Origin of the sequence: Vibrio mangrovi (assembly GCF_024346955.1) — a bacterium.
Lineage (GTDB): Bacteria > Pseudomonadota > Gammaproteobacteria > Enterobacterales > Vibrionaceae > Vibrio > Vibrio mangrovi.
Map to the genome: position 1 here is coordinate 1,210,137 of NZ_AP024884.1, position 115,343 is coordinate 1,325,479.

Genomic DNA, 115,343 nt, shown 5'->3' on the forward strand with positions numbered 1-115,343 from the left:
AAAACCTTACCCAAAAAACAATGAATGTGATATTAATTCCAAAAAATAGCAGCTTAAGTTTTCACAAATCCATTCAACCTAATTCATAATTTTCCTGAATTAATCAGCTCAATAAAGTGATGAATTCTAGCTTGCTGACGACGAATAGACTGAGTCACTACTGTCGGAAAAATCTGGTTAATCCGCACAAACAGTTTTTCCGGCCAGCCAATCCAGCGGGAAGTCGTCTCTTTTCTTAAGGACTCTACAACGACTTTTGCCACAGTCTGAGGAGAATCGCTCCGGTTACCAAGTTCCTGATTCATCTGTTTCACCACTGGTGAGTTCAAATCCGTATCCGTCGCCCGGGGAGCGACGTAAAGCACACGAATGCCAGAACCATCTAACTCTCTGTCCAGTGCTTCACTGAAACGATATACACCAGCTTTCGCACTACAATAGACGGTATATCCGGGATAGCCAATTCCCCCAAATGCTGAACCGATATTCAGGATAATTCCCGGACGATTCAACCAATTCAACGCCAGTTGACTCATCAGTATGGGCGCCAGCAGATTAAGATCCAGTTCCTGCCGAACCGATACCGCGGAACGACGAGACAAAAAGTTAAACTCATTTGCCCCGGCATTATTGATCACGATGTCAATTCCCTGCCCGGACTGATTCAGTCGGTTTCCTTCCTTATTCAAACGTTCCAGATCGGCTTCACGAGTTAAATCCGCAGGGAAAACCACATGTCTGTCCGGTTCAGGAAGTGAGGATCTGATGGCTTCCAGTTTCTCGTGACTTCGCCCAACCAGAAATAAACTGGCTCCGGCCGCAGCCAGCTCAGCAGCAATAGCCTGACCAATTCCGCCAGAAGCACCAGTAAGCAAAACACGTTTACGATTCAAATCCATACGATATGTTCCTTATCTCATCACGGTAAAACGGTGATTGATAAAAATGATTCTCTCTAGGGGCTGTTGCAACCAACTGAGTTGCCTAACTTTCAGCGTTAAAAGTCAGTTCATCGTGTTTCAACATGGAGGAAACACTCTGATTTTTCATCAATGACACCAGAAAAGTATTCGACTGATTCTCCCGGGGAAGTAATTCAACTGTACCGTAATGCAGCTTGACAATGTCTTTTGTAATGGAAAGCCCTAATCCGGCTCCATCACCTTTCTCCCGATTCGAACGATAAAAACTCTCAAACAATTTTTCACGGGCTTCCGGCGTGAGATCTTCTCCGGTATCCGTGACATAAACCTGAACCTTATCCGGCAAATCTTTCAACGTCACTGTAATCTGCCGCTCTTCACCGGCATAGCGAATCGCATTATCAATCAGATTACTCAGTAGAATTCCCAGTAAAGACTCGTCCCCCGGAATAGTGCAGTCATCGCCAACGAGTGCCATTTCCTGATGATTCCGTAACGCCAGCGGAGCAAGTTCTCCCATGACATGCCGAACCAAACGCTTCAGGTCGATCTCAACCCGTTCCATTGCGTGGATATTTTCAACCCGGGCTAAAGTCAGCAACTGCTGAATCAGACGATCCGAACGTTCGATACCACGCAAAATATTGCGTAAATCAGAATGCAGTTCATCTTCCCGGTCACTATTCAATGCATTTTCTGCATTCAGCCTAAGTACCGCCAATGGTGTTTTTAATTCATGGGCGGCCATGCCAGTAAAGCGTTTTTCACGTTTCCATGCACTATCCAGTTCAGAAAGCAGCCGGTTTAAAGCGGTAACCAGCGGTGATAACTCCGTGGTATTGTGCCCGACCGTAACGGAATCAAGCATACGAACGCTACGTTGGGAGATCGCCTGTTGCAACTCCGCGATCGGTGTAAAATGGCGATCAATCAAAAAGTACAACACGAAAGCCAGACACGGGATCAGCACCAACTGTGGTATTAAAGTTGAAAACGCCAGTTCGGTAATCATTTCATTCCGGACCGATTGCTGCTCCGCAACAATAATATACTCAGAATGCTCCGGATTGTGCAGCTCCATAGGGAGCTGAAAATACCGCCACTGTTTTCCTTCGATTTCAACATAACCAAATCCGGAATAAGTGGGGTCATGGACAATCACATGATGACGAGGATGAGAACCCCAGACAACTCTCCCATCCCGGTATAACTGAATCAGAACCTTCTGTTCATATGGATGCCCATAGGCCGTCTCGTCATCATCACTATGGGCTGCCTGAATATTTTTCATCCAGCTATCCAACTGTCTGACATTCTCAGAACTTTCCCGCAAAGCGCCCGAATCAGGCAGACTCAGTAAAAATAGCTTTGCTGTCTGTCCCATCCGGGCGTCATAAACTTCCAGAATTTCATGGTGTGATGAGCTATAGCTGAAAAACAGGGAAATCAGAATAAAAATAGAAGAAAGCGCAATCATTGATGAAGTAATACGCTTTTTTATAGAATAAGGTTTCTTATTATTTTTCAATTATATACCCTACACCACGAATGTTTTTGATGACATTCCCCGGGACTTTTTTACGCAAATTATGAATATGGACTTCAATGGCATTATCACTACTGCCTTCATCCCATCCGTGCAACGACTGCTGTAGTTGTTCTTTGCTCATCACCCGTCCGGCCTGATTCATCAGTGATGCCAGTAATTTAAATTCGTTATTGGTTAATTTGAGAGCCTGTCCCTGGTACAAAACGACCTGCCGGTCTAAAGATAATATCAGATCACCGACTTCAACCTGACTATCTGTGGCCCCGGAAAGACGTCGAATCATCACTCGTAAACGAGCCAGTAATTCTTCCAGAGCAAACGGCTTAACCAGATAATCATCGGCACCACCGTCCAGTCCTTTCACCCGATCCTGAATCTCGTCCCGGGCAGTCAGAATCATGATCGGAATTGAATATCCGGCCCGTCGCACAGCTTTTAACACCTCAAAACCACCAATATCCGGAAGCATCAAGTCCAGAATAATCGCCGTAAACTGCTCTGTTTTCAGAGCAGTTACAACGCCGGAGCCTTGTTCAAGCCAGTCGACGGTATATCCCTGACGGCTTAATGCCGTAACCATCGACTGTCCCAGTAACACATCATCTTCGACCAGCAGTAATCTCATTGAGCACCTAATTCTTGTAAACGCTTGTGCACTTCTGCCATTCGCCCTTGATCAGCCAGCGGTCTGGTTTCCCGTGGTGGCGCAGCTGCTGCACGTTTCAAATATTTAATTGCTTCAGCTTTACGTCCATCTTCAGCCAGAAAATCACCGTAAAAGTAGTTTGGATCGATACCGTTGGGATTATATTCCAGTGCCTTTTTAAACATTTCCTCAGCCTTGTCATCATCCCCGAATCCAACCGGCCATCCCGGAACTTTATAGTATAACGAGCCCAAAGTTGTGTATGCCGAGCCATCCAGAGTCTCAGGTGCAGTTTTAACCACCTCTTCCAGTATAGCTCTGGCTTCTTTCGCCAGAGATAAACCGCCTAATCCACCGTCAGCACCAGCCAGAGAACTTTTACTAATTGCCAGCCAGACTTTCAAATCATTGCGATCCGGAGCGCTCTGAAGAGAGCTCTCGCTCAGTTTCACCAGATTTTCCAGACAATAGATTTGCTGATCCTCATCCTGTGACTGATACTGGCACTGCGCCCATTTCTTCTGAATCGTTGTCAGTGGATCAGCACCACTCGCCCAAACCGGTGATGACCCAATCAGAAGGCAGCATGCTGCAATGACCCGGTTTCTTGTACTCGTTCTCATATCCTTTTGCTCCTTTACGGAAATCTGTATTTTATTGTGTCAGTGTCTGTAGCATTTGTCCGTACAGCTGAAATACCATATTAGCAGAACGGATGATCACTTGCTGCTCATCCGGGTCGGTAATCTGAGCCATCAGGCGAGCAAAAAACTGAATATGATCCTGATCCAGTTCACTATGAGAAGTCAGATAAGTCAATGCATTATCCGGTAAATCCAGGGTTTGCTTCACCTGTTGCGCGACCTGACCACCGATCCCCACACTGGTTCCTTCCAACACCCATACCATACCGAATAAAGCCAGCGGATTTCCCCGATCGATCTGGTGATACAAATAGGCAACCATCAGCTCAATCGCCGTACAGACAGCACCATCATTCTGATTCTGACGAACATCATCTGCTGCTCCGTCACATGCCCGGATATCATTCAAAATCCATTCATGGTGACCGATTTCTTCTTCAATGTACTCAGCAATAGCAGTCCGCAGCCACTCTTTGTCTTCCCCAAGACGGGCACCACATGCCATCAGAAGCGGAACCGTATGCTTTACATGATGGTATGCCTGTGTCAGAAATGCCTGATACTGATTCAGGGTAATATCTCCCTGTCCGCATGCAGCAATAATCGGAGCGGATAGCATTGCCTGACGGGCAGGTTGTGTTGCTTCCTGTAATTTAGCAAAAAAATCACTCATCTCTTCGACTCCACATAAATTATTAAGACTGAATATCAATTAATTTTACAACATTCTGAAAATGTTCAATGTTTTCGCACCACAAACCTACCTGTGCTTCGATCAGGTTGCGTTTAGGGCGTCCATTTGCAGTCAACAGGGCACGATACTCTTGTGGCGACAACACAAACATCACCTGACAAATATGAGCATAGTCGGGAAGCTGGCAGTTCAACTCATGAATTGCAGTTATCACCGCTTCAGAATCCTGAGCCAGTACTAAACCGATAAGCCTGTCTTTTGCTTCACCCACCACGATCAGACTTCGAAGTGCATCCCATTGCTGGCTTTCCGATTCGATCCACTCAGGAGAAATATTGCGGCCAAAGCCGGTAATAATCTGATTTTTCTTTCTTCCCTGAATCGATAAGAAGCCATGTTCATCAATACTGCCCAGATCACCAGTTTTCACCCACTCGGAAGTCAATGGCTGGTTCAGATAACCCAATGCAACTGAACCTTTCACCCAGATTTCACCATCTTCAGCTAGCCGGACTTCGGCATGAGGCAGAATTCTTCCCGCAGTTCCGGGATTGTTTGCTTCAGGTGTATTCAGGCTGACAACCGAACCGCATTCGGACAACCCATAACCTTCATAAGCCGGAATCCCTAAATTATGAGCTTCAGTTAGTGTCTGAGGTGCCACCCTGGCACCACCGACAGCAACAAATCCAAGAGAGTCTGCCAGTGGAGGGAAGTGCCGGGTGACAGCTATCAGGGCATGAAGCAACGCCGGAGTCAGTACCAGTGAATTAGGGTGGTATGACATCAGCGCTACCGCAAAACGCTCCGGATCAAACTGACTGGAACCCTGTAGCCCGACAGCAGCCCCGTTTAAAACAACCGAGCTCAGACCAAGCATTAGAGGGACATACACCCCAGTAATATTTTCCAGTAGTGTCGATAACGGCAACATCACTAAATGCTTTTCCAAACCTGCCAGTTTTGCCATTTCACGGGCCAGACTCGATGTCACCTGATCGAGATTCTGCTGGCTCAGACATACACCTTTCGGTTGTCCGGTCGAACCGGATGTGAAGGTAATCTTTATTGTCTCCGGTAAGATGGCGCCCTCTGCAAGTTCGTTTTTTTCAGAACGACAACCAATAGAGCAGTCTTTCAGTTCGCCACATGGTTCAAAGCCTTGCAAAGGCTGGTCATAAATAAGAACGTCTGTCCCTGTTTGGGAAAGAACATGATCTATCTGGCTGGGACTGAAAAATTTCGGAAGCGGAACACAGGGAATTTGTGCGTACATAGCAGCCAGATCGGCGATCAGCCATGACAGACTATTTTCGGCATAAATTGCAATACAATGCGCCTGCAACTCTCGGAATACTTCAGCATAATGGCACACTTGTTCAGATAATTGCTGGAAAGTCAGTATCTCCTGTTCTTCCGGAGAACTCTGCCCGATAAATGCGATTGCATCCGGACGCTGTTTGGCATGGGAAAATAACGCAGATAAAATTGTTTCACTCATTCATTTTCTCTCACTTTATACGAATACCTTTAGTCAGCCAGTAGCGTCTCAGATGAGCCAGGCTTTGACGAAGGTCTCCGGCAACAATTCGGGGACTAAGCTGGTAGTAACTACCCCATTGGTGAGCATTATTCACACGCTGGGCATCAGCCTGTGAGATAAAGACCGGATTTAACCCCAGTCGTTTCATTAAAGCATACAGCGGATCTGTTACTGTACAGATACACCACCGATACTCCATTTCTACCAGTCGCCGGGCAATCAGATAAAAATGAAATGGGGATATCCCTTTAGAAAAAGAGGCAAGCTGACCAAACTCGATTAAAGCGGAGCGATCAACTGACTGGGAAAACGCATCCGATACAGCCAACTCAGCAGCACAATCCAGATACTGTTCCAGGAAAAGTTGCGTATCGGAGGCGGCACGATATCCACAGATAGACTGAATCTCATCTTCCTGTAACAAAGCCAGAAATTGTGGCATGAATTGATCTATCTTTGCGTCAAATGCAGATGAATACCTTTCGGCAATATATTGTTCAACCTGATGGCGCATTGGATGCGCCTCATCAATCATCTCTAGTTTCATTGAAGAATCGCGCAGGGCGGCTTGCATAATTCAACCCTCTTTGAATACGTTAAAGACAGCATAAGAGGTGAAACTTAAGGGAGACTTAAGAGAATGAAAGCATAAAAAAACAGCGCCTAATCGCGCTGTTTTCAGAGACTATGATAGAAAGGAATCAAACTATAGATGCAATCACTTAATTGCAATCCCCATCATTACCGACATCATTCCCTGGGAAGTTTTTACTTTAAATACCTGAGCAACATTTACATGGGCAAAACCAGCCTGAATCAGCTCATCCTGCATTTCTACCATTCCTAAACCGGATGAACGGTCTTCATCATCAATAATCCAGTCCCAGTGAATAAATGCACTCCCCTGATTGAGCAGCGAATGCACAATTTCCAAAGATTCCGACAAATGTGGTAAAAACTCACAAACGGAGACAGCAACAATCAGATCAAACTGTTTGCGAAATGCCGGATGCTGAGCGACAAGTCCCCGGGTCAGGGAATCAACGACTGGTTCAACATTTTCAAGTTCTTTTTTATCCAACTCTTCGATCATTGCCTCTGACGCATCCAATGCAACAATCGAACGGGCCTCTGATGACATCATCTGACTCAACAAGCCAGTTCCACACCCAAGATCAAGGATGTGTTTGCCTTCAAGGCTAATGTTCTTCGTCAATTCCGCAAATACTTTTTCTGTTAACTCTATATTTGCCTGATCAGATTCCCAAGCCGCAGCGAGTTCATCCCAATCCTTCGCCATCATGACCTCCATCCAACTTCGATTTCAGGGCTTAGGATAACCAAAACAACTCTCGCTTCATAGCGTTACCTACTCATAAGATACAGAATTGTCATCTATGTCCCAACTCACCACAACCAAAGTAGAGAATTGGTCATTAGACCAGCAATCCATAACCTATTAACTATGGTCCTGAGCGTAGTCCTCAAGAGCCTGACCATACAAAACATAACCGCTTTCCCCCAGATCCAGATTCATCGTTTCAGTCTTTAGTTCACCAACCACATAAACGATGTCCCATAATTTACGAATCGGTGCACCATGTTCAAATTTGACATAGATAATCTGATTTGGCGGCGGTGGTGGCACATGGATACAAGCCCCGAGAAACGGTACCAGAAGAAATTCAGTAACTGACTTATCATCACCCTCCAATGGAATCACAAATCCGGGAATTTTCACTATCTTCCCATTAAGATCATCCCGAACTCCCCCCATTTTCAATTGTGGAGGCGTATCATTCTCATGATCGACTGGTGTTGTGCGAACCGGAGGTTTCTGACGGCGTTCCCCAGCAGGAATGAGATCCTTCCATGTCAGAGTAAGCACTGATTCCTGTTGTGCCTGCGCATAAACCGCCCCGGGAAATAAGCCCAGCCATACAAAGAAAAGTAAAAACTGAACAACGTTTTTTTTCATCATTTATTCATCCACAACTTTCTTTTAAAGAAATAATCCTTTTGGATACTTTCACCATAGAATGACTATGGCCCAAATCTCTACCCAGCCTCTGAATCCAGTGATTCTCACTGAAACTGCTCCTGAGAGCATCAAGGTTTATTTCAATATACTGAATCGATCAGAAAAAAATATAGCCACAAAAAAGTTTCACGGTTTATTCACAAATAATTCATCTTCATCGGTATTAATAGATCACGTATTTCAATTTGATATCAGTGGATATTATAAAAAGCGCAAAACACGGAGAATTTTTGTGAAAAATAACCATTTATTATTAGCCAGTGGTCTTATGGCATCGCTTGTCGGTTGTACTACAAGTAGTGAAACTGCTCAAATCAATACACCGCAAAAGAGTGATGTCTGGTTCGTTCAGGCACAGCAACAGATTGCTAAAGCAAAAGCGAACAAACCTATAGATAAACCAGCTAAAAATGTCATTCTGTTTGTCGGAGACGGGATGAGTATTGGCACAATTACTGCAGCCCGCATTTATGAGGGACAGCGCCGTGGCATGCTAGGTGAAGAATATAAGCTGACTATGGAGCAGCTCCCTTATGTTGCTCTTTCCAAAACCTACAACACCAATGCACAGACTCCAGACTCAGCTGGTACAGCAAGTGCTATGGTTACCGGTGTAAAAACTAAACAAGGTATCATCAGCGTTGATGACAACGTCAGACGTGGTTTCTGTAACACCCAAATTGGTCATGAAGCAAAAACAGCCTGGGAAATGGCCGCAGAAAAAGGATTATCTGTCGGGGTCGTTTCAACCGCCAGAATCACTCACGCAACACCGGCAACGACTTATGCTCATGCAGCAGATCGTGACTGGGAAAATGATTCAAAACTACCCAATATTGCTAAAAATCAAGGATGTATTGATATTGCCCAGCAGTTGATCAACTTCAACGGTGGAAAGGGAATGGATGTTGTTTTTGGTGGTGGACGTCGTGAGTTTATTCCAGCAACAACAGTTGACCCTGATGGCAAAAAGGGCAAGCGTAAAGATGGCCGTAACCTAATTGCAGAATGGCAAGTGAAACACCCCGGAGCACAATATGTCTACGACAAAGCTGGCTTTGATACACTGAACAAAAATACCAAACAGGCATTTGGTCTGTTTGAAAGCAGCCACATGAAATATGAAGCAGACCGCAGAGATGGTGAACCCTCTGTAGCAGAAATGACAGCCAAAGCTATCGACATTTTATCCAAGAATAAAGATGGTTATCTGCTGATGGTTGAAGGCGGACGTATTGACCACGCACATCATGCCGGAAATGCGGCCCGAGCTCTGGCTGATACTGTCGCTTATGATGATGCAATTAAGGCTGCACTAGACAAAACAAATCCGGAAGACACACTAATCATTGTGACTGCTGACCATGCTCATACTTTAATCTCAAATGGTTATGCTGACCGTGGCAACCCAATTCTGGGGCTGTCAAAGAAAAATGGTCAATACAATGTAGACGATTACGGCAGACGTTACACTACACTGTCTTATGGCAACGGGCCTGGAGCAGTCAATGGTGCACGCTCTAATCCAACTCAGGAAGAAGTCTTAGACCTCGATTACAGACAACAATCTCTGATAAAACTTTCTTCTGAAACACATTCAGGTGAAGATGTTGCAATTTTTGCCCGTGGACCTGAAGCATACCTTTTCCAGGGAGCTGTTGAGCAAAACTATATCTTCCACGTAATGAATGAAGCGCTTGGTTTAACCAAGTAGTCAATTTAGATAGGCTTTTTTAATATCGGGAAACCAAACCATGCTGTAAAAATAATTGCAGCATGGTTTTTCTTACATGGACATACACTCCAACCTAAACCTAATGCGGACACATGTAAACCTAATGCGGACACACACTTTAAAAAATTCCATTAACTCTATATCTATAAGATAGGAGTTGACATCTGTAATGACACAATCATTGAATTGAACTATCTGGAGGTATTTTATAATGCCGAAATTATTGGAATATTTTTAGTACAATCAAATCAGAGATATATTTACTGCCGAATTTGAAATATGTGGGAAGATATTAAATTAAATAGACAAGCCATGAATTCGTTGTTTATTTAAGGATAATTTAACTGAATATAATTGATTCGGAGTCCCAATCCACAAACACCGCTTTCGCTCAAATTGGGTACATAGATTGAAACTCGCGGTTTGCCCCAAAGACAGCCGCACGAGAATTGCGGGCTGATTTCTATCAATGTATCCCGGTTTCCCTTCTCGGATCTGCCGCCCCACCCAATCGACCCACTCAATATAGTCAATCAAACGAAATGGAAGACCATCAGTCTTTTTCTGATAGGATTCACCAACAAATGGAAATAATCCCGATGATATAGGTGGATTATCCACCAGTGAGTCAAGCCGTCTCTTGAGGGAGGTATACTCTGACGTTTCCGGAGTTTCAGCAATACCTGCCCGAACCGGATTCAGGTCAGTATAGGCCATGGCCGCCAGCAGCGCTTTTTCATCCAGTAATGCCTGAGACTTGAAACGGCTTTCCCAGAAATGCCCACGACATTGGTCTTCCTGATTGGCTTGTCTGGCAATACTGAAATTGAGCTCTTTCATAAACCAGCTCAGGGAATAGAGTCGCTCCCGCCAGAGATGGATGATTCTTCGACAGGTCTGAGCTTCCGATGGAGAGACCTGATTTTTCAGATACCGTTGTATCAGAGAAGGGAGCTGATGTTCTTTCTTCCAGAGTTCAATCACTTCACTGTCTGGGAGTTGTGAGGCTTTTGCCTGATTGATATGAACCACCAGATGATAATGGTTACTCATCACGGCATAGGCACAGATGTCGATGCAATAAACCTGAGCCAGGGACAGAATACGTTGTTCAACCCAGTCACGCCGGTGCGCGTAAGATTTTCCGGTCAGAGGGTCTTCACCACACAGGAATGCCCGGCGGACACAGCGTGATACACAGTGATAGTAGGTGGTGAGATGAAGAGCAACCAACTGAGCTCTGGCGATAGTCATGAGGGAAACACTGTCTGTGAATGGTACTGGCAGTATGTCGAAGTGGAGAGTTGAGGGAAAGGGGTATATGAACACAATACGAGTCATATTGTTTTTTTCGATGTAACTTTGATGTTGATAAAGGATGACATACTGACTTTGTCTTAAGGTGTCTGTCCTCGTAAGGCATTAGCATTAGAGTGTATGTCCTCATTAGTTAGTTTTTAGTTTTTCAGTTCTCGTTACTTACATTCTTTTAGAATGAGTGTCCCTGTAATAATATCTTCATAAATTTCTCTCACACAAAAAGGCCCGATTCATGTGGAAACTTGTTTTTTCAGCGGTATTATCGTCTTCCCTACTACTTAATGGTTGTGCTCCTTCCCAAACATCATCAATCCCGGACTTAGGTGGAAACTGTGACAAAATTGCAAGTTACAATATAGATTTTAAACGCTTTGATGAAGTCGCACAGCAGCTTGTCCACGCCACAGGATGTATGATTGAAACCGATCTATCGAAATATGGTCATATCCAGCCCCATCGTATACGTGGCACAATGAGTATTCGTCAGGCACTCAGAATTGCAATACAAGGAACACCGTTAAAGATTATTCATGAAGAGAAGAATAAAATAACTATTGGACAACAGTAGGTTATGGCGATTTACAGCGAATATAAAGCCTGCAATCGCTGGCAGGCTTTATTAACGAATTATTTTTATATAAATGTCAGAATATAATGATCCGGGCAACCTTCCGTATCAAGATGGAGAATTTCAAACCCGGCATTTTTCACTTCATCGATTGCCATTTGTGGTGAAACCCGTGCATTTACACCTTTAAAATCGACAAATACAAATGTGGTTCCCGGATTTGTCTGCTCGCGCATTTTTTGCAAAAACGCGTCACGATGATGGATAAACCGATAAGTGTTGGCGACAAAAACCCAGTTTACATCGGTAGGGATACAAGGATTGTCTGGTTGTGACTGAATGACCTGAACATGAGCAAATTGTTCATCACTAAACCGTTCCCGCATATAAGCCACCATATTGGGTTCACAGTCGATAGAATAAACTTTCCCTTTACAAAGTATTTGCGAGAAAATATTTGAAAAATATCCGGTTCCAGCGCCAAGATCGGCAACAGTATCATCTTCTTTCAATCCAATGCTACGAATGATATGACTTGTTTTCTGCCATTCTTCACGGTTCTCTCCGTCAAAAATTTCTTTTAGTCTTTCTGGCTCAGCAAAGCTAATTCCCATAATTTACCTTTCAATTTTTGTGGCGGCTCTGCTGAGTGGTTTCAGCAGTTTTCCAACTCAATATTTAAATCGGTGAACTCATTTGCAGGTTATATGCCAAGCTATATTTCATTGTTATTCAATGTATTTTTACTCTTTCCGAGGTTGTAACATGTCGAATTGACCAGCCAGAAACGTATCAAAATGACATGAATGTGTTTTATTGATACAGTTAAGAGTAGTAACCGGAGATGACCTACGCTTTTGATTTGCAGAACAATACGCAAGGAGTAACATATCTTCGAAAATATCGGTACTCAGTAGAGCACCGCATAATTAGTTTTAAAAATATTCATTCCAAGAAAATACTTACGGAGTACTCCATGTCAAACGTTTATCTTATTGCAGAAATTCAGGCCGCAGCAGGTCAGGCTGAAAATGTATCGGCTCTGCTTCAGGATTTGGTCGCCGCATCTCAGGCAGAAACAGGTTGTATCACCTATGAACTGTATCAGGATACAACAACTGAAGGGCTGTTCGTGGTCCGGGAAATCTGGCAATCCACTGATGCACTTGCTGAACATGAACAATCCGTTCATTTTCAGAATTTTGTAACGACCACCCAAGATAACCAACTCACCACCTCTCTGCTGGTTCGCCCATTGACACCGGTTGTCTAACCTCTCTCTAAAGTGAAACCGGAGATGAGACAAATCGTCGCGTCTCCGGTTAAAATCTGAATAGGTTCTATATCCAGCCAAAGACACGAGGCAAAAGTATGAGTCAGCAAATCCGGCAACATCATATCAGTGAAGGAATGTCAGCTTTAGCGCAGCTTGATCCCCATGTTCAGCAGGCGTTGACCCAAGTCGGAGAACCACTCTCCAGACACCGTCCACCCGGTTTTCGCACTCTGGTAGCGACCATTGTCAGTCAGCAGATTTCAACAGAAGCAGCAAACGCGATTATGGGCAGAGTAGAAGTGCTGTTACCACAACTCTCACCGGAAGATATTATTCATATTTCAGAGGAGGCATTGAGAGAAGCCGGGCTTTCCCGACGTAAGGTGGAATACACCAAAGGGCTGGCAGAAGCAATCATCGACCGCAAGATCTGTCTGGAATCATTCTCCCGGCAAAGCGACGAAGAAGTTATTCACCATATGACACAACTGCGGGGTTTTGGTCGCTGGAGTGCTGAAATCTATCTGATGTTCTCGCTGGGTCGGTTAGATATTTTCCCTGCCGATGATCTGGCAATCCGAATCGCTTTAGGTAAATTAAAAGGTCTGGAGGAAAAACCGACCCCGGCACAGGCAAGGGCAATGGTCGCCCATTGGGCTCCGTACCGGAGCATCGGTTCTTTATTCCTCTGGCACTATTATCGGGGCGCCCCGGATGTTTAAGCAGCCGATGGTTCAGTCACATCACTGACATCAGGCTTGCGGCGACTGACACTGACAAGCTGCACACCAATTGCTGCAACAATAACCAATCCCATTCCGGACAGACTGAGCCAGTCAGCCTGCGCTGAGTGAATAATGCCGGTCCACCACCCCATTGTCATACACAGTTCCGTCAGCAGGAAAGCCATTACTGGCGTCACTGCAATCACAGAACTAACTTGTACGGTTTTCCAATAGGTCAGCGATTTGGCAAAAGCACCGTATGCCACAACAGTATTAAGACAACAGAACAAAGCGATAAGCCATTCTTCAAATGACATTTGTAACAAATCTGATGGTGAAGTCAGTGGGAACATCACAACCATTGCCATCAGATAAATCCCCAGCAAAATATTGGAAGCATCAAGTTGTTGAAACAGGGATTTCTGCACCAGAGCATAAAGACTCCATGCTAGTGCAGACACAAAAATAATAGTAAGTCCCGTCAGCAATACCGTCGTTTCCTGCCCGCTCCCGCTCTGCAATACCGGATGAAAAAAGACCAGCAGCCCAGTCAGCAAGAGTGCAAAACAAACCCACTGCTGCCATGAAATATATTCTTTAAAGAAAACAGCACCACCGACAGCCAGGAATAACGGTGCCATCTGCATACTCAATTGAGAGGAATCCGGAGTCAGATAAACCAGACTCCACGCATAACAGGTGTAGTTGATCATTAACAGAACGCCGGCCAGACTCAGACGTAACCAGTCACTACGTTCCAGTCTGCGAAACTGAACCAGACGATTATGCCGTTTTTGCCATAACCAAACGATCACACCGGCAACCGTGAAACGAAGCCATGTAAGTGTAACAGGATCAGCAAAGTCATTTGATAATTTCAAAGCAATCGCAATCATCCCCCACGCAATCATGGTTGTACAACTCAACAACAGCCCATACATAAATTTACGTGATATATTTGCCACACTTCCTCCTGCAAAAAATACTCATCTAGCCTTTATCATGCGGTTCTCTTTCACAACAATCCAATGCATAATATTCCTAACTATTATGCATGAACCGGGATAAACTGATGCTATCTCCAGAGCTACAACATGTGGATATGAAATCATTAACGGGACTACTCTACCTGCTGGAAGAACGAAACGTCAGCAAAGCCGCCAACCGTCTGTTTCTGAGTCAGTCAGCCATGAGTCGGCTATTACAGCGTTTGCGCGATGCATTTGACGATCCGCTGTTCATCCGGACATCGAAGGGAATGGTCCCGACAGCCAGAGCGGCGGCTCTTGAATATCCCATCCGCCAAATGGTCGAACAAATGGCCGGTCTCAACTCAGTCCGTTCCTTTTCTCCGGCACAAAGTGAGCGCTCATTTCGCCTGCAAACAACCCACTATCAGGCACAGGCTTATGTTCCTTACATTGCTTCCCGGTTTTACCAAAACGCTCCAAATGCTTCTCTGGAAACCAGCACGATCACAGAGACCAGCCTTATCCATTCAACAGAACACCATGTAGACGTGGTGTTAGGCAGTAATTATATTCAAGTACCCAATTCTTTTGAGCAATGTCTGCTGGGGCGGGAAAAATTTGGCTGTATTATGTCTAAAAATCATCCGCTGGCCCATAAAGCACAGATTACTCTGGATGACTACATGCAACATAACCACATTCTGGTCAGCATGGGGGGAACATCCCGGAATTTTATCAATGATGCACTCAAAGATCAGGTCAGAGAACGGCGATTCTCTTTCCGGACTCCCTACTTTCTTGCAGCACTGGCAACTGTCGGGCAAACAGATCTGCTTCTCAGCTCCAGCAGATTACTGGCTGAACGCTTTCAGGAGCAGTTTGGCCTGACTATTCGCGATCTCCCGTTCTCGTTTCCGGATCCGAAATATTATCTCTGCTGGCCCAAGGCTCTGACCGACGATCCAGGAGGTCAGTGGTTCCGGGCTCTTTGCCGTGATGTTATACGAGATATGATTCCCTATCCGGAAGAAAATCCGGATAAAAAACTGCCCCCAGAATAATCACGTAACGGTTATTTATCGCTCATCTTTCGGCGAATCCATCACAACCATTGTCGTGATGGAATTCACCTGAGAGCATTCCCCCAAGACCTCAGAATGAAAGCGTTTATAGGCCAGTAAGTCCTTCGTTTCAACCCGAAGTAAGTACTCATTGCCACCCGTAATATTGTGGCATTCCGTTACCTCCGGCGCGAACTGTACGTGACTTTCAAATGCCAGTTGAGCGCTTTTGCTGTGATCCGACAGTCCGATCGAAACATAAGCCACAAAACCAATATCCAGCTTGTGTTTATCAATGACAGCCCGATACCCTTTAATTGTTCCGTTACGTTCCAGCTCCTGGACTCTTCTTAATGTTGCCGAAGGGGATAATCCAACCCGTTCAGCAAGTTCAACATTAGATATCCGCCCGAACCTGACCAACTCTTGCAATATTCTTTCGTCAAACCGATCCATAATAATCACTTATTGTGATAAAACACTCATAAAAGCAATAACAACACATTATCGTTTCCCAGACCACCTCAAATCTTTTATTTATTTTCCAGCGGCTGAGGTGCCTGTCTTCATAAATAAAGATGGGCTAAGGTGTGTGTCCTTATAAATACAAATGAGTGTGTGTCCCTGTAAAGTCCTTTCCTGTAAAGTTGTGGTGTCCCCATATGTGAGCACACCACATTTTTCTATCACTATTTCTTGCCACTGGCTAAAAGAGGAATGATTTATTTCCACCAGAGGGCAAGTTCCGGGAAGAAAATGACCAGAGCCAGCACAGCGATTTGCAATCCAATGAATGGTAATAGTGACTGGAAGATCTCTCCGAGGCTGATATCTTTGGGAGCCACCGATTTCAGATAAAACGCAGCCGGACCAAAAGGCGGAGACAGGAAAGAAACCTGCATGTTCAGACAGAATACGACACCAAACCAAACCGGGTCGAGGCCAAGATTCGTAATGATCGGAACAAAAATCGGCATTGTCAGCAAAGCAACACCAACCCAGTCCAGAAACATCCCCAGAACCAGAAGGATCAGCATCATAATCAGAATAGTGCCCATCACGCTCCCACCGGAGAGTGCCAAGATGGTTTCTTCAACAAAGTCGATACCACCCATCAGGTTGTAGACACCGACCAGTGCAGTCGCACCGATCCCGATCCAGATGATCATACCGCATGTGCTCATAGTCGCTTTAGCACTTTCCTGAAGCATACCAAAATTCAGTTCACCCCGAATCCAGGCACTGATAGCGATGCCGACCACACCCAGAGCTGAAGCCTCCGTGACCGATGCCACACCGGAATAAATACTGCCCAAAACGACAATGACGGATAAAACCGGAAAAAACAGGGCCTTGAAATAATTGGTTTTGCGATCTTCCGCCAGCTCTTCTTCCGTCGGTAATGGTGCATATTCAGGATGGATATGACTCAGGATCAAAACATACGCAATGTAGGCTGACGCAAGAATTGATGCAGGAAGAAAAGCCGATTTAAACAAATCGCCAATAGAAACACTCGCCGTCAAACCATAAATAATCAGGACAATACTGGGAGGCAGCATCGTTCCTAATGCACCACCCGCACAAGTCGTACCGATGGCAAGTTTACGGTTATAGCCTAAACGTAGCATCTGCGGTAACGCGAGAATCCCCAGTAGTACAGTTTCACCGCCGATCACTCCAGACATAGAAGCCAGGACAACAGCAACAACCAGAGTCTGTACCGCAACCCCACCGCGAACCTTACGGCCTACAATTTTCATTGCATCAAACAGATCACGGGCAATGCCGGAACGGTCTAACAAGGCGGCCATCAGAACAAACATAGGAACCGCTAAAAAAACATAACTACCAACGAAGCTGTATAGACGACTGGTAACCAGTGGTAACGCATCGATACCAAACCAGCCAATGGCAAATATCAGAGCAACTAAACCGGTAACCATTGCCAGTTGCATGCCCGTCAGAAGCAATACAACCATAGAGACCAGCATTAAGAGGCTGCCATAGCCTATACCTAAAGCAGACAGATCAAACATGTTATAACTTCCTCAGATTCGATACTTCTTGAATCAGGTGTAAAACAAACTGCACACACATCACGCACATCGTCAGAAAAATCATTATTTTAATGTACGCAGGGAAAGGAGGATTCCAGGCTGAACCTGAGGTCTCAAAGTGAAGTTCTCCAAACGGAGAAAAAATTGCACTTTCAGTCATTTGATAAGCAGCGTATGCGAGCAAAGCCGCAAAGATAAATCCCATGATGTGATGGAAAATATTTAAGTAGCGCCGGGTACGTTCGGAAACGGCATCGTAGATTAACACGACACGCACATGCTTATTGGTCGCCAGGGCATAAATACCACCGAAAACAAACAGGCAGGCACCGATGAATGATGCAGACTCATGTACCCAAATAGTCGGTGAATCAAATACATAACGCATGACAACTTCATAAAATGAAATAGCCACAGTGAAAAGAAACAGTAAGCTCAGCATATTGCCAAGACGGACGATAATTCGGTCCAGCACATTATGAGGAGCTTCTGTATGGTGAATTTTATTATCTGTGCTCATGGGTAAAGGTCCAGTTTAAAACGAGAGTCTGCATACAACAGGCCGACAGAACAACTGCTCATGACAGACTCTCATTCTGATTGAAAAAGGCACTGATCTCTATCTTTTACAGGAGGCCATTTTCTTTCAGGTAAGATGTCAGAGAATCAAACACCTTCTTAGCATTAGGAGATTGCTTGGCGAACTCTTCCCATTGGGTCACAGCAATTGCACGGAATTTCTTACGTTCTTCCGCTGACCAATCGTGAATCGTGATATTCGGATTTTTCTGTGCTTCTTTCACCGCTTGTTGATCCGCAATCCGCAGTTGCGTAGTAATATCCTGAGCAAAATCACGGACAGATACGGTCAGAATTTCCTGAAGATCAGCTGGCAATTTGTTCCACTTTTTGAGACTCATAGAAACATCGATCAAAGGAAGTGAGTGGAAACCAGGCTGAACCGGATGTGTCGCAATATCATTCATCCCTGCTTTCTGGTTGGTTGAGAAAACGGTATAATCAGCGGCATCAATCACGCCTTTGCTCAGCCCGGTGAAAACCTCAGATCCGGGCAAGTTAACCGGCGCAGCACCTGCTGCCGCGAATACTTTCTGCACCAGCCCTTCCGGAGCACGCAATTTCAGACCTTTCAGATCGGCAACACCATTCAGCGGTACTTTTGATACGAAAGATTCAACACCGGTTGTAGAACCACCGATAAATTTCACGCCATAAGGTTCATACAACTCATTCATCAACTCATAACCGCCGCCATAGTTAATATACTGAAGAAGTTGCTGGGTATTGGACCAGGCACCAACCGTATTACCGATCAGACCAAAAGCAGGATCTTTACCGGAGAAATACCCGGTCGCGGTAATCTGACCATCCAGTATTCCCATTTTAATACCGTCCAGTGTTTCAGTGTGCTTAAACACACTACCGACCGGTAATAGATTAATTTTGATTCGTCCGCCAGACATACGCTCAACACGCTCGGTCCATTGCTTCTGGATCTGGAAATTCTTATCACCTGATGGATCAGATGACTGGAATTTAAACGTGTAATCTGCTGCGAAGGCCGAGGTCGAGAGAGCGCCACTTAGCGTAGCGATGAGTAACGTTTTGGAAAATTTGCTCATGGTGTTTTCCCGCTATTTATTGTTTTGTGAGTGTAGGGTCATTACCCGATGTTACCGGTAACCAAAATGATGTTACCGGTAACTTTTGCAATCAGTCAATAGCAGTGTAGAAAAAATCGGGCTTCAATAAGTGTTATTTTCTAAATAAGTGAATGCAGTCACGGCTGAGCAAATATTCAGAAAAAGACCATAAGGATTGCAATATTATTTCTTATAAGAGCAACAATTCCACCATTTGTTGTTAACAAACCCCTTCAAAGAGCAATATAAACGCATAATTGCGCCACTTTCCCGATATGATTTTCTTATTCATCTTCCAAGCCCCAGATGACCTCAGATTCAGTTTCAACAGGAAAATCATCCGTTACTGACAAGACTGGCCTGAGGTTACTCAGATATAGAAATAAGAGAGGTATCAATGTTATTTGAACAACTATATGCACTTGCTCTGTTTGCTTTCATTTCAACATTCACCCCCGGACCAAACAATATGATGCTGATGGCTTCCGGAGCGAATGTCGGCTTCGTGCGTACACTGCCTCATATGCTTGGTGTCACATTCGGATTTGGCGCGATGGTATTTTTAGTCGGGATTGGCGTTTCCGGAATATTCCATGCGTTCCCTCTTCTGCACCCAATACTAAAGTGGTTATGTCTGGCATACCTGATTTATCTGGCAGTCAAAATTGCTACCAGCCGGCCCAACATCTCCAGCGACAGCTATCAACCGATGACGTTTTTATCTGCGGCACTATTTCAGTGGGTCAATCCGAAGGGTTGGTCTATGGCACTGACTGCCGTCAGCCTTTACAACCCATCCGCAAGTATTCAGGGACTCATCTGGACTGCCATGGTTTTCATTATCATCAATATTCCCTCAGGCACAACCTGGGTTTTTGCCGGAAAACAGATCAGTACCTTGCTCAGAAAACCGGCTCACATTCTGTGGTTTAACTACACTATGGCTTTCCTGCTGGTTGCCTCTACACTGCCGATGATGCTATAACCATATGTATCGTATTGATTTATCAGAGGTACATAAGATGAAAACCATCGGTTTAATTGGCGGAATGAGCTGGGAATCAACGCAAACCTACTATCAGTTAGTCAATGAAGGTGTGAAACAACAACTGGGTGGTCTGCATTCTGCCAGGCTTTGTCTGTACAGTGTGGATTTTGCAGAGATAGAGCAACTACAGCATGAAAACCGATGGCCGGAAACAGCAGAGATTCTGGTCAGTGCAGCTCAATCTTTAGCCGCCGCCGGAGCTGACTTTATCGTCATCTGTACCAATACTATGCATAAAGTCGTTCCGGAAATGGAGGCTGCGATTTCTCTTCCAATTCTGCACATCGCAGATGCCACTGCTCAACAGTTGAGCCGTGATGGAATCAGAAAAGTAGGCTTACTTGGAACCCGGTTCACCATGGAACAGGACTTCTATAAGCAGAGAATAGTTGATCAATACGGGATTGAAGTCATTACTCCTGATGCCGACCAGAGGACGACAGTCCATCAGGTTATTTACGACGAACTCTGTCTGGGCACAATTAAAGAGAGTTCCAGAGAAAAATATCTGAAAATAATTGACTCACTCCATGAACAGGGAGCACAAGCTATTATCTTAGGTTGTACCGAAATCGGTCTGTTGGTCAAACAGTCTGACACACCGGTACCGCTTTATGATACAACGACCATCCATGCATCAGCGGCCGTTCATGAGGCACTGGCAGATAACGTCCCTACATAATTCACACTGTAAATCAGGACGATTTGATCAGGATAAAATACAGCTGGTACAGAAAACGAATAGATATGAATGTAATTGAATGCAGTTGATTTTGATTCGACTCACAGTCAGCACGATGAATGCGGTCTACACTGAAATCGCCTCTTTATCAGAAGGATAACTGCTATGACGACAAAATCAGCCGGACGACTCCTGATCTTACTCCTGTTTCTGCCCTCCCTGAGCTTTGCATCCATACATTCCAGCTCAAACTCTCCGGCCGATATGACCCATACCTGGTCCGGCTACGCTTGTGCAATCATATTTATACTTGCCTATATCACGGTGACTCTTGAAGAGACGATAAAACTAAAAAAATCAAAGCCGGTTTTACTGGCAGCCGGGATCATCTGGGCAATTATCGGTTTCTCTTATCAACAAGTCGGTCAGGTTGAAATTGCAAAAGAGGCTTTCGAGAAGAATCTGCAGGAATATGCTGAACTGTTGCTATTCCTGCTAGTTGCGATGACATATATCAACGCCATGGAGGAGCGGCGACTTTTCGACGCATTACGCTCATGGATGGTTAGTAAAGGGTTCAGCTATTCTTCGCTGTTCTGGCTGACAGGGTTACTTGCTTTCTTCATCTCTCCGGTCGCAGATAACCTGACGACTGCATTACTGATGTGTGCTGTGGTGATGAAGGTCAGTGAAAATAACCAATCATTTATCAATCTCTGCTGTATTAATATTGTCATTGCAGCCAATGCAGGGGGTGCTTTCAGCCCTTTCGGGGATATCACTACCCTGATGGTCTGGCAAGCAGGGCTGGCCAGTTTCCTCCAGTTCTTTGACCTGTTCATCCCGGCAGTGGTGAATTATCTGGTACCGGCAATTCTCATGTCATTCTTTCTGCCCAAAGGTTGCCCGGAACTGGTCAAAGAGCATGTAGATCCCAAACGGGGAGCAAAACGTATTGTTGCCTTATTCTTATTTACCATAGTCACAGCGGTCAGTTTCCACGCCCTATTCGAATTTCCGCCGGTTGTCGGGATGATGATGGGACTGGCTTATCTACAATTTTTCGGCTATTACCTGCAAAAGTCACTCCCCCGTATTCTGGAACAGCGAAAAGCACAAGCCTTGGCAAATAATGATGAAACAACCCTCAAACGGCTGGGCTCTATCGTACCATTTGACGTATTCAAACGAATTTCCCATGCTGAATGGGATACTTTACTGTTCTTTTACGGCATTGTAATGAGTGTTGGCGGTTTGAGCTTACTGGGTTATCTCAGCCTGATTTCAGGAACGATCTATCCTAACTGGGGCGCACAGTGGGCCAATATCTTTATGGGAGCACTTTCTGCCATTATCGATAACATCCCGATTATGTACGCTGTACTCACCATGGACCCGATCATGTCAACCGGGAACTGGTTACTTATTACACTCACCGCAGGTGTCGGCGGCAGCATGCTCTCTATCGGTTCAGCTGCCGGAGTTGCGCTGATGGGTGCTTCTCATGGTAAATACACATTTCTGGGTCATTTGAAATGGACACCAGTCATTGTACTGGGCTATGCGGCTAGTATCCTGACACACATATGGCTTAATCAGACACTGTTCTGAATTTTGTATACAGATAAAACAACAAATGTACAGAGGGAGAATCACCCCCGTGAACATTTTATGGGACAGAACTCGTTGAAAATTATATGAATCCTGTACATTGAGGTGACTTCGGTTTATTAATATCAATCTATGCAAGATCAGATAGATTATCCTCTCCGGCAACTTCTGAACAAAAAATTCAGAGGATTACGGAGAGAAGCACTTCATCATCAGGGACGGGATAATGAACACAATTCGTTTTGGTAACCGAAAAATCACACCTTCAAAAATTTTGTGTGTCGGTAGAAATTATATGGAGCACATCCACGAACTGAGCAATGCCGTTCCTGAGGAAATGGTTGTGTTCCATAAGCCAAACAGCAGCATTACCACCCAACTTCGTTCTTTCCATGAAGAACCGCTTCACTATGAAACCGAAATCTGCTTTCTGATCAAAAACAATCGCTATCATGGTGTCGGACTGGGATTGGATCTCACAAAGAGAAACCTACAATCCCATCTGAAAAAACAGGGGCTGCCCTGGGAGCGAGCCAAAGCATTTGACGGCTCTGCAGTATTCAGCAAGTTTATCGCGTTAAAAGATATTGATATCCATAGCCTGAGTCTGGAGCTGTTAATCAACTGCGTCCGGATTCAACACGGCACAGTCACCCAGATGATCTACCCACCCGACACAATTATGAAATCCTTGCAGCGCTACACTACCCTTGAAGATGGCGATATTGTAATGAGTGGCACCCCGAAAGGAGTGGGTATCGTCCAGTCTGGCGATGTTTTTCTTGCCCGCCTGAGAAGTGAAGAAAAAACCTTAATCGAAATCGAATGGATTGCTCAGTAATTCACATATCAATGAGAGAACACAACCAAGTGGAGCAACAGAAACACCATCATACTCAGAACCGTTGTCAATAAGACGTTTCTGGTCTTCCACGCGATCATTCCCGCCAGTAAAGCCGCCCATATATAAGGATTCTGCCAGTCAATCCATAAGGATTGATTTGGCATAAACACAATCGGCGCCCATATTACAGTTAACACTGCCGGGCCGGAGTAACTCAGAAGCCGGTGTAATCTGGGGCCTAAACGCAAAGGAACCCTTGGTTCTAAAAACAGATAACGGCTGAGAAAAACAACCAGCGCCATGACAACAATCTGTATTAAAATCATCCTCTTCCTCCCAGATAGGTTTCGGCCACATAACCGGCAGTCATCGCCGATAAACTGGCAATCACCAGACTTCCCTCAATCTGATACAACATCAAAAGTACCGACATGATCAATCCTGTAAGGACAGACACCAGAACCGGTAGTGTTTTCACATTCGGAATAACAATCGCAATGAAAGTCGCAGCAATAGCGAAATCCAGTCCCATAGAATTGAGCTGAGGAATCGCATGACCGGCAACAATCCCAACCAGCGTCGCTATATTCCACAGCAGATAAAAACTGATCCCGGCCCCGAGTGCATACCAGCGATTAAAGCGTGCCTCATCCTGATGACTGATTAAAGCAAACAGTTCATCGGTCAATAAAAATCCCAGCACCATCCGCCAGCGAAACGGAAGACCACTAATTTTTGAACGCATTGATACACTGTAAAGAAAATGTCTCGATGCAATAAAAAAGACGGTCAGCAACAAAGAGAACAGTCCGGCTCCGGCTTTAATCATCCCGGTTGCAACCAGTTGGGCAGAACCCGCAAACACAATGGCAGACAGCGCCTGACTCTCCGTGAAAGTCAGCCCGGAATCCACAGCAAAAGACCCAGCCAGAAGCCCCCATGGCAGCACCGCAACACTCAGAGGCATCATAGCGACTGTCCCCAGTAAAAACATCCGGGCTGGTGATTCCGGTTGTACCCGGTCATCTGTTTTTATATGCATTATTTTATGATTCCTCACTTAACAATCGATCCACGTACAACGGATCCGCCCTGAGGCAGATGATCGAACGAATAATCAGATACTTAGATCTCAAGGCTGTTCTTATACCCAAATGATCTCAAGATGCAGTTTTTATTAACCACATCGTTTTGTTCATAATATTGCTTTATTCATAACATAGCGTGTGGATTAACGGCGGAGACTTTGCAGATACTGACCCGGTGTAATTCCCATCCATTTTTTAAAATGACGGTAGAAATGGCTCTGATCGTGAAATCCGGCATCAGTCGCAGCCTGTGATATGGATAAGCCTTGCCTCATCCACTGCCTGGCAAGCCGCAACCGACTCTGAACCTGATATGCATGCGGGGGCAATCCATATGCTTTCTGAAACGTCCGGACTAAGTGATAGGGTGTCAGTGCCGTCATTGTAGCCAACTCCTGTAGGGATATGTTTTCCTGCGGGAAATCATCCAGAAACGATTTGGCAAGTAATAACTGACGCTGTGCTTTTACTTCAGAGAGTCGGGCTGGCTTCTTACGGGCGTGGCGCTGAATCAGCCGGACCAGAGATACGTATACCAGACTTTCACGTAGCAGCAGGTTATCTGAATGCTCCAGAGCATAAAAAACCTGTCGGAACTGATTCGCCAGTTCAGGATCATGAATGACCGGCGATGCAAAATAAGGGACATAGTTCAGTTGTTCCCCACTGGCCTGAAATGCCAGACCCAGCTGCTCAGGTAAAGGATACATCGCCCGATACGACCAGCCTCCTTCGAAGGCTGAGTGACCGGTATGGACTTCATCGGCATTGACCAGAATCATACTATCCTTCGGAGCAACATGATTGCCGCCAGTCCGGTAAAAACGCTGTGCTCCCCGTTCAATCACACCAATCGTATACCCTTCGTGACTATGCCGGGAGAATGTCTGCCGCTCATATTGCGCATCCAACAATTCAATTCCCCCAAGTTCCTTGGCAATATGGAAGCGGGCATGTTCCTTATTTTTCGTCCGGGTATGGTTCATGATCGTATCAATAATCTATTACTTCGTTTCAACATCATCATAACGAACTCTGATAAAGAATGATTGTACGTTATTGCTCACGAGTAAAAAATAAAGCGATGAAAGCGGGAAACAACTGGCATAGAGAGGAAAATGTCCACAAGGATAACGGGGACAGGCAGCCAAAAGAACTGGTCGTGTATACATCCGGAACTATTTTACATTCGGAATAGTTTTACATTCAGAATAGTGATCGGAGAGGAAATCGCACAATCATGAAAGTCAGCCCGGAATCCACCAAAAAAGATCCGACCGGTTTACGGATCGGATCTGTGTATTTCCGGAATGAATCCGGGATAAAAAGGCAGCTGTATCAACTACCAAATAATCATCAGGTGAGTTAGTTTGACTCAACGAAGAATGGTTCCATACTGATGGTTGCATTATCCGATGAACAATGGAAACCAGTATAAGGTTTACCCCGTTCAAGGGTATAGCAAGCATCAATAAAGTCATCATCATCCGTAAAAACAGAGTCTGGCATTGCCGTAATTACCCGGTTAGAAATTTCTGCAACAGCTGCTGATGGTGCCCAGCCCGCAAGAGAGCCTGCGGCTCCTACCGCAGTGACCAGCACTTTTACCAGTTCTTTATAATTTGTACCTGAATCATGCTCATACATCAGCATGTCAACGGCACGGTAGTTATATTCTGACCAGTTGATGACGATTTGATTCGGATAGTAATCAGTCTCGTTGTAATCCAGATAAGGCATTTCAACAGCAAGGATCTGAGGTTCGTTGCCGGACAGAACACCGGTGACCAGACTATAAACTTCAGCCGGACCTTTAATCCAGCTTTCATGGACATCTTTCACTCTGACTTTAGTTAACTTGGTTGAATCAAAACCAGCGGCTGCATTTACCTGAGTATTTAACAGTGACTCCGGAGATACTTTCTGTAAACCGCTCTGCTGTAAAAGTGTATTCAACTCCTTCACGCTATCCTTCATCGCGTAATAGCCATCATCATCCACAACAAGGACAGGGACATCCGGTTCCTGATCGACAGCCAGTGACACTTTTGCACCGTCGAGTGTATAGCCTTCGATTGTAGTCCATGAATCTTCATTGCCAGATGGCGGATAAGCAACAACCAGATCAGACATATCATCATTCAGAGCCCGGTCTGAAGGCAGATATAGCCACATTTCAGTGGTCGTTCCGACAGACTGGGTTGGAAGAATACTCTGAGGTGCTAAAAATGTGTTTACCAGAACCGGTGTATGTGATCTTTCGATCCGTTGAACTTGCTGGTTTAAGTTTGTGGATGCGTGTAACTGAGATGCCAACTGTGCTGCAATCGCATCTTTATCGACGGCGAATGCACTGACGGATGCAAAAGAAGCCGCAGTGCATAATGCGATTGATATAGTATTTTTTAGTTTCATAATTTCTCCAAATAGTTGAACAACATATGACCCATTGTTCATATGTTGTTCAAACCATATCATGATGATTTTTTTACTGTAAAGGATTTGATGACAGTCAGAAGAAATGCAATATATAATCGCAACGTTTCATATAAAACAAAATAATAAATAGCTTTTATATTCTGTTTTATTTTACTTTTCGATGTTTTATTCTGATTTATATTGGATTATCTGGTCAGAACATATGGAATTAAGATCCCATCAAAGGTCTAAAGGATCGTCGGAGCGGCATTTTTGCCAGAAGCGTGAAACATCTGAAGGTATGATGAACAGCCAGAGAAATACTAAACCACCGTCAGGAAAGTAAACCGCCCTATGTTTAAATGGACCGTTGATCAGGAAATTATTTTACTGCAGTTGCATGAGTCATTGGCTTCCCGGTATGCCGAACTTGTACAGGAAAATGAACCATATTTGTCTCAATGGCTAAACTGGCCCAGAGCCTGCAGACACCTTGATGATTTTAAAACCTTTATTCAGGGCTCTCTATATAAATATGCTGATGGTGACGGTCTGGATTGCGCGATTGAGTTTCAGGGACAAATCGTCGGAAATATCGGTTTTAATACCATCGATCACGAACTGAAAAAGGCAGAGATCGGCTACTGGATCGCTCAGCAATATCAGGGAAATGGAATTGTCACCCGGGCATGCAAATTTTTAATTCAGTATGCTTTCGAAAGCCTGAATATGGAAAAAGTACAGATCTCTGCTGCTGAAGATAATCTTCCCAGCAGAGCTGTGTGTGAGCGGCTAGGGATGAAGCTGGAAGGAATTATCAGCCATCAGGAAAAGGTCGGAGATCGCATTCTGAGCCATGCGATTTATGGGATTTATAACACCGGTTAAATCTCTTTCCAGCGGTGCTCACATGCTCAGGACAACTTCAGGATGTGGTTACGGAAATCACTGTTATGGAATAACTAGTGGATCAAATGAATATCCGCCGGAATCTCTGCAGGAAGATGTAACGTCAAAAAATCAAATAATTTGTCAATACTGGCTTTTCGATATGAATTGGCAGGCCATACCAGATAATACCCTTCTCCGGAGAAAACTGCTTCAGAGAAAGGGAAAGCCAGCAAACCCTGCCGGACTGTCGGCATAATTAATCGAAGATCACTGACCGTAAGACCATGTCCTCCGATTGCCGCCATATTCCCCTGCTCTAAAGTATCGAAGACTTTTCCCCGGGACAGATTCAGCAAACCACTTTGTTCAGTTTTTTTTAACCAACGCCGCCAGTCTCTACGATCCGGTGACGGATGAATCAATTCGCATTCAGCCAACTGGTTCTGAGCGGTTTGTACATATGCAGGGGCACAGACAGGCACAAGCCATTCTTCAAACAGCAACCGGCTTTCTGTATTCGTGCCAAACTGACCATCCCCCAACAGAATTCCGCAATCATACGGTTCAGTATTGAAATTAACCCGATCGATATCCATCCAGATACTGGATATAGAGACAGAAAAGGATGAGTTTTCCTCACGAAAGGAACTCAAAACATCCAGCAGCCATCTCATAGTCAGTGTTGAAGGAGCCTTCAAACGTAACTCACTATGATTATTCAAAAAAATTTCGCAGGCATTCTCAAGGTGCTGAAAACCTTCCCTGAGTTGTTTTGCCAGAAACATCCCCGCTTCCGTAACTGTAATTTTAGGACCGGAACGATTGAATAATTTGCAATCGAACCATGTTTCAAGCGTTTTGATATGTCTGCTTACAGCTCCCGGCGTCACATGGAGCGCTCCGGCAGCCTGTGTTACCGAGCCATACTGAACAGTCACTTCAAACGCTCGGAGCGCATACAAAGGAGGTAATTTGGTTTTCATCAAATTTTGTATATTGAGTTTTTCTCAATTTTAACCATAGTTTTTTCTGTTTTTCAAACATAAGTGAAATGCAGATAATCACCTTTGTGATATTCAATTAAGGGAAATGCAATAACGGACTAATTGGGAACTTGATAATCCCTTGAAATACTTTCTTGCAATGAAGAAGACTGACTGGATTATGACCGGTCGTTTTGTCGTGTAGAAAGGTATTTTTTGATAATTTTCTTAATGAAAATAAGAACTCAATTGCATAAAGATCACATCATAGTAATCATCCATATCAAAACAATATATTCCAGCAATAAACATTTAATTATTTATGGAGACATGAAGTGAAAGACTTTTCCGATTTGATGAAGTTATCTTTAGAAAACGTTGACCTATGCCCGAAAACCATCGCTGAAATTCTTATGTTTAAGTGTTTTGGTAACAGAGACGGATTTCTCTTGATTGAAGACCTGGATATCGGGCAAATTCCTCTGACCCCCACCGATCGTTCCAGACTTTCGAAAGAGGATAACCAAAGTGAAAAATTGCTGCTGCAATGTGCCGCTTTGCTGGGAGAAGCAATTGGGTATGTTCAGGAATCCAATGGAGAACTCATTAATAATTTTTTCCCACACCAGACCGCAGCAGATCATCTCACATCGGATAGTTTCGATTCCGAACTCGATCTCCATACAGAAAATGCTTTTCATGCGATTTCTCCGGACTATTTATTACTCCTGTGCCTGCGACAAGATCCGGATCAGGAAGCAGAAACTTATATTAGTTCGATTAATAACATTTTTCCGCATATCACCGAAGATGAGAAAACATTTTTCCTTCAGGAAAAATACAATTTTCTCTCCGACTACTGTCAAAGTCAGAAAAATTGCAAAATCGATATCAATAAAAGAGAAACGGTTTTATACGGAGATCATAAAAACCCATATTTTAGGTTTGACCCTCAATTCATGATTGCACTGAATGCGGAATCACACCTACAGATGAATAAATTGAGAGATATTGCCTGGCAGGTAGCGAAACCCGTAAAACTGAAAGCAGGCTCTTTATTAATTATTGATAACAAAAAGACTGCACATGCACGCAGCAAATTCAAAGCTTATTTTGACGGAAGCGATCGTTGGATCCAACGGGCGTTTACAATTTCGAATAAGAAATACATCAACGAAAAACTCAATATAAGCACAAACATATATGAACTGATAGCTGAGATTTAAATGTCTACCTATATTACATTCGCTTTATCAATTACGCTTCTCATCGTATCACCAGGCCCTGTTGTGAGCCTGGTTATTTCCGAGTCAAAATATTCATTTCCCAGAAATACTGTTGCCGGAGCCTTACTCGCATCACAAATATTGCTGATTATCAGCCTCATTGTCATACTGTCCGCGTTTCACATCGATCCGGTTTTTCTCAACCTCTGCCAGTTCGTTGGCGGCATTTATCTGATCTATATCGCCTGGAGTTCATTCCGCCATTCAGCCACGGAGAGCAATCATGTGATTCGTTCGTCCGGAAAACAGTTCTGGAAATCGCTTAAAATCGGTTTATCCAATCCGAAAGATATTCTGTTCTTTATCGCCTTCTTACCAACATTTATCACAATGGATGATGACTTTTTTGAGAAATCAATCCATCTGATGTTGATCTGGCTCATCATCGATTTCCTGATTATGACGATGTACAGTTTGTTAGCTCAAAGAATCTTTGCTTCCGTGTCCGGAAAAACAATTATTCATTATTTACCCATATTTTCTATTCTGGGATTTGGTCTGCTTGCCGTCTCCCGAAGTCTCTCTAATTTCCTGTAAGAGCAAGTAATACAGAGATTCAAACCATTCTATTATGGTTTGAATCTCTGCCTTGCCTATGACTCAGCGCGTTTCTATTGCAGAAATCGTCGCCACCAACTGATAATCCGACGCTTCTTCAACATCGACATGAATGATTTTGCCAACCACTGACATTTTCGGGCGTAAATAGGTGTCTGCCATCCTCTTAATTGACTGCCAGATGGTTATCTCATCCTGAATCGCCAGTGGTTTCCCCTTCCCGTCCAAAACTTCCAGATGAATTTTCACAGCGATCACAGACTGAGAGCCCTGATTGGTGATTGCTGTCGGAATCACCAGCCGGCCACCCTGATAAGTTGCAGCACCCAGAACCACTTCAACACCTGATTCAGAAAGTAATAAACTGGATTTGTGGCTGTTCAGCTGCAACCGGGTCCGACGTTCAGTATGATTCACCGGTGGTGTAGCAATTACAGGAGCCACAGCATTCTCCTCAACACTGTGCTGATTCTCCGATGCTTGTGACTCGTTCTGAATATAGTGCCAGGTAAAATCATCATTCAGAATCGCCTGACGCCCATCATCCAAAGTCACCTGCTGGCTTGCTGCAACAGCCGACATCCAGAAAACGGCAATCACGATCATAAAATGCTTCATTCTTATTCTTCTCTTCATCAGAAAGGGCTGAACATACCACTAAGATCTCCAGAATACTATCGCTACCTGAGCCACTGCCTGATGTCAGATCACTCAATAAATTTAACGAACACCAGACAAACTCTCTCTTAATACAACTACTATTTATAAGTTAAGACAAAAATATTTTATTGGTGAATGTATGAAACAGTTTGTAATCATTGCAGTGACATTAATCGCTTTATCCGGATGCCAGTTAACCCGTGTCGAAGGAGAAATTGATGATGTTAAAGTGAAAGTCAAAACAACTGAAACAAATGATAAAGGAACATTCTGTCCACCGGGTCAGGCCAAGAAAGGTAATTGCTAAGCTACGGTCAAACCCAGGTCACTTATTTATTCTATGAGTCACTTTGAATATATATGCTATCCACCTGATGCATAATCACTTATAATAACCTGCATTTTGTACGGTCTCTATAAGTATGGTCAAAGTGACTTTCAGTAAATATCTGCGATGCTTATCGATTGAATCCCTTCGAATCGTCTGTCTTCCAGAATAAACCTTAGTCACGCAACGAAAGAATACATCCATGATGACAGTGAATTTGTATTCGGCCTGACCTTTCATATCATCACTAGATACTTCAGAACACATTCGTGAAAATAAAGTGCCGGTGAACTGACTCTCAAGGCTTTACAAGATGTTTCCGGCTCAATCAGAGCAATGCAATTGTATTCGGTCACATCTGATCAATCAGAAGTTTCTCCAAGACCCGACGGTTATGAATGCCTGATATGACAGCAGCATAGGGCTGCAACACTCGTACTGGCGTCATTGCTCTGATGATTTCAATATCTCATAAGGAGTTCAATTCAATGAAGCGACCCAAGTTTTTATCAATTTTTTCTATGATTGCTGCGGCTGTGACTTTCTCAGTACAAGCCGATGTACCTGAAGCGCCTTCAACAGTTTCTGCGGTTTATCGTGCACCTTCAGTGACTGAAGCCCTCGCCCCGGGGGAGAAAATTGGCAATCTTTTTCATCTCAATATAGAAACGCCCTATGTATTGCAGCGACTCACGGATCGAACCTATTGGTACCAGTCAGGCTTCTACGGCACCATATTTTACGTTGGTCACAAAGGTGTGCTGCTTTTCGATCCTCTGGAATTGCGTTCGGATAAGATTCTGGAATCGATTAGAAAAGTTACTCAAAAGCCGATCACTGCCATTGTATATTCCCATGATCACGGTGATCACATCGGTGGAACTCAGGCGCTGCTAAATGCAATCAAAAATCAGGCTCGTCCACCCCGAATCATTGCATCACAAGCAACCGCAGATAAAATGGAACGGTTGAACAGCCAACTGCCACGCCCGACTGAAACAATCTCCTGGCCGAATGGTTCCTTTAACTTTGATGGTTTAAAAGTTGAACTTCATGGCTTTGAGCACGCAGCTCATACAGATGACCACTCAGCATGGTTACTTGTCGGAGAACGAGTCCTTCATGCACCCGATCTTCTGAATTCAGATCAACCTCCTTTCTGGAACTTTGCCGGTTCTGAGCGTTTCACCTATCTGGAATCCAATCTGAAAGAAGCAAATGCTTTAGACTGGGACTATTTTAGTGGCGGGCATGGTAATGTCGGTTCTCATGATGACTTCACCTTCCATCTTAAGTTTATTGCTGATCTGAAAGCTGCTGTTGCTAAAGCAATGGGCGAGGTTCCTTTCGGCTTTGGTGTCGACACAAGCACGATCAATGCCCATACCATCATGCTTCCGACCTGGTATGACGAGATTGCACGTCGCGCCACTGAAAGTCTGCGACCAGCTTACGGACAGTTTTATGGTTTTGAAACAGCGACTCCGGCAAATGCCGTGATGATTGCTGAATACCTCTATAGTTACCGCTAATCTCCGGCAATGCATAAACCTCTCAGATCAGGGAGGTTTATGTTCCTCTTCACTTCATATAATCAATTCAGCCCAGAGCAATCCGTTTAGTATAAAAATCAGAAAAATCCACTTTCTCCGGTTATTTTTGTGAGATGTACTAGACTTCAGGTATATATCCCTACCGTGCCATTTTCTAATACAACAGGCATGTGTGGCTTTATGTTGGTCAGGTCAGTTGGAAAACTTAACACTATCGTCGATTAAGAATATCGATGAAGGTATTTATCGGTTAAGAGGCCAAGTGATGAAAGAACAACATCGAATACCAGCACGTTTCCTGAAAATACTGGTTCTGATTGTATCTTTCCTGGCACCAACATTGCTGTTCGCCGCACAGGTTGAACGACTGGAGCTTAATCCCGGCCGGATTATCTCACTGGAAAAAAGGAATATGGCCACCAGCCATAATATTCCTCAGGTGCTGGAAATGACACAGGGAAACAGCGTCTCTGAAATCCGCCGGATTCAGAGCCCTGCCGGAGGATATAGTATCCGCTACCGGCAAACCTATCATGGTGTTCCCGTCTGGGGAAAACAGATTATCATCCACCGGAATCAACACGGTAAGATCAAAGCAATGAACGGTGAACTGGTCAGCGATATTGCGCGTCAGGTGGGTAGTGTACAGGCCCGTTTCTCAGCAACAGAAGCCCGGACCAGAGTGCAACAGGGTTATCTGTCCAGAGGCGATCACATCACCAATCAGAAAACCGAACTGGTGATCTATCTCGATGCCTACCAGGATGCCCATCTGGCTTATGACATTCAGTTTCTGGCTGAATCAGAGCAACGCATGGAGCCAACCCGGCCAACCTTTATTCTCGATGCGAAAACTGGCGATGTTCTGATGCAAATGGAAGGATTAGCCCACGTACAAGTCGACGCATACGGTCCGGGAGGTAACCAGAAAATCGGCAGATACTATTATGGTCAGGACTATGATCCGCTTTCCGTCGAACTCTCCGGAAACAACACCTGTGTGATGAACATCCCCGGAATAGTGAATACCATCAATCTCAACCATAAAACCACAGGAAAAACTCACACATTCACCTGCCCTGAGAACACTGTCGAAGAGATTAATGGTGCCTATAGTCCGCTCAATGACGCCCATTACTTCGGTAAAATCATCTACGACATGTATCAGGACTGGATTGGTATGTCACCACTGACTTTCCAGCTGGAAATGCGGGTTCATTACCGTCGCCGTTATGAAAATGCTTTCTGGGATGGCACCGGCATGACTTTCGGCGATGGTGCAACCTACTTTTACCCACTGGTCAGTCTGGATGTTTCCGGTCATGAAGTCAGTCATGGTTTCACTGAACAAAACTCAAATCTGACCTATTCCGGTCAGTCAGGCGGCATCAACGAATCATTCTCCGATATTGCCGGGGAAGCTGCTGAGTTTTATGCCAGAGGGGCAAATGACTGGATGGTCGGTTATGATATCCGCAAGTCTCCGAATGGTGCTCTGCGCTATATGGACAATCCTCCTCAGGATGGACAGTCCATTGACAATGCATCCAATTACGTCAGCGGTATGGATGTGCACTATTCAAGTGGTGTCTTTAACAAAGCCTTCTACCTGCTGGCAACAAGCTATGGCTGGGGAACCCGTTCTGCATTTGAAGTTTTTGCCTATGCCAATCAGGCATTCTGGACGCCAAATGAGACATTTGACAGCGCTGCTGCCGGTGTAAAAGCTGCCGCATCAGCCATGGGGTATTCAGCAACAGATGTGACCGCAGCGTTTGCTGAAGTAGGTGTATCCACAGAAGGAGGAACCATCCCAACATGTAAAACCAGCCCGAGCACTACACTTGAAAATAATGTTCCTGTCGTGATCGATTCTGCATCTGAACAGCAGTGGGACTGTTTCTCAATTGATGTTCCCGACAATGCTGTGAATCTGAACATCACAACATCGGGAAATAATGGTGATGCTGACCTTTATGTGAAATATGCCAGTGAACCAACCACCACCGACTATCATTGTGGCTCTTACAGTGCAGATAGTAATGAAAGTTGCAGTTTTACCACACCGACAGCCGGTAGCTGGTATATCGGTATCTATGCCTGGGCGAGTTACACCAATTTAACCGTCACCGCCACATTTGATACCGGAACTCCACCACCATCCGGTGAACTAACCGGCAGCGCTGTTAATAATGGTAAGTCCTGGACGGCAATTGTTGAAGGAAGTGGCTTATCCGGTGGAACCTGGTCCCTTGCCGGTTCTCTTCCCTGCGATCAGGAAACACAGTGCATTCTGAGTGGTATCCCGAAAAAAGTCAGCTCAGTCACATTTACCACGACCGGTGGCATTTCCATCACAATCGCAAAACCGTAAAGTAAAAACTTCACGTAAAAAAGGCGCAAATGATTTTGCGCCTTTGTTTTATACCTATGTCTGTTTTATACCTGCATCCGGGTTCTGCCGGTATCAGATAAAGTATCCGGCAATGATTAATCCACTCAAAACTGTTGAGCCAACCATCAGTACCAACAGTTTGCGAACTGGCATCGGCGTACCCCAGTTATTGAATATGAATCCAAGGATGAGGAAAATAATCAGGTTTAACAACCCATGCGTTACCCAGTGATGACCGGTACTCGCAACCATCCCGTCATGAATCATTTCACTACTCTCTTTCAATACCACCAACAACGCACTCAAAATGCTGGTAATTGCATAAGAAAGTCCGAAACCACTGACCGGAGCCGTTACCCGTTCATCCATCACCGAAGCTGATTTTTGATTCTCTGCCATGATTCAGTCTCCTTATGCCGCAGTAAACAAACCTACTTTAACACCCATGCTAATCACAGCACCGGCACCTTCCATCAGCAGGGCCAGCACGATGATCATAGCCGCCGTCCATTGAACAACTTTCCGTCCGGCCACCTGTTTAATCAAATCACTGCCCGTAATAATCGGAAGAAAAGTCGCAAGTAGCAGCAACATGAAAAAAACATGTTCTTTCGTTTCCATAAAGAAAGAATGAGCAAACGGCCACGGACCAGCTTTAATAACGGCTTTATCACCGCCGTAAAAAACAACATACCAATAGCCACCAATCAGGTAGGTTAGCCACATCAGAACGGCAACAACCAAACTCATATTGCGGATGCGGCCATAATGAATATCACCGGTATTTAACGATTCGACAAACACCCATACCGCAGCGAGTAAAGCAAGAATGCCAAATGCAGGGTGAAGTAATAATATGAACTCACCAGACATACTGATTCTCCTTCAATACGACCACAGACACTCACTTTCTGGGGAATAATGAATATCCATAGTAAAAGTAATATTAATGATAAAAGTCACATTAAGAGCGTAGCTCAGCGTAATCACAGCTGCGGGGGAATCCCGGGACTTTCAGACCAAAACAGTCTTCAGGGCAGTAATTGATGAGAAATGTAGATGTGCAGAACATAACAACGTGATGTGAAGCACAATCTCACTGTTATTCGTACAGTAACCAACTTCAAATAAGGAGGAAGCAATCACAACGGGATGACGAAAAAATTCACTTCGCAACGATACTTTCATCGGTTATCCCGGAAGGAAGAGGATATGCCTGACGCATAAACCCGATAAAGGCCTGCAAAGCACCGGAAGTATGCCGGTGACGCGGATAAGACAGATTCCATCCAGGAAATAACGGGCAGAATTCATCAAGGATAGACACAAGCTCTCCTTTTTCCAGCCAGGGTCGGAGTTTCTCTTCCGTCCAGAAAACAATGCCATGATGCTCACATGCAGCCGTCACAGCCAGCTCTCTGCTTGTGGTAATTAGTGGCCCGTCGACAGCCATTGAAAACCAGTGCCCCTGCTGGTAAAACTCCCACCGGTACACTTCCCGCCCACCGGAAAAACGCCAGTTCAGGCACTGATGATTACGCAGATCAGCCGGAGTTTCAGGCTGGCCATGTTTTTCCAGATATTGAGGAGAGGCTGCTGCACACATGCGTAATTGCGACCCTAACGGATAGGCAATCATATCCTGCTGAATAAACTCATCCAGCCGGATACCGACATCAAAACCATCAGCAACCAGATCAATCACTGAATCTTCAACCAGAACATCCAGAACGATATCAGGATATTCCCGGTAAAACTGGCCCAGAACCGGTTGTAAAATTGCATCAGCCGCACCGGTCGTGATATGTAACCGGACCGTACCACTCAAAGCCCCCAACTGATCATGTACTTCATTGAAAGCTGCCTCGATTTCATCCAAGGCCGGTCGCAAACGCTGATAAAATCGCCGGCCGATTTCTGTGAGTACGACACTGCGGGTTGTCCGGTTAAAGAGTCGGCTTCCCAGATTATCTTCCAGACGTTTAATAATCTGGCTCAATGCAGACGGCGTTATTCGTAAAGCTTTCGCGGCAGCAGAGAAACTCCCCAGCTCAGCGACCGCTTTGAAAGCTTTCATTTCTGCGTATTCACTATTCTTCATACAAATTCATCCCGGCCCAGAACAATTATCAATCTTATCCTTCATAGTTCATGAATATTCTGAAGTATTAATAAACAATGTCAATGTACGCATAATAGAGCTATTCATCAATGAGAAGGATACACAAATGATAAAACGTCACTTAGGAAGCCAGGGATTACAAGTCTCAGCGCTGGGGCTGGGCTGTATGGGGATGAGTCATGCTTATGGTGGTTATGATGAAAGCGCATCTTTTGCCACACTTAACCACGCCTTAGAACAAGGTATCAACTTTTTCGATACTGCTGAAATGTACGGACCTTATACCAATGAGAAGTTACTGGGTCAGTGGCTCAACACACTGAAAAATCAGCGGGAAGAGTTAGTCATTGCGACAAAATTTGGCTTTGATATCCGTGACGGTGCTTTTCCCGGCCTCAACAGTCGTCCGGAACACATCCGGGAAGTTGTCGATGCGTCGCTGAAACGACTCCAGACTGATTATATTGATATTCTCTACCAGCACCGGGTTGATCCGGACGTTCCGATTGAAGACGTTGCAGGGACAGTCGCCGAATTGATCGAAGCCGGGAAAGTCCGTTATTTCGGTTTATCTGAAGCAGCTCCGGAAACCATTCGTAAAGCACATCACACCTGCCCGGTTTCTGTCCTACAAAGCGAATATTCCCTGTGGGAACGTCGTCTGGAGCACGAAACTCTGCCACTTTTGCGCGAGCTGGGAATCGGTTTAGTGCCATTCAGCCCACTGGGCAGAGGATTTCTGAGCGGAGATACCAAACCAGCTTCCGCATATGACAGCCGTGATTTCCGCTCCTGGGGCGATCCACGTCTCAGCGAAGAGAATTACATCACAAACCTGCGCCTGGTTGATGCAATCCGTCATTTAGCAGAAGAAAAGGCCACCACACCGGCAAGAATCGCTCTGGCCTGGTTACTTCATCAGGGAGAAGACATTGTGCCGATTCCCGGCTGCCGGCGTATTCCTCACCTGGATGACAACATCGGCGCAGTTGCTCTCCATCTGGAAGCCGATGAAGTCAGTCAACTCAGCCAGATCACGACCCAACTCGGTGTCGCTGGAGAACGATATACTGCCGAGTTTGCCCGCTTCACAGACCAGTAATAGCGTCTGTCCCTGTAATCCCCCTGACAAATGGGCCACTTAGGGCTCATTTGTTGTTCAGCTGTTATGATCCCATTTCTAAACACTTCAGCCTTGCAGCTTCCAGTACCTGTGGGTACAACCTGACAAAAGCAGCATACAGACGCTCGTAGTGTATTTTCAGCGATGGGGTACAACTGCTTAATGCCTGCATCCGGGGAGAACGACGGGACATCCGTTGCAAAGCATATTCGATATTGTCAAATTCAGCATAAGATTCCAGCCAGCGCCCCTGCCACATCCGCTGGTGAACTTTCATAAAAGATTCCGGTACGGTAAAAGTTAATTCCTGTTCAATTTGTATACAGGCAGCCTGACAGAATTCATTCAGTGAATGCGGATGGTGATCACTCCAGTGACGCGCAAGACAGTGATCCCAGAACAGATCAAGAGCAATCGGAGCAAAACGACGGCTTGTACCGGGAAAACACGATTTTAATTCCTGTATTAACGGATGACTATCCGTATATGTATCAATAAAACGGTGCAAGCGAATCCCATCAACGATCAAGCCGGGATAACGTTCCTTCGGATCTCCCTTCACGAAATCGCCCAGCAGATTTCCCAGCAGACTGGACTGACAGGATTGGGCGAGATGCAGATGAGCTAAAAAATTCATAATATACTCAAGTAATCTTAAGGTGCAGGATTCAGCGTATCTTCAACAGACCCCATCAAAACACAAAACGGGATAATTCACTAGAATTGTCATCATTGTAAATCACCTCCATCCATACAGCGTTACAACCGGACACCACGAATCATCCGTTTTCAATATATTTCAATAATCAACATTTAAAATAAATACTCATCAAAACACTTATTTTCATAAAAGTTATAAAAAAGCTAAACAAAAACAACATCTAACAATAAGAAATCCGCAATCTAATGTTCATCTTCTCCTTCTAACTTACTCCAGTCATTACAAAAAAGAGCAGAGAAGCTCAGTCACAATGGAATAAGGTAAACAAGATGAAAAAAGCAGTTCTGACAACAGCAATTCTTACCGCACTGGTATCAGGCTCTTCTATTGCTGCAACGGTCTATGACAGTGAAGGCACAACACTCAAGGTTGGCGGACGCGCTGAAGCTCGTTTCAATATTTCCAATGAAAACGAGTCTTCTACAGACAGCCGTTTTAAAGATAAATCCCGGGCACGATTTAACTTAGTGGGTAAAACCGCACTGTCCGATGGCCTGTACGGTTTTGGTAAATATGAAGCAGAGCTCAACAACAGTACCAGCAAGGGAGACGGCGATGGTGACAACCTGACCAACCGCTATTTTTATGCCGGTATGGGGACAGACATCGGTGAATTCTCATATGGTAAACAGGATTCAGCTCAGGTACAGGTGACAAACTTTACTGATCTGATGAATACCTTTGATGAAGAAGCAGCAGACCTGATCAGCGGTAATAAGGATAAGCGTGACAACAACTTTGTTTATACCGGAAAATTCGATGCACTGAGCGTTCAGGCCAACTATGTAGCCTCAGATCAGAAAGACAGTGACAGTTTTGGTGTTTCAGCCGTTTATGGTTTCAACGAAAATCTGACCCTCGGTCTGGGTTACGTTGGTCAGGACAACGGAACCAACTCTGAAGACCAATTCAATATCGGTGCACAATTTAAACTGGATGCATTAACGCTAGGTGCACTCTACGGAACCGGAACAGCAGTTTCCGGAGGAAAAGAAGTCGATGCCGATGATTATGAGCTTGGTGCGAAATATAAACTCGGAAAAACATCACTGATCGCTGTATATAACTATCAGGAAGTTGATAACTCTGACACGGTTGATCATCTTGCTCTGGAAGTTGAACATAAATTCAATGGTCATCTGCGCGTTTATACCGGCTATAAGTTTGAACAGCTGAAGAATACCGACGATCAACTTCAGGCAGGAATTCGTTACGATTTCTGATTAAAACAAAAAATAGACGATCCACGGTTGGTCAGGCAAATGCCTGGCCTTTTTTATGAGTAGGCAATACCGACATCAGTTTATGACACAATTTCAGTACCGACAGTAACACGGACCACTGCACCATTTCATCACGGCTTGCCCCATTGTAACGCACTCACTGAATTCTATCTGTAAAGACAAAATTGTAACTAATTGATTTTAACTAAATAAAAAGTTGGCACAAACTCTGCAGTACTTAATATGACAAATGCAGGCAGCGTTTGTGCTTCTTTAACAGTGATATGGCAGAATCACTGGTCACTTCATGTTCTTTGCCTCCCTTTCAGGGAGGCTTTTTTTCTTAAAATCATGACGGTATTACCATCAACGCTTAACCGGTTTTATTTGCGCTTTGGTTGTGTGTAGGTTTTACCGGCCGCCTGATAAGTCTCTTTTTGCTTGATACTGAATAATGTATCGAAAAACCAGGCAACGAAACGGATCACATCATCCCCTTCATTCATAATATATTCAGCAAGCTCCTCAGATTCTCCTGATTCACTTTCCTGAACCGTCACATGGTAGATACGCTGCTCACCTTCAATATCTGCAATCATAAACTGACCACTCAACGACTCGGCCGCTGAAGCAATTTCTTCTTCTTCAACCTGTTTAAGATAAGCTAATGCAAGCGGTAAGCTCCCGGTCTGGCAGGCCTGTTTTACCATGTGTTCAAAGTCATGCTGTAGCATTTGTGTTTTCCGTCTCTGTATCTGCTGGTGTTTAAAATCATCTCAAGGTGCAAAAACTGCCCGTTGAAATCACCGAGTATACTCTCACAGATTCGCCTATTCTCAAAAACTACCATTTCCTGACCTCAGACAATGGGTGTCAATAGCTCTGGTGAACTGGAAAAACTGCGACTCTTAGGCCACAGTTAATACGATAAAACAATACAGAATCACAACGTCAACAGGCTTTCAGGTATGAATACAAGAGGACCACTCTCGTTAAACGAGGTGGATTTGCAATCTATCTCTGAACTTATCTCGGTCACGGACAGTTCTCTCTATCAAAAATCAACTGACATACTGCATCAGGCCATTGCTTCACATGCAGCTTTACTGTTTGAAATTGACAAGGTCAAACAGCAAAAGCGGTTACTGGCAGGCTCTGCTGTAGAACTGCTCCATGATGACATCGGAGATCATCTGGACACTTTAATTACACATCAGCTGTACCATCAGCCACATCAGTATTATCTGGTTCCGGCTCAGGTCCACCAGCGGTGCCCTCATGACAGCTATGTAGCCAGACATCATGTCGAAGGTTATCTGGGGACAGTCATGACACATACGGCATCCGGAGATCTACTTTATCTGTTTATCTCACTGACAGAGTTCCCGATTGAAGACCCCGCCGCGATTTTGCAATGGCATCATCTGGTTTCTCAGGTTGTAATGCAATACCGCCGTTTTCAGCATTTAACCGATCGAACGGACGTACTGCTCAGCCGCCTGAATCATGAAGTTTCCCACGATAACCTGACCAACCTGATGAACCGAAGCTTTCTCTCCGACACGCTGGAAAGACTGGTTTCCGCATCCCAGAGCCATTTTTCTTTCACGCTGGGGATGCTGGACATCAACGATTTCAAATACATCAACGACCTTTACGGAAACTATATCGGAGATCAGGTCCTGAGATTCGTCGCCCATGCAATTTCCGAATGTATTCAGGATGAACAACTGACATTCCGTATTGCCGGGGATGAATTTGCTTTTATCACGTTTGATCCACAGCCGATGGCGGTCTGTGAAGGAATTCTTGCCCGCATCCGGACCGGATATCAGGATGCGACTCATCACATCAGAATATCCGCTAGCATCGGTATCGCCAGTTATCAGGAGGAATCGATCGATGCTGACCAATTGATGCTGAATGCCAGTCTGGCACTCAAAGGCAGTAAAAAACACAATCAGCCACCGATTTGCTGTTATGACACCCACCTGAGTGAAGAATATCACCGGAAAACCCAGATTATTGACGCCCTCAGAGAAGAGCTGAGTAAAAGCCTTGAGGAACCACAGGAGCTCTATGTTGTATTACAACCTATCGTGAAACAACATCAATCGGTCTGGAATTACTTTGAGGTACTCAGTCGCTGGCAGAGTCAGATTCTCGGAGAAGTCTCTCCGTTCGAGTTTATTGACGCAGCCGAGCAATCCGGCCTTGTCATTGACTTAGGTCGGAGAGTTGTTGAACTGGCCTGTATTGCCAAGCAACAAATCGAGCTCTCTCTGGGCAGAAAAATCCGGCTGAGTATTAACTGTTCTGCTCATGAATTAAGTCAGCCAAGTAACTATATCCAGCAATTGAGTGAACAGATCGCTCACTATGGTTTTTGTCCCGGAGAGTTCACCATTGAGATCACAGAGACAGCGCTGTTATCGCAACGGCAAATCACCCGAAGTATTCTCAGCCATCTGCGTGATGCCGGTTTTAAAGTAGCGCTGGATGATTTCGGCACAGGCTATTCCAGCCTGAACTATATCCATAGTTACCCTATCGACTGTATCAAGATCGATGCATCGTTTATCAGAAATATGCTACGCAGTGACACATCAGAGAAAGTCGTCAGCTTAATCATTCAGTTGGCAAACCAGCTAGATGTTGATCTGGTCGCAGAAGGTGTGGAAGAGGAACAATCGCTGGTACGATTATATGAGATGGGCTGTACGCAGATTCAGGGATATCTATTCTCTGAACCACTGCCCCCCGAAATGATTATCAACCACCTGCTCGGGCAGCATATGCTGCAAAACAGCAAAACTCATGAGTAACAGACTCACTGATCAAATAAAGCGCAGTATGTTATCCATACCGCGCTTTATTCTGCTTAGGTTGACAAGATCAGGGTTGAAAAGATCAGAATGCCCTAACTCTGTCCCTGTTTTTCGTTCACATGTGCTGCAAGTTGCATTTCCTGCTGTTCCAGTAAGTGATCCATTTCATTCCGGTGAACAATAAACTGCTTCATTTCTTTTTTGGCGACCGAAGTTGCCATTGGGATCTTGGCTTTCATCGCATCAACCGGGCGTCCTTTCACAATTAACTCATAATGCAGGTGTGCACCCGTGACCCTTCCCGAACGACCGGATAAGCCGATTTTCTGACCACGGGAAACTTTCTGGCCACGGTGTACCAGAATCTTACTCAGATGCAGATAGCGTGTCATATAGGTGCTGTCATGACGAATGACGATGTAATTTCCGGCGTAGGGATGTTTCCGGACAATGATCACTGTGCCATCTCCGGTGGACAATACTGGCGTTCCGACAGGCGTTGCAAAGTCAGTACCATTATGAGGAATAATTCGTCCTGTTACCGGATGACGGCGGTGAGGATTAAACGAAGAACTCATACGCCAGTGGCGACTGGTTGGATAACGACGAAAAGCTTTTTGCAGGCTGTTTCCATCCTGATCATAGTATTGGCCGTCAGAATGCAGATACGCTGAAATACTTGTCCCACGGGTAAATATTTTAATCGCCTGAATTTCCCGGTTACCGGTCAGATCATCGCCGACAAACTGCTTAGACTGCACAATTTCAAGCCGATCTCCGGCGCGCAGGTCTTTTGAGAAGTTGACTTTATCTTTCAGTAAACTCACCATCTGCTCAATCTCATTGCTATTGAGCCCCAGACGATAGGCAGACTGTGAAAACGATCCCTGAATATCCCCGATGAGCGGAAACTGCTTCCAGGTTCCCGGTATTTTGATCTCCTGGTATTCATAGCTACCGTCATCCAGACGTGTATAAACCACCTGTTCGACCATACTGAATTCCAGAGACATCTTCGCAACGGAGTTGTCATCTTTACTTTTCCAGAACCTTAACGTATCACCGGGCTGAATTGTATCAAGTGCCAGATAGTTCAGATCCGTTTCCATGATTTTCAACAAATCACGGTAGCCAAATCCAAGTTGTTCAAAAATAGAACTCAGATTATCGCCGGGACGAATCACATATTCATAATCAGGCAAATTTTCAGAAGGGAGTTGCTGTTGGTCAGCAATCAGGGATTCAACAAGCTGGTTTTCAGAAATGGCAACTTCAAGGCTGTGACGCGTGGTATGATTATTCAATAAAGCATAAAACGAGATGCCTGCCAGAAGAGGCACTCCTAATATGAATATTCTCTGCCGCCTGGACAGCAGCAACATCCGCTCAACGATTGACTTTACCACGACCCCACCTTGCAAAATATATCAAAGACGTCCAAGAATAGGATTTTATGACGTAATCATCATCAGAGTAAAGTCAAAGCGCAACAATATACCCAAATGACCTCAAGATGCGGTTTCAGCGAGAACCATTGGGTATAAAAAGTATAAAGGGTATTTCAATACCCTTTATTGACTACCGATAATTGAGCAATGTTCACACAGCCCGGACATAACCAGGTCAGAATCAAGTCAAAACCAGGTTAACAATCAGATATATCAGTGACTACTGATGAGTAGAGACAAGACTATTGTCTCCTCCATATCCATTGGGAATATATTGATCAGCTCCGGGATCATTCATCCACTGGCCTTCGCCAAGCAGATAGCGGAACTGATATTCACTATCTTTCGGGAGACGAGCTTTATATTTATATGTAGAAGATTTGGCAACCTTCTTCATCGGTTCAGGTTTCCAATCCAGAAAGTCAGCTACAATTGCAACTTTGGAAGCATCCTCAGGAATATCCAACTCAAAAGTTACTTCTACTTCATCTTTCGTTTTAAAAAAGCGCTTACTAATCATCTGCAAACTCCGTTTTGTCGTTTTGCCCAGCTATCTTCGTTTCAGTCTGACCACTGTGACTTCCTTATTAAAATTAGCACCATAACTTTATGTGAGCAAAAAATAATCAGACACAGTTTATCATAGGAAAGACTACACACATCTACAATGATAAATGAAGTGCAAGTCAAATGCACAGCCATTCATATGATATTAAGCACTTATTCTATGTAACACAAATTTCATGGGTTTGATTGGTTTATTTCAATCATTCACCTACATAACGCCTATGCAACATACAAATACAATAATCTAACTTCATTTATATAATCAGCACAAAAATATGAATAAATAGACAATATAGTTGAATAGTATTGCCACAATAATCAAAAACAGATATTCTTCGCGCCTTATCATCAGGGGAAATTTCTCCAAAACCCGGTGATGAGTCCATGTTATTTTTTGAATATCTACCAGTGTCAGCTACCGGGAATAAATGCCTTTCGAAGGCGAAACTTCATCGCTGACACTTCTGAGAATGATTATGCAAGACAATATAAAGACGGCTGAAATTGAGCAGCCATCGGATTCCGGAAGCTATTTCTGGTTATTTCTGATCCCATCGCTGATGGGGGTATTTCTGTTCATGGCCCCACTCCGCTACCACGGTGATCTGACCATCCCCGTTGCTATTCTTGCAGCTTCCCTGCGTAATTTTCTTGATGATCACATCATTACAATGATTGCCATGATCATCGCCGGAATGGCAGGATTCTCTCTGCTCTACCGCTTCTATCAGCCGACAATCATTCGTCAGCAGGAATTTCTGCATCAACTGCTGTCACCATCACTGCTCTGGCTCTTGGTCAGAATCATCGGTGGTGTTGCGGCAATATCCAGTCTGTATCATTGGGGGCCAGAGATCATCTGGGAAGAGAATACTGGCGGTCTGGTATTGGAAGGTCTGCTCCCGACACTATTCTCTGTCTTCATTTTTGCAGGATTACTGCTTCCTTTATTGCTCAATTTCGGTCTGCTCGAACTGTTCGGAACGTTATTAAGCAAAATCATGCGCCCGATATTTAATCTGCCGGGACGTAGCGCTATCGACTGTATGGCATCCTGGCTGGGAGATGGCAGTGTTGGAATTCTGCTGACCAGCAAACAGTATGAAGAGAAATTTTACACCCAACGGGAAGCTGCGGTTGTCGGTACAACATTCTCAGCGGTTTCAATTACGTTCAGCCTGGTTGTGATTGCACAGGTAAAACTCGAACATCTGTTCCTGCCGTTTTATGGCACGATATGTCTTGCCGGTATCGTTGCGGCAGTTATTCTGCCCAGAATTCCACCGCTGAGTCTGAAGAAAGATCTGTATGTCGACGGGAGTCAGCCCGATCAGGCAGCGGACGAAATTCCCTCAGGTTATCATGCATTCTCCTGGGGAATGCAACTGGCGATACAGCGGGCAAAGCAGGTCAAATCATGGCGTACAATTCTGGCGGAAGGCGTGCGTAATGCGGCTGACATGGTTTTTGGTGTCTTACCCGTTGTCATGGGGCTGGGAACTATCGCACTCGTCGTGGCTGAGCACACTTCTGTATTTGCGATACTGGGGCAGCCTTTCATTCCATTCTTACAGTCACTCGGCGTTCCGGAAGCTGTTCAGGCATCAGAAACCATCGTCGTCGGTTTTGCCGATATGTTTATTCCGGCGATTCTGGCTTCAGGAATCGATAATGAAATGACTCGTTTTATTATTGCCGCAATGTCCGTTACCCAGCTGATCTATATGTCAGAAGTCGGTGCATTGTTGTTAGGAAGTCGGATTCCGGTCAATATTATCGAACTTTTCATTATTTTTATCCTGAGAACGTTGATCACTTTACCTGTAATTACCGGCATGGCTCATCTGATATTTTAAGCCTTCGTTCTGGCCGGTTGTTCTGAACGTATGATACCAATTCAGATAATGATCTGATGGTATGAAACATTACCGACCTGAATTAACCTCGCATAAAAAAGCCCCTTCACAGAAGGGGCAAAATTTACCATCGCTTATTATTATAGAATCTTGTTATCAGCACTGAAGCGTCAATGCTCTGAACCTACTGTGGACTTCCCACATCAGCATTAACCGAAGTCACCATTCACATAGCCACGGGTACGGTCATCTTTCGGCTCACTGAAAATAACCTGTGTATCATCATGCTCAACCAGTTCTCCCATCAGGAAGAATGCCGTCCGGTCAGAAATACGGCGGGCCTGCTGCATAGAATGCGTCACAATGACGATGGTGTAGTTTTTCTTCAGCTCTTCCATCAGTTCTTCGATTTTATGGGTCGCAATCGGATCCAGTGCCGAAGTTGGTTCATCCATCAGAATGACATCCGGTTCCATCGCAATCGTACGGGCAATACACAAACGTTGTTGCTGGCCACCGGACAAACCGAATGCGTGAGATTTCAGACGATCTTTAACTTCATCCCACAATGCAGCACCCCGCAATGAACGCTCAACCACTTCATCAATGTGTTTTTTATCTTTAATTCCCTGGGCACGTAGTCCGTAGGCTACGTTTTCATAAATACTCATAGGGAAAGGGTTTGGCTTCTGGAATACCATGCCAACTTTGATACGCAGATCAGAGACATCGACATCACCGTAGATATCTTCTCCATCCATCATCAGCGTACCGGTAATTTTTACCCCTTCAATCAAATCATTCATGCGATTCAGGCAACGTAGCAGAGTCGATTTACCACAACCGGACGGGCCGATCAGAGCCGTCACCTGACGTTGTGGAATTGGTAGATTAATCGCTTTTAATGCCTGATTTTCACCGTAATATAAGTTTAAGTTTTCAATCGCAAATTTGTTCATTGTCTTCAGTCTCAAATAATTCTTTACTACATCCTGCAACTAAGCCGGGCTATTTTAATAGGTTGCTGTGTTAAATCGCTTAGCAATCAGCTTAGTGACCATGTTAATCAGGAGCACAACCACGATCAGAACCGTCGCCGTTCCGTAAGCCTGATTCCACTCTTCTACGGTAAACAGCTCAGTGGTCAGCTTATACAGATGCACGGTCAGTGTACGTCCTGAATCAAGCAGGGAATCCGGTATCCGTGCAACCATTCCGGCAGTTAAAAATACCGGAGCCGATTCACCGATAACCCGGCCGATACTCAGAATGACAGATGTCAGAATACCAGGAATAGCACTCGGCAGAATTAGTCGCCAGATTGTATAGATTTTTGAAGCGCCTAAACCGTACGAACCTTCGCGGTAGGTCTGAGGAACGGCCATTAATGCCTCTTCCGTCGTACGGATGATCACCGGCAGGATCAGAATACTCAGTGTCAGCGCTCCGGACAGGATTGAAAATCCAAACCCGAGAATTGCAACAAAGAAAGTCATTCCGAACAGACCGAAAATAATTGACGGAATACCGGCAAGAGACTCGGTACAGAATCGAATGACTTTTACCAGCCGGCTACCGACTTTCGCATATTCCGTCAGATAGATAGCCGTCATAATTCCCATCGGTGCGGCAACAGCAATCGATGCGATCACCATATACAGCGTGGAAATAATCATTGGGAAGATCCCATGTTCATCACCGATACGGGTATAGTTGTCCGAGACGAAATGCCAGTCGACGTGCTGAAGGCCATTCGAAAGAATATACCAGATAATCCAGAACAAAAATCCGACAGTAAACGCGGCAGATAACCAGATAAATGCGCGCAGGATATTATCTTTAAACTCTCGGGACTGCTTTAATTTTACGCGGTTCATAAGTTACTTCGCCTTTTCTCTGTTCAGATATAACAATGCGGCATTCAGCATCATAATAAAGACCAGCAACACAACGCCGGTCGCATAAAGTGCATTCGCATGAACACCACTGGCATAAGACATTTCAATCGCAATATTTGCAGTCAGCGTACGTGCTGAGTCGAGGATTCCCTGAGGCATCGCCGGGGCGTTCCCCATCACCATGATAATTGCCATGGTTTCACCCAGAGCACGGCCAATCCCCAGAATCACACCCGTCATAATCCCTGAACGGGCAGCCGGAACGAGGAGTTTAAAAATAGTGAAGATATTTGAAGCACCCAATGCCAGAGAGCCTTCTTTGTATGCGGCAGGTACAGCTCGAATCGAAGTCTCAGAAACGGTAATGACTGTCGGCAGAATCATCACGCCCAATACAATCATTCCCGCCAGAATGGTGTTACCGGCAGGTACGTCAAACACTTGTTGAATCAGAGGAACAATAATGATTAGCCCGAAGAAGCCATAAACGACAGAAGGGATTCCAGCCAGCAGTTCAACAGCCGGACGAATAATATCAGCCAGACGTTTCGGTGCAATTTCGGCAATGAATATCGCGGTTAACACTCCGATCGGAACACCGATAACAACCGCTCCAAATGTCGACACAACCGATGCAACGATCATCGTTGCAACACCATACAGTGCCGGTGGCAGCCAGTCTTCTCCCAAAACAATCCCAGAGATACCGACTTCTTCGAATGCAGGAATACTTTCCTTAATAATAAAATAAGCAATGACAAAGAGTGAAACGATACCAATGACGGCACTGGTCAGAAACAGACCATGGAAGATTCTTTCTTTCCAGTCAATACGTTTCCCGGCACGTAGTTTCCGGGGAGAAACAGAACCCTGTGCTGTTCGATCGTTCATAAACTTGTCACTATTCGTTGTTGCGATGGTCATAATCTTCTTCTCACTTATCGGACAGAGTCCGCGTGAACAGAAAAGGCTCAGCCAAATTCTGGCTGAGCAATATCAAAATAAGATCCAAACTTAGTGGATAGAGATGTAGCCTTTGTTGTCTACAATTTTCTGCGCTTCTTTCGTCAGCATCCAATCCAGGAATTTCTTCGTTTCAGCAGAAGGCTTACCTTCGCGGTAAAGAACCAGGAACGGACGGGCAACTTTATAAGAACCGTTTTTCACATTGGTGACATTCGCTGCAATACCATCAATTGCCAGAGGGTGAACAGTCGAGTCAACAGAACCTAAAGAGATATAACCGATTGCATATGGGTTTGACGCAACCATTGTTTTCAGGCCACCGTTACCATTTGCAACCTGAGCACGTTGAGAGATAGCAGAAACTTTCTTACCACCAATCTTCTTCTTCAGCTCCATGATTTCTTCAAATGCGCCACGTGTACCAGATGCTGTATCACGAGTGATCGCAACGATTGGCTTGTCGTTTCCGCCAACGTCTTTCCAGTTGGTGATTTCACCACGGTAGATTGCAGAAACCTGTTCAGAAGTCAGACCTTTCAAATTGTTTTTCGGGTTCACTACAACTGCGATACCGTCACGGGCAATCACTTCTTCAACCAGTGTTGACTCTTTTTCAGAAGATTTCAGATTACGGGAAGACATACCGATATCTGCACTACCATTTTTTGAGGCTTTGATACCTGCAGAAGAACCAGGACCCTGAACCTCAATAAAAACGTTTGAGTGGTCTTTCATGTAAGTTTCTGCAAATACTTCCATCAGTGGAGTAACACTACTAGAACCCACTGCTGAGATCGTTTCCTTCGCTGAAGCAACGTTCACTGATAATGCACTGATAAGAGCAACTGCACCGATAACTGTTTTTTTCATCACTATATCCTTAAGTGGCTTGATTGCCGTTTGTGTTTTGTTTCAACGAGGGTCACTTTAGGCTGGAAATATGACAATTGTGTTTCAATCCGTTTAAGCCTGTATGACAAATGATGAAATTATTTTTTGTGACCATGATTCCAACAAAATCGCCCTAAACTCATCGGACCACTTTAATAAAAATCTATACATAACAGTGATATAAGTCATGATCACAATAGAACGCATCATATTCAACCCATTGATTAAAATAGGAAATCACACCTATGACCCGCTATATTTGGCATTGAATTATTCAGGTTACGGGCTAGAATCGATAACAATGTCAATTATTCGAGGTTAAAAGCATGCGCCAGCTCATAAGTCGATGGTCCATCAAAGTCCAGGTTATTATTCCGGTCCTGATGACCCTGGTTCTGTTAGCAACAGGTGTGATCTACACCACCAATCATCTTAGCCAGGCTTTTAATGGCGTCTCAACTTCAACAACGCGTATCATTCAGAATAAAGATGATCTGACAACAATCATCGATAATATCTATGCAATGCGGATTCGCGCTATCTATAGTATTTTCCGCCCTGAAGATGCAAAAACGTTAACGGCTGTTCTGCGGGAAAAGCAAAAAATTAATGCCCAAATGCTGAATCGATTAAGTCGCATGCCACTCATCAAAGATGAGGTGACTGCACTGCATCAGGCCATGAATGAGTATGTCCGTTATTCCATTGAAGTTATGCTACCGTTGATGCACGAAAAGCATAGTACCGAGCAGCGTCGCCCTGATTTTGACCAACGCTATCAACAGGCTTCAGAGACTTACCGCACCGACGGAAGAAATATGGTGAAAGCTGTCCGGGATCTATCAGAACAGATGAATAATGTCGCACTTCAGGAAGTCGCGACACATGGACAGAAGCATCATTCAATTCTCACCTATGCCATTATCGGGCTAGTGATCATCTTACTTGTCGCAGCAATTTTCGCCTGGATTCTGGCCGGTATTATTGTCGCTCCTATTCATCGGTTACAGGCTGCGATGCGGCAGGTTGCTCAAGGAGATTTGACTATAAAAATCAGAGACGAAGGAAATAATGAACTCTCTTCTCTGGCCCGGGATGTGAACGCAACAGTCATTCAGCTACGGCGGACAACCCAGACTCTGACCGCCATCAGCGCTGATGTTGCTTCGGCAGCAACAGAGCTGGCAACAGTGATGACACAGTCGAGTGCAAACTTTGACCATGAGAAGAACGATCTCGAGCAGGTGGCATCGGCTGTCTCTCAATTAGAAGTGACGGCTAATGATGTGACAGGCCATGCCCAGCAGGCAGACACAGCGGCCCGTCAGGCAAATCAGCTCGCCAGAAAAAGTCTGGATATATTTGAGCAGACCGGCCGTCTCAGTGCACAGATGGCCGGACAAATCGGTGATGCCGCTCAGGTCGTCGCTTCACTGAAAACCCAGTCGGAACAGATTGGTAAAGTAATTGAGGTCATTGAAGGAATTTCCGAACAAACCAACCTGCTGGCACTCAATGCTGCGATTGAAGCGGCACGAGCCGGAGAAAGTGGCCGTGGATTCTCTGTCGTCGCTGATGAAGTCCGCCTGCTGGCAGCCAGAACTCAGGAATCAACTCAGGAAATTCAGGAAATCATCGAAACACTACAACAGCAATCCGGTATCGCCAACGAGAGTATGACGACCAGCCTGAGTATGCTGGATAAGAATCAGTCAATGGTTCAGGAAGTCCGGACATCACTCGATCATATCGTTGCATCGATTGAAAATCTGGAAGCAGTCAATGCTCAGGTTGCATCCTCTTCAGAAGAACAGCGGGAGGTAACATCAGACATCAACCGGAACATCAATAATATCTATGAGCTGGTCACACAAAATGTCACAGGAATCATCCAGTCGGCAGAATCCAGTCAGGAGCTGTCAACGCTGGCCGAACAGCAAAAGCAGCAACTAAGTTACTTTAAACTGAGCTGAGCCTTCGCCTGCAAAAATGCCGTGACATTTACTGTGTCACGGCATCAATCACACCACTGAATCAAATCTCAGGAGTCATCATCCTGACTGACCGGTTTCTTACGCGGAATAAAGACTGCATCTCCTACTGGAGTATTCTGATAAAAGCCCTTGTCGCGTTGAGGAGCTTTCTTTTTCTCTGGTTTCTTTGTCTGCCGGAGCGGTGTTTTTTTATTTACCGGTTTACCTTTCAGTGCTTTCTTCGGTGCAATCCCTTTGAATTTGCCGGTTAAGCCCTCAAAGACTGAAAATGTAATTGTTCGCGCCAGAAACGCTTCAATTCTTTTGAAACTGTCCCAGTCTTTCGGACCAACCAGAGAAATCGCATCGCCTTTACTTCCGGCCCGGCCAGTCCGTCCAATCCGATGCACATATTCTTCGGTATGCTTTGGCATATCGAAATTAATCACGTGTGTCACTGTACTGATATCCAGCCCCCGGGAAGCAACATCAGTTGTAACCAGAATCTTAAACACACCTCGTTCAAACTGGCTCATAATCGTGTTGCGCTGGTTCTGATTCAGCTCACCGCTTAATGCAACAGCCTTTAATTTTTGCTGATTCATTTTCTCCGTCAGTCGCTCAGTATCAGCACGGGTTGCCGTGAAGATAATGATCTGACGATAAGACTCGGATTCAAGAATACGATTCAGAATCGCTTCTTTATGATCAAGGTGATCACACAAATAGAACCGCTGGGTGATATCCTGATGCTGCTCATTCGACACCCCAACGGCAATCCGTTTCGGCTGATTCAGCATTTCCATCGCAATATCGTTGACTTCTGCATGATCCAGTGTGGCAGAAAACATCAGTGTCTGACGGCGGCGGTGTTTGGCTGCCCGGTGAATACGACGTAGTTGTGGTTCAAACCCTAAATCCAGCATTCTGTCGGCTTCATCAAGAATCAACGTTTCCAGACCATCCAGAAACAATGAACGGTGCTCCAGGTGATCGGCTAAACGCCCTGGTGTAGCAACAATAAATTTGGGGTAACGACGCAGAGCTTTCACTTGATCGTTGAAGTTTTCTCCTCCGACAATCAACACAGCTTCGTAAGACATTCCCCCCAGCATGGTCCGTAGTTCCCCGTAAACCTGCTTGGCCAGTTCCCGGGTTGGTGCCAGAATAAGCCCTCGGGGATCTTTTGCAGAGAATGCTTTGCTTTTTAATGATTTATGCAGCATTGGTAATACAAAAGCCAGCGTCTTGCCCGAACCTGTTTTTGATGATGCCAACAAATCCTTTCCGGCAATACTCAGAGGAATCGCTTTCTGTTGTATTTCCGTTGCCTGCTTAAAACCGTAGTGCTTTACGTTCTTAAGTAAGCGATTATCTAAGCCTAAATCTTTAAACTGCAAAGGAGTCTCCAATTATTTGATGACCGAATCACCCCCGGAAATTCAGGGGGACTGAATTAAACGCGCTATCATAGCGTAATTCCCCATAGGTGAATAGAGAAAAGAGGTACAGCGATCACTGACCGAAATCGGCCAAAATCGAGTTATTTTCTCATAAGGTTTTCATATCTCTTATTTTCCTCTGACTTTCCATTGTCTGTTTCAGTGCTACAATCATAAAACATACTACCTGTTGCCGTCGTATCAGCCAGAAATGATGGGGAAACAGGTAACTTTGAGCCGAAAGAGCAATGAAGGAGTTCACAATGAACAAAGTATTTTTGGCAGTGGCAGCATCTGGGGTTGTCTTTCTTTCCGGATGTGCCTCCAGCACAGACAGCGCAACCATGGCGAAAATGGATGAATTAAGCAATCAAGTCAGCCAGTTAAGTGATGAGGTTGCGACACTTAAAAACGGTCAGATGATGCTCAGTGATAAGATCGATCAGAATTCTGAATCCATAAGTGCCGTACGGGAAGAGGCTCAGAGAGCCAATGAACGTATCGATCACATTGCCCAGTCTTACACCAAATAACGACTCTTTCCAATTGTGATTAATTCGGGGCAACATTTGTTGCCCTGAGTTTTATCCGTAGCTTTACTGGCCTTTCACCACTTCAACCGGAATACCGTTTTTACTGATCAATGCTGCTCTGGCTTTCTGATCTGAATGATGAAATTCTTCCATCCACCAGCTGAGCTCCTGAGGCAGAACCAGCGGTTTCTTACTTCCGTTACTCCGTGTCAGCGGTTCATGTGCTTCGACAAACACGGAACGATCCGGCTCTAGAGATACCTTAACAGGCTCATCAATCACCCGGACTTTTTCTCCGATACGAACATGATGAAACAACCAGTCAATATCTTTCGGATTCATCCGGATACAACCGGAACTGACCCGTAATCCGATACCGAAATCTTTATTCGTTCCATGAATCAGATAATCACCGGAACCATAAGCCAGCCGTAATGCAAACAGCCCCAGCGGGTTTTCCGGACCGGAAGGAACAACCGGGGGAAGCTCAATGCCTTTCTTCTGATATTCAGCCCGAATTGACTGAGGAGGTGTCCAGGTTGGATTTGCTCTCTTCTGGCTGATTTTGGTTTCCATCTCTGGTGTATCCCGCCCTATCCGGCCAATACCGACCGGAAAGATATGTACCAGATGCTTGTCCGGCTCAAAGTAGTAAAGTCTCAGCTCTGCCAGATTAATCACAATTCCCTGCCAGGGAACATCCGGCAGAATCGTCTGAGCCGGTATCGTCATCACATGTCCGGCCTGAGGCAAAAACGGGTCAACACCGGGATTTGCTTCCATCATCGTCAGAAAACCCACATCATAGGTATCAGCAATATGCGCCACCGTTTCACCTTTCTGCACTTCATGATAGGCAATTTTCCCCACAATACGGCTTCCCTGAACCGGGAAGTCATATGTTCTGGCCTGTACACCCTGACAAAAAATTATGAGAGCCAACAGCAGGCTACGAATCATGACAACCATTATCCTTTGCTTTACGGTAAAGAGATAAGGTTAGCGTTCTTTCCACCTGATGATCAACGATTGGTTGAGGATATGACAGAGAACTCACACATGGTGCGTTCCAGGGTTCATGAATCCATCGTTTGGATACGCCTTGTAATTCAGGGATCCAGTGACGGACAAAATCACCTTCCGGGTCAAACTTTTTCCCCTGAGTCACCGGGTTAAAAATCCGGAAGTAAGGCTGACCATCGCACCCGGTTGAAGATGACCATTGCCATCCTCCGTTATTGGCAGCAAAATCACCATCGATCAACCGACTCATGAAATAACGTTCACCTTCCCTCCAGTCAATATGTAAGTCTTTGGTCAGGAAGCTGGCAACAATCATCCTCAGACGATTGTGCATCCATCCGGTTTGATTCAGTTGTCTCATCGCAGCATCAACGATCGGATAACCAGTCACTCCCTGCTGCCAACATTGCAGGTATTCCGGAGCATGATGCCAGATCAGTTGTTCCCCCCAGGGGTGAAAGCTTTTACCCCGGCACACCGACGGCTGAAAATAAACCAGATGCTGATAAAATTCCCGCCAGATCAATTCATTCAACCAAGACTCAGCCCCTGCTGATAAAACACCATGCTGCGACTCCTGATACAATCTTGCCAGACACTGACGTACAGATAATGCCCCAATCGCCAGATAGGGAGATAAGCCGCTGGTTGCTGTCAGAGCCGGAAAGTCACGCTGTTGATGATACTCACCGACACGTTCACGGCAAAAAGTCCGCAGCAGATCCCGGATCTGATTTGTCTGTACCGGCCATGCAGCACTGGATATCCGTGGATAGCTGAAAGGTTCACAGCAATCATCCACATTCAGTAAATCCGTTGTCTGTGGCCTGACCGCCGGTGATGTAGTAGTCACCTTCGGCACTGAAGCCAGTACTCGCCAGGCTTTCTGGAAAGGGGTAAATACTTTAAAAAATTCTCCTTGCTTATTGAGTACCTGCCCGGGTGGGAGCAGACACCTATCATGGAACTCCCGGCAGGCGATCCCCAGAGCCAGAAGCTGCTGTTTCAGCTCTTGATCCCGGAGACATTCATTAAGTTCATACTCTATGTTCAGCAAAACTTCATTGACCATCAGTCGCTGCGCCAAAGAGATAACCGCCTCGACACTTTCGTCAAAAGAGCCGACTTCCTGATAGAATAAAGGGACATTCAACTGCCTGAGTTCAGCACGAATCACCGCCAGGCGCCGGTAAATCAGGTCAGCCTGTATCGGTGCCATGTCATGTTGCTGCCACTGTCCGGGAGTTGCAATAAAGACAGCGCACACCGGTTCACCACTCTGGATTGCCTGATGCAGTGCCGTATGATCAACTGTTCTTAAATCACGTCTGAACCAAACCAGTTTCATTCTGATTCAACCTCCTGTTCACCAAACTGTTGTAACAAACCGGCACAGGAGATCACTAATGGTGTCTGTCCTGCTAATGGTGTCTGTCCTGCTAACATTTGTCCCGCAGACGTTTCCGTTTCTGACGTCTGTCCCTGTAATTTCTCCAACTGAGTCATCACCTGCCGCTGCTTTTTCGTCGGAGCCCGGTTAGAAAAAAAGTCGATGCGCTGAAATGTACCCCCGGAAACATGATCGATTAATCCGGAAAGCTCCTCCACACCATCAAGAAACACGGCAAAATAGCCTTGCTCTGCAATCTGTAATGCCCGTAGCCATGCCCAAAGGCTGCCAACAGCATCCAGACTGACACACAGACATTTTCCCAGATGACTCGCCCGGTTTGCTGAAGTCATCATCCAGGCAAACTGACCGACCATAATCGCCTGAAACAGACCTCTCTGAATCGACTGTTGCGATCCTTTCATCCGGCTCAGGGCTTCATCTGCCGGAATAATGAACTGTTGTCTGACGATCTCCAGCGGATAAGTTTTCAATACTGAAATAACCACCGTCTCAGCTTTGCCCCGATTCAACTGCGCCAGTGCTGCAAGAAATGTTTCGCATTCTTCCAGTACGGGTGAATGGGGTGGCTGAACTTCTGAAGATCCGGCAGTCTGTAGCAGATGAGCAACATTGCCGATCGATATACCTTTCACCAGCCAGTTCTGGATCTGCTGAATTAACTCAATATCCCGTTCACTATATAAACGGTGTCCTTTTTCTGTCCGTTGCGGCTCGATCAGGTGATAGCGCCGTTGCCAGGCCCTGAGCGTCACCGGCTTCACCCCAGTGATGGCCGATACTTCACGAATTGCATAACGTTTTTCTTTAGAGTCCATAGCGTAACTTCAGTGTCTGAGGATAAGGATTTAAGTAATGTTGTTGTGCCAGATACGGATTCGGATACATGGTCAGATAATGTTGAATCAACGTGACCGGTACCAGTATTGGCAACAGTCCCTGACGGTACTCATGAATAATCCGGGTCAGTTCTGCTTTCTGAACAGGCCCGAGCAGGCGTTTAAAATATCCCTGAATATGCATCAGCACATTGGTACAGTTTTTACGGCTGGCCGATTTAGATAATGCCTGCATCAGCCCAAGCCGGTATTGTTCAAAGAAATCTTCCTGCTTCTCGTTTCCCATCATGGCGACCATCTGTCCGAGAGCCCGGTAGGCTTTTGGATCATGGGCCATCAGCGTAAACTTATACCGACTGTGAAACGCGACAACTTTTGCCGGTGTCGGCTGCGAACCGACTGACTGATATAAATCATGCAAACAGAAAACCCGTAGTATGAAATTTTCCCGTAGATTGGGATCATTCAGACGACCATCTTCCTCAATCGGCAACCAGGGCATTTTTTCCATCAACCGCTGCGTATATAAACCGACACCGCCTTTACGAACCCCATTTTTATGGTAAACCTTAACCTGCTGCATCCCACATGTCGGTGACTTTGCAGCAACTACATAACCACACAGCGGATTCTGCAAGCGACTCAATTCAGATAAGGCTGTATCCGTAAACACTGACAGTTGCCCAGTATAATCCATAGCATCATTTTTCGTTTCCACCAGCCGAATCGCTCCCTCCTGTTCAAACTGACGAATGGTGGGTCTGGGAACCGACATCCCGGCGCCTATTTCAGGACAAACCGGAACAAACTCCAGGAATGAAGCCAGAGACTCCGTTACAAAATGGTTTTTCTTATGTCCACCATCAAAGCGAACACGTTGCCCAATAACACAACTACTCACACCAACCGGGATTTTTGTTTCCATTGTCCTGCCCCTATTGCTATACCAAAATAGTTATACAAAAAATGAAGACGTATAGTAACTATAGCAGGTTGTACAAAAAAAGATCATGTATCATTTTTATTTTTATCGTTGGTTTAATTCTGTACTTGTCAAAATATCGACCAGAAATATTTTTCACCCTTCTGAAATCATCTTATGATGGTTACTGTGTAAAAACTAAAAGAAGCCATTTGATGATTTGTTTCGGGTAATCAGCAACTATTGGCACATTTTATGCCTAAAACAACCCGGACGCTGGTTTCAACGACCATATAAGTCTGTAGAATGAGTCCCTGATTTGAGATTATGACCAGGATTCCTGTCATAAATAATCCCGGCCAGGATAATAAGAGCAGTTTGTCGGAGTGACGTAACAAAGGAATAATTAAGTTTGGAAAAAAGCCTTTATCTCCTTGAAATTGAAATAGAGCAGCTCAAACGCCGTTTCGAGTTTGCGCCTGCAGACGTTCTGTCTGAAGCAGACCAATGTCTGATACGTTCCAGACAAATTCACTTCGCTGAAGGTATCATCCAGTGCCTTATGCTGATGTGCCGATGCTCACTGTTGCTGGGAAAACATACTCAGGGTATCCGATGTGCCAAGGAAGCTCTGGCCGCTCAAAATGAACTGGATAACGACGAATATTTGCCGGAAATACTTCACCTCCATGCACTGCACTTTTGGGAAGAGGGGAAATTTTATACCGCCCAGCAGTACTGGATCCATGCTCTGGAACAGGCCGCCCTTGAAGAAGAAATCGATATTCTTATTGAAAGCTTATTAGGACTGGGGAATATCTGGCGCAGTACTCACGAATATCATCTGGCCTGCGCAACCCATGAGCTGGCGGTCAAAGTAGCCAATAATACTCGTCAGGAGTCTCTTGAAGGGCGCGCCAGAATTTTGTGGGCATGGGATTTATATCTGCTGAACCGCTATGTTGACATGTTAACGGTACTCGATGGAGCGCTGGAAGTTCTGGAAGATAGTCATTTCCAACAGCAACTTGCTGAGGTCTGGGATTTTCGGGCACTGGCACTATTGGGGCTGGAACGTCTGGAAGATGCCGAAGAAGCGGCCAGAAATGCCCACGATCTGGCAGTCGCCAACAATCTTTCCTGGGTGAAAGCACACTCGTATGTCAACCGGGCTCGTCTGGAGATGTTACGTCAGAATATGGTCGAGGCAACCGCTCTGCTCAACCGGGCAGAACAGGCAGCACGGGATACTACCAATGATGAACTGCTGGCACTGGTCTATTATCAGCAATCACTGGTTGCTGAACAGCAACAGGATTATCAGGCTGCATTATCGGCTTTCAAGCGATACCGCAGTTACTCGACCTCACAACTGAAGATCCAGACAAACCGGGAAAGTAAAGATAAAATCCGTAACTCAAAGAAGCAGTTGGAACAGAGAGCCAGAAAGCTGATCAACCGGATTCGGGGACAATATGAGTATGATCCGGAAAAACATCTCTCCAATGTCGTTTCGGAGACTTACTGGTGGGAACAACTGGTTTTATTTAAAACGGCTCTGAAATCTTCAAACTATTCTGTTGTCATTATTTATCATGAGAATCCAAGATACATTGATGCCTGTACCGAGCTGACACACTCTTTATGTTCAAAACAGGATCTTGTTTCCCGTTTAAGCTCGGATCGTCTGGGATTATTGCTTGCAGACAAAGGCGACGATGCTCGACAGGTTTTTCATATTTTACAGCAGATGATTAAAATTTATCCTTGGGGAAGAAAAGGTCTGACAGGAAAACTTCCGGATATTTCACTTCATGATATCCTCTCCTTCCCGTTTACATTAGATCAACTTACTGAATTACCACTGAAAGGGTCGTAGAATGCAAGACTTACTCGATAAAGTAAAAGATGCTGGTCTTGATGTTACATCCGTTAGTGGAGAGGAAGCGATTGCCTTCTGGGAACGAGTCAAAAACGATATTGCTTCAACACCATGGCAAAAAGCACAGTGCTATATTATCAGTGCCGAATACAGAGCATCGCTGAATCAGTTTCAACAAAGTATTGAGGAATTGAAAACAGCGTTAAAACTCCTGCAATTACCTCAGGATGCAGAGAGAATCTTATCGATTGAAATTAGTTTAAGTGAGCGTTTTATTGAAATCGGTGATTACCAGACAGCCTTGCAAGAATACATTTCTATTTCAAATATTGCTGTTGAGCACGGTTTTATTGATGAATATGCTCAGGCAGTCCTTGGTATGGGCTCACTCTGCCATCGCTACGGCGAAGCCGCAAAAGCACTCCGCTTTTATCAGAAAATCGACAGTATTGATCATGCAATGTCCAGTCGTGCACTGCGTCTGAAGTACAAAGTCTGTATGCTTGCCTGTTACATTGATCTCAAAAATTATAAGCGGGCAGAAGCACTCATCAAAGAGTGTGAAGAACTCAGTATACTGGTCAGTGATAAAACGCTGGCGGGTCAGATTCTCCTGTACAAAGCAAAAATTTGCCTTGCCAGAAACAATGTCACCGACGCCTTGCAGATCATTGCTGCTGTGCCTTATACAACCCGGCATAACTATCTCGCATCACTTTCATGCCTGATTAAAATCGAGCTTTCTCTCTGCTTCATGCAGATAGGAAAAGCACACATTGCAGAGATGCTGCTTCTGAGCCAAAACAAAAAAATTGCCTCTTTTACACATCCGGAACTGAAAAAAGATTTGTATCAGGCCCTGAGTAATATTTATGAATATCAGCATAAATATCAGCAGGCTCTGGATTGTCAGAAACGGGCCTTTCAGGTTGAAACCGATCTGATGAGGCGGATTCCGATCGGAGACTTAGGCGCAACTCAGCTACGCCGGTTATCCCGTTTTGAACTGCAGTTAAAACTCATTCTGTCAGAAATTGAAAACCGGGAACTCAAAGAAACCACGGAAAACCAGAAAAATACAGTGGCCCAGTTACAACAGGATGTGTTTACCGATCCGCTGACCAAGCTACACAATCGCCGCTGGCTGGAAACTAAACTCAAAGATCTGTTACTTCATGAGACATCTTTTGCATTTTTAGTCGTTGATATCGACCATTTCAAATCAATTAACGATGAACTCAGCCACCTTGTCGGAGACAAAGCCATCGTCAACGTTTCAAGTAAGCTGAGTGGCTATTTCAATTTCAAACAAGCATCCTGCGTCCGTTTCGGAGGCGAAGAATTTCTGGTCATTCTCGAAGATGTCACACTGGAAGAAGCACAAATGCATGGTGAACACTTCCGTGAACATATTTACCAGTTTAACTGGCAGGATATTCTGGGGGAACGAGGCTTAACAGTCAGTATCGGTATTACATTACACAAAGAAGGGGAAAATACTCAGCGTACCTTCTACAGAGCTGACAAAGCCTTATACCGCGCGAAAGCAAATGGCCGTAACCAAGTCTGTACCGAGTAAGAAATAGTCCCTTTATTGTGTGGACAGCAGCCCTGTTGCTGACCGTCCACATATCCGCTCTATTATATCTACTGCCATTGCAGCACTTTAACTTCATTTCCCCGGCCGGGCACTCTGGGAATATTCAGAGCCAGAATTAAAGAAAGACATGCCAGTCCGGCTCCAATGTAAAACACCATTGCCGGAGAGACCATCCAGATCATGCCGAAAGAAGCAGGAATAACAACAGCTGCAATATGGTTAATCGTGAAAGAAACACCTGCCGTCGATGCCATATCTGCCGGGTCAGCAATTTTCTGAAAATACGTTTTGATAGCCAGAGCCAGAGCGAAGAACAGATGATCGATGACATATAGTCCTGCGGCATAATGACTGTTTTCAACGACAGCATAGCCGATAAACACAACTAGTAATCCCAGATATTCTACGACCAGAGCCCGTTGTTCACCGATCCGGCCAATAGCCCGGCCAATCCGTTTGGCAAATAAAAAGTTAAACAAATAGTTGATCAAAAACAGTAAAGTTATTTCTCCGGCGGAGTAACCAAATTTTTCTACCATCAGAAAACCGGCAAATACCGTAAAAATCTGCCGACGGGCACCACTCAGAAATGTCAACATGTAATATAGCCAATAACGTTTTCTCAGCAGCAATTTCTTATTCTGGACCGTATGAGCCTGATACTGTGGGAAAGCACTCCAGGCAAACAAAGCCAATAAAAATGCAATGCCACCAGTGACCATATAAACCCATAGATAAGGTAACGAAAAAACCTCTAACATGACCCACAGCGCACCGTAAGTCAGTAATGATGCGAAGGCACCAACTGAAATCATACGGCCAAGCATCTCCGGCGCTTCGTCTTTATTCATCCACTGTAGTGTCAGAGACTGCTTCATTGTCTCCATATAGTGGAATCCCGCAGACATCAGTAAAGTCGTCAACAACAGCCCGGAAAAGGACGGGAAAAAGCCGGTTATTGCTGTCCCAGCCGTTAGCATCAATAAGGCAATCACCAGAAACCGCTGTTCTCTGATAAAAGGCAGAATGAATACTGCAGTAAAAGCCAGTAAACCGGGAATCTCTCTGACACTTTGTAAGATCCCCATATCTGCACCATTAAACTGTGCTTTTTCAATCGCAAAGTTGTTCAGTAGAGCCATCCAGCTTGAAAAAGCTATCGGAACAATAACTGAAACAATTAACAAAAAATTCGTTGGGGTCTGCCAGCTGTAAGATTGCCGATTCAACATGATCACCATTTATATTTCAGAAGGTTTATATTTTGAAAAGCTTATGTTTGAAACAGCTTATGTTTTAAACAGGAATGATATCATACGCTGTTCGGATACAAATGAGAACTGATATCACCTGATACAATAGTACACATTTGATACAAAAATCAGGGAACGGCATGCTAAATCATGCTCAGACACGTTGGGAGAAACGGATAAACAACACAAAAAAAAAGCCAAGTGCAAATCGCACTTGGCACAATCAATGTGAACAATGTTATTCACTAACAACGTCAGTTGGCTAGGTGACCCTCGGCTTAATAAGGGTCACTCAGTATAATGCACAAGCCGTGCCAACTTTAAAAAGTTCATAAAATACAAAGAAATTGTCTATATGGCCAGCAATTAAGTGCACCCTGTTGAGTAGTTCGTTTGCATTTTGCAAACATCTTCGTTCATTTTGCAAAGAGCAAACATAACCTGAACACCGATTTTGCAAACTCTATGGGGATCTCAACAGGAATTCGATATACTGAACGCCTGACAACTCTTTATATACAAACTGACCCCAATGAATTATTTCATCACCTTCTTAAAAGGTCTGGCAATGGGTGCTGCTGATGTCGTCCCAGGCGTCTCCGGCGGTACTATTGCTTTTATTACCGGTATCTATGACAAACTTCTGGAAAGTATCCGACGGATTAATCCCAGATTGATCGCTTACCTGCGCCAACATGGCTTTGCTGCAATGCTACGCCATATCAACGCATTATTTCTGGTTAGCCTCTTTGGTGGTATTTTTGTCAGCATTCTCACACTTGCCAAACTCATCTCCTGGCTACTTATTGCTTATCCGATTCCACTCTGGTCCTTTTTCTTCGGCCTGATTCTGGTCTCCGTTTACCATATTTTCAGACAAATTGAGCGTAAACGCCTTGCCGATCTGGCCGGATGTGGGATTGGAATACTTTTCGCCTACACCATTACCGTCTTACAACCTCTCAACCTGGAACCATCACTTCCCAATGTTTTTATCGCAGGATGTGTCGCAATCTGTGCGATGATCTTACCCGGAATATCAGGCAGTTTTATCTTATTGCTTCTGGGGATGTACGCGCCGATTCTTGGTGCTGTTAAAGCAATTCAGGTCGATATTCTGGCAATCTTCCTGTTAGGGTGTATAGCCGGACTATTAAGCTTTTCGCACCTGTTATCCTGGTTACTCAGACACTACCGAGATATCACACTTTCAACGCTGACTGGGCTGATGGTCGGAACACTGCCGAAGATCTGGCCGTGGAAAGAAACCCTGACCTGGAGGACCAATTCCCATGGTGAACAAGTCCCGCTGCTGCAACATAATCTGTCTCCGTCTGAATATGAGCAGCTTACGTCTCATCCGGCTCAGTTATTTCTGGCAGTAGTGATGATGTGTAGCGCGATTGTGCTGGTACTCGCACTCGAAAAATTCGCACAATCTCCCCAAGATTAGTCACAGAATTATTTCTGGGGAGGAGTAATCTTCCCCTTCCTTCCCCCACAACTCAGTACAATAAAATTGTCGTTCTCTCTTTTACATATCATAAAAGCTTCAACCACAAAACATTAACAACTGCAACAAAATCGTTCGTTATTGAGTAAAGACAACAATTTTTTTACCTGAAATTTAATTAATCCTAGACACATTATTTTGTCACTATAATATGACTTTCTCCGGACTTTGGCGGTGTAATCGACATATTTTCGTTTCAGCACTTCCTCAGTTCAGGAAATATTATAATTCGAACCCGGATGTGATCAGATGCCGGATGAAAGCCGTATTTCCGGCAAAACTATCAGGCAGGTCAACATCCCTCATCACTAAATCGCAGGAATTAGTATGCAAAGCAACAACATCTTCGCTCGTTTTGCCCGGGGTAACTTAGTGCTGCAAATTATTACAGGCATTATCCTCGGCGCACTGCTGGCCACTTTCTCTCCTGATGCTGCAAATAAAGCCGGTCTGTTGGGCAGCTTTTTTGTCAGTGCACTGAAAGCCGTCGCACCTGTTCTCGTTTTCGTTTTAGTTGCGGCTTCTATTGCCAATCAAAAAAGAAACCAACATACGTTTATGCGCCCTATCATCGGTTTATACCTACTGGGAACATTCACCGCAGCATTGACGGCCGTCATTTTAAGCTTCCTGTTTCCGACAACACTAACACTGGTTGCCGGAGCTGACGGAGCCACACCGCCACAAGGCATTACAGAAGTTCTTCACACGCTTCTGTTTAAGATCGTCGACAATCCGATCAATGCCATTGTGCAGGCAAACTACATCGGAATTCTCGCCTGGGCTATTGGTTTAGGTCTGGCGCTACACCATGCCAGTGCAACTACAAAAGCAATGCTTGAAGACCTCAGTCATGGCGTTTCCATGATTGTCCGCTTCGTCATTCGCCTTGCTCCGTTTGGTATTTTTGGTCTGGTGGCTTCAACGTTTGCGACAACCGGCTTCTCAGCACTTGCAGGTTACACACATTTGCTTGTTGTATTGCTGGCAGCAATGCTGATTATCGCACTCATCGTCAACCCGCTGATCGTCTATGTAAAGACCCGCAGAAACCCTTATCCATTGGTTCTGCAATGCTTACGTGAAAGTGGTGTGACCGCATTCTTTACCCGTTCCAGTGCAGCCAATATTCCTGTGAACCTGACTTTGTGTGACAAACTGGGGCTGGATGAAGACACATATTCGGTCTCTATTCCTCTCGGCGCAACAATCAACATGGCCGGAGCTGCAATCACCATTACAGTTCTGACACTGGCTGCGGTCCATACAATGGGAATTGAAATCGATATGATGAGTGCATTACTACTGAGTATCGTTGCAGCAGTTTCGGCGTGTGGTGCTTCCGGTGTTGCTGGTGGATCACTGCTTCTTATTCCGCTGGCTTGTGGTCTTTTCGGTATCTCAAACGATGTCGCAATGCAGGTCGTCGCGGTAGGGTTTATTATCGGTGTAATTCAGGATTCGGCAGAAACTGCACTGAACAGCTCGACAGATGTTGTCTTTACAGCAGCAGTCTGTCAGTCAGAACATCAAAAAACAGTCTGATCTATCTAAAACTATCCTGCCACTGGCAGGATAGTTTCTCAGCAATAGTCCACTCACACTTCCAGACAAATTTATCTTTTCTTTCAGCCAAAAGACCTTTCATCTAATGCATATGCTTGTCAGTAAAGTCAGGTTTGATGTTTTTTTCCTCCGGTGCTTTTTCATCTGCCTGATTTTCTTCACCGGTTTGATCGCCATGATGTTCAGGCAAAGCCTTTTCCATTTCTGCGACTAATGCATCGCTATCATCGTCTTTTTCCTGAATGTCATCATCATCGGGAAACTCTTTGTGGTGCGGAATCGGAACATTTCGCTTATAAAGCTTATTGAAAGCCCGGATAATCAGATGCTTACCAATAGTCCCGGCCCGAATTTTCTTCAATAACGGTTTGGCAAAACTCTGTAGCAGAACAATGGAATCAACCCCAAGGCGACTACCGACGTCATCCCGTACCCCCTTCGCCAGCTCATAGCCACTATGTGCCGACAGAAATAGCCAGATATACGCTACAGAATTCCCGTAAGCACCATGGTCAATCCATGCTTTACCTGCATGGTACATTGCTTCCGCATTGCCCTTTTCTCCGGCACATTCCAGCCAGTAACATGCTTTGCGATGATCCTGAGCAACGCCATTCCCTTTCAGATAACACAGACCCAGCTTCATCATGCCGTCAGAACTATCCAGTTTAGCCGCCTTCGAATACCAGAAGCAGGCATCTTCAGGTTTTGGAACCGGATTTTCCCGGGAGAGATACCAGTCACCCAGCCTCAGTTGTGCCGGAATGAAGTTCGCCATGGCTGCTTTTTCGTAAATCCGGACGCCTTTCTCAATATCAACAGAAACCCCCAGACCGGAAAGATAAGCCTTTGCTGTCTCACACAGCAGTTGTAAATCCCCTTCCATCCCCCGGATATACATCTGCCAGAATTTAGTTTTCTCTTCCAGCACAGTATCCTTCCGGGAACGCTGACAAATTCGGACAACACCGTACATCCCGGTAATATTTTCCAGATGTGCTGCTTTTTCATACCAAAACAACGCTTCCCGTAAATCACGCTTTTCGGCTTCTTTCGCTAAATAAAGAATCGTCGGAACATGGCCATCCTCAGCCTTTCTCAACCGTTCCTTCTGATCTTCCATCGCAGCCTGTTCTCTCGCCCGACGCTCCGAGTTTTCCCGGGCCTGACGCTCAGCTTCAAGCCGTTTCTGCTTTACCGAGAGGACCATCATCCAGGACACCAGTAAAATCAGTGACAGACCGGCCAACCCCATTAAAAATCCAATAACGTTCATCAATGCCTATTTCTGGTTTGTTGCAGCGCAAAGCCTCAAGCTCTGATACCGGGTTATGTCTATAGACAAGAAGCTATAACAAAAAGCCCATTCCCAGAAGAGTAACAGCAACTGATATCATCAGGCGAGCCATTTTACCCACAAAGTGATATCTGCCTAAAATACTCCCTCTAAACCGTGTCGGAGAACCGTCACATCTCAGACTTCGGTGGATTTCCACAGCAAAAATACAAAACCTGTGGTATATAAAGTATATAGAGTGCGCCACATTAGTGTGCGTTAATCTTTTGACAATCACGTGATCAAAGTACATTTTGTGGCGGATACTTGACCAATACGCCACAAAGTTTTTTACTAGAAAACACCAATGTTATGGATGACCGGGTAGAAGACTAAATGCATAAAGCGAACGATGTCCAATCTCAACCTTATCCTTTAGGTGCAACGCTGGATACCAGCGGATGCAACTTCTCTATTTATGCTCCGGGTAACCCACTGATTCAGCTCGCCTTATTCGATGAGAAAGGGCACTACGAAAGTTATACTCTCGACGGAGAATATGCAGGTATCCGATTTACCTATATTCCCGGAGTCCGGGCAGGGCAGAAATATGGTTATCTCATCAGGCAACCGGACCAGAAACGATGGCAGTATATTTCTGACCCTTATGCAAAATCAATCGACGGACAGCTCATCTATACTCCGCCGCTTACAGCTAAAGCAAGTTTCCAGTTGCCCAAATGTGTGGTGACCGATGACCAGTTTGACTGGCAGGGCACATGCCGTCCCGGTATTCCGAGAGAAGAAACAGTGCTGTTCGAGACTCATGTGAAAGGACTCACCCAGTTACATCCTGAGATCCCCGGCAAACTACAAGGAAAGTATTTAGGACTGATTCATCCGAAGATGATGGAGTTCTATCAAGAACAGCATATTAAAACACTTCAGCTCCTTCCGATTGCAGCCTGCATGCACGAGCCTCACCTGCTGGATATGGAACGAGTCAATTACTGGGGATACAACCCTTATCTGTTTATGGCTCCGGATCCGCGCTATGCGATTGAAGATCCGGTTACCGAACTCAAAACCACGATCCGCGCTCTGCATCAGGCCGGAATAGAAGTGATTCTTGATGTGGTCTACAACCATACGGCAGAAGGGGGAAATGATGGCCCGGTATTCAATCTGAGAGGACTGGATCCTAAATATTACATCACGCACGAAGGCCATTATGCTAACTTCACCGGATGCGGTAATACCGTAGATCTCTCATATCAGCCGTCCCTCAACCTCGTGATGGACACTCTGAGGTACTGGGTAAATGAATATCAAATCGATGGCTTCCGTTTTGATCTTGCTGCAACCCTTGGTCGCAGCGGGGAACATTTCAGCCCGGACGCCGCCTTTTTCAAAGCCGTTGCTCAAGACCCGGTTCTCAAACAAATTAAGCTGATTGCCGAGCCCTGGGATATCGGGCCCAATGGTTATCAGGTTGGTAATTTCCCATTTGGCTGGAATGAAACCAACGATAAGCTGAGAGATATCAGCCGTAGCTTCTGGCGGGGCGATCAGGGCTATCTGAAAGAATTTGCAACCCGGGTCATGGGTTCCCGTGATCTATACAGTGCAGCCAACTGGCCGTTTAAACTAACCGTCAATTACATTACATATCACGACGGATTTACCTTACAGGACCTAGTGTCTTACAAGCATAAACACAATGAAGCAAACGGTGAACAGAACCGTGACGGACACGGGGACAACCGTTCCGAGAACTACGGTGCAGAAGGGCTAACCAAAGATACTCTGATCAACCGGATCCGGATGCAACAGAAGCGGAATTTCATGGTTACAGTCCTGTTCTCTTTTGGTATTCCACATCTGCTGACCGCCGATCTTCTGTCGCATAGCCAAAAAGGCAACAACAATGCTTACTGTCAGGATAACGAAATCAGTTGGCTCAACTGGCAGTTAGGGGCAACTGAAAAACGGTTTCAGGACTGGATGGGAAAACTCGTTACAGCCAGACAACGTTATATGGTGCCGTTCATTCAGGCATTCAGCGGCGACTCGCGTAATTCAAACCGGGTATTCTGGAGAAAAGTTGATGGTTCCCTGATGACTCAGGATGACTGGAATCAGCTTAATACCGTCTCCTTACATCTGGGAATCGGTGATACCGGAGATGAAATTCTTTATCTCATTAACCGGACGAAAGCTCCGGCACGATTTTCACTTCCCGAAGGACATGCACAAGAATGGCAGGTTCTATGTGATACAACTTCTTTTGACATCATGTCGACAACTGTGAGCGATGAACGTTTACAACCAGCAACGTCTTTTGCGATCCTATACTGTCCGTCTCAGGCAGCTGTCGGTATAGCACACGGTAAAAGCCCCCAAAGACGGTTATAATAGGGACTTATTGTTTTCTTAACCAATAGCAGACTCCGGGTCTGCTGCGGAAAGCAATATTTCCCGAAATTTAATCCGATACGAAAGGACGTTTATGTTTAAACGATTTGAGGGGTTTACGCAGGCTTTTCCGCCGGAAGAACCGCAACAACCTCCGGCAACTTTGTGGGCTTTTTGCCGCCATTATACGCAAGGTTTTGCTAAGCCTCTGTTCATCATTGCCATACTCAGTACTGCCATCGCAATCATTGAAGTTTCCCTGTTTGGGTTTATGGGCAGACTGGTTGACTGGTTATCCGCCAGCCAGCCGGAAACATTCTTTGCAGAAAACCAGTCAATGCTGATTGGTCTTGCTGTCCTGATCCTGATCGGTATGCCGCTGATTGTCGGAATCCATTCACTGCTGATCCATCAGTCAATGCTCGGCAACTATCCGATGTCCATCCGCTGGCTGGCACACCGCTATCTTCTCAAACAAAGTCTGTCATTTTATCAGGACGAATTCGCCGGGCGCATTGCAACCAAAGTGATGCAAACATCACTGGCGATCCGTGAAACTGTCATGAAAACCGTCGATGTGTTTGTATTTGTCAGCGTCTATCTGACCGCAATTCTGGTCATTCTGGCCGATTCAGACTGGCGTCTGATGCTCCCGATGTTACTCTGGCTGATCGGCTATATTGGTATTCAGTTTTTCTATGTTCCCAAACTGAAGCATGTTTCTTCCCTTCAGGCAGATGCCCGTTCGACAATGACCGGACGTTTTGTCGATAGCTATACCAATATCCAGACTGTAAAACTCTTTTCGCACAATCAGCGGGAAACCCAGTATGTACAGAAGAGTATGGAAGGATTTCTCGGTACGGTTTATCACCAGATGCGTCTGGTCACCGGTTTCAACCTTTCGGTAGAAATAGCGAATTACCTGCTGTTGTTTGCAATCTCTGCCATTTCGATTTACCTGTGGTCACAGCAAGCCATCACTGTTGGTGCCATTGCTGTTGCGATCTCACTCGCATTACGTATTAACGGTATGTCCAAATGGATCATGTGGGAAGTCGGCGGTCTGTTCGAAAACATGGGAACCGTTGTCGATGGTATGCACTCACTCTCCCGCTCGATTACCGTCCAGGATAAACCGGATGCGAAACCGTTACGGATCACTCAGGGCCGGATTGAATTTGACCACGTTTGTTTCCGTTACGGTACAGACATCAATGTGATCAATCAACTGAACCTCCATATTCAGCCCGGTGAAAAAGTCGGGATTGTCGGACGCTCCGGTGCCGGTAAATCAACGCTGGTCAACCTGCTGCTGCGCTTTCATGATGTCGAAGGCGGCCAGATCCGTATTGATGGCCAGGCAATCACTGATGTCACTCAGGACTCGCTACGCAGTGCTATCGGAATGGTGACTCAAGATACCTCATTACTACACCGTTCTATCCGGGAAAATATTCTCTACGGTCACCCGGAAGCAACCGAAGAACAGATGATGAACGCAACCCGACAAGCCCACGCACATGAGTTTATCGCAACACTGTCCGATCCGTACGGTAACCGGGGTTATGATGCTCAGGTCGGAGAACGGGGCGTCAAACTTTCCGGCGGTCAGCGTCAGCGCATCGCAATTTCACGGGTACTGCTGAAAAATGCGCCGATTCTGATCCTTGACGAAGCGACATCAGCGCTCGACTCCGAGGTCGAAGCCGCCATACAGGAGAGCCTGTATGAACTGATGGAAGGCAAAACCGTAATTGCAATTGCCCACCGTCTTTCCACCATTGCTGCGATGGATCGTCTGATCGTGCTGGATCAGGGACGGATTGTTGAAGAAGGCACGCATCAGGAATTGCTCTCCCGGCATGGCATCTATGCGCACTTGTGGGAACACCAGACCGGGGGATTTATCGGCTGTAAATAGAAACGGAAGGAATAGTTTAACAATTAGCCAGTTTATGTTAAATCCAGACCTGTTGGCTATCAAAATATTGCTCTGGATTTTATTTTTGACATGAAACTCAATTGAACTGTCCCGGTAATATTTACAATCAGCGAAGCCGTGGTATGTTACAGGGATTGATGACTGCCGCTGATATAACTGTGGTTTTCATAAGTCGCAAAAATGAAACGAATGACACCAAACGAAATGTCAGTTCACCGAGTTATTTTTTAAAACAATCATTGGAAACTATCAACACGTATGAATATCAAACAAACTCTTTTATTAGCATTTTTATTCCTGGTATCTCCGCTGACATTCTCTCAGGAAGCCACGGGAACCATCGAACAACTTCAGATTTGTGGAACTGGCTGGTCTAATCAGTCTTGGCTAAAAACATTGCAGTTTAAAATTCAGGATAAATGGTTCGGTGTTTACGCCGACTACTATAGTGAGACGGATCATGACTATGATGACAACATTTCTCCATCAATGATTTTTATGGCTTTCTCTCAAAATTTAGTGGTGCATGTTAAAGCTACTCAGGACTGGACAGAAATATTTAACAAATGTGGCCACACCGGAGCCGTATTTCATGGCGGCCATGCCGGTGATTATATCGAGCTGATTCGCTGACACGTATGGCATGTTTAACTATCTTATAACTTGAGCCACATTCCTGTGGCTCATTCTTTATCGCTTAACTCCAGCATTCACTTCCCGTCTCCACGGTTTTCTTCTAAAATCCGCCTGTCTCAAGATTTTCAGGAGTTGATACACAAATATGATGAACAAAAGCATTTATACCAATCTGATCGCTATTCTCTGTATTTTCGCAGGCTATCAGCTTGATGAAACGATTCTGCTGACCGCAGGTCTGTTTGCATTTTCCGGCGCGATCACCAACTGGCTCGCCATCCATATGCTGTTTGAAAAGGTTCCGGGATTATACGGTTCCGGTGTGATTCCCAAACGCTTCGATGCTTTTCGTTCTGCGATCAAATCCCTGATGATGGAGCAGTTTTTTACCGACACGAATATCGATAAATTTCTGGATCAGGAACTGGCACAAACCAGCAATTTCAGTCTGGAACCGGTGATCGAACAGGTCGATTTCAATCCGACATTTGATGCACTGGTAGAAACAATCGCCCAGTCCTCTTTCGGCGGCATGCTGGCGATGTTTGGCGGAACCGAAGCACTCCAGCCGTTAAAACAGCCCTTTGTGGAAAAAATGCAGCAGGCGATGGTTGAAATCAGCCACAGTGATTCGGTCCAGAATGCGCTGAAAGAACAGCTGGAATCCGGTTCAATGAAAGCGGATATCCGCCAGAATATCGAACAGATTATCGACCAGCGCCTCAGCGAACTGACACCACAGTTGGTCAAAGAAATGGTTCAGAAAATGATTAAAGAACACTTGGGCTGGCTGGTCATTTGGGGTGGTGTTTTTGGCGGCTTGATCGGCGTAATCACCGCTCTGTTATCGGCATAAAGAAATCTATCGATTCGTACCCCCAATAAACAGAAAAACCACATGAGAAAATCCCATGTGGTTTCTTTCTGACATTTCAAGACTCAACTTAGTTTAAACGTTGCAACTTTTGAGTTCAGCTCTATCGCCTGATCCTTCATTTCACGGGTCTGACGTAAACCTTCTTCGGCACCGTTGGCTAAACCATCCGTCACATCTTTAATCGCAGTAACATTCTGGGTGATCTCACCGGTAACATGCGTCTGTTCCTCCGCTGCGGTTGCAATCTGGGTCGCCATATCACTAATCATCCCGACAGAGGTCAGAATTTCTTCCAGCGCCTGACTGGCATTATCAGCATCCTGAACAGAACTTGAAGCCAGTTTGGCACTATTCTCCATAAACCCTACGGCTCTTTTCGTCATTTCCTGAAGCGTATCAATGGTCGATTTGATCTCTTCTGTCGATGTGTGTGTCCGCTGAGAAAGCACCCGGACTTCATCTGCTACCACAGCAAATCCTCGTCCCTGTTCTCCGGCACGGGCAGCTTCAATCGCCGCATTCAGTGCCAGCAAATTAGTCTGCTCCGCAATCCCCTGAATCGTTGCCAGTACCGCAGATATCTCCGCAGAATGCTGGTCAAGTTCTGAGATAACCGAGCTGGCTTCTGTTACCTCACTGGCCAGACGATTGATTGACTCTTTGGTGTTCATCACCAACTGGTGACCATGTTGGGTACTTTCAGACGAACTCTGAGCCGAGTGTGCCGTCTGTTCCGCATGAGAGGCTATCTCCTGAGTCGCTGAGGACATCTCTGTTACCGCCGTCGCAACCATGGTAATTTCCTGCTGCTGGGCCGACAGCTCCTCAACCGTCTGGTTGACCCGCTCGGTACTCGTCTGTGACATCTGCGTCAGAGAGTCAGACTGCTGGCGGATATGGAGCATGAGCTGCTGCAAACTTCCGACAAACGTATTAAACCCATGTGCCAGCTTTCCGACTTCATCATTGCTATTCACTTCGATACGTTGCGTCAGATCCCCGCTACCTCCGGCAATCTGCTCTAATGCATCCGACACTCGACGCAACGGGCGAAACAGCAAATTACAAATCCAGTTAAACAGAGCAATGCCCAGAATCACCAACACCCCGGTCACCATCAATTGCCCGTATAAGGTGTGATAAAGCGAATCAGTCAGAGAATACTCACTAATAACGGTGACGGTCGCCAGTCGGGTATTCTCTATCGGCTGTGCATACAGAACCGACTCTTCACCCTGAATTTCAACCACTTTATCTTTCCCGGAGCGCAGAATATCCTGAATATCTGCATATGAAATACCCAGTTTTGCAATGTTCTGATTTAACAAAGAAGCATCCTGATGGATAAATATATTACCCTGATCATTCACAATAAACATGTGTCCTTCGCCCGGCAGAATGACCTTGTTCAGATTATTGAGAATGTCGTTTAATTCTATATCGGCTCCTAAAACCAGAGCCTGCCCGAGCAGATTGACCGCTTGCCCTAAAGAAACCACATTCTTACCCGTCGCAGCTGCTACAGTCGGGTTATCCATAAAAACTTTGCCCGGATTTTCTTTGGCATGAATGTACCATCCCCACTTTCTGGGATCGTCATTCCCCGGCGGTAATACAACTTCATCAGCATTTTTCTGACTGCCATCAGGGTAGGCAAGAAAAACATTTTCGAAACCAGCAGCATGTTTCATCTGTTTTAAATGAGTGATGATCGAGCCTTCCTGAATCTCTTCCGATAGTGAGGTCAGCGCCAGCTCTTTGGCCCGCAGCCAGTCGGTCACATACTGATTGTAAGAAGCCGTAGTACTCGATAATCGCTGTTCGACAGAAACATCCAGCCGGTCCAGAGACGCTTTAAACGATATAATTTCAACCAGTAAACAACCAAAAATGATCGCTAAACTGGCCGATATTGCTAACTTATTCTTGAGTGATAAATTTTTAAACATAAACATACCTTGTTTTACACCTGTGATGAAACATGGTTTCCGGTCATAAAGTTCTCTGGACCTATCTGTCACCATCTTCTCTTCTGGTAATTAATGACGACAGGAGCAGCACCTTCGTTCAACGAATGACCACATCACGTTTTTGCTTCCAACAATATCAATCATATCAACGAAAAAAGGACCGATTGTGACAGACATCAATCCCGGTTCAGTTCAGGACTTAGATTGTAAAAACAGAACATTGCTTCACATGTATCGTGGAAGATGCATAAAAAATAGTTCACGGCATTCCATGTTGCACAATAAGTCAGGTCAGAGGTGATCCTGCATCACAAAATGATGCAGGATATCAGGATGAGATGATTCGACAGGTCTACCAAAAAAATATTGCAATCAGAGTTAACAAAACGATGCAGGCGAAATTTAAAAATATACCAACCCGCATCATTTCTGACTGTTGAATATGACCAGAGGCAAAAACAATTGCATTAGGTGGCGTTGCAACCGGCAGCATAAATGCACAGGATGCAGCGACGGCAATGAGCACCGACAGCAGTACAGGTGAGACACCAAATGCTTCGGCAACACTGGCGAATACCGGAACCAGTAACGCAGCACTGGCGGTATTACTGGCAAACTCCGTCAGAAACACCACAAATGCAGCAATAATCACAACAATCCAGAGCAGACCCAGCCCTGAGATCATATTACTCAGCTCATGAGCAATAAACACGCTGGTTCCGGTCTGCTTCAGCACATTACTCAGACATATCCCACCACCAAACAGCAGTAAAACGCCCCAGTCTGCGGTCTTTTCAATATCTTTCCAGTGAACCACCCGGGCAAAACTCACCAATACAATCGCTCCCAGCGCAATAATCGTATCAAAGGATTTAAAACCACCCAGAACAGCATTGATCGGTTTACTGAATATCCACAAAACGACAATCAGAGAGAAAATACCCAAGGTTACAACTTTCCCTTTATCCCAATCGACAGGATCATGGTTCAGTTCAAAATGACCGGATAAATCAGGTTTCAGGAGTACATAAAGGATCACAATCGCAACCGGGAGTAAAACCACTGTCGTAGGCAAACCGAACTTCATCCAGTCGGTAAATGTCAGACCAACCTCTGCCGCAGCAATCGCATTCGGAGGACTACCGACCACCGTCGCAATCCCGCCAATACTGGCGCTATAAGCGATACCTAACAGAACGAAAACATAAGTCTGATGGCCTTTATCCTCATCAACTTTACTCAATATTCCCAACACCAGCGGTAACATCATGGCTGTTGTTGCGGTATTACTAATCCACATAGAGATCAGAGCCGTCACGCTAAACAGCATAAAAACGGCAACACTCATTTTCCCCCGGGCCAGCAATAACACCTTGTCGGCAACAACTTTGTCCAGCCCCTGCCGGTGCATTGCTGCAGCCAGCGCGAAGCCCCCCAGAAAAAGAAAAATAATCGGGTTAGAAAAGTTACTCAGGGCTGTCGTCGTATCAAAAACACCGGACAAAACGGCCATCACCGGAACCAGAACCGCCGTAACCGTGACGTGTAATGCTTCCGTCAGCCACAGAACAGCGATGAACGATAGCAGGCTGATACCCAGTACGACGTCAGACTGAAAAGGTAAGAAAAAATAGAGGAGAAGGAACAGCAGGATATCAGTCAGGATGATGATACTATTACGGTTGAAAAACCATTCTCGGGTATTGATGGGAAGAGGGACATTATCGTTTTTATTCATTAGGCTTCCTTTTTTGGCTATATTGAACCTCGGTTTTGATCTCAACAAACCCATTAAAAAGCATGCATGTGAGGCTATCATCCATTGCCCGGGTCTGAAGATTTAATTTAATTCACTGAACAAAATAAGCAATTAACGACATAGACAATTAATGACATAAGCCATACATTGGATCTGTTACGCGAGTCAACAATAAGCAATTGTCCCGACTAAAATGATGGGTATTTCATTTGTCAGTCAGAAATTCAGTTCATCGTTATTATGCAGATACAGGTTAACGTTCTTGTATTTCAATCAGGATAGTCATGGATTTACTACTGCAACAACTGCAATTTTCCTTGTCGGTTACCGGCCCGATTTGCCTGATGCTCTTTTTAGGGATCTATTTTCGTCGTAGCCAGTTGATCGATGATCATTTCATCGATGTCGCATCCCGGCTGGTGTTTAAGGTGACGCTACCAGCCCTGCTATTTCTCAGTATTGTCAATTCTAATCATGACGTAACCGCCGGTGGTGCATTGGTCCTTTATGGCCTCGCCTCCAATTTCACTTTTTTCCTGTTGATTAGCCTTGTGGTCAGACGCTACTTCAAACAAGCAGCTGATCAAGGCGTCATTATTCAGGGGGCATTCCGGGGCAATACCGCGATTATCGGGCTGGCTTTGATCGCCAATGCTTACGGTAATGACGGGCTGGCTCAGGCAGCTCTTTATGTCGCAGCTTTGACATTGCTGTTTAATGTACAGGCGGTGTTGACGTTAACACCGAAAGGTAGTCAGTCAGGCATGAAAGCTTTAGTCATGATCCTTAGGACATTAACCAAGAACCCATTGATCATCGCCATTCTGCTGGGGCTGGGATTCTCCCGGCTCAATCTGACACTACCGGATATTGCAACAACTGCCGGCCAATACTTTGCCAATATGACGCTGCCACTGGCGCTGATTTGTGGCGGTGGCTCACTGGATATCCGGCAACTGAATCACGACAAGGCACCCGCCTGGTCCGCCACAGCATTCAAACTACTTCTATGCCCGGCCCTAATCACTTTTGGCGCGTGGCTGTCCGGCTTCCGGGGAGCAGAACTGGGCATCATCTATTTGTGTAGTTCAGCCCCAGCGGCCGCAGCCAGCTATGTGATGGCCCGGGCCATGGGCGGCAATGCAACACTGGCCGCTAACATCATTGTCCTGACTACCCTGCTGTCTCTGCTGACCACCACACTGGGTGTGTTTATGCTGTCATCACTTGCACTCATCTGATAAACGTCAGGCTAATATTGAACACAGGCACGCATAAACCCATCTATGGGTTCCACCGCGCCTTCCCTGGCGCAGAGGGTCTGCTTATCGATATCAGCCTGACGTTTGCAAGTAGAACGCAGAACAGCCATCAGCGCAGCAGATTTGCCGGCGAGTACTGATCGGTTAACGGACGAACCGAAGTATCCCAGTCTTCTTGAGTAGACATCAGGGATGGATACCGATTAATCAGCACGTTATAGCGTGCCAGTTTGTCCACCAATGGCTGTGCCCGCTGCTGCAAAACCGATTTTGAAGGTAGTTTCTGTTTACTGGCAATGATGATTCGATTGCCTCCTTCCGGCGTGACTTTAAAATTAAAAAACCGGCCAAAAACGTAACGATAGGTGGCCGACTCATAATCATAAAGCCGACTGGAACCCCAGGTATTGGCAACCAGCACACCATCATCTGTCATGAGTTTTTTCACTTCTTGCAGAAACTCACTGGTCATCAGATGTTCCGGAATATAATCTCCGGTAAAGGCATCCAGTATAATGAAATCATAGTGTTTCTTCTGCATACCGGCCCGTTTAACAAACACCCGCCCGTCAGCGACAGTCACTGAAATATTGTCTGTCTGCCGGAAACGGAAATAATCACGGGCAACATCAACCACGGCCTGATCCAGCTCTACGACATCCATCTTTGCCTGAGGGTAAACCTCACTCAACACATTCGGAATACTGGCACCGCCAAGACCAATCAACAGGATCTTCTGCGGTTGTGGATTCAATAATAATCCGCCCATCACCATCTGACTGTATGCATATACCAGCCGGGAATCACTTTCATCCTGATACTGACAGGTCTGCACACTGTCTCTTTTGACCAGAGCAAAAATCAGACAACGCAGACCATGTTCTTCCACAACCGCAATGTCCCGGTAGAGAGACTTCTTGGTATATATCACTTCACTCTGGGCAGAAAAACCACTCAAAAGCGCGCAAAGGGGGAACAATACCCCGAACCATAGTATCTTCTTCATCAATTAAATCTCTCCACTACGCTTCTGCCACAATCCGGGGGAATCGTACATGAAATGCAATCACACCACCGGCGCACAATATCCCGATCAAACTAAACAGAATGGTGTTGACTTCAAACCACAGCACCAGATAAAAAGATGTCGCCAGCGTTCCCAATGCACTTCCCAGTGTAGAAACAAAGTAAAGCATTCCTGCCACCTGCCCGCTCCGGAAGGAGTCACTGACCAGCAGACGAATCGAATAAGGAGAAATCATTCCCAGAATCAGGGTTGGCAGAAAAAACAGCAGCAACGCAGCAACCAGAGAACCATAACGGGGATCGATGATGTGACTGAACACCCGATTCATCACCACATCACCCCAAAACACCAAAGGTAATAAAGTCACTGCTCCACACAAGTAAAGCAGACTGAATTTACGCAACGAGGGAGAATGCATGGACCACTGTCCTCCCAATAGGTAGCCGGCAGATAATGCCACCATGAAAATGGTAATAATACTGCCCCACACATAAATACTACTGCCAAAGTAAGGCGCCAGAATCCGGCCACCCAATAATTCGACAGCCATAATGCAAAAACCGCTGAGAAACACCAGCAGGAAGATAAATCGGTTGGTTAACGTTCCGGAGTCAAAAGTCATAAGGCATTCCATTGCAGATACACAGAGATTGATAGCCGAATCACCTTTAGAACGAATATAGCTGTCAAGCCACATCAGAGGATGATTCGGATATATGCTTCTGTTTTAGTATTTGCAGGAATCATGATGATCGCAAGAACATGGAACAATAATATTCACCGAAACAGCTTTCCGTTGTGAAGAAACGAGCCCGAGAAGAAGCTAACTAAAATAGTGGCCGATCTCCAGATAACGGTCCCGGATATGTTCAATCAGCAAACGTATTTTATTCGGTGGCTGTCGGGTAAACGGATAAACCGCGTAAACACCCAGCTTTTTTCCAACCAGCTGAGGAAAAAGCGCGATCAAAGAGCCATCCTCCAGATCGTGATGGACCAGACAACGGGGCAGATAAGCAATACCATAACCACTGAGTGTCGCTTTTCTCAATGCCACGGCATTATCACTGGAAAAACTCCCCGAGACTTTCAGCAGATAATTCCCGGACGGGCCTTTAAACTCCCAGTCACTGGCTCCAGTGCTCTGGTACACATACTGCAGACAGTTATGATTCACCAAATCTTCAGGCCGCATCGGCGCTCCGGCCCGGGCAATGTAGCTAGCCGCAGTACAGACAACCCACTGAGAATCGATAATATGCCGGGCAATCAGGCTTGAGTCTTCCAGTAACCCGGTACGAATCACCAAATCATATCCTTCTCCAATCGGATCAACGAAGCGGTTATCCAGTGACATATCAACCGTCAGCCCCGGATGCATCTGACAGAATTCAGCCACAGCTTCAGCCAGTAATAACTCCCCGGAGATGGTCGGCACAGACATTTTGATATGTCCGTTCAGACTCTCACCATATCCGGCAACGGAGTCGAATGCTTCCTGAGTGGCTTGCTTCACATTTTTAGCACCCTGTAGTAAGGCTTTCCCGGCTTCAGTCAGGGTCAGTTTACGGGTGGTCCGGTACAGAAGCTGTACACCCAGTTCTTTTTCCAGACGCGCAATGCGCTTGCTAACCACTGAATTCGTAAGGTTATTTTTCTCTGCGACCAGGCTGAAATTCCCCAGTTCAACCACAGAAGAAAATAAAATCAGGTCATCGGCTTTCATTTGATTATGTCATTTTTGGAATCAATTATTTTCATTATTTCCCTATATCCATAAAAAATAAAGCGCTAAATTCACACCCGATTAACAAAACCATAAATAAAAACAAACCGTGGAGACCCTACCCATGCAGCTAATCTGTTTCCGTCTGCGAAACTCAGCAGCGCCACATGGCCCAAACTCTGCGAACAAGGAAGTACCCCATGAGTGAAACTTTATTAGCCTTACTTGCCTTTTCTCCGATTGTTGCTGCCGCGATCTTACTGGTCGGCCTCAACTGGCCGGCGAAAAAAGCCATGCCGGTCGCATTCGGTCTGACCGTCGTTATTGCCCTGTTCTGCTGGGATATGTCAGCAAACCGGGTACTTGCGTCGGTTTTTCAGGGACTCGGTATTACCGTCTCTGTCCTCTGGATCGTCTTCGGTGCGATCTTTCTGCTCAATACCCTTAAACATAGTGGAGCCATTACAGTCATCCGCAACGGATTCACCGATATCTCGCCGGACCGGCGGATTCAGGCCATTATTATTGCCTGGTGTTTCGGCTCCTTTATTGAAGGTGCTTCCGGCTTCGGTACACCGGCTGCGATTGCAGCACCACTATTAGTTGCCATTGGCTTCCCGGCACTGGCTGCCGTGCTGATGGGCATGATGATCCAGTCGACTCCCGTATCTTTCGGCGCGGTCGGCACACCGATTCTGGTTGGTGTCAGCAAAGGACTCGATACCCATAATATCAGTCAGTTACTGACTGCCCAAGGTTCTGGCTGGGAAAGCTACCTGCAACAGATCACCACCAGCGTTGCACTGATTCACGCCACCGTCGGTACACTGATGCCGGTACTGATGGCAATGATGCTGACCCGCTTTTTCGGTAAAAACAAAAGCTGGACTGAAGGGCTGGATATCTTACCTTTCGCCCTGTTTGCCGGGGTTGCCTTCACCGTTCCTTATGCTCTGACCGGCGCTCTGCTCGGTCCTGAATTCCCCTCTCTGATCGGCGGACTTGTCGGACTGGCGATTGTCGTCACCGCAGCGAGAAAAGGATTTCTCGTTCCCCGCTCAGTCTGGGATTTCCGTCCGGAACAGGAATGGCCGGCCGAGTGGCTCGGTTCTCTGAAAATGGACCTGAAAGCAGTTCAGTCCAACCCGATGAGTCTGGCACTGGCCTGGACACCATATCTGCTCCTTGCGGTGATTTTGGTTGCCAGCCGGGTCAGCACCTCGTTTAAAGCGATGCTACAAAGTGTCAGTCTCTCGTTTGGCAACATTCTGGGAGAAGCAGGCATCAGCACGGCATTCCAACCTTTATATTTACCCGGCGGTATTCTGGTTTTCGTCGCTTTGCTTGCCGTTCTGATTCAGGCCAGAAGTGCAGCACCGATGATGAAAGCACTGGGTGAATCGAGTAAAACCCTGGTCGGGGCCGGATTTGTGCTGGTATTTACCATTCCGATGGTGCGGATCTTTATCAACTCAGGCGTGAACGGTGCAGATCTGGCCAGTATGCCGGTCACCACAGCGAATTTTGCCGCAGGTCTGGTGGGGAGTGCTTTCCCGGCTCTGAGTGCCACTGTCGGAGCGCTAGGCGCTTTCATCGCCGGTTCAAATACCGTTTCAAATATGATGTTCAGCCAGTTTCAGTTTGAAGTGGCTCATACACTTTCGGTTTCGAGCGTGATTGTGATTGCATTACAGGCTGTCGGCGCTGCCGCCGGAAACATGATTGCTATTCACAATGTGGTTGCAGCATCTGCAACAGTCGGACTATTGGGAAGAGAAGGCGCAACCCTGCGTAAAACCATTATCCCGACCGCATATTATCTGCTGGCAACCGGTCTGATCGGATTACTGGTGATCTATGGTTTCCACGCCACTGATGTCCTGATGAACTAGGTCTGTGACCTGATAGAAGAAGACAGAAAATAATACCAATCAAACTAGTTAAATGTTCAGAAATTATGCAGGAAAAATGACCAGATAATTACTGCGATTGGTATCGCTAATTGGCCGTCACTCATATTCCCCCAACCCGGCATATCCCCAGAGTCGTGTTTTTGAGTGATGGCTTTACTTATCAATGCATTCACTGGAGAGTCTTATGAGAATTTACCCGGCGAAACCTGACAAAGTCTATTTCTACGCGACTTGTCTGGTGGACCTGTTCGACCCAAACGCCGGACTCGATGCCATCACCCTGATTGAGCAGCAGGGCATCGAGGTCATCTATATCGAAAAACAAACCTGCTGCGGCCAGCCGGCTTATACTTCCGGCTATGATGATGAAGCCCAATCCGTTGCCCTGAATCAGATCGCTCTGTTTCCCGAACCTTACCCGGTGATTGTACTGTCCGGTTCCTGCGGCGGCATGATGCATCATCATTATCGTCGCCTTTTCGCCGGAACTGAGCAGGAATCTCAGGTGAATGCCTTCTGTGATCGTGTATTTGAATTCACCGAATTTCTGGTTCATGTCTGCCGCGCCAAACTGCAGGATCACGGTCCGGAGACTTCTGTGGTCATGCATACTTCCTGTGCCGCCCGGCGGGAAATGAATGTGCATGTCACAGCAACCCAACTACTCAGCCAGCTTGAGCAGGTCGAACTGAAAGTTCAGGATTACGAAAGTGAGTGTTGCGGCTTCGGCGGCACCTTCTCCGTTCGCCATCCCGATATCTCTCAGGCGATGGTGGAAGACAAAACCCGCCATATCAAAGCAACACAGGCTGATCATCTGGTCAGTGCTGACTGGGGCTGCCTGCTCAATATTAACGGCGCACTGGATTTTCAGCACCAACACGGTGATGCATCCACAATGCAGGGCCGTCATCTTGCCAGCTTTCTGTTAGAACGGGTGACACCAGAACAGATACAGGAGAAATAATTATGAATGAATCTCCGCAACAGTTTCATCCGCAAGCTAAAGCTGCACTCAATGACTCGCAGCTCCGGGCTAACTTCCGTGGTGCGATGGATTACCTGCAAGAGAAGCGCAAAAATGCCTTTGCCGATCCGCAGGAAGAACAGCAAACCCGTGATCTGGCAGAAGCGATCCGTCAGCGCTGCCTCAGTAAACTTCCTCAGCTACTAGAACAGCTTGAACATAACTGCCAGAAAAATGGGATTCAGGTACACTGGGCCGAAAATGCCGAACAGGCCAATACCATTATTGCCGGGATTGCCGAACATCACCGGGCTTCACTGATGATCAAAGGCAAGTCCATGGTCAGCGAAGAGATCGAGCTCAACCATGAAATGGCCAAACTGGGCGTGACCTGTCTGGAAAGCGATATGGGAGAATACATTATTCAGCTCGATGGCGATAAGCCTTCCCATATCATCATGCCGGCGATTCACAAGAACAAGCAGGAAGTCAGCGATACTTTCCGCGACAACCTGCCGGGTTTCCAGCCGACCACCGATGTCGACCGCCTGATCCAGACCGGACGTGCTCAGCTCCGGGAAAAATTCCGCACTGCGGATATCGGTTTATCCGGCGTCAACTTCGCTGTGGCAGAAACCGGAACATTGTGTCTGGTGGAAAATGAAGGTAACGGCCGGATGTCAACAACAGTACCGAACGTCCATGTTGCGATCACCGGCATTGAAAAAGTGGTTGAGTTTCTGACCGATGTCCCGCCCCTGTTCAGCGCGCTGACCCGTTCCGCCACCGGACAGACCATCAGTACTTATTTCAACATGATCACCTCACCGCGTAAGCCGAATGAAAAAGACGGACCGCAGGAAGTGCATCTGGTGTTGCTCGATAACGGCCGCAGTCAGGCTTATCGTGACGAAGAACTGCGCAAAACCCTGCAATGTATTCGTTGTGGTGCCTGCATGAACCACTGTCCGGTTTATACCCGTATCGGTGGTCACGCCTATGGCACAGTTTATCCCGGCCCGATCGGCAAGATCATTTCACCGCATCTGATGGGACTGGAAGCGACTAAAGATCTCGTTACAGCATCGAGCTTGTGCGGTGCCTGTGGCGAAGTCTGCCCGGTACGCATTCCGATCCCGGAGATGTTGCTGCGTCTGCGTAAAGAAGCCAAACACGCGGCGAAGCCCGGCCTGGAAGAGATGCGCGGTCAGAAATCCGCCTATAAGCCGACCGAAAAACTGGCGATGCGCGGTTTTGCTTATTCCGCTACACATCCGACAATCTACCGGATCGGCACTCGTCTGGCCGGACAGATGCGTCACCTGATGCCGTCTAAACTTGGCCCGTGGACTCAATGCCGGACAGCACCCAAACCTGCCGCAAAATCTCTGAATCAGTTGATGAAGGAAAGAGCCCGCCAGTCACAAAAAGAGGGGAAATCATCATGAGCAATGCCAGACAGCAGATTTTCAATAAACTCAATGCCGCCCGCCCGACACCGCTGGAAAACGGCTCTGCGGAAACAGCCCGCAATTTTGCCCGGCATAATTTCAGCGACGACCAGAAACTGGAACGTTTCTGCGCCGCACTCGATGCCAACCATGCACAGGTGCTGACCATTGAACGGGAACAACTGATTCAGACAGTCCACGAATTATGTGCGCAAAACGGCTGGCAACACGCGGCAATCGGCACCAGTGGCCTGTGGCATAGTGATTTTCGTAAAGGGCTGGAGAACATCCAGATCACAGAGTATCAGCAAACCATTGACCAATGGAAAGACGAGCTATTCACCACCGTCGATGTCGGTCTGACCGACACCTGCGCTGGAATCGCCGATACCGGCGCACTGGTGCTCTGGCCGGACATCCATCAGCCACGCACCCTGTCGCTGGTACCGCCTTGTCATGTCGCTGTACTCAGACAATCAACGCTGTTTGATAGTTTCACCGACATCATGCTCAGCCAGCAGTGGCACACACAAATGCCAACCAATGCGGTGTTAATCTCCGGCCCGTCCAAAACCGCAGATATTCAGCAGACACTGGCCTACGGCGCGCACGGGCCGAGTCAGTTGATTGTGGTGATTTTAAAAGATGAGTGAGTTTGTTGGGTTGTAAATCTCACCACCCAAAGGTCTCAATCTTTGGGTGGTGAACTGAACAAGGTTGAGACTACCGCCAAAGGAAACGGCCAGCATATGCTGCCTTGTCAGCTCACCATAATCTGGACGAACTAAGGCTACAATCAGTACAATACCGGCCTTTTGATATGCATTGGTCTTTGGCGGGGTCTCAATCCCGGCACCGAATTTTATCGGTACCGCGTCAGAGTATGCGCAGTCTGGGATGTTGGCGAGTGAAGGAGCAGAAAACCGCGTGCAGTATGGTGAAATCTCATACTTTTCTAATACTTGGTGAGGAGTTATTTTGCGTGTGGTTTCACAGAGGTTGTCTGGTAAAGGCTGACATCTTAATAAGTGAATTTGGTTGACCTCCATGTGTTAGAAAGATGGTTGTTGTCCAGAGTCCGATGCTACGAAATGGCACAATGTAGGATGAAAATATGACGAAGAATTAACTATTAATGGAGACTGTAAAAGATTCTGTGAATCTCTGCCCCATCCTGCTGATGGCTAACACTATTTAATTTATTAAGCACTCTCACTTAATGCAAATATATACTTATATGCGGTTTTCGTTTTATAAAAATCGATTGTTCTTCACTCACCTTTATCTCGAGAATTTCTGGAATATTATCATTTAAAACCCGAATATCTCTTACTCCAGTTCCTTCAAATTCAAATATTTTATCGCCTTCTTCCGTAAGGATTACTTTTACATCTTTGTAGGATGGCTGTATCGAAACAGTCAGAACTCTGTGCTTATCTGTGACCTCATAAACTAAACTGTTATATATCCACGGAGTATCATAATCGAGCATCTTTGGCTCAACTTCAAAGAACCCTAATAGTTCGTACTCTTCTGCTGAGATCATAGTTTCTCTCCTGTCACATAACGCATAGTTCAGTTGACGAATATTTCTGCTAATTTTGAGAACCCAAATTCGTGACAGGACGAAGTCAATTGGAACATCTTTTTACACCTTTACTCACGTACCAGCCTACCAATTTTATCGTACATGGATTGCACTAAATTTAGCTTATCAGCTCCGTAGTGCATTTCCCGATGACAATTTGGGCATAATGCTAATGTATTTGAAATTGTATCTGAACCACCATCAGCCAAGCGTCGAAGATGATGAACTTCTAAAAAAGGCTCACCTTCTGCTGTAATAAAAGATGCTTTATTATCGCAACACTCACAATAACCATTTGCATGCTTTAAAATCCATGCTTTAACTTTTGGATCTCTTACATACGTAGTTACCGAAGAATACATCTTCTCAGGTTCTTTTATACCCTGCGGTTTTTCTAAAATATTTTTTGCTTTATAACTTAAAACCTGCGTTTCAAATTCAGCAATCTTTAACGATTGTTGCCCTTCAACTTCAGATATAAGGCGCTCAATTATTGCAGCGTTACTTGAACCAACATTTTTTGCTGGCTTTAACCCAGAAACCCAGCCGCGACCTAGCAAAGAGTATACATAGGAAATGTTTTGCATTCGGTATTCAAAAGACTTTTCAGTTCTACCAAACCGAGCTGACAGCTCATGGTAATACTGCTTTTTTATAAATGGGATTCCATTGGCTTCCTTGATATGCATATCAACATACGATTCAACTGCTGCCTTCAGTTCCTCTTCTGTCCAATTATTGCTCAATATTGATTCCTATTTACGTACAAGATTCCTTTAGATATGTAACGCAAAGAACAGTATGAGGTCAATTAATACAACTTATCTATATGAGTGTTACAGCACTTTCAGAATCGCTTTTTGTGCTGCCGGTGCACACACTTCTATTTGAGACTGATCAATCCATCTCATCTGTTCGATTTCCGAGTCAGGAGTAATCTCCCCGCTAAAATGAGCTGAGTAGCAATGCATTTCCAGTTCGGTATTTTCAAGACCATAAGCGATATCAGTGACAGAAAATTCATGAGAAATCGTATCCGGGACTAAATCTATGTTCAGCTCCTCTTTTATTTCTCGTATCAACGCTAATTCGAGTGTTTCTCCGGGTTCTAATTTACCGCCGGGAATAAAGTACTTATCTTTGCCTCTGGTTTTTACACACAGCACTTTGCCGTCTTTTCTGAAAACCCAGGCAACACTCTCTAACTTATTCATTCCATTGATCTCCTTAGATTTTTCCGTGTTCATTCCACGCTGAATTTAGCTGCTCCCTGCCTCTCACTTATATCTAACGGGGACAGACATTTCAACATTGCGATTAAATAACTCAATAATCGATGACTGTTCCTGACACGATCTCCCAACAAAACAACCTGATTTCATATTCATATTGTTGCTCTGTCTTAAATGTGATAACTGAAAATAACATTTGAATTAATTGGATTCAGGAAGAGATATGGCACAAGCTGTTCGTATCGGGGACACTGGTACTGCTCATGATGGATTTCCCCCAACACCGGTTACTTCCGGATCTCCAGATGTTTTTATGGATGGTATTCCCGCTGCCCGAGTAGGAGATCCATTAGCCCCGCATGCAAAACCCAATCATCCTCCACACGGGCGAGAAATATCGTCCGGATCTTCAACTGTGATGATCAACCACAAACCTGCTGCGCTAACCGGTGGCTCGGTAAATTGTGGTGGTATAACGATGGGCAGTGGTACGGTTAATATTGGTGATGAAGCTCCAAAACCATCACCTATGAAAGTACTGCATCCAATAGAGAAGCAACATAACCGCTTATTTGTTATTAAAGATGAAACCGGGCAGCCTCTTAAGGATGTGGAATACCGTATTGTTGTCGATGGAGAAACGATCGCTCAGGGAAAAACTGATCACAGTGGTAAGTTGCCAGTTGCAGATACAGGCACTCAACCGAAAAAGATCCAAATATTTATTAAGGAAATATAATGTCAGATACATCGGGTTGGGTGCTGAAGAAAGAAATTACTTCGACACCTACCTCTATTCACGATCCTGTCGTTATTAAATTATCGTGCCAGCATCCGGATGGTGCTTTGTCAGTCGCTGATTATATTATTGGTGAAATGAAAACCAATATTCAGAGTGAAACATGTAAGACCATTCGATATCTACTGGATTATAAATATAAACGACTGAAAGAATGGCAACAATTACCATGGTATAAACAACTCATAATACCTATGCCAGAGCCTGACCTGATCTCGGCAATGGCATTATGGACCAGTAAAGTGTACAAAGGGCATCCATGGGATCACAAACCATTAATTCGTGATAACCCACGTTTAAAAGCTGTTGCTGTTCATCGTAAATTATGGACACTAGAAAAAGTACGAGCATACCGTCAGAAGAAAATGCCCAATGATAAACCGCCGACCGACTCTAAAAGTTATTGGCATAAATATAATAGGCATGATTATTTTTATGATATTTGGTCCAATGTACATTATGGATATGTCGGACTAGCTTGTGGATTTAGTCAAACGCTTTTGTTACGAGGCGCAGGTGGCGCACAGTTTCTCGATAATATGACAACAACTGGTGATGCACCGGATGATGTTGTTGCTGTTCAAGTTGGTTTCCAACTATATCAGCAATATGGAGACTCGTTAACAAGCTTAACGCCAGTAGCCTTGATGGAGCTTCTGGAACAGGCTAACTTTTCCGATGCCGCCCGTGATATTCACTTATGTTTTCATCCACACAGAGAAGAATTAAAAAATGAAAACTAACCCGGCAAAAATTATCAGAATCATTATTTTATTGGTATTAATCGGTTCTGTTGCTGCATTCTTTTTCCCTAAACGTCTGTATATTCACTACAGCAATCCGGATAAACCGATTCAAGCCTGGCTGTACCAGTATGATGAAACATCAGATGTAAAAGATGTTTCTCAGGGGACGGTTATGTTTGTCATAAAACGACCATGGCTCCTGACTTTTTTCTCACCAGACATTTTGGCCTCTGTGAGTTGGTCTTACAAAAACAATCGTTCCGTCGTAGATGCTCTGGACATGATAGCCGAAGAAGGACAACCTGATTTACAAAATGTATGTCGGCTAGATTTATATCTGGACGATAATGCAAAATTACTTCGTTATGAAGAAACTGATTTTCTGTTTCTGAATTTTTGCTGGTGAGGGGTTTAGTGTATGGATGTGCTAAAAACAGTTTTATTACAGTACATACCCACCGTGCGTTAGAATGGAAATCTGCTCAAACACTCCACGCTAATTCAATTAAGGGAAAAAGGGAATTGATGTGATTAGAGAGATAACCGAACAGGATTTCACCGTATTCTGGCCATGCTTTCAGTCAGTCATTCAGGCTCAGGAAACCTATGCCTTTGAACCCGACATGACTTTCGAACAGGCTTATCAGTTGTGGTGCACAACGCCATTAAAGACATTTGTGTTTGCTGAGGACGATAAGATATTGGGTTCTTATTATATCAGACCGAATGGTGTTGGCCCCAGTCGTCATATCTGTAATTGCGGCTATATGGTTGCAGAAAGTGCACGAGGTAAGGGCATTGCCCGGAAACTTTGTGAACATTCCCAGCAAACTGCGCTTGAACTCGGCTTTAAAGCGATGCAGTTCAACTCTGTTGTTTCAACGAATGAAATCGCAGTAACCCTGTGGCAAAAGCTCGGATTTAACATCGTCGGCACGATTCCTTCCGCTTATCACCATGCCCGGTTAGGCTATGTGGATAGCTATGTTATGCATAAACAGTTACAGCCATAGAACTCAATAGGAACCAGCAGTGAAACAGAATATTGTCCATATTGCCTTAGTCGTTCGGGATTACGATGAGGCCATTCATTTTTATGTCGATAAACTGAAATTTGAGCTGATTGAAGACACCTACCAGCCGGAACAGGACAAACGTTGGGTGGTCGTTGCACCGCCAAATTCTCAAGGAGTCACGCTGTTGCTGGCAAAAGCGTCCAAGCCCGAGCAGCTTGATTTTATCGGTAATCAGACCGGCGGGCGGGTATTTCTGTTTCTGAATACCGACGATTTCTGGCGCGATTATGAATACATGCAATCCGTCGGTATCAAGTTTGTACGTGAGCCAAAAGAGCAGGACTACGGCACAGTTGCAGTTTTTGAAGACTTGTATGGCAATCTCTGGGACTTATTACAACTCAAAGAAGATCACCCGATATCATTAAGAACCACATAACATGCAGCATCATCTGAAATTACAGGGCTAATATTAATAACCTGTATCAGACATTGACCAGAACCTGGCTCATTTAACATCATCAAATCAACATCGGTATTGATGGCAGGGTTTCCATATAAGTGTGTGTCCCTATAAGAATCATCATCCCACATGATATTCTGAACAATAAGAAGTCTGGTAAAAAGGAATAGGATCCGGAATGAATATGACAAGGTTTTATCTGATTCTGACGATAGTTGGTGTTCTGGCACCTTATGGGGCGTTTGTTCCGTGGCTGGTGAATCATGGTTTAGATCTACCGTTGCTGCTGACAGAAGCCAGTGCGAACCCGATCAGTCTGTTCGCATGGCTGGATGTCGTCATCGCTGCACTGGCTTTACTGGGTTTTATTATCGCAGACGGTCAGAAAAATCATGTCAAAGGTCGGGGAATCGCTATCGTGGGCACATTGGTTGTCGGTGTATCTTGTGGATTGCCTTTATATCTCTATCTGAAGGAAAAGCAAAATGTCCGTTCATCTATCATGATGAGCCAGTCTGAAAGCTGAGCCGTCAACGCATACGAAGGACACTTTATATCGGATGCTTAAAGTGTCTGTCCCTGTAAAATGGTAAAATGCTTTCTGTAAAATGTAATACAGAGGCAGTCCCGAACTGCCGGAAACTGCCTCCTTCGCATATTTCTTTGTGTAATTTACCGTTCGCTTTCTGGTAACAACGGCGGAATCTCCGGTAACTGCGGAGCGTTATCGATATCTTCCTGTGTCATTTTAAACGCATCCGGGAAATGTTCACGGCTTGTCCGTCTGAGTGGCTCGGTAGAGCGCCATGTATACAGGCATCGTTGACACTGATGGACAGTCCATACATCCGGAACTGGTGATTTGGCTAATAGCTCGATATCTTCATGGGCACAACGTGGACAGATCATTTTTCACCTTCCTTTGCTTCGTGAATCATACGAGTTAATTTAGAGATCCACTCTTTGGTCTCGGGCAGATCTTTGACTGACGTACTGTAATTGCCTCTGTTGTCCGGAGCGACTGGTGTTGTAGCATCAATGATCAGTTTATCCGTGATGCCTGACGGAGATGAACCGGGATCCAGCTCAACGACTGACATATTGTTCAGTTGTACTAAATCGCCCGCCGGATTCACTTTCGACGACATCGCCCACATTACTTGTTTTAAATCGAAAGGATCAACGTCTTCGTCAACCATGATGACCATTTTGACATAGCCGAGACCATGTGGTGTGGTCATCGCCCGCATCCCGACAGCCCGGGCAAAGCCACCAAAACGTTTCTTCGTGGAAATAATCACCAGTAACCCGTGCGTATACATGGCGTTCACTGCCTGAACTTCCGGAAACTCGGCTTTGAGTTGCTGATACAAAGGAACACAGGTCGCCGGACCAATCAGATAGTCTACTTCTGTCCACGGCATCCCGAGATACAAGGATTCGAAAATCGGGTTAGTCCGGTAAGAAACCTTATCGATTCTGACAACCGTCATACTACGACCACCGGAATAATGCCCGGTAAATTCACCAAACGGACCTTCAATCTCACGCACCCGGCTCTCGATGACACCTTCTAACACCACCTCGGAGCCCCAGGGAACATCGAACCCGGTGAGCGGTGCTTTCACGATCGGATAAGGCGCTTCTCTTAATGCTCCGGCCATTTCATATTCAGACTGATCATATTTGAGCGGTGTTGATCCCATCAGCGTAATAATCGGATCATTACCGAGTACAATTGCCACCGGCAGATCTTCTCCCCGCTCTTCAGCTTTGTTCAGATGAATCGCGATGTCATGCATTGGAATCGGCTGTAAACCCAGCTTTCTTTTCCCTTTGACTTCCAGCCGGTACACCCCGACATTCTGTTTGCCGAAATTATCCGGATCGGTTGGATCCCGGGAGACTGTACATGCTTTATCCAGATAAAAACCACCATCACCATCGTTTAACCGGAACAGAGGCAGAATATCGAACAGATTAATGTCTTCACCATCAACGGTGTTCTCAGCCCAGGGTGGATTGTCCCGGTAAACCGGTGCCACAGGGAACGTTTCCCAGCGCCGAATGAATTCGGCAACCTGCTCTTTCACCGGTGTATTAGGCGGCAGCCCAATCGAGATTGCGTGATTTTCCCACGATCCAATCGTATTCATCGCCACTCTGGCATTGGTAAAACCTTCAATGTTGTCGAACCAGAGTGCCGGAGCTCCTTCACCGATCCTTCCGGTTGCATTCGCGGCTGCAGCAATATCCGGTTCTGCTTTTACCTGCTCGCGGATTCTCAGAAGCTGGCCTTGTTCCTCCAGCTTATCTAAATAACTTCTTAAATCATCAAAAATCATGAACGACTTCCTTATTGTTTACATCTGATCCCTGAGAAATCCCTTCCCACCGCTTGGCAAACGGAGAATCCAGACCAAACTGGTCCAGCACTCTTGTCACAATATGTTGTTTGATATCTTCTACAGATTCCGGGCGGTTGTACCAGGCAGGCATCGGAGGCACCATGGCAACGCCCATTCGGGAAAGCGCCAGCATATTGTCTAAATGAATGGGATTGAGTGGAGTTTCCCGGGGAACCAGTACCAGTTTACGTTGCTCTTTCAACACCACATCAGCAGCACGGCCAATCAGACCATCGGCATATCCGGAACGGATGCCTGCCAGTGTTTTCATGCTGCATGGAATGATGATCATGCCGTCCGTTCTGAAAGAACCGGATGAAATCGCAGCAGCCTGATTCGCCGAGTTATAAGTCACATCAGCCAAAAGACTCACTTCTCTGGCTGTCATCGACGTCTCCAGTTCAATGGTCGTTTTTGCCCAGCGTGACATCACAAGGTGTGTTTCTACATCCCGGATTTCCTGTAAAGCCTGTAAAAGAGTTACAGCCAATGGCGCTCCGGTAGCACCAGTCATACCAACAATTAGCCTCATACAACCTCAAATATTATTGAATTAATTTGTTCGTACACGAACAATATGCTTAAATTAAATCTTATATGCATAAAAAGCAATATAAAAATTCAAATCATATTATATATAATTACGACAAGCATAATTCATTGGTATCTTTGATGACGAATATTTCCAAACACCTTATCGGGAATGGCCAGAACAGATGACGAACAAATTAGATCCGGCTGTATTTCACTTAATGCGCAAATTATTTCAGGAACATACGTCATCCTGGCAAGATGCGTTACCTCATGTTACGAAGCCACAGTTTTCTGTTTTACACGCGATCGCTCAATCACCGGGGATTGAACAGGTGCATCTTGTGGAAGCATCGATTACAACCAAAGCGACACTGGCAGAATTACTTGGTCGTCTGGAAAAGCGTGGGCTGATTTATCGTCAGCATGGAGATCAGGACAGAAGGCGCCGTTTTGTCTATTTAACACCGGAAGGGGAAAAGCTATACAATTCCTCAATGGAAATCGTCAAATCAATCGATGTCAAGTTTCTCAGCCGTATCTCTGAAGCCGAGAACCTTGAATTCCTGCGGATTCTGAAAGCGTTAACCGGTCAGTAGATTACCGGCGGATCTCTGTCCTAATATGTGAAAAAGCACCGACAAATTGTCGGTGCTTTGGTATTCCTGACTTAGTATCACGGGTCTGAATTCAGCAAATGGCAATCAGCCACCGGCCACCCACTGACGTTTCGTCTTGATGCTGGAAAGCAGCATATAAAAACAGGTTGTCAGAGAAATCACAAATAGATATCCCAATAAACCCTGACTGCCCTGCATAAACCAGTTGGCAAAGATCGGACCTAACACCGAACCAATACTATAACTAAATAGCATCACCTGTGTTGCAGACACAATGTAACTGGTATCCAGCTTGTCACACCCCAGATTGATGGCTATCGGGTAAAGCGCAAATGTTGCCATTCCCAGCAGAAATAATCCAAGCACCATCATGCTCATGCCAGAGTAAAGAACAGGTAATACGGACGCACCAGCACCAAGCAGACAAAACATCGCCATCAGCAATTTACGTCCCAGAAATTTTGACAGCCATGGCACCATTGGCTGTACAGCCATCGCTCCAAGGATAATCAATGCCAGTAAACTACCAAGGTGAGTGGTAGGAATACCACGGTTCGCCAGTTCAATCGGCATCAAACCATAAATTGCCCCCAACATCAGCCCGGAGACCAGACAACCGATCAGCGCAGCATGACTCAGCTTCGTCATCTGTTTCCAGGACAGACTTGTCGCCTGCTGCACTGATGGCTGGTCCATTTTTCCATAAATCAGCACAACAGACGCCAGTAGCAACAAGGTGATAATAACGGTAAACGGTATAACGCCGGAAACACCCAGATGGCCGATACCAAGCTGTCCTACTGCGGTGCCACCATACAAAGCAGCCATGTAGATACCTAAACGCTTTGCCCGGCGGGATGCATCACCGTGCAACAGCCAGGACTCCACCACCACAAAGACACCAGCAACCGCGACACCCGCGATAAAACGGTCAACCAGCCAGACAGAAGCATAAGGCAGGGACGGAAGTACCACTATCGATAGCAACAGAATCACCAGACACCAGATAAATGCTTTCCGGTGACCCAGACGATTCACAAAAGGTTCCATCATCATAGCTCCCAGCAACAGACCGGCATAAAAAACACTGGCAAGCCAGCTGGCAAGCGATTCATCAAGTCCATAATGAGAAAGTATGAGCGGGATCAGGCTCATGAGATAACCAGACGCAACAGCGTACAACGCCAGAGCGATCACCGGCACCGTAATGCGTTGAGCAGAAGAAGTATTCAACGAAATAGCCTCGAAAACAGATGGAAAAAACAGGAGATTTTCGCGGCGAATATGGCGCTAACCAGTAAAAAGATAAAATGAAAAATTGTGGTCTTGACGATTAATAACTTTTATCAAACCAATGAGTAAAACATTCACTAATAAAACCCCATAAAAGCAGTTTAAAACACCAACATAAACACTATTATTTGGTTTTTAGTAGCACAAAATTAATCCATGTTAAAAATTATATTTTATAAAATTCATTGTTCAGATTGCGGAAAATACGCGGCCTTTCCCGACATAAGACTTACCGGGAAAGAACATGGATAACCGTTCGATCAGCTTTTCAATAGATCGACCAGTTGATGTGTCAGTGTGTTCACAACATCAGGAACCATCGATAAATGTTCCGCTCCGGCATTATCGATATGGATACCACAGTTGACCGACACAACACAGTTGAGCGCAGAAGCAAGCACCTGAGCCGTACGATGGGCAAGCAGATCTTCTTTATGACCCAAAACACACAGAACTGACGTGGAAGCACTCACCTTCGACGCATCCTGCAAACTTGCCCGCGGCTGAGCCAGAGCCGTTGCACCAATATGCGATTTATCTCCACCGTGGATCGTAACGGCCAGATCCCGGCCAACAACAATGGCAACTAAATGAATCATAAAACTACCTGATTCCTGTTCTAACCGCACAACATCACCTGGCTGATGTTTCATCATTTATTTCTCCCGGTTTTCACCTGATTGAAAAGACACAGCAGTGTCTGTCCTTATAAGAAAATACTTACTTATAGTGTCTGTCCCTGTAAATGAACAGCCCTGACAAACCACAGTGGTTCGCATCCTAGTCATATTGAGGATGAGAGTAAAGTCTCATATTGAAATCTCATATTGAAACGATGCGGAGAAACTCTCACACATGATTTGATGAAAAATTAGTCGATTTCCAAACCGGAGGTTCGTTTTTGCTTTGAAACTGTTACCCTGTTCTCAGAGGGTGTTGCAGAGAATCAGAACAATAAATAGGGAGGCATGGTGATTTATCAAACAAAGACAGGACTGGATATTAATATCGGACGTGAACATCTGGTCATTCAGCAACGCTATGAAGCACTGAGCGCATTTAACGATCTTCTGATTGCAGTCTGGTTTCTGATCGGTAGTTTCTTCTTCCTGAACAATGCATTAGTCGAGAGTGGCACCTGGTTATTCATCGTCGGCAGTGCACAATTGCTGATTAAACCGTTCATCAAACTGACCAGTCTGGTTCATCTCCGTCGCATTCAAAAACGCAACGAAAATTAAAATGTATCGACTCCCACCGGTACAACAGTGGGGGAACCAGGGGAGCCGATAACTCAGGATTGTTGAATAGACAACCTGTCTTATTTGTCTTTATCCATATCTCCGGCAGCCTGATCAGCCTCAGGCGCTGTTGATTCAATCACGCCCTGACTCATTTCAGGCGCTTCTTCCATCATATCCTGATCAGTCTCAGGTGCAGTTTGGTCAGCCGTTCCCTGAGTGGCATCGATAGTTGTCTGATCACCAGCACCTGTTGTTACCTGATCAGCCGGTTCACTGACATCACTTGTCGTTGTGTTTTCAGTTGTTGCGTTATCGTCGTTACATGCCGTTATGCCAAAAGCAATCGCTGTAGTCAGCAACATCATTGCAATCGGATTTGATAGTTTAGACATACTTCTCTCCTGTTTTTCGAACGGCAGATGCGTTCACACATTAAATTCACTGGAGCCAGTGTAATGAAATCCTGTCGACCGATTTCAAATTTCAGGTCAGGAGTTAGTGCTGATTGTGTAAGGAATCAAGGTGCCGGATCAGCCCGAAAAGAGCCAGTACTGTCACAATCAATCCTGCAATATCGTATATCTCTCAACCTCAACACTCATACCCGTCCGGTCAATAAGCCGATTTCAAAACAATTAACATACCTCATTTAATCAAAAACAAATATTGACATATGTCATTAATGAAATTAAGTTAGATCTGACTGGTGGCAATACTCAACAACTAAGGGGAACAAAATATGGATTGGATAGGAAACGATATCACTCTGTTCGTTTTGATCGCACTGATGGCATCTGCTTTCGCAGCAGGATTCATCGACAGTGTCGCCGGAGGCGGCGGACTCATTCTGGTGCCGTCTTTCATACTTGCAGGATTACCGCCACAAGTTGCTTTAGGGCAGGAGAAAATTGTCAGCACACTCGGAACAATAGCTGCCATCAGAAATTTTGTTCGCAATAAACGTGTGGTTTGGGTAGCCGTCGCTTCCGGAATTCCGGCTGGCCTCATGGGAGCTTATGCGGGTGCACAGGCTATTCTGTATTTCGACCCGGACACAGTAGGAAAAATCATTCTTGCAATGTTGCCCGTCGGGATCGTTTTCTCCTTCATTCCCAAAAAAGATCGCAGCAATACAGACAATCACACCATCAGTAAAACCATTCTCTGGCTTGGTGTTCCGCTAACGGTTTTTGTCATCGGATTCTATGACGGCTTCTTCGGGCCGGGAACAGGAAGCTTTCTGATTATTGCATTGCATTATTTGCTGAAATTCGACCTGGTCGCAGCATCGGCCACATCAAAACTGTTTAATTTTTCCTCTAACATCGGCGCTCTGATCGCGTTCATTATCGCAGGTAATGTACTTTACATGCTTGCAATTCCACTGGTGGTGATGAATTTGCTGGGTAATCACGTTGGCAGCGCATCAGCAATGAAATACGGCCCCAAATTAATCCAGAGAACAATTTCTCTTTCACTGGGTTTACTGATGCTGTCTTTGGGGTACAAATTTCTGATTGCATAACCACAGTTTGTATCAGATCAACGCCGCTTTGCTGACAAAAGCGGCTTTTTACCGGCAATATCAGATTGACCATTAGACTGAAATCAGAAGTTACCGAAGCGCGATCTAATATTTTGCTCCCGTACAGAAACGGCTATTATTTATACTCAGGTAACCTCATCATAAATAAAATCAAACAGGTCGAATCATGCAATGTCAGTCTCCGGAAGTTTCCTCATATCAACATTTAATCACTCGCCTATCCTCCCGGCTTGCTCCGGAATGTATTATCACTCAGCCGGAACAACGTCTGGCCTACGGAACCGATGCCAGCTTTTATCGTTTAATTCCCCAGGTCGTGCTACGACTGAAAGATATCGATGAAGTTATCTTCACTCTTCAGGCTTGTGACGATCTCGGAATCCATCTGACATTCCGGGCAGCCGGAACCAGTCTGTCCGGTCAGGCCGTTTCCGACTCGGTTCTGGTGACACTGACAGATGACTGGCGTGGACATCATATTTCGGATAACGGCGCCAAAATCACTTTACAACCCGGCGTGATCGGAGCCGATGCCAACCGTTATCTGGCGCCTTATCAGCGGAAAATCGGCCCGGATCCGGCATCAATCAATGCCTGCAAAATCGGTGGAATCGCGGCCAATAACTCCAGCGGTATGTGCTGTGGAACCGCTCAGAATTCCTATAAAACCGTCGCGGACATGCAGATTATTTTTACTGACGGTTTCATCTTAAACACCGCCGATCCGGACAGTGTGCACAGACTGATGCAGCAAAAACCGGAACTGATCTCTGGAATTCAGGCGCTTTGTGAACAAACGCTGGCTGACCGGCAACTGACCGATTTGATCCGGCATAAATATCGTCTGAAAAATACCACGGGTTACGCCCTCAATGCGCTGATTGATTACACCGATCCCATTGAAGTGATTAAACACCTGATGATCGGTTCTGAAGGAACACTGGGGTTCATCGCGGAAATCACCTATCACACCGTAGAAGAACATCCTTTTAAAGCGTCTGCCCTGTTGATTTTCCCGGACATCGAACAAGCCAGCCAGGCAGTGACGACACTGGCAGAAACTCCGGTGGCAGCCGTTGAAATGATGGATGGCCGTTCACTCCGGGCGATTGCTGATGAACCGGGAATGCCAGACTTTATCTCCACACTGGACGAACATGCGACTGCGTTATTAATCGAATCTCACGGACAGAGCGAACATACGCTGACGACTCAGTGCGAACAGATTATGCAGACATTAGCAATTTACCCGATTCTGGCGTCTGTCCCCTTTACAACCGATCCACAGACCGTTGCCACGTTATGGGGAATCCGTAAAGGGCTTTTCCCGGCTGTCGGAGCCGTACGGGAAACCGGAACCACTGTGATTATTGAAGACGTTGCTTTCCCTATCGAACATCTGGCGGCCGGTGTCCGTGATTTACAGACATTGTTCGATAAGTACCACTATCACGAGGCCATCATTTTCGGCCATGCGCTGGAAGGTAATTTACATTTTGTATTTACCCAGCGCTTTGATCATCAGGAAGAAATCGATCGTTACAGCGCTTTCATGGATGATGTTGCCCAGTTGGTTGCAGTCAGATACGGCGGCTCTCTGAAAGCGGAGCACGGTACCGGCCGGAATATGGCACCTTATGTTGAACTGGAATGGGGAAAATCCGGCTATGAACTGATGCAGCAGATAAAAAAACTGTTCGATCCCCGTGGCAGACTGAACCCCGGCGTCATCCTCAATCCTGACCCACAGGCACATGTTCAGCACCTCAAACCCATGCCACCAGCAGACCCGTTGGTTGACCGCTGTATTGAATGCGGATTCTGCGAAGCTGTCTGCCCTTCCCGGACGCTGACTCTTTCTCCTCGCCAACGGATTGTACTGTACCGGGAATTACAACATCGCCGTACGCTTGAATCTTCTGAAGAAATTATCTCATTAGAAAAAGCATTTGAATATCAGGGAATCGATACCTGCGCCGCAACCGGCTTGTGTGCCACCCGCTGTCCGGTTGGTATTAATACCGGTGATTTAGTCAAACAGCTGAGAACAGAAAAGTATCGCAGATATCATTCGATTGCCCACTGGACAGCAGACCATTTTGCAACCACAGTTCAGCTTGCCAGAACCGGGCTCAAAATGAACTCATGGGCAACCCGGACACTCGGTGCAGAACGAATGCAACACTGGAACCAGCAGCTCCGCCAGCGTAGCCAGCGGATTCCCCAATGGCTACCAGAAATCCCCGGAGCAAATCAGCATTCCATATCCAGAATCAATACGGTTTCCAGCGCAATTACACACCCGCAGGATAAATTACACAAAGTGGTCTATTGCCCTTCCTGTGCCAGCAGAGCGATGGGTGCATTGCCACAAAGCCCATTATTACCGTCTCAGGAAACCCGCTCACTCAGTGAAGTGACCTTCAGCTTACTGAAAAAAGCCGGGGTTGAAGTTATCTTACCGGAACACATCAGCAATCAGTGTTGTGGCATGCCTTATGACAGTAAAGGAATGACAACGCAGGCCCGTAAGAAAAGCAATCAGTTGGCACAGACTCTCATACAGGCTTCAGAGAATGGCCGCTATCCGATCCTGATGGATACCAGTCCCTGTATGCAACGGATGAAAACAGAACATCCCACATCTTTACAACTGTACGAACCCGCAGAATATGTCAGCCGCTATCTGCTGGAACACCTGTCCATTGAACCGGTTGAAGAAACAGTGATGCTCCATATTACCTGTAGTTCCCGTAAGGCAGGTCTGGAATCCGTCATACTGAAACTGGCACAAACCTGCGCCCGTCAGGTTATCGTACCGGAGCATATTCAGTGTTGTGGCTGGGCCGGAGATAAAGGCTTCACCACACCGGAGCTGAATCAGGCTGCATTGCAGCCATTGAAAAATCAGATACCGCCAGACTGTAAACGGGGATTCAGTAACAGTCTGACCTGTGAGATAGGACTCTCTCATCACAGTGGTATTCCTTATCAGTCAATTCTGTATCTGGTCGATGAGGTCTCAACCCCTTTATCAGGTCAAAAAATATAGAGACTGTGATATACCTAAATAGCCTCAAAAGGCAAAAATTCGCTCAATAATGGATAAGGATCCGATATGGAACTTGATATTTACGTCGTTGACGCATTTACCCACACACAATTTCACGGTAACCCGGCGGCGGTAGTGCCATTGCAGGAATGGCTGGATGACGCAACCATGTTAGCCATCGCCGCAGAAAACAACTTGTCCGAGACCGCTTTTCTGTGTCCGTTATCTCCGGGCCGCTACGCGATTCGTTGGTTTTCGCCGTTACAAGAGATTGATTTCTGTGGCCACGCAACATTAGCGTCTTCATATGTTCTGTTTCATGAGCAGCCATTTCATCAAGAAAAGACTGCCAAAACAGAGCCGGTTTTTGAAACAGCACTTGTTTTTGAAACAGCACTTGTTTTTGAAACAGAAAAAGTGGGAACGCTGACAGTCACGGAAACTTCGCAGGGCCGGATTGAAATGAGCTTTCCGAATCTTCAGCCGCAAGCCGTCACTGAAATTCCCCCGGCACTACTCTCGGGATTATCAGATCGTCCGGCATCAGTTTTGCGTAATAATCAGGCTTATTTTGCAATTTATGATACGGAAGAAACAGTTCGTCAGTTGCAATACAATGTTGAATCACTCAAAACGCTGGCTCCTTATGATGTCGTCGTAACGGCTCCGGGTACAGAATATGATTTCGTTTCCCGCTATTTCTGGCCGGCCAGCGGTGGTAACGAGGATCCGGTTACCGGTTCCATCCATGCGGGTCTGGCTCCTTTCTGGGCGCAAAGACTGGATAAAAACGAACTGGTTGCCTGTCAGGCTTCCCAACGGGAAGGAATTCTCTATTGTCGCTTAGAACAGGAACGTGTTCTCGTTTCCGGTCATGCGATCCTTTACATGAAAGGGAAAATCTATATCCCCGGGTGATTTCAATATGCGATTTCAGCGTCAACGACCCGGTAATTTATATTGATAAAAGAACAGCCTGATTTACATTGTAAATCAGGCTGTTCAGCATCAGCGTATATTCAATACAGACTCTACGATTCTAATTTATAATATACAGTCGCCAACGGCGGAAGACGCAGTAGCAAAGAATAAGGCAAGCCCTGACTTTCAACTTTCTCTGTCTTCGCAATAGTTTTCATCGTATATCCACTGCCACAATATTCCTGATCATCTGTGTTCAGCAGCAGATGATAATTCCCCTGGACTGGCATTCCCAGCCGAAAACGTTCATGAGGAACCGGTGTAAAATTACTGATAATCAGAATCCGCTCTCCGGATTCACTGATCCGCTCATGTGCCAGAATGCTGGCATCTGCCGCATCAGCAAGGCGCCATTCAAAACCTTCAGGATCATTGTCACGCTCATAGAGTGCTTTTTCACGACGGTAAAGGAAGTTCAAATCCTGAGTGAGTTTCAAAACACCCTGGTGGCGTTCAAATTCCAGCAGAAACCACTGAAGCTGGCTGTCATGCTGCCATTCTCCAGTCTGTCCGAATTCTGCTCCCATAAAGTTGAGTTTCTTCCCGGGCTGACCATACATATAACCCAGATAAGCTCTGAGATTAGCCGTTTGCTGCCACTCATCCCCCGGCATTTTGTAATGCAGCGAACGCTTGCCATAAACCACTTCATCATGAGAAAGCGATAAAATATAGTTCTCACTATGCGCATAAAGCAGCGGAAAGGTAACCACATTGTGATGATATTTACGGTGTACCGGATCATGCTGAATATATTCCAGACTGTCGTGCATCCAGCCCATATTCCATTTGAAACCAAAACCAAGGCCACCAAGAAATGTCGGCGTAGAAACTCCGGGAAATGCGGTTGACTCTTCCGCGATCGTCATGCCATTAGGGAAATGCTTATACACTTCCTCATTCATCCATTTCAGTGTGGCAATAGCATCATAGTTTTCCCGGCCACCATCAACATTTGGTATCCACTGATCGTGACTCCGGGAATAATCGAGATAAAGCATCGACGCCACAGCATCAACCCTGATTCCATCGATATGAAACCGATCAAACCAGTACAGAGCATTCGATACCAGAAAACGGCGTACATGCTCACGTCCCATATCATAGATAAAGGAATTCCAGTCCTGATGCCAGCCACGGCGCGGATCCGGATCATGATACAGCGGCGTCCCGTCAAAGTTATTCAGACCGTGTCCATCCGCCGGGAAATGTGCAGGAACCCAGTCAAGTACCACACCAATATTAGCCTGATGACACTGATCGACAAAATACTTGAAATCATCCGGTGAACCATAACGGCTGGTCGGGGCAAACAAACCAACCGGCTGATATCCCCACGAACCATAAAACGGATGTTCGGAAACCGGCATTAACTCGACATGGGTATATCCCATATCGATCAGATAAGGAACCAGTAAGTCGGCCAGCTCCCGGTAATTGAGGAAACGATCATCCGGTCCGAGTTTCCATGAACCCACATGCAATTCATAAAACGATAATGCTTCTTTGCGCTTTTCAGTAACCGGTCGGTTTTGCCATGTATCATCCTGCCAGACATAGCGCTCGTGGTCATAAGTAACCGAAGCCAGAGATGGGAACTGTTCTGCATAGAAGCCCCAAGGATCAGCTTTATGGGGCAGGCCTTCACCATTCGGGCCTTTGATCTCAAATTTATATTGTGTCCCTTCGTCCATTTCAGGGATGAAAATCCCCCATATCCCATAATCAAGCCGCTGCATCTGATGACGACGTCCATCCCACTGGTTAAAGTTCCCGATAAGAGAACAGGACGAAGCATGCGGTGCATACACTAAAAAGCGAATACCTTCGATCTGCTTACCACCCCGCTCCAGTGTAATGAACTGAGAACCAAGATGCCGGTACATCTCAATCGGTGTATGTAAATCATCGTACTCTGCATAAATCTCATGATACTGATACGGATCGTCAATAATCTGCTCACCACCTTTCCAGCGAACCGCCAGACGATAATGAGTCAACCGTAAGTCCATATCGGCCTGAAGAATAAAGCCGCCTTTATCTTCTGGCACCATTTCAATAGGCTCCAGCCCATCAAGTAATACGGAAACCTGTAGTGCGCCCGGCATCCATACCCGGAGAACACCTTGTTCGGGGGAAATAAAAGGCCCCAAAAAAGAAAATGGGTCAGCAAATGAAGCATGTTCCAGTTTTTGGTAAATCTGCTGCTTTTTCGTAAGCTTCTGGACAGTTTTCAATATCCCTACTCCTAACCTAACTAATTATTTTTATCCGTGAACAGACCAATATGGTCAATTATCCGGATTCTCTTCTACCAGTGTACCGAACAACCAAATACAGTTGAGTGACCTGACTTAAATTTCTTTATGCAATCAATCCACTGCTGCAAAAGGCATTTCCCCAAAGTTTTTCAGCTGACTCAGAAGTTTCTGAGAATAGCCATTCCGTTGACTCAATCCTTTACACAATCCTTTACAACCTTACTCTTCTCAGCCCGGACAACCGAAATGTGTTCAGCCAGACGTTGTACTGCGGGAAGTGTAAATAATGTTTCCAAAGGCTCACAAAGCTTACGCCGCCAGTTGGGATATTCCTCAACAGTTCCCGGAATATTGACCGGATTATCCATTTGCAGCCAGTCTTCCAGTTGAATGCTCATCAGCGCCGATGCGCCTGCCGCCATATGAAGATGCATGGCTTCACTCAGAGCTTCATCCATTGGTACAGTCATTGCGTCACGTCCGACACTATCCGGCAGAAAGCCATGCCAGGCGATCGAATCTAAGATGGCTTGTTTATTATGCAACCGGGCATCAAACCGGGGTTTGAGCATTTTTTCGTCCGGGTAAAGTCCGATTTCATGACCCATGGTCAGATCCCGACAATGCCAGAATCCCCGCAGTGTTGGCATATCATGAGTACATAATGCCGACATCGACTGAGCCGTATAATGCTGAGGAGAAATATAGCCACCATCTTTAGCTGTCTCAAAAAAGAAGACTTTATAAGAATGGATACCGGCATCGGCCAGTAATGAGGCAATTTCATCGGGAACAGTTCCCAAATCTTCGCCAATAACGCTACATTGATGACGATGAGATTCCAGAGCCAGAATGGCAAGCAGTTCATCCACACGATAATAAAGATAGGCTCCCTGAGTCGCTTTTTCCCCCCGGGGAATCCACCATAAACGGAGTAATCCCAGAATATGGTCGATGCGCAGCGCGCCACAATATTTCATATTAGCCCGGAGCAGTTGAATAAACGGCTCATAGGCCTGATGTCTGAGAGTCTGCGGATTCAGTGGCGGTAATCCCCAGTTTTGTCCGAGCGGCCCCAGTTCATCCGGTGGAGCACCGATACTGACATCCAACAACAGGTTCCCCTGATCTGCCCAGGCTTCCGCTCCGGATTCCGCAACACCAACCGCCAGATCACGGTAAAGTCCGATCGTCATCCCCTGCGCTTTCGCAACACGCTGTACTTCCTGAATCTGGGTATCGGCAAGCCACTGCATGTAAAGATAGAAGTTAATCCGATCTTCATGGTCACGAATATAGTCTTTGACCGCCGAACTGTGAAAACGGCGATAGTTTTCCGGAAACACCGGCCAGCCCCAAATGTCGGAGTCTTTTTCACAAAGTTCAGCATGAATTGCATCAAAAGCCGCAAGTGATAGTAAGGACTCACCACCTTTTGCAACGAAATCATGAAATGCCTGTCCCCGTTCAGTCAGAGGATCCAGATGCAGGCTTTTGAATGTGTCATAAAGCAGCGGTAGTATCTCCATTTTCAGTGCAGCAACCGCCGCATACTGGACCCATTCACTCTCTCTGGCAGTATTCAGCCGTTTCTGGAAAGCAGGGCTGGAGATCTGTTTTTGTGCTACCTGACACTGGCTCAACTCAGGAACCGCCTTAACATCAATATACAGAATGTTGATCCAACGACGAGAAGACGGACTATAAGGACTGGCGCTTTCCGGACTGGCAGGAAACAGAGCGTGAATCGGATTCAGGCCAACAAAATTGGCGCCCATTTCTGCTATTTTGACAACCAGTTGCTTCAAATCGCCGAAATCACCAATTCCCCAGTTCTGTTGCGAACGCAGTGTGTATAACTGCACACTAGGCCCCCACAGCTTTTTCCCCTGAACCAGTTCAGGTTGCCTGAAACACGATGAGGGTGTCACAATCAATGTCGTCTGGTAAGGCGTCTGACGTCCTTTACGCAGAACAGACAAGGTGTGATAGCCGATCGGCAGCGTTGTCGATAACGAAAAAACCAACGGGCCGCCATCTTCACGTTCATCTCTGACAATCTGAGACTGTAGATATCCTTCGTAACGCTCGCCCTGCTCAGTATCCAGATACCATTGAAATTCACTCTCCCGGGCGCTGCTTCCCAGATAGAGTGGTACTTCAATCACCTGCTCATCTTTACCAAACAAAACCGGTTCCAGAATCGGCTGCTTGTGAATTTTCTCTGCCGAGTGAAGTAATGCTTCTTTTGACTGCATATCATAGCCAAGAACCCCCAGCAGATATTCAATCGTTTTGCGACTGACAATCGCTTCTTTACCCCAATTGCTGATGTACCGTTCTGCAATACCAGCCTGATGGGCAACCTCCAGCAAAACGTTTTGTTCAATTTCCATGGCTACTCCCCTCCTGATAGAGGTAATTGCCTTTTCAGTAACAATTCGCAAGCGGTGGGCAGCCTTTTCAGGCAGCCACCGACACGCAATTCCATATGCCTAACGCGGTACGGCTTTAAGCTTCCATATATTGTTCACATAATCACGAATACTTCGGTCAGAACTGAATTTCCCGACCAGTGCTGTATTCAGAATGGCTTTTTTTGCCCAACCAGCTGAATCACGATACTGCTGATCAATCCGGGTATGCGCATCGATATATGAAGCAAAATCAGCCAGTACCAGATAAGGGTCACCACCATCCAGCAGGCTTTCATAGGTTGCCCGGAGCTTGCGTGGCTCTCCGGGAGTAAACTCTTCTCCGATCAGCAGATCCAGTGAAGCTTTCAGTAACGGATCTGCATTGTAGTAATCGAACGGATTATATCCATGAGACTTCAGACGGTTCACGTCATCGACTTCCAGACCAAAGATATAAATATTCTCATCACCGACTTCTTCACGAATCTCGACGTTTGCACCATCCATCGTGCCGATAGTCAGAGCGCCATTGAGCGCCATTTTCATGTTTCCGGTCCCGGACGCCTCTTTACCGGCTGTCGATATCTGCTCAGAAACATCCGCCGCCGGAATAATAATCTCGGCCATACTCACCCGATAGTCCGGAATGAAGACAACTTTCAGTTTTTCATTCACTCTGGGATCATGGTTAATTTTCTCAGCTATCTTATTGATAGCGTAGATAATCTCTTTGGCGAGGTAATAGCCCGGAGCGGCTTTGGCCGCAAAAATAAAGACCCGGGGAACCATGTCAAAATCAGGACGATTCAGTAAACGGTAGTAAAGCGAAAGAATATGCAGCATATTCAGATGCTGACGCTTATATTCATGTAATCGTTTGATCTGAACATCGAAAATAGCATCAGTGTTAAGCTCAATGTTCATATGCTCTTTCACCCAGTGAGCCAGCCGGACTTTATTTTCTTTCTTCACCGCCATAAATGCTTTCTGAAAGTCAGCATCATCGGCCCACTGAGTCAGCTGTGCCAGCTCTTCTAGCGCAACCGGCCAGTGATCACCGATTTTCTCTGTGATCAACCGGGATAGACCCGGATTACAGTATTGTAGCCAGCGGCGAGGTGTAATCCCGTTTGTGACATTTGTCAGGCGGGTTGGATAAAGTTCATGAAATTCAGGAAACAGATCCTGTTTCACCAGTTCTGAGTGCAAAGCTGCAACCCCATTTACCGCATAGGAACCAACAACACACAGATTGGCCATTCTGACCATCCGGTGGAAACCTTCCTGAATGATCGACAGCTTCTGCTGCTTGTCGACATCTCCGGGCCATTTCGCCCGCACTTCCTGTAAGAAGCGGTGGTTAATCTCGTAGATAATTTCCATATGGCGGGGTAGTAAACGGAGGATCAGAGATTCATCCCAGGTTTCCAGTGCTTCAGGTAACAATGTATGGTTGGTATACGCGAATGTCTGACTACAGATACGCCATGCGTCATCCCACAGCATATCCTGCTCATCCATGAAGATCCGCATCATTTCAGGAATCGCGATCGCAGGATGCGTATCATTGAGCTGAATCGTTTCATACTGAGGCAACTCTTCCAGAGTATGGCCGGCTGCCTTATGACGGCGGAGGATATCCCGGACAGAAGCAGCACTATGGAAGTACTGCTGCATCAGACGCAATGTCTTGCCTTTCTCATGGTTGTCATTCGGATAGAGCACTTTGGTGATGTTACCGGCATCGATCAAAGCATGTTGCGCTTCAAAATAGTTACCGTTGTTAAAGCTTTCCAGAGAAAATGGTGCGATTGCCCGGCATTCCCATAACCGTAACGGATAGACGGTTTCACTCTTATAACCGACAACCGGAATATCCCATGGCATCCCCATGACAGTCATTCCGGGAACCCATTTTCTTTTTTCCACACCATCGACTACAACGCCTTTAACATAACCGTAAAAGCCAATTTCCTGCGCTAAATCCGGACGGGCAACTTCCCATGGATAACCTTCAATGCCACACCAGGCATCGGGAGCCTCTTTCTGGTGACATTCTTCAAAAGATTGTTTGAACAGTCCATACTCATAATGAAGACCATAACCAACCGTCGGATATTCCTGCGCAGCCAGAGAGTCCATGAAACAGGCAGCCAGGCGCCCTAACCCACCGTTGCCCAGTGAAGGATCCCGCTCTTCTTCAAGCAAATCACTTAAATTCTGCCCCAGTTCGGCCATTGCCTCACCGATAGCATCATAAACACCCATGTTTAATAAGTTGTTGCCGGTCAGACGACCAATCAGAAATTCCAGAGAAAGATAATTCACACTTTTGGCATTCAGAATCCGCTCATCCTGTTCTGTTTCCAAAAGGTCAAATGTCGTGAGCTCTGCCAGTGCTCTGGACATAGCCAGATACCAGGAACGCTTAGTCGCACACTCGATGGTGGTCGCGTAGGTTGATGTCAGATGACGCTTAACGTTCTCCTGAAACAGCGTCTTATCAAACGACTTCTGCAATACAGCTTTCATCGTAACCCCTCCCAAATAGGTAATGAGCTGACTGAGATATACAATTATCTGATACGGTCTTCGTACCAGTCACTTCAGCCCTATCATGAAAATCATATGGTATACAGCAGTCTTACCAAGCTTGAGATGTGATGCATATCGAATTTCGCATCGAATATGGCTCACAATTTCCAGTCTATATCACAATGCTCCTTAGATAATAACCTTAGTCGTTAAATCAAATTCCTACGGCTTTTCAGTTTAGAAAGTCTACAAAAAGTGACAGGAATCACATATTGATACCACGTTCTCCCACCGAAGTTCCAGTCAATCGGCTATTTTTTCTACGCTGATCCCGATAATTTTATAAGCCTGCCCTGTTTGCCAGGCTTCCGCAGAGAAAGTAAGTGAATACTTGCTATTGAAAAAAACCAGAAACACAAAGAACATCAGTATCAGCTCAAATAGCGACCATAAAAAAAGGCATCTTCTTGATGCCTTTTTCAGTTCATTATGCGCCAGTCACAAGCTGGTGGTCTCTACAGACTGAGCGGTATCAGTTCAAAACCTAATACAGCACTGAAACTCATCACGACAATCAAAGAGTGTTTGAAAACAGCTTTTGACCACGCTTCAAAGTTATCTGTTGTCATCCGGCGGAATGTCACCCGGGTCCACATAAAGCAGACAGCCGATGCAACCACCAGATATTCATAACCGGTATTGCCAACCAGATATAATCCTAAAGCAACCGCATTAAAGGCGATGACATAAGCCATCATATGCTTACGGGCCTTGTCGATTCCGGAAACTACCGGCAGTACAGGAATACCTGCCTGACGATAATCCTGCATTCTGAACATGGCAATTGCATAAGAATGCGGCATTTGCCACAAACAGAACAGACAGAACAGCAGAACGCCTTCAAGACTGACATAGTTGGTCACTGCCAGATAACCGGCCAACGGTGGAACCGCACCGGAAATACTGCCAACCAGCGTACCGTATACAGAAGTACGCTTGTACCACATCGTGTAGAAGAAGACGTAGAAAACATAACCCAGCAACACAACCACAGCCGCCAACGGATTCGTTTTCTGATACAGCAATGCTGTTCCGCTCAGTAACAGAATGAGCGCATAAATGAAGGCATGATCAACATTAATCTCACCACGAACCAGCAAGCGCTGGCTGGTTCTCGCCATTTTACTGTCGATATCGCGGTCGAAGATATTATTAATCACACATCCGGACGCGATGACCAAAGCAACACCAGCAAGCGTATAGAGCAATAGCATTGATGTTACTGACTCCGCTTTAGCTGCGAGGAAAAACCCCGCAGCCGTAGAGATCAGGTTACCAACGATAATTCCCGGTTTGGTGATCGATAGATACCCTTTAATCATCAGTCTGCGCCTACATCATCATATTGACGTTCAGATTCCACATGATCCAGATTGAACCAACAATCAGGATCAAGACAACAATCACAGAGAACACCAATGAAATCACGTTCCAGCGACCGCTTTCAGTTTTTGTTTCCATATGCAGGAAGTAAACAAAATGAACAATCACCTGAACAACAGCACAACCGAACAGGACAGCAAATGTTGTCCCGGTCGACAAGCTTTGTGTCGCCGCATAGTAGAAAGGAATAATCGTTAGGATCAGAGAGGCTACAAAGCCAATCACATATCCTTTTACGCCTGACTCAGCATGTTGGTTACTCATGATGTCACCCCAACTAAATAAACGATTGTAAATACGCAGATCCAGACGATATCCAGGAAGTGCCAGAACAAGCTTAAACAGTTGAACCGGGTTTCAATCATCTCTGTCAGCCCTTTAGTATTCAGTTGCCAGAAACAGACAAACAACCAAATCAGACCAAAGGTCACGTGCAGACCGTGAGTTCCAACCAGAGTAAAGAATGCTGACAGGAACGCGCTACGCTGTGGTCCGAAGCCTTCACCAATCAGATGATGGAACTCATAAACTTCCATCCCGATAAAGCCCAGACCAAACAGGAAGGTAATCACCATCCATAGCTTCAACGCGCCAATCTGCTTACGCTTCATGGCAATAATGCCAAAACCGAATGTAATACTACTCAACAGCAGCAACATAGTTTCAACAAAAACGAACGGTAGTTCGAAGATCTCTTTACCGCTGGGACCACCAGCGGTTGCTCCTGCCAGTACTGCATAAGTTGCAAACAAGCTTGCAAATAAAATGCAGTCACTCATCAGGTAAATCCAGAACCCGAACAGTTTGTTACCACCGGTATCATGGTGGTGATCATGTGCGTGAGCCGCTACAGAATTAGCCTGCATACTTCACCTCCATATCATCTTTCGACTGAGATTCAGCTTTTGCTTTTGCAACTTCAGCCCGATGTTTCTCTTCAATCTCTTTGATTTCATCAACCTGAACATAGTAATCAACATCATCGTTAAAGCTATGCCAGATAGTGGTTACCACGATACCGATGAAACCGATAGCGGCCAGCCACCATATATACCAGATCATCGCAAAACCAAAGATCGTCGCCCATGCAGAAACATACATACCCGTTGGTGTATTCTTCGGCATATGAATCGGCTCATATTCGACTTCTTTATCAAGATCATGCTCACCACGCTGCTTCTGATACCAGAAAGCATCAATTTCATTGCCTTTCGGAATCACAGCAAAGTTATAGAACGGTGGTGGAGAAGATGTTGACCATTCCAGCGTACGGGCATCCCACGGGTCACCGGTCACATCACGGTTCTCATCCCGGTCGCGAATACTGACAAGAATCTGAATCACCTGACATACCACACCCAGAGCAACAATTGCCGTACCGACAGCGGCAACAGCAAGGAATGGGAAATAATCAGGGCTAATATCCTGACTCAGACGACGGGTCATCCCCATAAAGCCCAATGCGTAAAGTGGTAGGAAAGCCATCAGGAAACCAACCAGCCAGCACCAGAATGCGCGTCGGCCCCATGCTTCATTCATCATGAAACCGGTCGCTTTCGGGAACCAGTAGGTGATTGCAGCAAAACAGCCAAAGACTACACCGCCGATAATTACGTTATGGAAGTGAGCCACCAGGAATACACTGTTGTGCAGTACAAAGTCTGCTCCGGGAACCGCCATCAGCACACCGGTCATACCACCGATACTGAAGGTGATCAGGAAGCCGACAGTCCACAGCATTGGTGATGTAAACTGAATACGGCCTTTATACATCGTAAACAACCAGTTAAATATCTTCACCCCGGTCGGGATAGAGATGATCATGGTTGCAATACCAAAGAAGGCGTTTACATTCGCACCCGCACCCATGGTAAAGAAGTGGTGTAGCCAAACGATAAAGGCAAGAATCGTAATTGCAATCGTTGCCCAGACCAGAGATGTATAGCCAAACAGTTTCTTACGTGAGAAGGTCGCTGTCACTTCAGAGAAAACCCCAAAGATTGGCAGAACAAGGATATATACCTCAGGGTGGCCCCACGCCCAAATCAGGTTGACATACATCATCATGTTGCCACCCATATCGTTGGTGAAGAAGTGGAAACCCAGATAACGGTCCAGAGTCAACAGAGCGATAGAAATAGCCAGGATTGGGAACGAAATAATGATCAGGATGTTGGCACACAGAGAAGCCCAGGTGAAAACTGGCATCTTCATCAACGGCATATCCGGAGCTCGCATCCGCATAATGGTGACAAAGAAGTTCACCCCGGTCAGGGTTGTACCGACACCCGATATCTGCAATGCCCAGATCCAGTAGTCAACGCCAACCCCCGGACTTGCAGCAATTCCGGACAGTGGTGGATAAGCCAGCCAACCAGTACGGGCAAACTCACCCAGACCCAGCGACATGTTTGTCAGGATCACACCAACAACAAACAGCCAGAAACTCAGGTTGTTCAGGTAAGGGAATGCAACGTCACGCGCACCAATCTGCAACGGAACCACGATATTCATCAGACCGATAACCAATGGCATCGCAACAAAGAAAATCATGATGACGCCGTGTGCCGTAAAGATCT

General features: G+C 45.7%; 105 protein-coding genes and 1 pseudogene (1 of these 106 only partly in view). 45 read left to right on the plus strand and 61 right to left on the minus strand.

What is annotated here, in order from left to right:
• Positions 1 to 83: 83 nt before the first annotated feature.
• From OCU74_RS21480 to OCU74_RS21520, 9 genes are all read right to left on the minus strand, one after another.
• Positions 84 to 899, minus strand: a complete 816-nt coding sequence (locus OCU74_RS21480) for an SDR family oxidoreductase (protein ID WP_087482982.1) — start codon at positions 897 to 899, stop codon at positions 84 to 86.
• 85 nt (positions 900 to 984) lie between these two features.
• A complete protein-coding gene (locus OCU74_RS21485; protein WP_315972465.1) occupies positions 985 to 2,451 on the minus strand; it encodes a sensor histidine kinase in 1,467 nt (488 codons plus the stop codon).
• Positions 2,441 to 3,097: a response regulator gene (locus tag OCU74_RS21490; protein WP_087482984.1), complete on the minus strand. Its 657-nt coding sequence runs from the start codon at positions 3,095 to 3,097 to the stop codon at positions 2,441 to 2,443. The genes OCU74_RS21485 and OCU74_RS21490 overlap by 11 nt, the downstream gene beginning before the upstream one ends.
• Entirely contained in the window at positions 3,094 to 3,741 is a 648-nt protein-coding gene (locus OCU74_RS21495) for a tetratricopeptide repeat protein (RefSeq protein WP_087482985.1), read from the minus strand. Before OCU74_RS21495 ends, OCU74_RS21490 begins: the two co-directional genes overlap by 4 nt.
• 31 nt (positions 3,742 to 3,772) lie before the next feature.
• A complete protein-coding gene (locus OCU74_RS21500; RefSeq protein ID WP_087482986.1) occupies positions 3,773 to 4,435 on the minus strand; it encodes a TenA family transcriptional regulator in 663 nt (220 codons plus the stop codon).
• A gap of 22 nt (positions 4,436 to 4,457) precedes the next feature.
• Positions 4,458 to 5,957, minus strand: a complete 1,500-nt coding sequence (locus OCU74_RS21505; RefSeq protein WP_087482987.1) for an AMP-binding protein — start codon at positions 5,955 to 5,957, stop codon at positions 4,458 to 4,460.
• A 10-nt stretch (positions 5,958 to 5,967) separates the two neighbouring features.
• Entirely contained in the window at positions 5,968 to 6,573 is a 606-nt protein-coding gene (locus OCU74_RS21510) for a thermostable hemolysin (protein WP_087482988.1), read from the minus strand.
• Between the two features lie 144 nt (positions 6,574 to 6,717).
• The gene (locus OCU74_RS21515; protein ID WP_087482989.1) at positions 6,718 to 7,299 is read right to left on the minus strand and encodes a class I SAM-dependent DNA methyltransferase; all 582 of its coding nucleotides are present in this window, start codon (positions 7,297 to 7,299) and stop codon (positions 6,718 to 6,720) included.
• 159 nt (positions 7,300 to 7,458) lie between these two features.
• Positions 7,459 to 7,977, minus strand: coding sequence for a DUF3299 domain-containing protein (locus tag OCU74_RS21520; protein ID WP_087482994.1), 519 nt, complete (start codon positions 7,975 to 7,977; stop codon positions 7,459 to 7,461).
• Positions 7,978 to 8,272: 295 nt separating this feature from the next.
• Between OCU74_RS21520 and OCU74_RS21525 the strand changes: the two genes are divergently transcribed.
• Complete coding sequence (locus tag OCU74_RS21525) at positions 8,273 to 9,754, plus strand: alkaline phosphatase (RefSeq protein WP_234993650.1); 1,482 nt, start codon at positions 8,273 to 8,275, stop codon at positions 9,752 to 9,754.
• 318 nt (positions 9,755 to 10,072) lie between these two features.
• Here the strand turns inward: OCU74_RS21525 and OCU74_RS21530 are convergent, their stop codons facing one another.
• Positions 10,073 to 11,029, minus strand: a complete 957-nt coding sequence (locus OCU74_RS21530; RefSeq protein WP_261856176.1) for a transposase — start codon at positions 11,027 to 11,029, stop codon at positions 10,073 to 10,075.
• 298 nt (positions 11,030 to 11,327) lie between these two features.
• Here OCU74_RS21530 and OCU74_RS21535 point away from each other — a divergent pair, with 298 nt between their 5' ends.
• The gene (locus OCU74_RS21535; RefSeq protein ID WP_143693250.1) at positions 11,328 to 11,663 is read left to right on the plus strand and encodes a hypothetical protein; all 336 of its coding nucleotides are present in this window, start codon (positions 11,328 to 11,330) and stop codon (positions 11,661 to 11,663) included.
• A 65-nt stretch (positions 11,664 to 11,728) separates the two neighbouring features.
• Here OCU74_RS21535 and OCU74_RS21540 read toward each other — a convergent pair whose 3' ends face one another.
• Positions 11,729 to 12,277, minus strand: a complete 549-nt coding sequence (locus tag OCU74_RS21540) for a class I SAM-dependent methyltransferase (protein WP_087481864.1) — start codon at positions 12,275 to 12,277, stop codon at positions 11,729 to 11,731.
• A 362-nt stretch (positions 12,278 to 12,639) separates the two neighbouring features.
• Here OCU74_RS21540 and OCU74_RS21545 point away from each other — a divergent pair, with 362 nt between their 5' ends.
• Both OCU74_RS21545 and OCU74_RS21550 read left to right on the plus strand, forming a co-directional pair.
• Positions 12,640 to 12,936 carry a putative quinol monooxygenase gene (locus tag OCU74_RS21545; RefSeq protein WP_159457447.1) on the plus strand — a complete coding sequence of 99 codons (297 nt, stop codon included), beginning with the start codon at positions 12,640 to 12,642 and terminating at the stop codon, positions 12,934 to 12,936.
• A 98-nt stretch (positions 12,937 to 13,034) separates the two neighbouring features.
• Positions 13,035 to 13,661 (plus strand): DNA-3-methyladenine glycosylase family protein, encoded by a 627-nt coding sequence (locus tag OCU74_RS21550; protein WP_234993609.1) that lies wholly within the window; start codon positions 13,035 to 13,037, stop codon positions 13,659 to 13,661.
• Here OCU74_RS21550 and OCU74_RS21555 read toward each other — a convergent pair.
• Positions 13,658 to 14,629, minus strand: a complete 972-nt coding sequence (locus tag OCU74_RS21555; RefSeq protein WP_200807754.1) for a DMT family transporter — start codon at positions 14,627 to 14,629, stop codon at positions 13,658 to 13,660. The two genes, OCU74_RS21550 and OCU74_RS21555, sit on opposite strands and share 4 nt — an antisense overlap.
• Before the next feature lie 107 nt (positions 14,630 to 14,736).
• Here OCU74_RS21555 and OCU74_RS21560 point away from each other — a divergent pair, with 107 nt between their 5' ends.
• Complete coding sequence (locus OCU74_RS21560; protein WP_087481881.1) at positions 14,737 to 15,696, plus strand: LysR family transcriptional regulator; 960 nt, start codon at positions 14,737 to 14,739, stop codon at positions 15,694 to 15,696.
• 15 nt (positions 15,697 to 15,711) lie between these two features.
• On the opposite strand, the gene OCU74_RS21565 is transcribed toward OCU74_RS21560, so the two are convergent.
• The 4 genes from OCU74_RS21565 to OCU74_RS21580 all read right to left on the minus strand — a co-directional run bounded on the left by OCU74_RS21565 (position 15,712) and on the right by OCU74_RS21580 (position 19,399).
• Complete coding sequence (locus OCU74_RS21565; RefSeq protein ID WP_087481861.1) at positions 15,712 to 16,152, minus strand: Lrp/AsnC family transcriptional regulator; 441 nt, start codon at positions 16,150 to 16,152, stop codon at positions 15,712 to 15,714.
• A 266-nt stretch (positions 16,153 to 16,418) separates the two neighbouring features.
• On the minus strand, positions 16,419 to 17,735 hold the full coding sequence (locus tag OCU74_RS21570) for a TRAP transporter large permease (protein WP_087481860.1): 1,317 nt from the start codon (positions 17,733 to 17,735) through the stop codon (positions 16,419 to 16,421).
• A gap of 1 nt (position 17,736) precedes the next feature.
• Positions 17,737 to 18,276, minus strand: coding sequence for a TRAP transporter small permease subunit (locus OCU74_RS21575; RefSeq protein ID WP_087481859.1), 540 nt, complete (start codon positions 18,274 to 18,276; stop codon positions 17,737 to 17,739).
• 106 nt (positions 18,277 to 18,382) lie between these two features.
• The gene (locus OCU74_RS21580) at positions 18,383 to 19,399 is read right to left on the minus strand and encodes a TRAP transporter substrate-binding protein (protein ID WP_087481858.1); all 1,017 of its coding nucleotides are present in this window, start codon (positions 19,397 to 19,399) and stop codon (positions 18,383 to 18,385) included.
• Positions 19,400 to 19,817: 418 nt separating this feature from the next.
• Here OCU74_RS21580 and OCU74_RS21585 point away from each other — a divergent pair, with 418 nt between their 5' ends.
• The 4 genes from OCU74_RS21585 (at position 19,818) to OCU74_RS21600 (ending at position 23,602) form a co-directional block, all read left to right on the plus strand.
• Entirely contained in the window at positions 19,818 to 20,405 is a 588-nt protein-coding gene (locus OCU74_RS21585; protein WP_087481857.1) for a LysE family translocator, read from the plus strand.
• A gap of 37 nt (positions 20,406 to 20,442) precedes the next feature.
• Entirely contained in the window at positions 20,443 to 21,150 is a 708-nt protein-coding gene (locus tag OCU74_RS21590; RefSeq protein ID WP_087481880.1) for an aspartate/glutamate racemase family protein, read from the plus strand.
• Positions 21,151 to 21,315: 165 nt separating this feature from the next.
• A complete protein-coding gene (gene nhaD / locus OCU74_RS21595) occupies positions 21,316 to 22,761 on the plus strand; it encodes a sodium:proton antiporter NhaD (protein WP_087481856.1) in 1,446 nt (481 codons plus the stop codon).
• 226 nt (positions 22,762 to 22,987) lie between these two features.
• Positions 22,988 to 23,602, plus strand: a complete 615-nt coding sequence (locus OCU74_RS21600) for a fumarylacetoacetate hydrolase family protein (protein WP_087481855.1) — start codon at positions 22,988 to 22,990, stop codon at positions 23,600 to 23,602.
• 8 nt (positions 23,603 to 23,610) lie between these two features.
• Here OCU74_RS21600 and OCU74_RS21605 read toward each other — a convergent pair whose 3' ends face one another.
• The 4 genes from OCU74_RS21605 to OCU74_RS21620 all read right to left on the minus strand — a co-directional run bounded on the left by OCU74_RS21605 (position 23,611) and on the right by OCU74_RS21620 (position 27,108).
• Positions 23,611 to 23,931 (minus strand): AzlD domain-containing protein, encoded by a 321-nt coding sequence (locus OCU74_RS21605; RefSeq protein WP_087481854.1) that lies wholly within the window; start codon positions 23,929 to 23,931, stop codon positions 23,611 to 23,613.
• Entirely contained in the window at positions 23,928 to 24,647 is a 720-nt protein-coding gene (locus OCU74_RS21610) for an AzlC family ABC transporter permease (RefSeq protein ID WP_087481853.1), read from the minus strand. Before OCU74_RS21610 ends, OCU74_RS21605 begins: the two co-directional genes overlap by 4 nt.
• A gap of 189 nt (positions 24,648 to 24,836) precedes the next feature.
• Positions 24,837 to 25,679, minus strand: coding sequence for an AraC family transcriptional regulator (locus OCU74_RS21615; protein ID WP_087481852.1), 843 nt, complete (start codon positions 25,677 to 25,679; stop codon positions 24,837 to 24,839).
• A gap of 379 nt (positions 25,680 to 26,058) precedes the next feature.
• Entirely contained in the window at positions 26,059 to 27,108 is a 1,050-nt protein-coding gene (locus tag OCU74_RS21620) for a DUF3103 family protein (protein WP_159457446.1), read from the minus strand.
• 357 nt (positions 27,109 to 27,465) lie between these two features.
• Here OCU74_RS21620 and OCU74_RS21625 point away from each other — a divergent pair, with 357 nt between their 5' ends.
• On the plus strand, positions 27,466 to 27,999 hold the full coding sequence (locus OCU74_RS21625; RefSeq protein ID WP_087481850.1) for a GNAT family N-acetyltransferase: 534 nt from the start codon (positions 27,466 to 27,468) through the stop codon (positions 27,997 to 27,999).
• A 74-nt stretch (positions 28,000 to 28,073) separates the two neighbouring features.
• Here OCU74_RS21625 and OCU74_RS21630 read toward each other — a convergent pair whose 3' ends face one another.
• A complete protein-coding gene (locus OCU74_RS21630; protein WP_087481849.1) occupies positions 28,074 to 28,985 on the minus strand; it encodes a LysR substrate-binding domain-containing protein in 912 nt (303 codons plus the stop codon).
• A gap of 335 nt (positions 28,986 to 29,320) precedes the next feature.
• On the opposite strand from OCU74_RS21630, the gene OCU74_RS21635 reads away from it, so the two are divergent.
• Both OCU74_RS21635 and OCU74_RS21640 read left to right on the plus strand, forming a co-directional pair.
• A complete protein-coding gene (locus OCU74_RS21635; RefSeq protein ID WP_200807753.1) occupies positions 29,321 to 30,211 on the plus strand; it encodes a TauD/TfdA family dioxygenase in 891 nt (296 codons plus the stop codon).
• Complete coding sequence (locus OCU74_RS21640; RefSeq protein WP_087481848.1) at positions 30,212 to 30,808, plus strand: LysE family translocator; 597 nt, start codon at positions 30,212 to 30,214, stop codon at positions 30,806 to 30,808.
• Between the two features lie 63 nt (positions 30,809 to 30,871).
• Here OCU74_RS21640 and OCU74_RS21645 read toward each other — a convergent pair whose 3' ends face one another.
• Entirely contained in the window at positions 30,872 to 31,447 is a 576-nt protein-coding gene (locus tag OCU74_RS21645) for a DUF3157 family protein (protein ID WP_087481847.1), read from the minus strand.
• Positions 31,448 to 31,628: 181 nt separating this feature from the next.
• On the opposite strand from OCU74_RS21645, the gene OCU74_RS21650 reads away from it, so the two are divergent.
• From OCU74_RS21650 to OCU74_RS21660, 3 genes are all read left to right on the plus strand, one after another.
• A complete protein-coding gene (locus tag OCU74_RS21650; RefSeq protein ID WP_159457445.1) occupies positions 31,629 to 31,796 on the plus strand; it encodes a lipoprotein in 168 nt (55 codons plus the stop codon).
• Between the two features lie 509 nt (positions 31,797 to 32,305).
• On the plus strand, positions 32,306 to 33,349 hold the full coding sequence (locus OCU74_RS21655; protein WP_087481846.1) for an MBL fold metallo-hydrolase: 1,044 nt from the start codon (positions 32,306 to 32,308) through the stop codon (positions 33,347 to 33,349).
• A gap of 286 nt (positions 33,350 to 33,635) precedes the next feature.
• On the plus strand, positions 33,636 to 35,744 hold the full coding sequence (locus OCU74_RS21660) for a M4 family metallopeptidase (RefSeq protein WP_087481845.1): 2,109 nt from the start codon (positions 33,636 to 33,638) through the stop codon (positions 35,742 to 35,744).
• A gap of 93 nt (positions 35,745 to 35,837) precedes the next feature.
• Here OCU74_RS21660 and OCU74_RS21665 read toward each other — a convergent pair whose 3' ends face one another.
• The 3 genes from OCU74_RS21665 to OCU74_RS21675 form a co-directional block, all read right to left on the minus strand.
• Positions 35,838 to 36,164, minus strand: a complete 327-nt coding sequence (locus OCU74_RS21665; protein ID WP_200807752.1) for a hypothetical protein — start codon at positions 36,162 to 36,164, stop codon at positions 35,838 to 35,840.
• A gap of 12 nt (positions 36,165 to 36,176) precedes the next feature.
• Positions 36,177 to 36,638, minus strand: coding sequence for a hypothetical protein (locus tag OCU74_RS21670; RefSeq protein WP_087481844.1), 462 nt, complete (start codon positions 36,636 to 36,638; stop codon positions 36,177 to 36,179).
• Between the two features lie 292 nt (positions 36,639 to 36,930).
• Positions 36,931 to 37,866, minus strand: coding sequence for a LysR substrate-binding domain-containing protein (locus OCU74_RS21675; protein ID WP_087481843.1), 936 nt, complete (start codon positions 37,864 to 37,866; stop codon positions 36,931 to 36,933).
• 127 nt (positions 37,867 to 37,993) lie between these two features.
• Between OCU74_RS21675 and OCU74_RS21680 the strand changes: the two genes are divergently transcribed.
• A complete protein-coding gene (locus tag OCU74_RS21680) occupies positions 37,994 to 38,989 on the plus strand; it encodes an aldo/keto reductase (RefSeq protein ID WP_087481842.1) in 996 nt (331 codons plus the stop codon).
• Positions 38,990 to 39,053: 64 nt separating this feature from the next.
• Here OCU74_RS21680 and OCU74_RS21685 read toward each other — a convergent pair whose 3' ends face one another.
• A complete protein-coding gene (locus OCU74_RS21685; RefSeq protein ID WP_087481841.1) occupies positions 39,054 to 39,647 on the minus strand; it encodes an acyl carrier protein phosphodiesterase in 594 nt (197 codons plus the stop codon).
• A 353-nt stretch (positions 39,648 to 40,000) separates the two neighbouring features.
• On the opposite strand from OCU74_RS21685, the gene OCU74_RS21690 reads away from it, so the two are divergent.
• Positions 40,001 to 40,954, plus strand: coding sequence for a porin (locus OCU74_RS21690; protein ID WP_087481840.1), 954 nt, complete (start codon positions 40,001 to 40,003; stop codon positions 40,952 to 40,954).
• Between the two features lie 383 nt (positions 40,955 to 41,337).
• Here OCU74_RS21690 and OCU74_RS21695 read toward each other — a convergent pair whose 3' ends face one another.
• The gene (locus tag OCU74_RS21695; protein ID WP_087481839.1) at positions 41,338 to 41,688 is read right to left on the minus strand and encodes a hypothetical protein; all 351 of its coding nucleotides are present in this window, start codon (positions 41,686 to 41,688) and stop codon (positions 41,338 to 41,340) included.
• 234 nt (positions 41,689 to 41,922) lie between these two features.
• Here OCU74_RS21695 and OCU74_RS21700 point away from each other — a divergent pair, with 234 nt between their 5' ends.
• Positions 41,923 to 43,779, plus strand: coding sequence for a putative bifunctional diguanylate cyclase/phosphodiesterase (locus tag OCU74_RS21700; protein ID WP_087481838.1), 1,857 nt, complete (start codon positions 41,923 to 41,925; stop codon positions 43,777 to 43,779).
• A 95-nt stretch (positions 43,780 to 43,874) separates the two neighbouring features.
• Here the strand turns inward: OCU74_RS21700 and OCU74_RS21705 are convergent, their stop codons facing one another.
• Together OCU74_RS21705 and OCU74_RS21710 are read right to left on the minus strand one after the other, a co-directional pair.
• Positions 43,875 to 45,164: a peptidoglycan DD-metalloendopeptidase family protein gene (locus tag OCU74_RS21705; protein ID WP_087481837.1), complete on the minus strand. Its 1,290-nt coding sequence runs from the start codon at positions 45,162 to 45,164 to the stop codon at positions 43,875 to 43,877.
• A 286-nt stretch (positions 45,165 to 45,450) separates the two neighbouring features.
• Entirely contained in the window at positions 45,451 to 45,750 is a 300-nt protein-coding gene (locus OCU74_RS21710) for an isoamylase early set domain-containing protein (RefSeq protein ID WP_087481836.1), read from the minus strand.
• Positions 45,751 to 46,273: 523 nt separating this feature from the next.
• On the opposite strand from OCU74_RS21710, the gene OCU74_RS21715 reads away from it, so the two are divergent.
• A complete protein-coding gene (locus OCU74_RS21715; RefSeq protein ID WP_087481877.1) occupies positions 46,274 to 47,653 on the plus strand; it encodes a YjiH family protein in 1,380 nt (459 codons plus the stop codon).
• 209 nt (positions 47,654 to 47,862) lie between these two features.
• Here OCU74_RS21715 and pstB read toward each other — a convergent pair whose 3' ends face one another.
• From pstB to OCU74_RS21735, 4 genes are all read right to left on the minus strand, one after another.
• Positions 47,863 to 48,612, minus strand: coding sequence for a phosphate ABC transporter ATP-binding protein PstB (gene pstB, locus OCU74_RS21720; protein WP_087481835.1), 750 nt, complete (start codon positions 48,610 to 48,612; stop codon positions 47,863 to 47,865).
• A gap of 54 nt (positions 48,613 to 48,666) precedes the next feature.
• Positions 48,667 to 49,530: a phosphate ABC transporter permease PstA gene (gene pstA, locus OCU74_RS21725; RefSeq protein WP_087481834.1), complete on the minus strand. Its 864-nt coding sequence runs from the start codon at positions 49,528 to 49,530 to the stop codon at positions 48,667 to 48,669.
• A 3-nt stretch (positions 49,531 to 49,533) separates the two neighbouring features.
• A complete protein-coding gene (gene pstC, locus OCU74_RS21730; protein ID WP_087481833.1) occupies positions 49,534 to 50,475 on the minus strand; it encodes a phosphate ABC transporter permease subunit PstC in 942 nt (313 codons plus the stop codon).
• Positions 50,476 to 50,565: 90 nt separating this feature from the next.
• Entirely contained in the window at positions 50,566 to 51,387 is an 822-nt protein-coding gene (locus OCU74_RS21735) for a phosphate ABC transporter substrate-binding protein (protein ID WP_087481832.1), read from the minus strand.
• A 347-nt stretch (positions 51,388 to 51,734) separates the two neighbouring features.
• Between OCU74_RS21735 and OCU74_RS21740 the strand changes: the two genes are divergently transcribed.
• Entirely contained in the window at positions 51,735 to 53,381 is a 1,647-nt protein-coding gene (locus tag OCU74_RS21740) for a methyl-accepting chemotaxis protein (RefSeq protein ID WP_087481831.1), read from the plus strand.
• Between the two features lie 68 nt (positions 53,382 to 53,449).
• On the opposite strand, the gene OCU74_RS21745 is transcribed toward OCU74_RS21740, so the two are convergent.
• On the minus strand, positions 53,450 to 54,793 hold the full coding sequence (locus OCU74_RS21745; protein WP_087481830.1) for a DEAD/DEAH box helicase: 1,344 nt from the start codon (positions 54,791 to 54,793) through the stop codon (positions 53,450 to 53,452).
• 293 nt (positions 54,794 to 55,086) lie between these two features.
• On the opposite strand from OCU74_RS21745, the gene OCU74_RS21750 reads away from it, so the two are divergent.
• Positions 55,087 to 55,356, plus strand: a complete 270-nt coding sequence (locus OCU74_RS21750) for an Lpp/OprI family alanine-zipper lipoprotein (RefSeq protein ID WP_087481829.1) — start codon at positions 55,087 to 55,089, stop codon at positions 55,354 to 55,356.
• 63 nt (positions 55,357 to 55,419) lie between these two features.
• On the opposite strand, the gene OCU74_RS21755 is transcribed toward OCU74_RS21750, so the two are convergent.
• The 4 genes from OCU74_RS21755 to OCU74_RS21770 are packed head-to-tail and all read right to left on the minus strand — an operon-like array spanning position 55,420 to position 59,554.
• Positions 55,420 to 56,316, minus strand: a complete 897-nt coding sequence (locus OCU74_RS21755) for a L,D-transpeptidase family protein (RefSeq protein WP_087481876.1) — start codon at positions 56,314 to 56,316, stop codon at positions 55,420 to 55,422.
• Entirely contained in the window at positions 56,306 to 57,727 is a 1,422-nt protein-coding gene (phrB, locus tag OCU74_RS21760; protein ID WP_087481828.1) for a deoxyribodipyrimidine photo-lyase, read from the minus strand. The genes OCU74_RS21755 and phrB overlap by 11 nt, the downstream gene beginning before the upstream one ends.
• Entirely contained in the window at positions 57,724 to 58,608 is an 885-nt protein-coding gene (locus OCU74_RS21765) for a MerR family transcriptional regulator (RefSeq protein WP_087481827.1), read from the minus strand. Before OCU74_RS21765 ends, phrB begins: the two co-directional genes overlap by 4 nt.
• On the minus strand, positions 58,598 to 59,554 hold the full coding sequence (locus OCU74_RS21770) for a YbgA family protein (RefSeq protein WP_087481826.1): 957 nt from the start codon (positions 59,552 to 59,554) through the stop codon (positions 58,598 to 58,600). Before OCU74_RS21770 ends, OCU74_RS21765 begins: the two co-directional genes overlap by 11 nt.
• 409 nt (positions 59,555 to 59,963) lie before the next feature.
• On the opposite strand from OCU74_RS21770, the gene OCU74_RS21775 reads away from it, so the two are divergent.
• Together OCU74_RS21775 and OCU74_RS21780 are read left to right on the plus strand one after the other, a co-directional pair.
• Positions 59,964 to 61,430 carry a hypothetical protein gene (locus tag OCU74_RS21775; RefSeq protein WP_087481825.1) on the plus strand — a complete coding sequence of 489 codons (1,467 nt, stop codon included), beginning with the start codon at positions 59,964 to 59,966 and terminating at the stop codon, positions 61,428 to 61,430.
• A 1-nt stretch (position 61,431) separates the two neighbouring features.
• Positions 61,432 to 63,012, plus strand: a complete 1,581-nt coding sequence (locus OCU74_RS21780) for a GGDEF domain-containing protein (protein WP_087481824.1) — start codon at positions 61,432 to 61,434, stop codon at positions 63,010 to 63,012.
• 68 nt (positions 63,013 to 63,080) lie between these two features.
• Here OCU74_RS21780 and OCU74_RS21785 read toward each other — a convergent pair whose 3' ends face one another.
• A complete protein-coding gene (locus OCU74_RS21785; RefSeq protein ID WP_087481875.1) occupies positions 63,081 to 64,265 on the minus strand; it encodes an MFS transporter in 1,185 nt (394 codons plus the stop codon).
• 553 nt (positions 64,266 to 64,818) lie between these two features.
• Here OCU74_RS21785 and OCU74_RS21790 point away from each other — a divergent pair.
• On the plus strand, positions 64,819 to 65,739 hold the full coding sequence (locus OCU74_RS21790; protein WP_087481823.1) for a DUF368 domain-containing protein: 921 nt from the start codon (positions 64,819 to 64,821) through the stop codon (positions 65,737 to 65,739).
• Between the two features lie 387 nt (positions 65,740 to 66,126).
• A complete protein-coding gene (sstT, locus tag OCU74_RS21795; RefSeq protein ID WP_087481822.1) occupies positions 66,127 to 67,344 on the plus strand; it encodes a serine/threonine transporter SstT in 1,218 nt (405 codons plus the stop codon).
• A 103-nt stretch (positions 67,345 to 67,447) separates the two neighbouring features.
• Here the strand turns inward: sstT and OCU74_RS21800 are convergent, their stop codons facing one another.
• Entirely contained in the window at positions 67,448 to 68,641 is a 1,194-nt protein-coding gene (locus OCU74_RS21800) for a tetratricopeptide repeat protein (RefSeq protein WP_087481821.1), read from the minus strand.
• 396 nt (positions 68,642 to 69,037) lie between these two features.
• Here OCU74_RS21800 and glgX point away from each other — a divergent pair, with 396 nt between their 5' ends.
• The 4 genes from glgX (at position 69,038) to OCU74_RS21820 (ending at position 74,493) form a co-directional block, all read left to right on the plus strand.
• The gene (gene glgX, locus OCU74_RS21805; protein WP_087481820.1) at positions 69,038 to 71,056 is read left to right on the plus strand and encodes a glycogen debranching protein GlgX; all 2,019 of its coding nucleotides are present in this window, start codon (positions 69,038 to 69,040) and stop codon (positions 71,054 to 71,056) included.
• Between the two features lie 94 nt (positions 71,057 to 71,150).
• Positions 71,151 to 72,980 carry an ABC transporter ATP-binding protein gene (locus tag OCU74_RS21810; protein WP_087481819.1) on the plus strand — a complete coding sequence of 610 codons (1,830 nt, stop codon included), beginning with the start codon at positions 71,151 to 71,153 and terminating at the stop codon, positions 72,978 to 72,980.
• Positions 72,981 to 73,259: 279 nt separating this feature from the next.
• Positions 73,260 to 73,634 carry a hypothetical protein gene (locus tag OCU74_RS21815; protein ID WP_087481818.1) on the plus strand — a complete coding sequence of 125 codons (375 nt, stop codon included), beginning with the start codon at positions 73,260 to 73,262 and terminating at the stop codon, positions 73,632 to 73,634.
• 151 nt (positions 73,635 to 73,785) lie between these two features.
• On the plus strand, positions 73,786 to 74,493 hold the full coding sequence (locus OCU74_RS21820) for a DUF445 domain-containing protein (protein ID WP_087481874.1): 708 nt from the start codon (positions 73,786 to 73,788) through the stop codon (positions 74,491 to 74,493).
• Positions 74,494 to 74,576: 83 nt separating this feature from the next.
• Here OCU74_RS21820 and OCU74_RS21825 read toward each other — a convergent pair whose 3' ends face one another.
• Positions 74,577 to 76,463, minus strand: a complete 1,887-nt coding sequence (locus OCU74_RS21825) for a methyl-accepting chemotaxis protein (RefSeq protein ID WP_087481873.1) — start codon at positions 76,461 to 76,463, stop codon at positions 74,577 to 74,579.
• A 373-nt stretch (positions 76,464 to 76,836) separates the two neighbouring features.
• Positions 76,837 to 78,222, minus strand: coding sequence for an SLC13 family permease (locus OCU74_RS21830; RefSeq protein WP_087481817.1), 1,386 nt, complete (start codon positions 78,220 to 78,222; stop codon positions 76,837 to 76,839).
• 305 nt (positions 78,223 to 78,527) lie between these two features.
• Between OCU74_RS21830 and OCU74_RS21835 the strand changes: the two genes are divergently transcribed.
• Complete coding sequence (locus tag OCU74_RS21835) at positions 78,528 to 79,484, plus strand: AEC family transporter (RefSeq protein WP_087481816.1); 957 nt, start codon at positions 78,528 to 78,530, stop codon at positions 79,482 to 79,484.
• A 130-nt stretch (positions 79,485 to 79,614) separates the two neighbouring features.
• On the opposite strand, the gene OCU74_RS21840 is transcribed toward OCU74_RS21835, so the two are convergent.
• From OCU74_RS21840 to OCU74_RS21850, 3 genes are all read right to left on the minus strand, one after another.
• Positions 79,615 to 80,511 (minus strand): spermidine synthase, encoded by an 897-nt coding sequence (locus tag OCU74_RS21840; protein WP_087481815.1) that lies wholly within the window; start codon positions 80,509 to 80,511, stop codon positions 79,615 to 79,617.
• A 16-nt stretch (positions 80,512 to 80,527) separates the two neighbouring features.
• Positions 80,528 to 81,154, minus strand: a complete 627-nt coding sequence (locus tag OCU74_RS21845; RefSeq protein ID WP_087481814.1) for a fused MFS/spermidine synthase — start codon at positions 81,152 to 81,154, stop codon at positions 80,528 to 80,530.
• 201 nt (positions 81,155 to 81,355) lie between these two features.
• A complete protein-coding gene (locus tag OCU74_RS21850; RefSeq protein ID WP_087481813.1) occupies positions 81,356 to 82,258 on the minus strand; it encodes a LysR family transcriptional regulator in 903 nt (300 codons plus the stop codon).
• 200 nt (positions 82,259 to 82,458) lie between these two features.
• Between OCU74_RS21850 and OCU74_RS21855 the strand changes: the two genes are divergently transcribed.
• The 4 genes from OCU74_RS21855 to OCU74_RS21870 all read left to right on the plus strand — a co-directional run bounded on the left by OCU74_RS21855 (position 82,459) and on the right by OCU74_RS21870 (position 87,242).
• Entirely contained in the window at positions 82,459 to 84,150 is a 1,692-nt protein-coding gene (locus OCU74_RS21855; protein WP_087481812.1) for an L-lactate permease, read from the plus strand.
• A 205-nt stretch (positions 84,151 to 84,355) separates the two neighbouring features.
• A complete protein-coding gene (locus OCU74_RS21860) occupies positions 84,356 to 85,138 on the plus strand; it encodes a (Fe-S)-binding protein (RefSeq protein ID WP_087481811.1) in 783 nt (260 codons plus the stop codon).
• Positions 85,139 to 85,140: 2 nt separating this feature from the next.
• A complete protein-coding gene (locus OCU74_RS21865) occupies positions 85,141 to 86,586 on the plus strand; it encodes a LutB/LldF family L-lactate oxidation iron-sulfur protein (RefSeq protein WP_087481810.1) in 1,446 nt (481 codons plus the stop codon).
• Positions 86,583 to 87,242, plus strand: coding sequence for a LutC/YkgG family protein (locus tag OCU74_RS21870; protein WP_087481809.1), 660 nt, complete (start codon positions 86,583 to 86,585; stop codon positions 87,240 to 87,242). The genes OCU74_RS21865 and OCU74_RS21870 overlap by 4 nt, the downstream gene beginning before the upstream one ends.
• 563 nt (positions 87,243 to 87,805) lie before the next feature.
• Here OCU74_RS21870 and OCU74_RS21875 read toward each other — a convergent pair.
• From OCU74_RS21875 to OCU74_RS21885, 3 genes are all read right to left on the minus strand, one after another.
• On the minus strand, positions 87,806 to 88,135 hold the full coding sequence (locus OCU74_RS21875) for a hypothetical protein (protein ID WP_087481807.1): 330 nt from the start codon (positions 88,133 to 88,135) through the stop codon (positions 87,806 to 87,808).
• A 110-nt stretch (positions 88,136 to 88,245) separates the two neighbouring features.
• Positions 88,246 to 88,923, minus strand: coding sequence for an HNH endonuclease (locus tag OCU74_RS21880; RefSeq protein WP_087481806.1), 678 nt, complete (start codon positions 88,921 to 88,923; stop codon positions 88,246 to 88,248).
• Between the two features lie 90 nt (positions 88,924 to 89,013).
• Complete coding sequence (locus OCU74_RS21885; protein ID WP_087481805.1) at positions 89,014 to 89,391, minus strand: NUDIX hydrolase; 378 nt, start codon at positions 89,389 to 89,391, stop codon at positions 89,014 to 89,016.
• A gap of 241 nt (positions 89,392 to 89,632) precedes the next feature.
• Here OCU74_RS21885 and OCU74_RS22070 point away from each other — a divergent pair.
• The 6 genes and pseudogenes from OCU74_RS22070 to OCU74_RS21915 form a co-directional block, all read left to right on the plus strand.
• Positions 89,633 to 89,914 (plus strand): annotated as a pseudogene (locus OCU74_RS22070) (type VI secretion system PAAR protein); the annotation flags it as partial.
• A 233-nt stretch (positions 89,915 to 90,147) separates the two neighbouring features.
• Positions 90,148 to 90,951: a polymorphic toxin type 44 domain-containing protein gene (locus OCU74_RS21895; protein WP_087481803.1), complete on the plus strand. Its 804-nt coding sequence runs from the start codon at positions 90,148 to 90,150 to the stop codon at positions 90,949 to 90,951.
• On the plus strand, positions 90,941 to 91,360 hold the full coding sequence (locus tag OCU74_RS21900) for a hypothetical protein (RefSeq protein WP_087481802.1): 420 nt from the start codon (positions 90,941 to 90,943) through the stop codon (positions 91,358 to 91,360). Before OCU74_RS21895 ends, OCU74_RS21900 begins: the two co-directional genes overlap by 11 nt.
• 121 nt (positions 91,361 to 91,481) lie before the next feature.
• The gene (locus OCU74_RS21905; RefSeq protein WP_087481801.1) at positions 91,482 to 91,967 is read left to right on the plus strand and encodes a GNAT family N-acetyltransferase; all 486 of its coding nucleotides are present in this window, start codon (positions 91,482 to 91,484) and stop codon (positions 91,965 to 91,967) included.
• Between the two features lie 19 nt (positions 91,968 to 91,986).
• The gene (locus OCU74_RS21910; protein WP_087481800.1) at positions 91,987 to 92,409 is read left to right on the plus strand and encodes a VOC family protein; all 423 of its coding nucleotides are present in this window, start codon (positions 91,987 to 91,989) and stop codon (positions 92,407 to 92,409) included.
• A gap of 208 nt (positions 92,410 to 92,617) precedes the next feature.
• Complete coding sequence (locus tag OCU74_RS21915) at positions 92,618 to 92,959, plus strand: DUF2834 domain-containing protein (protein ID WP_087481872.1); 342 nt, start codon at positions 92,618 to 92,620, stop codon at positions 92,957 to 92,959.
• Positions 92,960 to 93,105: 146 nt separating this feature from the next.
• Here the strand turns inward: OCU74_RS21915 and OCU74_RS21920 are convergent, their stop codons facing one another.
• The 3 genes from OCU74_RS21920 to OCU74_RS21930 are packed head-to-tail and all read right to left on the minus strand — an operon-like array spanning position 93,106 to position 95,373.
• Positions 93,106 to 93,342 carry a non-oxidative hydroxyarylic acid decarboxylases subunit D gene (locus tag OCU74_RS21920; protein ID WP_087481798.1) on the minus strand — a complete coding sequence of 79 codons (237 nt, stop codon included), beginning with the start codon at positions 93,340 to 93,342 and terminating at the stop codon, positions 93,106 to 93,108.
• Complete coding sequence (locus tag OCU74_RS21925) at positions 93,339 to 94,778, minus strand: non-oxidative hydroxyarylic acid decarboxylases subunit C (protein ID WP_087481797.1); 1,440 nt, start codon at positions 94,776 to 94,778, stop codon at positions 93,339 to 93,341. Before OCU74_RS21925 ends, OCU74_RS21920 begins: the two co-directional genes overlap by 4 nt.
• Positions 94,768 to 95,373 (minus strand): non-oxidative hydroxyarylic acid decarboxylases subunit B, encoded by a 606-nt coding sequence (locus OCU74_RS21930; protein ID WP_087481796.1) that lies wholly within the window; start codon positions 95,371 to 95,373, stop codon positions 94,768 to 94,770. The genes OCU74_RS21925 and OCU74_RS21930 overlap by 11 nt, the downstream gene beginning before the upstream one ends.
• 184 nt (positions 95,374 to 95,557) lie before the next feature.
• Between OCU74_RS21930 and OCU74_RS21935 the strand changes: the two genes are divergently transcribed.
• Entirely contained in the window at positions 95,558 to 95,971 is a 414-nt protein-coding gene (locus OCU74_RS21935) for a MarR family winged helix-turn-helix transcriptional regulator (RefSeq protein ID WP_087481795.1), read from the plus strand.
• Between the two features lie 105 nt (positions 95,972 to 96,076).
• Here the strand turns inward: OCU74_RS21935 and OCU74_RS21940 are convergent, their stop codons facing one another.
• On the minus strand, positions 96,077 to 97,225 hold the full coding sequence (locus OCU74_RS21940) for an MFS transporter (protein WP_087481794.1): 1,149 nt from the start codon (positions 97,223 to 97,225) through the stop codon (positions 96,077 to 96,079).
• Between the two features lie 320 nt (positions 97,226 to 97,545).
• Complete coding sequence (gene lpdD / locus OCU74_RS21945) at positions 97,546 to 97,941, minus strand: prenylated flavin chaperone LpdD (RefSeq protein WP_087481793.1); 396 nt, start codon at positions 97,939 to 97,941, stop codon at positions 97,546 to 97,548.
• 312 nt (positions 97,942 to 98,253) lie between these two features.
• On the opposite strand from lpdD, the gene OCU74_RS21950 reads away from it, so the two are divergent.
• Positions 98,254 to 98,526, plus strand: a complete 273-nt coding sequence (locus OCU74_RS21950) for a YrhK family protein (RefSeq protein WP_087481792.1) — start codon at positions 98,254 to 98,256, stop codon at positions 98,524 to 98,526.
• A gap of 80 nt (positions 98,527 to 98,606) precedes the next feature.
• On the opposite strand, the gene OCU74_RS21955 is transcribed toward OCU74_RS21950, so the two are convergent.
• Complete coding sequence (locus OCU74_RS21955; RefSeq protein WP_087481791.1) at positions 98,607 to 98,921, minus strand: hypothetical protein; 315 nt, start codon at positions 98,919 to 98,921, stop codon at positions 98,607 to 98,609.
• Between the two features lie 347 nt (positions 98,922 to 99,268).
• Here OCU74_RS21955 and OCU74_RS21960 point away from each other — a divergent pair, with 347 nt between their 5' ends.
• The 3 genes from OCU74_RS21960 (at position 99,269) to OCU74_RS21970 (ending at position 104,045) form a co-directional block, all read left to right on the plus strand.
• Positions 99,269 to 100,054 (plus strand): sulfite exporter TauE/SafE family protein, encoded by a 786-nt coding sequence (locus OCU74_RS21960; protein ID WP_087481790.1) that lies wholly within the window; start codon positions 99,269 to 99,271, stop codon positions 100,052 to 100,054.
• Between the two features lie 187 nt (positions 100,055 to 100,241).
• Positions 100,242 to 103,127 (plus strand): FAD-binding and (Fe-S)-binding domain-containing protein, encoded by a 2,886-nt coding sequence (locus OCU74_RS21965; RefSeq protein WP_087481789.1) that lies wholly within the window; start codon positions 100,242 to 100,244, stop codon positions 103,125 to 103,127.
• 66 nt (positions 103,128 to 103,193) lie between these two features.
• The gene (locus OCU74_RS21970) at positions 103,194 to 104,045 is read left to right on the plus strand and encodes a PhzF family phenazine biosynthesis protein (RefSeq protein WP_087481788.1); all 852 of its coding nucleotides are present in this window, start codon (positions 103,194 to 103,196) and stop codon (positions 104,043 to 104,045) included.
• Positions 104,046 to 104,158: 113 nt separating this feature from the next.
• Here OCU74_RS21970 and glgB read toward each other — a convergent pair whose 3' ends face one another.
• The 7 genes from glgB to cyoB all read right to left on the minus strand — a co-directional run.
• Positions 104,159 to 106,345, minus strand: a complete 2,187-nt coding sequence (gene glgB, locus OCU74_RS21975; protein WP_087481787.1) for a 1,4-alpha-glucan branching protein GlgB — start codon at positions 106,343 to 106,345, stop codon at positions 104,159 to 104,161.
• A gap of 215 nt (positions 106,346 to 106,560) precedes the next feature.
• Positions 106,561 to 108,765: a 4-alpha-glucanotransferase gene (gene malQ / locus OCU74_RS21980; RefSeq protein WP_087481786.1), complete on the minus strand. Its 2,205-nt coding sequence runs from the start codon at positions 108,763 to 108,765 to the stop codon at positions 106,561 to 106,563.
• Positions 108,766 to 108,864: 99 nt separating this feature from the next.
• Positions 108,865 to 111,318, minus strand: a complete 2,454-nt coding sequence (locus tag OCU74_RS21985; RefSeq protein WP_087481785.1) for a glycogen/starch/alpha-glucan phosphorylase — start codon at positions 111,316 to 111,318, stop codon at positions 108,865 to 108,867.
• Between the two features lie 518 nt (positions 111,319 to 111,836).
• Positions 111,837 to 112,703 carry a heme o synthase gene (gene cyoE, locus OCU74_RS21990; protein ID WP_087481784.1) on the minus strand — a complete coding sequence of 289 codons (867 nt, stop codon included), beginning with the start codon at positions 112,701 to 112,703 and terminating at the stop codon, positions 111,837 to 111,839.
• 10 nt (positions 112,704 to 112,713) lie between these two features.
• Entirely contained in the window at positions 112,714 to 113,028 is a 315-nt protein-coding gene (gene cyoD / locus OCU74_RS21995; RefSeq protein ID WP_087481783.1) for a cytochrome o ubiquinol oxidase subunit IV, read from the minus strand.
• The gene (gene cyoC, locus OCU74_RS22000) at positions 113,025 to 113,630 is read right to left on the minus strand and encodes a cytochrome o ubiquinol oxidase subunit III (RefSeq protein ID WP_087481782.1); all 606 of its coding nucleotides are present in this window, start codon (positions 113,628 to 113,630) and stop codon (positions 113,025 to 113,027) included. Before cyoC ends, cyoD begins: the two co-directional genes overlap by 4 nt.
• A protein-coding gene (cyoB, locus tag OCU74_RS22005) for a cytochrome o ubiquinol oxidase subunit I (RefSeq protein WP_087481781.1) crosses the window boundary here: on the minus strand, positions 113,620 to 115,343 show its 3' portion. The gene runs 301 nt beyond the window's last position; only the last 1,724 of its 2,025 coding nucleotides appear in the window; its start codon lies off the right edge, out of view — the gene reads right to left on this strand; its stop codon occupies positions 113,620 to 113,622. The genes cyoC and cyoB overlap by 11 nt, the downstream gene beginning before the upstream one ends.

Excerpts from the sequence above, each read along its gene's own strand:
- OCU74_RS21900 (WP_087481802.1), top strand. The coding sequence starts at position 90,941 with ATGAAAACTAACCCGGCAAAAATTATCAGAATCATTATTTTATTGGTA.
- OCU74_RS21505 (WP_087482987.1), bottom strand. The coding sequence starts at position 5,957 with ATGAGTGAAACAATTTTATCTGCGTTATTTTCCCATGCCAAACAGCGT.
- OCU74_RS21830 (WP_087481817.1), bottom strand. The coding sequence starts at position 78,222 with ATGAATAAAAACGATAATGTCCCTCTTCCCATCAATACCCGAGAATGG.
- OCU74_RS21885 (WP_087481805.1), bottom strand. The coding sequence starts at position 89,391 with ATGAATAAGTTAGAGAGTGTTGCCTGGGTTTTCAGAAAAGACGGCAAA.
- OCU74_RS21815 (WP_087481818.1), top strand. The coding sequence starts at position 73,260 with ATGAATATCAAACAAACTCTTTTATTAGCATTTTTATTCCTGGTATCT.
- OCU74_RS21800 (WP_087481821.1), bottom strand. The coding sequence starts at position 68,641 with ATGAACGTTATTGGATTTTTAATGGGGTTGGCCGGTCTGTCACTGATT.
- OCU74_RS21875 (WP_087481807.1), bottom strand. The coding sequence starts at position 88,135 with ATGATCTCAGCAGAAGAGTACGAACTATTAGGGTTCTTTGAAGTTGAG.
- OCU74_RS21695 (WP_087481839.1), bottom strand. The coding sequence starts at position 41,688 with ATGCTACAGCATGACTTTGAACACATGGTAAAACAGGCCTGCCAGACC.
- OCU74_RS21950 (WP_087481792.1), top strand. The coding sequence starts at position 98,254 with ATGGTGATTTATCAAACAAAGACAGGACTGGATATTAATATCGGACGT.
- OCU74_RS21700 (WP_087481838.1), top strand. The coding sequence starts at position 41,923 with ATGAATACAAGAGGACCACTCTCGTTAAACGAGGTGGATTTGCAATCT.
- OCU74_RS21640 (WP_087481848.1), top strand. The coding sequence starts at position 30,212 with ATGTCTACCTATATTACATTCGCTTTATCAATTACGCTTCTCATCGTA.
- OCU74_RS21955 (WP_087481791.1), bottom strand. The coding sequence starts at position 98,921 with ATGTCTAAACTATCAAATCCGATTGCAATGATGTTGCTGACTACAGCG.
- OCU74_RS21600 (WP_087481855.1), top strand. The coding sequence starts at position 22,988 with ATGAACACAATTCGTTTTGGTAACCGAAAAATCACACCTTCAAAAATT.
- OCU74_RS21520 (WP_087482994.1), bottom strand. The coding sequence starts at position 7,977 with ATGAAAAAAAACGTTGTTCAGTTTTTACTTTTCTTTGTATGGCTGGGC.
- OCU74_RS21620 (WP_159457446.1), bottom strand. The coding sequence starts at position 27,108 with ATGAAACTAAAAAATACTATATCAATCGCATTATGCACTGCGGCTTCT.
- OCU74_RS21590 (WP_087481880.1), top strand. The coding sequence starts at position 20,443 with ATGAAAACCATCGGTTTAATTGGCGGAATGAGCTGGGAATCAACGCAA.
- OCU74_RS21650 (WP_159457445.1), top strand. The coding sequence starts at position 31,629 with ATGAAACAGTTTGTAATCATTGCAGTGACATTAATCGCTTTATCCGGA.
- OCU74_RS21790 (WP_087481823.1), top strand. The coding sequence starts at position 64,819 with ATGAATTATTTCATCACCTTCTTAAAAGGTCTGGCAATGGGTGCTGCT.
- OCU74_RS21500 (WP_087482986.1), bottom strand. The coding sequence starts at position 4,435 with ATGAGTGATTTTTTTGCTAAATTACAGGAAGCAACACAACCTGCCCGT.
- OCU74_RS21570 (WP_087481860.1), bottom strand. The coding sequence starts at position 17,735 with ATGTTTGATCTGTCTGCTTTAGGTATAGGCTATGGCAGCCTCTTAATG.
- OCU74_RS21780 (WP_087481824.1), top strand. The coding sequence starts at position 61,432 with ATGCAAGACTTACTCGATAAAGTAAAAGATGCTGGTCTTGATGTTACA.
- OCU74_RS21860 (WP_087481811.1), top strand. The coding sequence starts at position 84,356 with ATGAGAATTTACCCGGCGAAACCTGACAAAGTCTATTTCTACGCGACT.
- OCU74_RS21710 (WP_087481836.1), bottom strand. The coding sequence starts at position 45,750 with ATGATTAGTAAGCGCTTTTTTAAAACGAAAGATGAAGTAGAAGTAACT.
- OCU74_RS21925 (WP_087481797.1), bottom strand. The coding sequence starts at position 94,778 with ATGATTTTTGATGATTTAAGAAGTTATTTAGATAAGCTGGAGGAACAA.
- OCU74_RS21935 (WP_087481795.1), top strand. The coding sequence starts at position 95,558 with ATGACGAACAAATTAGATCCGGCTGTATTTCACTTAATGCGCAAATTA.
- OCU74_RS21705 (WP_087481837.1), bottom strand. The coding sequence starts at position 45,164 with ATGTTGCTGCTGTCCAGGCGGCAGAGAATATTCATATTAGGAGTGCCT.
- sstT (WP_087481822.1), top strand. The coding sequence starts at position 66,127 with ATGCAAAGCAACAACATCTTCGCTCGTTTTGCCCGGGGTAACTTAGTG.
- OCU74_RS21535 (WP_143693250.1), top strand. The coding sequence starts at position 11,328 with ATGTGGAAACTTGTTTTTTCAGCGGTATTATCGTCTTCCCTACTACTT.
- OCU74_RS21810 (WP_087481819.1), top strand. The coding sequence starts at position 71,151 with ATGTTTAAACGATTTGAGGGGTTTACGCAGGCTTTTCCGCCGGAAGAA.
- OCU74_RS21920 (WP_087481798.1), bottom strand. The coding sequence starts at position 93,342 with ATGATCTGTCCACGTTGTGCCCATGAAGATATCGAGCTATTAGCCAAA.
- OCU74_RS21845 (WP_087481814.1), bottom strand. The coding sequence starts at position 81,154 with ATGACTTTTGACTCCGGAACGTTAACCAACCGATTTATCTTCCTGCTG.
- lpdD (WP_087481793.1), bottom strand. The coding sequence starts at position 97,941 with ATGATGAAACATCAGCCAGGTGATGTTGTGCGGTTAGAACAGGAATCA.
- malQ (WP_087481786.1), bottom strand. The coding sequence starts at position 108,765 with ATGGAAATTGAACAAAACGTTTTGCTGGAGGTTGCCCATCAGGCTGGT.
- OCU74_RS21740 (WP_087481831.1), top strand. The coding sequence starts at position 51,735 with ATGCGCCAGCTCATAAGTCGATGGTCCATCAAAGTCCAGGTTATTATT.
- OCU74_RS21575 (WP_087481859.1), bottom strand. The coding sequence starts at position 18,276 with ATGAGCACAGATAATAAAATTCACCATACAGAAGCTCCTCATAATGTG.
- OCU74_RS21550 (WP_234993609.1), top strand. The coding sequence starts at position 13,035 with ATGAGTCAGCAAATCCGGCAACATCATATCAGTGAAGGAATGTCAGCT.
- OCU74_RS21715 (WP_087481877.1), top strand. The coding sequence starts at position 46,274 with ATGCAAGACAATATAAAGACGGCTGAAATTGAGCAGCCATCGGATTCC.
- nhaD (WP_087481856.1), top strand. The coding sequence starts at position 21,316 with ATGACGACAAAATCAGCCGGACGACTCCTGATCTTACTCCTGTTTCTG.
- OCU74_RS21930 (WP_087481796.1), bottom strand. The coding sequence starts at position 95,373 with ATGAGGCTAATTGTTGGTATGACTGGTGCTACCGGAGCGCCATTGGCT.
- OCU74_RS21965 (WP_087481789.1), top strand. The coding sequence starts at position 100,242 with ATGCAATGTCAGTCTCCGGAAGTTTCCTCATATCAACATTTAATCACT.
- OCU74_RS21665 (WP_200807752.1), bottom strand. The coding sequence starts at position 36,164 with ATGGCAGAGAATCAAAAATCAGCTTCGGTGATGGATGAACGGGTAACG.
- cyoE (WP_087481784.1), bottom strand. The coding sequence starts at position 112,703 with ATGATTAAAGGGTATCTATCGATCACCAAACCGGGAATTATCGTTGGT.
- glgX (WP_087481820.1), top strand. The coding sequence starts at position 69,038 with ATGCATAAAGCGAACGATGTCCAATCTCAACCTTATCCTTTAGGTGCA.
- OCU74_RS21690 (WP_087481840.1), top strand. The coding sequence starts at position 40,001 with ATGAAAAAAGCAGTTCTGACAACAGCAATTCTTACCGCACTGGTATCA.
- OCU74_RS21565 (WP_087481861.1), bottom strand. The coding sequence starts at position 16,152 with ATGGATCGGTTTGACGAAAGAATATTGCAAGAGTTGGTCAGGTTCGGG.
- pstC (WP_087481833.1), bottom strand. The coding sequence starts at position 50,475 with ATGACCATCGCAACAACGAATAGTGACAAGTTTATGAACGATCGAACA.
- OCU74_RS21605 (WP_087481854.1), bottom strand. The coding sequence starts at position 23,931 with ATGATTTTAATACAGATTGTTGTCATGGCGCTGGTTGTTTTTCTCAGC.
- OCU74_RS21580 (WP_087481858.1), bottom strand. The coding sequence starts at position 19,399 with ATGAGCAAATTTTCCAAAACGTTACTCATCGCTACGCTAAGTGGCGCT.
- OCU74_RS21670 (WP_087481844.1), bottom strand. The coding sequence starts at position 36,638 with ATGTCTGGTGAGTTCATATTATTACTTCACCCTGCATTTGGCATTCTT.
- OCU74_RS21645 (WP_087481847.1), bottom strand. The coding sequence starts at position 31,447 with ATGAAGCATTTTATGATCGTGATTGCCGTTTTCTGGATGTCGGCTGTT.
- OCU74_RS21825 (WP_087481873.1), bottom strand. The coding sequence starts at position 76,463 with ATGTTTAAAAATTTATCACTCAAGAATAAGTTAGCAATATCGGCCAGT.
- cyoD (WP_087481783.1), bottom strand. The coding sequence starts at position 113,028 with ATGAGTAACCAACATGCTGAGTCAGGCGTAAAAGGATATGTGATTGGC.
- OCU74_RS21960 (WP_087481790.1), top strand. The coding sequence starts at position 99,269 with ATGGATTGGATAGGAAACGATATCACTCTGTTCGTTTTGATCGCACTG.
- OCU74_RS21530 (WP_261856176.1), bottom strand. The coding sequence starts at position 11,029 with ATGACTATCGCCAGAGCTCAGTTGGTTGCTCTTCATCTCACCACCTAC.
- OCU74_RS21755 (WP_087481876.1), bottom strand. The coding sequence starts at position 56,316 with ATGATTCGTAGCCTGCTGTTGGCTCTCATAATTTTTTGTCAGGGTGTA.
- OCU74_RS21490 (WP_087482984.1), bottom strand. The coding sequence starts at position 3,097 with ATGAGATTACTGCTGGTCGAAGATGATGTGTTACTGGGACAGTCGATG.
- OCU74_RS21540 (WP_087481864.1), bottom strand. The coding sequence starts at position 12,277 with ATGGGAATTAGCTTTGCTGAGCCAGAAAGACTAAAAGAAATTTTTGAC.
- OCU74_RS21655 (WP_087481846.1), top strand. The coding sequence starts at position 32,306 with ATGAAGCGACCCAAGTTTTTATCAATTTTTTCTATGATTGCTGCGGCT.
- OCU74_RS21870 (WP_087481809.1), top strand. The coding sequence starts at position 86,583 with ATGAGCAATGCCAGACAGCAGATTTTCAATAAACTCAATGCCGCCCGC.
- OCU74_RS21840 (WP_087481815.1), bottom strand. The coding sequence starts at position 80,511 with ATGAAGAAGATACTATGGTTCGGGGTATTGTTCCCCCTTTGCGCGCTT.
- OCU74_RS21850 (WP_087481813.1), bottom strand. The coding sequence starts at position 82,258 with ATGAAAGCCGATGACCTGATTTTATTTTCTTCTGTGGTTGAACTGGGG.
- OCU74_RS21820 (WP_087481874.1), top strand. The coding sequence starts at position 73,786 with ATGAACAAAAGCATTTATACCAATCTGATCGCTATTCTCTGTATTTTC.
- OCU74_RS21660 (WP_087481845.1), top strand. The coding sequence starts at position 33,636 with ATGAAAGAACAACATCGAATACCAGCACGTTTCCTGAAAATACTGGTT.
- OCU74_RS21495 (WP_087482985.1), bottom strand. The coding sequence starts at position 3,741 with ATGAGAACGAGTACAAGAAACCGGGTCATTGCAGCATGCTGCCTTCTG.
- OCU74_RS21625 (WP_087481850.1), top strand. The coding sequence starts at position 27,466 with ATGTTTAAATGGACCGTTGATCAGGAAATTATTTTACTGCAGTTGCAT.
- OCU74_RS21480 (WP_087482982.1), bottom strand. The coding sequence starts at position 899 with ATGGATTTGAATCGTAAACGTGTTTTGCTTACTGGTGCTTCTGGCGGA.
- pstB (WP_087481835.1), bottom strand. The coding sequence starts at position 48,612 with ATGAACAAATTTGCGATTGAAAACTTAAACTTATATTACGGTGAAAAT.
- OCU74_RS21610 (WP_087481853.1), bottom strand. The coding sequence starts at position 24,647 with ATGCATATAAAAACAGATGACCGGGTACAACCGGAATCACCAGCCCGG.
- phrB (WP_087481828.1), bottom strand. The coding sequence starts at position 57,727 with ATGAAACTGGTTTGGTTCAGACGTGATTTAAGAACAGTTGATCATACG.
- OCU74_RS21615 (WP_087481852.1), bottom strand. The coding sequence starts at position 25,679 with ATGAACCATACCCGGACGAAAAATAAGGAACATGCCCGCTTCCATATT.
- pstA (WP_087481834.1), bottom strand. The coding sequence starts at position 49,530 with ATGAACCGCGTAAAATTAAAGCAGTCCCGAGAGTTTAAAGATAATATC.
- OCU74_RS21985 (WP_087481785.1), bottom strand. The coding sequence starts at position 111,318 with ATGAAAGCTGTATTGCAGAAGTCGTTTGATAAGACGCTGTTTCAGGAG.
- OCU74_RS21895 (WP_087481803.1), top strand. The coding sequence starts at position 90,148 with ATGTCAGATACATCGGGTTGGGTGCTGAAGAAAGAAATTACTTCGACA.
- cyoC (WP_087481782.1), bottom strand. The coding sequence starts at position 113,630 with ATGCAGGCTAATTCTGTAGCGGCTCACGCACATGATCACCACCATGAT.
- OCU74_RS21510 (WP_087482988.1), bottom strand. The coding sequence starts at position 6,573 with ATGCAAGCCGCCCTGCGCGATTCTTCAATGAAACTAGAGATGATTGAT.
- OCU74_RS21915 (WP_087481872.1), top strand. The coding sequence starts at position 92,618 with ATGACAAGGTTTTATCTGATTCTGACGATAGTTGGTGTTCTGGCACCT.
- OCU74_RS21685 (WP_087481841.1), bottom strand. The coding sequence starts at position 39,647 with ATGAATTTTTTAGCTCATCTGCATCTCGCCCAATCCTGTCAGTCCAGT.
- OCU74_RS21680 (WP_087481842.1), top strand. The coding sequence starts at position 37,994 with ATGATAAAACGTCACTTAGGAAGCCAGGGATTACAAGTCTCAGCGCTG.
- OCU74_RS21785 (WP_087481875.1), bottom strand. The coding sequence starts at position 64,265 with ATGTTGAATCGGCAATCTTACAGCTGGCAGACCCCAACGAATTTTTTG.
- OCU74_RS21765 (WP_087481827.1), bottom strand. The coding sequence starts at position 58,608 with ATGGACTCTAAAGAAAAACGTTATGCAATTCGTGAAGTATCGGCCATC.
- OCU74_RS21735 (WP_087481832.1), bottom strand. The coding sequence starts at position 51,387 with ATGAAAAAAACAGTTATCGGTGCAGTTGCTCTTATCAGTGCATTATCA.
- OCU74_RS21545 (WP_159457447.1), top strand. The coding sequence starts at position 12,640 with ATGTCAAACGTTTATCTTATTGCAGAAATTCAGGCCGCAGCAGGTCAG.
- OCU74_RS21515 (WP_087482989.1), bottom strand. The coding sequence starts at position 7,299 with ATGGCGAAGGATTGGGATGAACTCGCTGCGGCTTGGGAATCTGATCAG.
- OCU74_RS21970 (WP_087481788.1), top strand. The coding sequence starts at position 103,194 with ATGGAACTTGATATTTACGTCGTTGACGCATTTACCCACACACAATTT.
- OCU74_RS21865 (WP_087481810.1), top strand. The coding sequence starts at position 85,141 with ATGAATGAATCTCCGCAACAGTTTCATCCGCAAGCTAAAGCTGCACTC.
- OCU74_RS21630 (WP_087481849.1), bottom strand. The coding sequence starts at position 28,985 with ATGAAAACCAAATTACCTCCTTTGTATGCGCTCCGAGCGTTTGAAGTG.
- OCU74_RS21750 (WP_087481829.1), top strand. The coding sequence starts at position 55,087 with ATGAACAAAGTATTTTTGGCAGTGGCAGCATCTGGGGTTGTCTTTCTT.
- OCU74_RS21835 (WP_087481816.1), top strand. The coding sequence starts at position 78,528 with ATGGATTTACTACTGCAACAACTGCAATTTTCCTTGTCGGTTACCGGC.
- OCU74_RS21770 (WP_087481826.1), bottom strand. The coding sequence starts at position 59,554 with ATGGAAACAAAAATCCCGGTTGGTGTGAGTAGTTGTGTTATTGGGCAA.
- OCU74_RS21560 (WP_087481881.1), top strand. The coding sequence starts at position 14,737 with ATGCTATCTCCAGAGCTACAACATGTGGATATGAAATCATTAACGGGA.
- OCU74_RS21855 (WP_087481812.1), top strand. The coding sequence starts at position 82,459 with ATGAGTGAAACTTTATTAGCCTTACTTGCCTTTTCTCCGATTGTTGCT.
- OCU74_RS21585 (WP_087481857.1), top strand. The coding sequence starts at position 19,818 with ATGTTATTTGAACAACTATATGCACTTGCTCTGTTTGCTTTCATTTCA.
- OCU74_RS21675 (WP_087481843.1), bottom strand. The coding sequence starts at position 37,866 with ATGAAGAATAGTGAATACGCAGAAATGAAAGCTTTCAAAGCGGTCGCT.